This window comes from Streptomyces sp. NPDC058008, from assembly GCF_042886395.1.
GTDB lineage: Bacteria > Actinomycetota > Actinomycetes > Streptomycetales > Streptomycetaceae > Streptomyces.
This window is the reverse complement of record NZ_JBHVQX010000016.1, coordinates 1-115,343: the sequence shown is the minus strand read 5'-3', so window position 1 is coordinate 115,343 and position 115,343 is coordinate 1. Positions and strand designations below refer to the sequence as shown.

The window sequence follows — 115,343 nt, the reverse complement described above, 5'->3', positions numbered from 1 at the left end:
GTGACCGCCGCCGCAGCCGTGGCGCTGACCTCCCAGGCGGCGCAGGCCGACCCCAAGCCGACCAAGAGCGAGGTCAAGGCGAAGGTCGACAAGCTGTACCACGAGGCCGAGGAGGCCACGGAGAAGTACAACGGCGCGAAGGAGCAGCAGGACAAGCTCAGGAAGCAGACCGACGCGCTCCAGGACACGGTCGCCCGCGGACAGGAGGAGCTCAACACCCTGCGCGGCGAGCTCGGTCAGCTCGCCAGCGCCCAGTACCGCTCCGGTGGTCTCGACCCGTCGGTCCAGCTGCTGCTCTCCTCGGACCCGGACAGCTTCCTCGACCAGGCCTCCGCGCTCGGCCAGTTGACCGCCAAGCAGGCCGAGTCGCTTCAGAAGATCCAGGCGAAGCAGCGCACCCTCGCGCAGCAGCGCGAGGAGGCGCAGGCCAAGCTCACCGACCTCGCCGAGATCCGTACGGCCCTCGGCAAGAACAAGCAGAAGTTCCAGACCAAGCTCGCCGACGCCCAGAAGCTGCTGAACACCCTCACCGCGGCAGAGCGCGCCAAGATGGCCGAGGAGGAGCAGCGCGCCGGCCGCGCCGCCGGTGACCGCGTCGAGCTGGGCAACGAGGCTCCCGCCTCCGCCCTCGGTGCCGCAGCGCTCCAGGCCGCCGACACACGTGTGGGCAAGCCCTACGTGCGTGCGGCCACGGGACCCGACTCCTTCGACTGCTCGGGCCTGACCCAGTGGGCCTACGCCCAGGCGGGCGCCCAGATCACCCGCACCACGTACACCCAGATCAACCAGGGCACCCGTATCGCGCGCAGTCAGCTCAAGCCGGGCGACCTGGTCTTCTTCAGCAACACCTCGCACGTGGGCCTCTACGCGGGCGGCAACACCGTGCTGCACGCGCCGTACCCGGGCGCCTCAGTGCGCTACGAGTCGATGGGCACCGTCGGCAGCTACCAGGCCGCAGTGCGCATCTGATCACGGACGGGAGGGCTCCGCCCCGGGTGCGATTCCCGGGGCGGAGCCCTCTCACGGCGCCAACGGCCGGGGGCGGCAGTGCCTCCCGGCCTCGGTCCCCGGCCCCCTCACTCCTTGCGCCGGCTGCCGCCCCACGGGTGCCGCATCCGGATCCAGACGTCCCGCGCCTGCCTGCCCGCCCGCGTCCTGCTCCGCGCGACGAGCAGTCGCGCCTGCTCCGGACTCTCCACCATCGGGCCTGAACCGCTCAGAGGCTTGCCCGCCGTCTCGCGCAGGAACAGGGTGGCGACGAGCCCGATGACGCCCGCGACCATCAGGTAGTACGCGGGGATCATGTCGTTGCCCGTCGCCTCGACCAGGGCGGAGGCGAACAGCGGTGTGGTCCCGCCGAACAGGGACACGGAGATGTTGAACGCGATCGACAGGGCGCCGTAGCGGAGACGGGTCGGGAACAGCGCCGGAAGCGTCGAGGCGGAGGTGCCCGCGAAGCACACCAGAAGCAGCCCCAGGATCCCGCAGCCGATCGCGGGCAGCAGGATGCCGCGCTGCTGGATGAGCAGGAAGGCCGGGATCGCGAGTGCGATGAGTGCCACGCTCCCGGCCATGAAGACCGGACGCCGGCCCCAGCGGTCCGAGGACCTGCCGACCGCCGTGATGCTCAGCACCACGAGCAGCATCGTGCCGAGGACCAGCAGCTGGGAGGTCGTCTCCGGCTCACCGAGGGTGTCCGACATGTACGTCGGCAGATACGACGTCACCATGTAGTTCGTGACGTTGTAGAGCAGCACCAGGCCCATGCAGATGAGCACCGCCTCCCAGTGCTGCGTGAAGATCTCCTTGAGCCGGCCCTTGCCCGACTGGCGTGCCTCCTCGACGGGGTCGCCCTCGGACAGGGCTTCGGCCTGCGCCTCCTCCTCGCGCTGGAAGGCGGGGGTCTCCTCCAGCTTCAGCCGCATGTACAGGCCGATCAGACCGAGCGGCCCCGCGACGAAGAACGGGATCCGCCACCCCCAGTCCGTCAGCCCCTCCGTACCGAGGACCGCCGTCAGCACGGTCACCAGCCCCGAGCCCAGCGAATAGCCGATGAAGGTCCCGAAGTCCAGCCAACTGCCGAGGAAGCCCCGGCGCTTGTCGGGCGCGTACTCCGCGATGTACGTCGTCGCGCCCGCGTACTCGCCACCGGTGGAGAAGCCCTGGACCAGACGGCACACCAGCAGCAGCAGCGGAGCGGCGAAACCGATCGTGTCGTACGAGGGGAGGAAGCCGACCGCGAAGGTGCTCGCCGCCATCATGATCATGGTGACCGCCAGCACCTTCTGGCGTCCCACACGGTCCCCGAGCGGGCCGAACACCAGGCCGCCGAGCGGACGCACGAGGAAGGCCGCGGCGAAGGTGGCGAAGGTGGACACCACCTGCGCGCCCGGCGAGCTCGACGGGAAGAAGACCTTGCCGAGGGTGCCCGCGAGGTAGGCGTAGACACCGAAGTCGAACCACTCCATGGTGTTGCCGAGCGCCGCCGCCGTCACCGCGCGGCGTACCTTCGGCGGGTCGGTGACCGTCACGTCCTCGGCGGCCAGGACCTTCTTGCGGCGCCGCAGCAGCGTCCGCAGCATCTGGTCCGTGGCCCCCCGGCGCGGTGGAACGCGCGGCCGTCGTTTCGGTCCCGGCATGAATGCCCTGCCCTCCGCTGTCGCGCTGATCGGTTCGGCGCGCTACACGGCACCGCCCCCGGTCTTCCCCGGCAGGGCCCACCTTGTCCGTCCGACCGCCTGAATGCCGCGTGACTGTGCCGGACGGGTGAGTCAGGCGACCCGAACGGACCAGGCCGGACCGTGCCCGCGTGCGGGGCACCCGACGCCGTGAGCGCCGGATGCCCGGGCGTCTCACGTCCCGGCAGCGGCGGCGAGCACGGCGGAGAGCGAGGCGCTCGCGTCGAGGAGGGCGCGGGAGCGGACGGTGATGCTCGCGTCCCGGGACGCCAGCGCGGCCCGGACGTCCTCCGACCGGTGCCCCTGCCGCAGGCCCGGCATCAGGGCCCGCAGCGGAGCGATGCGGTACCCGGCGCCGCGCAGCTGGTGGACGATCCGCGCGTCCCGTGCCTGGGCGGGTGAGTACCGCCTGGCCCCGCGCGGGGGGACCCGGTCGGGGACGACCAGCCCCTTGGCGTCCCAGTGGCGCAGGGCCGAGGGCCGCACACCGAGCGCGGAGGCCAGTTCGGAGACGCTCATCGAGTCCGACGGCCGTACGTCCTCGACGGGCTCGGCGGAGATGAGCACGGAGGCCTCCCTGGCGAGTCCGAGGTCCGTACGCTCCCGGTCCAGCCGGGCGTGTGCCGCGTCGAGAAGGGCGAGCACCTCCTGGGCCGGGCCCCGGTGCGCCGCACGCAGGATGCGCCTGGCCCCCACCGGACCCGTGCCGACCGCGAGCGCCCGGTAGGACAGTGCGGCGGACACATGGACCTCCGTGTACCTCCGGTAGCCGGCGGCGGTGCGCGCGGCCGGCGGCAGGACCCCGTCGCGTTCGAGATTGCGCACCTGCTGGACCGAGCACCCGGCGCGTCGCGCGACATCGACCGTACGCAAGGCGGGCGAGTTGAGAGTTGACACCTGTTTCCCCCGTTCCTTCGGCTCGAAGTCTCCACAAGCACCTTAATGAAACGCTTCATGACATGACCATCGACGAGATAATCGACTTCATGGGTGGCCTCGACGGTGTCCTGGCCGTCAGGCCGGGGCCCGGCGACGGCTCACCCGAGATCGCCTGGGGGGACACCTTCTTCTACTACACCCCTGACGGAACCGCCCCGAAGACGGCCCAGCCGTTCGCGACGATCGTGACGAAGGACCTCCCCGGTGACGAGCGGTCACGCCTGGACCGGCCGGACGTGTTCCGCGTCAATATCGCCGTGGGGAAGGAAGCCTTCGCCGACCGCACCGGCCACGCCCCGCGCGGACCGTCCGCCGACGACGATCCCGGCGTCGGCGACACCGTGATGCCACACCCCGTCTACGGATCCGCCGGCTGGCTCGCGGTGGTGAACCCGGGCCCGCGGACCGGCACGACCACCCGCGAACTGCTCCGCCTCGCCCACCATCTCGCGCGTTCGCGCCACGAGCGGCGCTCCGGATGACAGCCGGGGGCTGTCCTCCACGCAGCCCGCACCCCTGGCGTGAGTGGGGGATCTCCGCGCCCCGGGTGTGCCACCGGACGGCATGACGTGGGCGCGTGTCCGGTGGCGCCCGAAGGGGCACCGCGCGTTGCCGCGCGGTCCCCTTCCCCGGCGATTGCGTGCCGGTTGCCACCGGCCGACACTGGACCTGATGAGTCCGCACGGGGGCCGATGGAGGATGTGCGCACGCCATGCCCAGCTCCGACGACGACGGCCGGGAGCGCCGCGACCAGGACGCTCAGCAGGCCGGGGTTCCGCAGCACCGAGGCCCGAACGAGGGCCCGTCAGACGTGTTCCTGGACGTTCCCGCTCTCCACGTGGACGAACTGGATCTGGAGGTCGACGACCTCGAGGCACACGTGTCCCTCCAGGCGGAGGTGCTGGACCTGCTCAAGCTGAACGTCGGGGCCGACGTGCGGCTCGGGCGCGTCGAGCTGGACATCGAGGGGGTCGACGTACAGGCCCAGCTCAGGGTGCGGCTCCACAACATCGTCGCCGTCGTCACCCGGCTGCTGACGACGGTGGACCGCAACCCCGAGGTTCTCGAGCAGCTGACGCGTGGGGTGGGAGCGGCGGCCGAAGGCGTCGGGGCCGGCGCCGGCCGGGCCGTGGGACAGCTGGGCGAGGGCGCCGGAGCAGCGGTGAAGGACGCCGGACGGGGTGCCGGGGCCGCGGTGGAAGGCGCGGGCTCGGCGGTGCGGGAGATCGGGGACGGAGCGCGGTCCACGGTCGAGGACGTGGGCCGCCGTGGGGCGGAGGCGGTCGGCGAGGGCGCCGCAGACGCCGTCGGCGCCGTAGCCGAGGACGGGGAATCCGAGGACGAGCGACCTGAGCGCCCGCCCGCGCGCCGTCCCCGCAAGGAGACGGAACGCCGCTCCGCCCGGCGGACCGGTACCGGAGACGCCGGCGGTTCGGGCAGGAAACAGGCAGCCGAGGCCGACGGCACGCCGAAGAGGGCCGCACCGGCCAGGAAGGCGGCGGCCAAGGGGACCTCGGCCAGGAAGGCGGCGAAGACGAAGCCCACCGCCAGGAAACGTGGCGCCGCTCCAGGGCGGTCGACGGACAAGGAAGCCAGGAGCACCGCGGACCGTCCCCGGCGCCGGGCCTAGCGGGAGCGGCCGGTACGGAGCGGCTACCGAGCCGACCGCGTCGCGGCACCGACCGACGCGCGAGGACTGCCGGGCCCGGTGAACACGTCCACGGGTGCCCGGACCCCGCCGGCCCGCCCCGCGCCCGAACGCCGGTCCCCGGTCGCGTGGCGGGTCGCGTCACACCGTGCCGTCCTGTGAGGGCCCGGCGCGCTCCAGTTCCTGTACGAGCAGGAGCAGGTCGGCGGGGGCCGCGGTGAGGCGGACCGGGGTTCCGGAGTCGAGGAGTTCTGCGACGTACCAGCCCGCCGGGACGTTGTGCTCCGTCGTCCGGCGCGGGTGGCGCAGCCCTCGAACGGTGAAGCGCCCCGGGCGTATCTCCTTGCCCGCGAAGCGGCCCGGCCCTCCATGGAGCAGCAGTGCCATGGGTCCGGCGCCGAGGACGATGTGGCTGCCTTCGAGTCCGGCGTCGTGCGGTGCCTCCTGAAGGAAGCGGGCCGGAAGGAAGACGTCCTCGCCCTCGGGCAGCGGGCGGGGCGTGACCGGAGCCGTCCGGCCGCTCACCCGCCAGGCCCGCGCCAGGAGGACGAGCACCGTGAGGACTCCGGCTGCCGCCACCGGCACCGCGACGGGCGGGTCCGGTCTGACGCCGGCCAGCGGCACCGCCCACACCGCGGCGACGGCCAGAGCGACCAGGAAGGCCGACGCGTTCGGCCGGGCCGGTTCGCCGGCGACGACGGGCAGCCCGTCGCGACGCCGGCGCACCAGCACGAGTACGGCGAGACACCCGGCGGCCAGGATGAAGAAGACGGCGCCGCCCGCGATGCCGCCGGGCCGGGGCACGTTCTCGTCGGCGGTGCGGTGTGCGCCCGCGACCGTCATCAGGTCACCGCGCCACCACGCCAGGGTGACCCGGTCACCGGGGGCGAAGGCGGTGGCGGTGTCGTAGAGGACGTTCAGCCGGTCCACCGGCTCGCCGCCCCGGAAGTGGAGCCAGTCGTCGTCGCCGTTCTTGTTCATCGTGGCCTCGACGCGCGCGACCACCCCGGACAGCGTCGTCACGCAGTCGGCACGGGTGTCGGCCGGAGCGGAGGCCGGGCAGGGCGAGGCCGCCCGCCACTCCCGGTCGCGCCGCTCCTCGGAGGAGATCCCGGCGACGGAGACGTAGGCGGAGCCGGCCAGCGCGAGCAGGCACAGGATCAGAGGCAGCAGTCGTCCACGGATGAACCGCCCCGGCTGCGGGGCCGACTTCTCGACATCGAACACCAGGCCGAGTCTGTCACGACGGCGTCCGCGGTACCGCGACTTCGACGGGGGAGGACCAGGCCGAAGCGGTGCGCGGAGTGGCGCGCCCGGGCGGGTCCGGCGCGAGGTCGCGACCGACGGCAGGAGGTCCCTCCCGGTCCCGGTGGGCGCTCACGCGCCCTCGGGGACGCGCGCCCGTTCCACCCGGGCCCCGACACCCGCGCCCGTTCCCTCCAGGAACCCCCGGGCCCGTGGGGACCCGGTGGTCCGGAGGACGGCCCCGGGCACGGCGGCGCCCTCGGCCGAAGGAGGACGTCAGAGCCTCGTGCGCCGGGTTCGAACCGGCGTGGACGGCGCGCTGAGAGGGGCGTGCCCAGGGCCCGGTAATGATCCATCAGGCACTCCGCACGCCCTGCCGACCACCTCGGGCCCCGGCAAGGATGAGCGCAGCGCACATGATCCGTGCGGCTGTGCACGGCCTGCCCCCGGGCAGGGAGACATCGGCGGAAGGACCCCACGTTGTTGCTGCTCATCTCCCCGGACGGCGTCGAGGAAGCCCTCGACTGCGCGAAGGCTGCCGAACACCTCGACATCGTCGACGTCAAGAAGCCGGACGAGGGCTCGCTGGGGGCCAACTACCCCTGGGTCATCAGAGAGATCCGCGCCGCGGTCCCGGCGGACAAGCCGGTGTCCGCCACCGTGGGAGACGTACCGTACAAGCCCGGCACGGTGGCGCAGGCAGCGCTCGGCGCGGCCGTCTCGGGGGCCACGTACATCAAGGTCGGCCTCTACGGATGCTCGACCCCCCAACAGGCCATCGAGGTCATGCGCGGGGTCGTCCGGGCGGTGAAGGAGTTCCGGCCGGACGCGTTCGTCGTCGCCTCCGGCTACGCCGACGCCCACCGGATCGGTTGCGTCAATCCGCTGGCGCTGCCCGACATCGCCCGTCTCTCCGGCTCCGACGCGGCCATGCTCGACACCGCGGTCAAGGACGGGACCCGGCTGTTCGACCACGTTCCGCCGGATCTCTGCGCGGAGTTCGTCGGGCTGGCCCACGACGCCGGCCTGCTCGCGGCCCTCGCGGGCAGCATCAAGGCGGCGGACCTCGGCGAACTGACCCGCATCGGCACGGACATCGTGGGGGTGCGCGGGGCGGTCTGCGAGGGCGGCGACCGCAACGCGGGAAGGATCCAGCCACACCTGGTGGCCGCCTTCCGGGCGGAGATGGACCGGCACGCACAGGAGTACGCGGCAACCGTGGCCGCCGCGAGTTGACCGCCGTCATGCCGACCAGCCGGCCTGGCCGTGCGCCCGGGGCCCGCGGTGAGCGCCTCGCCGTCATCGACCCGTCCACGGGCGAGGCGTTCGACGAGGCTCCCGACCAGCAGCCGGACATCGTGGACGCCGCAGTCGACCGGGCCCACAAGGCCTGGCGTGACTGGCGGTCCGACGCCACCGTCCGCAGCGGCGCGCTGCACGCGGCAGCCGACGCGGTCGAGGCGGCCGGAGCCGAGCTCGCCCCCCTCCTCACCCGCGAACAGGGCAAACCCCTGGCCGAGTCCTATGCGGAGATCGACCGCACGGCGGCCCGACTGCGCTACTTCGCCGAGCTGCACCCCGGTCCGCAGCCGGTCACGGACGGCCGCCCCGTGCGCAGCGAGATCCGCTGGCGACCGCTGGGGCCCGTCGCCGCGATCGTCCCGTGGAACTTCCCCCTCCAGCTCGCCTCGGCGAAGTTCGCTCCGGCGCTCGCCGCGGGCAACACGATGATCCTGAAACCCTCCCCGTACACCCCCCTCGCCACAAGGCTGCTCGGATCCGTCATCGCCGCCGCCCTGCCCGCGGACGTACTGACCGTCGTCACGGGCCGGGAGCCGCTCGGCGCCTGCCTCGCCTCCCATCCGGGGATCCGCCACGTGACGTTCACCGGCTCGGTTCCCACCGGGCGGGCGGTGGCGGCCGGCGCCGCCCCCTCGCTCGCCCGGGTCACCCTGGAGCTGGGCGGCAACGACGCCGCCGTCCTGCTGGAGGACGTGGACGTGGAACGGATCGCGGACCGGCTGTTCTGGGCGGCGTTCCGCAACTGCGGACAGGTCTGCATGGCGGTCAAGCGCGTCTACGCCCCCGCCCGGATCCACTCCCAGGTGGTCGAAGCCCTCGCGCAACGGGCGAAGGCCGCTGTCGTCGGACCCGGACTCGACCCCGACTCGCAGCTGGGACCGGTCAACAACGCCCCCCAACTCGCCAGGGTCGAGCGCTACACGGCCCAGGCACGGGCTGACGGTGCCCGAGCCGTGGCCGGCGGACACCGGCTGGACCGGCCGGGGTACTTCTTCGCCCCCACCATTCTCACCGATGTCCCGCCCCACAGCCCGGTCGTGACGGAGGAACAGTTCGGCCCGGTCCTCCCGGTCCTGCCGTACACCAGCCTCGACGAAGCCGTCGAAGCGGCCAACGGCACCGGCTTCGGTCTGGGCGGCTCCGTATGGGGGACCGACCTCGACCGGGCCGAGGCGGTGGCAGGCCGGCTGGAGTGCGGGACGGCCTGGATCAACCACCACGCCGAACTGTCCCTCGCCCAGCCCTTCGCGGGCACCAAGGAAAGCGGTGTCGGCGTCGCGGGAGGGCCGTGGGGCCTCTTCGGCAACCTCAGCCCCTTCGTCCTGCACCGCCCGGAGGAGACGTGAGGCGGAGGTTCGGCGCGGCGGTGCTGCGCGGGTACGGAAGCAGGTTCGCCGTGGAGGAGGTGATCCTCGACGCGGGGCCGGCCGAAGGCGAGATCCTCGTCAGGATCGCCGGCTGCGGGATGTGCCGGACCGACCTCGCCGTCAGGCGTTCGGCGGGCCGCACCCCGCTTCCGGCGGTGCTCGGACACGAGGGGGCCGGGGTCGTGGTGGAGACGGGCGGCACCGGCACCGGTCTGAGCGCCGGGGACCACGTCGTGCTGAGCTTCGACTCCTGCGGGCACTGCCGGAACTGCATGGGCGCGGCCCCCGCCTACTGCGACTCGTTCGCCCCGCTCAACCTCTTCGGCGGACGCAGGGAGAACGCGGCGCGTTTCACCGACGCGGCCGGGGGAGTGCTGGCCCCCCGATGGTTCGGCCAGTCCTCGTTCGCGGAGTACGCGATGGTCCCCGCCCGCAACGCCGTCCGGGTCGATCCCTCCCTGCCCATCGAGCTCCTCGGCCCCCTCGGCTGCGGGTTCCTCACCGGTGCCGGATCCGTCTTCAACTCCTTCGGCGTCGGCCCCGGTGACACCGTCGCCGTCTTCGGCGCGGGGGCGGTGGGCCTGGCCGCGGTGATGGCGGCCACCGCGGCGGGGGCGGTGGCCGTGGCCGTCGACCGGCACCCCGAACGGCTGGCCCACGCCGAACGGCTCCACGCGATCCCGCTGCACGCCGCGTCGGCCGGCCTGCCCCACCGCATCCAGCAGCTGACGGACGGCGGTGCCCAGTACGCCCTGGACACGACGGGCTCCGCCGAGCTGATCAACGACGCGCTGGTGGCCCTGCGCCCGAGGGGCCACCTCGGCCTGGTGGCACGGCTCCCCACCACGCTCCCGATCCAGCCGGGAGCACTGGACCGAGGCCGGACGATCTCCCACATCTGCGAGGGGGACGCGGTGCCGGCACTGCTCGTTCCGAAGCTGACCGCGCTGTGGCGGGCCGGGCGGTTTCCCTTCGACGAACTGATCCGCACGTACCCGCTCTCCGACATCAACGGGGCCGAACGCGACTGCGAGGCGGGCCGTGTGGTCAAGCCCGTCCTCATCCCGGAGGGCGGGGGCCGGTGAACGAAGTGCCCGGCCCGGTCCCCGTCCGGCGTCCCGCCCCCTGAAGACCGGCCGCCTGTACCGCGCGCCGTCCCCGCCGTGAAGCCCGCCCGCGCGGAGACGACCGGGCCGGGGACGCGGATGTCCGCAGCGCCGCCCGCCACCGCACCGGCACGAAGCGCGGGCCGCACGCGGCTGTGACGTCGTGTGTCCACCACGGATCCGACGGCGCACCCGGCTCACGTTCACGATCCCTACCCCTGATCAGATCTCGCACCGAGGGAGTTCGCATGGTCGACACAGCGCACCGGAGCACCGGAGTGGAAGGCGTGGAAGGAGGCATCGGCGTGACCGCGCTCATGGTCGCCGCGGCGCGGGCGATCGAGACCCACCGCCACGACAGCCTGGCACGGGACGTCTACGCGGAACACTTCGTGCAGGCCGCACCGGCGTCCGCGCGCTGGCCCGTGCGCATCGAACAGGTTCCTGAGGGGGACGCGAACCCGCTGTGGGGCCGGTTCGCCCGCTACTTCGGTCTGCGGACGCGTGTCCTCGACGACTTCCTCCTCCGGTCGGTGCAGGGCCTCGGCCCCCGCCAAGTGGTGCTGCTCGGGGCGGGCTTGGACGCGCGAGCGTTCCGGCTGGACTGGCCTGCCGGGTGCGTGGTCTTCGAGATCGACAGGGAAGGCGTGCTGGCGTTCAAGCACCAGGTGCTCGCCGGGCTGTCGGCCACCCCGAAGGCGGCGCGCGTACCGATCCCGATCGATCTGCGCGCCGACTGGATCACGGCGCTGACCGACGCCGGCTTCGACCCGTCCGCGCCGAGCGTCTGGCTGGCCGAGGGGCTGCTGTTCTACCTGCCCATCACCGCCGAGACGTACCTCATCGACGCGGTGAACGGGCTGACCACGGAAGGAAGCGCCCTGGCGTTCGAGGTGAAGGTCGAGAAGGACCTGCTGGAGTACCAGGACAGCCCGCTCTACACCTCCACGAGACACCAGATCGGCATCGACCTGCTCAATCTGTTCGACGGAGGGCCACGGCCCGATTCGGTCCGTGATCTGGAGGGCAAGGGCTGGTCCACATCGGTCCACACCCCCTTCGACTTCACCCATCGGCACGGACGTGGCCCGCTGCCCGAGCAGAACGACGCACTGGAGGGAAACCGGTGGGTGTTCGCGCACAGGAAACCCTTGCCGTGACAGGGCCCCTGGGGTCGCCGGACAGTCAGGAACCCGCCGGTCACGTGACCACCGACCCGATGGCTTCATGTCCGGCGGGCGGCGGGGCTCGACGGATGCGGGCTCACCGCCCCCTTCGAGCCGCCCCGCGCCGGTAGGCCTCGGCGCTCGACCCGGTGGTGAGGCCAACCGGGGCCCGGGCCCGGCGGCGGTGCGGAATCGCGGGCAGCCGCCCCGTGGTTCCGCACCTGCCGGGCAGGTCACGGGCCTCGGGTGGGACGGGCAGGCTCCGGCGGATCCGGGGCCCGAGTGACGCTCCACGCAACGGACATGGGCGGGTGCCGGGGTCTCCCGCGTCGCTTCAGGGGCGGCGTCCGCGCGGCCTGTGCCGACTGCCCCTCGACAGCCCGGACAGGCTCCGGCAGCCCGCCTCACGCGGCCCTCAGCCGAAGCGAAGCACCCGAAAACGATCGGGCGGAGCCGGATCCGCTCGACGACTCGGACCGGTGTGTGCCCACTGCCGGGCGATGACACGGAGTGGGGACCGGACGCGGCTCATCCGTACCGCCCGGGGCAGGACTGACCGTACGAGGTCATGTCATCCGCCGCGGCGGAGGCACCTGGATGATCGGGCCGGACATCCCCTCCACCACCGCGCCACAGCCTTCCCGTTCACCGGCGACAGGCCTACCGGTCTCGACGGCCGTCCTGCCGCGGACGGATCATCCGGAGAACCGCCGGTCTCCAGGGCCCGGCCTGACGGCCTCAGGTAACGGCGCTGCCGCTCCGTCGGCCACCGCCGCCCCGGCTCACGGCCATCATCACGAGACCTGTCGGCAGGAGGAGGCTCGCGGTCAGGCTTCCCCACGGGCGGGTGGCGGATGTTCCTGTGCTCAGCACCAGCAGGAAGAACGCCTGCGCGCACAGAGCGAAGGCCACCACCAACTGGCCCCAGCCGAACAGGCGGAGGCGACCCACCGGCCGCCGGTACGTGGGCACGACCCAGCCCCTGGTGATCGCGGCCACGCCGGACGCGGCAATCAGCAGTGCCACCAGGACAACAGGTACGGCGAGGTAAAGCCTCATGGTTCGATCACTCCCCGGGCGCCGGTTCGGCACCGGACACCGGCGTGATCATGGCACCGGGGAGGTCGCCTGTCCACGCGCGGGCAGGGCGGAGCGGGGCCTGGGGCGTGCCGGTCCGGAACTACGCCGTCCCGGGGCGAGCGCCGGGTGGCGGGCCCGCGTCGGCGCGCCGGCCGCTTCCGCGTACGGGCCCCCCGGCGGTGTTCGTGCCCTGCCCGCGGATCAGCCAGGCCGGAAGGGCTTCCGACGCCGCCGAGACGAAGAGCCGCCGGTCACGGGGAGCGGGCCTGGACAGCCACGCCTCCACCAGGCCCGTCTCACCGTGCGCGAGGAAGCTGCTCTGCGCCTCCACCCGCCACTGCGCAGGCCCCTCGCCCTCCGGCAGCAGTCCCGGATCGCGGTCCAGAAGGGTGCGGACCGACGTGGCGAAGTGATCGACCAGGAGATGGTGCAGGATCGCGCTGCGCCGGCCCACCAGCCCCGCGGTGTACACGGCCTCGTGCCGCTCCAGGTGATCGAGCAGGGCGCCCGAGGCGCGTTCCCACACGACGTCGACCGGGAGCCGCGCCGCCGTGGCGTCGTTGATCCACTCGGCGCGGACCCGGTCCAGGTCGGCGTAGAGCACCTGCTCCAGGACCTCCGCCGGACTCGACGCGTGCTTGTAGAACGTCGTGCGGTTGACACGGGCGGTGCGCACGAGGTCGGCGACCGTGATGTCCTCCACGGGCTGCTCCGACGCCAGCAGGACGACCGCCTCGAAGAGCCGGGCCCGGGTGCGCCGGACGCGGACGTCGAGGGCCGACGCACCGGCGGCCGACGAAGGCGGGGCGGCGCCGGACGCTGCGGGATCCATGGCGGGCTGGTCGCTTCCTGGCATGCGTAGATCGTAACGGCCCCACCGGCAGCAAGCCTGGGAACAGCACTGATCAACAGGTGTCTCTTTTCTTTCGGGGTATTCGGTGCCACAATCGGTGGTGCGGCAGACCTCTCCGGCGATCCTCGTCCGGACACCTGCCACGACCGCGCGCGCCGATGCCCGCAGACCTGTGTCGCGCCCACCGGCCCCGCGCGGCCTCCCTTCGGCGCGCCTGAATCCGGGCGGTGCCGACGGTCCGCACACGGAAAAGAGACAGCATCATGAAGGCAGCCGTTACCAAGGGGCTCGGCCAGGGTTTCGTCGTCGAGGACGTGGATCTCGCCGATCCGATCGGGCGCGAGGTACGCATCGAGGTCAAGGCGTCCGGCCTGTGCCACTCGGACCTGAGTGTCGCGACGTTCATCGGGGAGGAGTTCCCCGTCGTCCTCGGTCACGAGGTGGCGGGCGTGGTCACAGCGGTCGGCCCCGAGGTCTCCCGGACAGCGGTCGGTGACCATGTCGTCGGCAGCCTGATCCAGTTCTGCGGCGCCTGCGCGAACTGCCTCGGCGGCCGTACCCACATCTGCCTCCGCCCCGAGGCGACGCTGCGGACCGCCGGGCAGCCCTCCCGGATCAGCTGGAACGGCTCCCCGGTGGCCCAGGGCATGGGCCTCGGTGGCTTCGCGCAGGAGGCGCTGATCCACGAGAACCAGCTCGCGGTCATTCCCGACGCCATGCCCTGGGCGCAGGCCGCGCTCATCGGATGCGGCGTCCTGACCGGTGCCGGAGCCGTGCTCAACAGCGCTCAGGTCCAGCACGGTGAAACGGTCGTCGTCATCGGCGCCGGTGGTGTCGGCATGAACGCGGTCAGCGGTGCCCTCATCGCCGGGGCCGAGAAGATCATCGTCGCCGACATCGAGGACGCCAAGCTGGAGCGGGCCAAGGCGTTCGGGGCCACGCACGTCGTCAACTCCCGCACCACCGACCCGGTCGAGGCCGTGCGCGCCATCACCGGACAGGGCGCCGACCACGTCTTCGACTTCGTCGGAGCGCGTCCGGTCACCGCGCAGGCCCTCCAGATGGCCGCCAAGGGCGGAGGCCTCTACCTGATCGGCGTGAGCAGCAACGACGCCGGGGTCGAGGTCAACTCGATCGCGACGCTGAGCAGTTCGCAGAAGGTCCAGGGCGTCTACATGGGCTCCTCCAACCTCAAGCGGGACATCCCCTTCTACGCGTCGCTCTACCTCCAGGGCCGGATGAACCTCGACGACCTGGTCTCCAAGGAGATCGGGCTGGGCGACATCCCGGCCGGCTACGAGGCGCTGAAGGACGGCAGCACCGCCCGGGTCGTCATCACCGACTTCCACTGAGCGGTTCCCCGCTGCGGGGAACCGGGCGCTGCGCCGCCGGCCAGGGAAGCCGGTGCCGCGGCCCGCTTCCCCGCGTCCACCGGCAGCGCAGTGCCCGGCCGCCCCTACGGCCGTCCCCGCCCGCCCGCCGCTTGGCGGGGACGGCCGGCCCTTCCCGCACGGTGGCACGCCCCGCCACCGACCCGGACGAACCCCACCCGGTACCTCGATCGGGCTCCAGGTGGCCACGGGCCGGAGCAACGCCTCTCCGACCGTGACCGGCGGGGGAGACGGCACAGAGGAAATGAGAGGGACTCCCCGGCGTCCTGCGGCACAATCGCGCCATGATCGGCAACCGGACCACTCATCGCACCGCGGACGGCGTCCGCATACCCGGCACCTGGCGGCACGCCTTCATCTGCAACGGCGGCAGCTACTTCCTCACCGACCTGTTCATCTACGCCGACGGCCTCATCGACTGCTGGGGCCTGGTCACCGTAGAGGAATTCCAGGAGAAGCTCCGCAGCGGCTGGGTGGCCACCACCTTCCCCGAGGGCGCCGAAGCGTCCGCGCACGAGTTGGCCGACTGGAAGTTCAGCGGGCCGCACAGCTGGTGCACCCCCGACCTGCTGGTCGCCGAAGTACGGGACACCATCGACGAGCTGAACGGACGACCCGACTCGACGGGCCGCTGCCTCGCCGCCGTCGACGTCTTCCTGGCGGACCGGACGGAGGAGAACCGGGTCGCGGCAGAGGCCGCGTTCCTGGCCGTCCCGGTGTCCCAGCGCCGCTACGCGCTCGGCGACATGGACCGGAAGGACGGGCCACTGCGCGTGCTGGTGGCCGGCCCCGGCGGACAGACCTACGTCCCGCACGACCCGCCGATCACCCAGGAGGTCTACGACACTGCGGTCGCCTACTTCGAGGACCGGGCCCGATGGACGGCCGAACGGTCCACGCGCGTTCCGGCCGACGGGCCCGTGGCGTCGTACGCCCCGGCCGTCAAGCTGAACCACTCGTACCCGAACGAGCCCCTGGCCGACCCGGGCAACCGCGGCCTGCGCAACGACTACCCCGCCCCCGTCGTCGTAGGGGAGGTCGGCTACCCCTCGGTCGCCCACGCGTACTGGGCCCTGTCGGTCGCTCAACCCGCGACCCGGGCCGAGATCATGACGGCCGAGACCTCGTACGCGGCGCGCAGGCTCGCGGTCGAGGCGCCGCGACGCGAGGGCTGGGAGCACGCCCGGACCGCTGTCATGACCGGCCTGCTGCGCGCCAAATACGACCAGCACCCCGACCTGGCCGCGATCCTGCTGGCAACGGACGACGCCACCCTGATCTACGACGACGTGGAGTCCGCCTTCTGGGGCGACAACGCAGGCGGCGGCCGCAACTGGACGGGTCGTCTCCTGGAACTCGTCCGCTCCGAACTGCATGCGCGCCGCTGCGGAATCCCGGGAATGTGAATGCGCCCTGGCAGCACCCGGCGATGACGGCCGTATCCGGCCGTCGCCGTCCGGGCCGGAACACCGGGCCGGGCAGCGGCACCCGCAGCACGACGTGACGCCCGGGTGCGGCCCGGTGCGCACCCCACCGGGGCCCGCCCGGAGTCAGCTTCCGGCGGACGACGCTTCGTGCAGGAACTCCAGACGCTGCTGCGCCACCGACAGGTGCCGGCGGTCCAGCGAGGGCAGCGCCCTCAGCAGGCTGATCAGTTCGGGGCCGCACTCCCGCGCCCTGGCCACGTCCCGCAACTGGGTCCAGCAGTAGTGGGCGCTCTGCGCCGCGGAGAGGACTTCGGGCGCGTCCGAGGACTGGTGGAGGAGCCTCGCGCGTCCGGCGCCGACCCAGAGCTGCGTCGCGAGAAGGTAGTTGCCCGACATCTTGGCCAGGTCGGCTCGGATCTCCACCCACTGGGTCGCCTGTGCCGGGTCGTAACCGCCGGTCCGCAAGGCGTGCTGCTCCCACAGCTGGGCCAGCTGCGCGGCCTCGCTGTGCCGGCCCGCCTGTGCGAGCGCGTGGATGTGGGGGCGGGGGTCCTGTGCCACGAACTCCGTGTGAGCGGTGGGCGGACGCGAGGGTGAGGGAGAGACCTGCTGGGGAACGGGGGTGCCCGGCGGGGGAGCGGCGGCCGGCTGCTGTGGCTGGGGGGCCGGGGACGGGGCGTACCCCGGAACCGGACCGGACGACAGCGGATCCGGCCCGGCCGGCCGCGTGTTTGTCGTCGGCCAGGGCCCGTGTCCGGCAGCGGTGAGCGCCGGAGTCACCGGGAGGACGAGTGCGCCCGGGGGAAGGGCTGCCGCGGACACCGTCAGGGCGTGCAGCCGGGAGTTGGTCGGACGCTCCGGGCTGTTGCGCAGCTGCTCGATCCAGTGCCGGGTGTAGGTGCTGACCCCGTCACCCCCGTCGAACCCGGGTGGGGTCACGACGCCGAAGACCTCCGCGGCCGTCGAAGCCGGGAGCGTGCCGTACTCCCGCAGAAGCGGCCACGTTGCCTTGTCCGCCGCCAGGTCGAAGACCACGGTGGTCAGCCCCTGGGGACGGGCGCGCAGCTCGGTGCCCAGCCACTCCCAGGGGAGCGCGGTGTAACGGGCGGTGGACGTCGTGGTCCTGGACAGGGCGAGGTAGAGCTGCTGACCCCGACGGTCGGTGGTGAGCCGGCCGGACAGGTAGACGAGCAGCGGGCCGGGCGTCGCGGCGGCCGTGCGCAGCCGGACCTGCAAGGCGTTCTGGTCGTGGATCCCGTCGAGGTACGTGGTGTCGCTCGGCAGGCTGCTGCCCAGCAGGGCGGAGACGGGCACCATCGACAACGCCGCGAGGTTCTTGGACGGGAGCACCTGGACGGTGCGGCGCCGGGTTGCGCTGTCGCCCGCGATCAGTAGTACGTGCCCTCGCTGTTGGGTCGCCCCGTTGATCTGCATGGACAGCACCGTACTCATACGGCCGGAGGCCCCGCCGAGGGCTCTGCCGCTTCGTTGCTGAAGGGCAGTCATATGTCCGTGTTGGAGCAGACTTCGCCCCTCCGCCCCCGCGGTTCGCGTGACTGTCCGTGCATGCGCGCGAGGCCTGGGCGATGCCGGTGCCGCAGTGGTCCCTCGGAGTTCCGGCGAGCGAGCACCGACCGGATCACGCATGATCCGGTCGGTGCGGGAGCCCTGGTGGCCCGTCGGCGCACCCACACGGCAGAAGCGGAACCAAACGATCAGGTCTGGGCGTCGAAGCCACCATGAACGATCACCCGGACGACACCGTCCTCGTGAAGGATCTGCGGTTCACCGTACCTTTGCTCGAGGACCGCGCGGACAGCCCGGCCGACTTCCGCGAAACGCGGAACCTGGACCTGCGCCGCCGCGTTCCGTACGGCGGCCACGGCGGCCACGGCGGCCACGGCGGCCACGGCGGCCACGGCGGCCACGGCGGCCACGACGGCCACGACGGCCACGGAACGGCCTCCCGCCACTGGACGGACCGGAGGAGCCGGCCGCCCACAGGCCGCCACCGGCTGCGCGGAGCGCGGGCAGTGGTGCCCGGGGCCCCGGGACGGGAGCGTGCGGCATGACGGGCGATACCCCCGTCCTCGGCCCGGACGGCCGGACAGCCGACGGTTCCGTCGTCGCCGACGGCCTGAGGATCACGGGCCGCGAGCGGCGCCCGGTGTTCGGCTCCGCCTTCCTGGTCAGCGCGGCGGCCCTGGTCGTCGGGGGAGGGATCGTGGCGGGTGCGTTCGCCGTGTCGTGGGGCCTCTTCCTGGAGGCCGGAAGAACCGCCGAGGGATCCATCGCGAACGAGGAGTCCTACGTCGCGTACATCGATCAGTGGGACGCCCTCGTGAAGGTCGCGTTCGGCGTGTACCCGCTGCTCGGCCTCGTCGCGGTCGTCCTGATCGCGTGGCTGCTCACCGCCCAGGCCGTGACCGTCGCACACGTGCGGGAACGTGCGAACGGCCCGGACGGTGCCGCGCTCACCCTGCGTGCGCTCGGGCGCCGCACCCGCCCCCACGTCGGCGCGGCGTTCCGCATCCAGCTGCTGACCCTGGCGTGCGCCCTCGTCCCCGCGCTGGCGGGCCTGCTCGTCCTGGCCGTCGTCGCCATGGAGAAGGTGCCCGGCGTCGTGTGGCCCACGTACCACGATCCCGCCACCGTGCAGTTCGTCCTGGTGGGACGCATCCTGCCCGTGGCGATCTGGGCGCTCGGGCTCGTCCTCCTGTACCGCTTCCTGCCGGCCACCGCCGTACGGGTGGCGGACAACTGCTCGGCGACGGCCGCGATGCGGCGTTCCTGGACGCTGACCCGTACGACCCGTCTGCGCACCACCGGGATCTGCCTGTCGGGCTCGGTCGCGGTCACGCTCGCCTTCATGGTGCTGAAGTGGTTCGGGACGTACGTGGCGCACTGGGCGGGACTGCTCATGCTGGCCACCACCGGGGACAACGTGTGGGTCACCGGAGTACTCGTCATCATCACCCCGGTCGCGGTGGCGCTCGTGCTCCTGCCCCTGGTGCTCGCCCCGATGGGTGTGCTGCTGGCGTGCCTGCGCGAGCGACTCGACGCCGGCGGGCGAGGGGCCCGTACGCGCTCGGGCTCGACGACGGCCTGAGCCCCCGGGAGGCCCGGCCGGTCGGACCGCCTGCCACCTCGCCGGCCGGAGACGGTGTCCGACCATCCGGCCGGCGAGGTGGCGTTCACCCTTCGAGGGCCTCGGTCATGGTGTCCAGCTCGGCCGGCAGGGCCGTCGGCCGTCGCGCGGGAATGCTCCTGATCATGCGTTCCCCGACGCCGATCGGGCCACCGGTGACCGCCGTTCGACCGTCAGGCCAGGATCGGGATGAGTCCCAGGCCGAAGACGACGTAGAAGAGCGCGGCGACGGCCAGCCGTCCGGGAGTGAGCTTGTGGGCGCGCATCGTCAGAAGGAGATAGACGATCGCGGCCATCGTGATCAGCCCGGCCCAGAGCAGAGCACCGTCGAACTTCCACGTCGTGAACAGCAGGCCCAGGCCGCTGGGGACGGTCGCCTGAATCATCATGGCGCCCGAGATGTTCGCGAGGGCCAGCTTGGTCTTGCCCTGACGCACCCAGATGATCGCGTTCATGATCTCGGGCAGCTCCGTCGCGATCGGCGAGAGCAGGAGCGCGGTGACGGCCGCCGAGAGGCCGAGCATCGGGCCGATGGTGTCCAGCTGCTTCACGAACAGCTGGGAGGCGAAGAAGATCACGGCCAGGGTGGCCAGGGTCTGGACCACGACGGCCCAGGTGGACGGGACAGCGGCCTTGCGCTGGAGCTTCAGCGGCTCCAGCTCGTCGTCCTCCTCGCCGTCGTCGCCGCTACGGATCTCACGCCAGAAGTAGACCGCGTAGGCGGCGAAGAACAACAGGCCCAGAGCGGGCTTGAAGGCGAACGCGACCAGGCCGAGTGCCACCTTGACGACGAAGATGGGCAGGAACCACTTCTGGTCCTTGGCCAGTCGCCTCATGTCGGCCGCGTCGCCCAGAGCCTCACCGTCGTCGGGACCGCCGGGCGGCATGCCGGTGGTCTCCACCGCCAGGCGGAGATCCTTGCGGCGCTTGAGGAGCAGCATCACCCCGGTCACGCCGTAGGCGACCGTGGCCAGCGCCAGCGGGCCGCCCATGGCGGCGCCCACACCGATGTTCTTGGCCTCCTCGGTGGCTCCGGTGGTGACCGCGACCAGTGTCACCACCGACTCGGGCAGCGCCGTGCCGAACGCGGCGAGGATCGTGCCGACCGCCATCTTCCCCACGTTGAGGCGCTGCCCCAGCCACTCCACCGCGTTGACGAACCACTCGCACGAGAGATAGATCGCCACCGCACACACGATGAGCAACACGAAATGGATCACACTGACCGCCCGGCCTTCCCGCACCACGGGTACCTGGGCGATACGCGGCGGGATTCCTGGCGTACGACCTCGGCCCCGCGACGTACGTACATCGTCGACAAAGAGCCGAAGGTCTCGCCCACCCGGCAGATTCTGCACGAGCCCGGCCACCGGGAACCGCAAGGGCTCCAGCATGTCGACGACCGGTTTGCGGGGCTACTCCCCTTCGCAGCCAGTCACTGTACACCCCGGCTCCCGCGCGCGACCGCCCCGCACGGGACGCCAGGACCCAGCGGCGTACGCCCCGCACTGTTCCGGTTGCCGGGCGTCGACCGCCCAAGGGAGCGGTCCACGCGTCCGCCTGCCCCGCGCCCGCCCACGGGAGCGGTCCGGTCCTCGCGTGCGCCTGCCCCACGCGCTGCCCGGCCGCACCGGGTCCCCGCCGGATGGTCCCGGACCGCATCACCGTCCCCGCAAGGTGTTAGGGTGGGCGGCGCGGCGACACCCCGGTCGCTCAGGGAGACGGAGGAGGCGAGTTGATGACTGTCGTGGAGACCACCGCTGTGCGCGGTGCCCGGATCATCCTCACTTCCCGGGCCTCGTCCTGACCGTCGCCTGCCTTCCTCCCCGACGGGAGTAGTTCCGGCACGCATGCCGTCCGGCGGGGTCCCTTCCCAAGGGTCTCCACGTTGTCTCACCAACTCGTTTCACCCCTACCTGCTCACGCCCGTCCCGTACGCGTCCTGACTCCGGGCGACCACGGCTCGAACCTCCCGCGTGAGCGCTCCTCCACCCCTCGGCCGGCCGGCCGTGTGCCGCGTACGGAGCGCGGACCGCGCGACGCCGTCGCCGGGAACGGGCCCGGCAGCACGGCGGTCGTTCCTCCGGGCGTCGCCCGGGGACGGCTCACGTCCGTCACCGGCGACCGGATCGCCGGCCGGCCGGCCGTCCCCGCCACCCGCGTGCAGGTGCCGGAGCACCGGAACGCCCCGGCCCGCTCCACCCCCGAGGGCCGGGTGCCGATCGCCGGGGCAGGCGCCGTGGCGGTGACCGTCCCGCGCGCCACCTCGTTCGGACACGGATCCACCCGAGGCGCGGCCGTCCTCACCACCAGGGCCGTCACGTCCCTCCGCACGCTCGGCACCTACCTGCTGTGCGGGACAGGCCCGGCCGCCGTCCTGGCCGCTCCGGAACAGGAACACCTCACCCGGTGCCGCCCGGGCCGCCACCGGCTGCCGCGCGACAACGCCCACGCCCCCTTCCGCACCGACGCGCGGCCGCCCGCCGACCGGGAGCGGCCCGGCAAGGACGTGCCCCGCCCCCGGTGTGCCGACAACCACCCCTCCCACCACAAAGCCTGACGGAAAGGAACCCGGTCATGGACCTTCCCCGCATCTTCACCATCCGCGAGAGCAGCCACCGCATCCACAACCCGCTGACCCCGGCCAAGCTGGCCGCCCTGGGCGAAGCGCTCCACCTCCCCCCGGGGACACAGGTGCTCGACCTGGCCAGCGGCTCGGGCGAGATGCTGTGCACCTGGGCGCGTGACCACGCGATCACCGGCACCGGAGTGGACATCAGCACGGTCTTCACCGAGCAGGCCCGGGCCCGCGCCCGTGAACTCGGCGTCGCCGACCGGGTCGAGTTCGTCCACGGTGACGCCTCGGGCCACGTCGCCGACCAGCCGGTCGATGTGGTGGCCTGCCTCGGCGCCACCTGGATCGGCAACGGATTCGCGGGAACGGCCGAACTGCTCAGCCGCAGCCTCCGCCCCGGAGGACTGATGCTGATCGGTGAGCCGTACTGGCGGCGCACCCCTCCGGACGAGGACACGGCCAAGGCCTGCCACGCCGCCGTCGACGACTTCCACGAACTCCCGGACCTGATCGGGAAGTTCCAGGACCTCGGACACGACGTCGTGGAGATGGTGCTGGCCGACCAGGACAGCTGGGACCGGTACGCGGCAGCCCAGTGGCTCAACCTGCGCCGCTGGCTCGACCGGAACCCGGACGACGAAATGGCCCCGGAGGTGCGCGAAGAGCTCACCTCCGAGCCCGCCCGCTATGCCCGCAGCACGCGTGAGTACCTCGGCTGGGGAGTCTTCGCCCTCATGAAGCGCTGACCTCCCGCCCCGTACGGAGCCCGGACGACGCAACGTCCGTGCTCCGTACGGGACATGCCGTCGCCGTCCTTGCGGCACCCGGCTGCTGCCCACCCGGGCACGGCGTGGAGTACGTCGGCCGGAGGGCACTCCTGCGTCAGCCGGCGCTTCCGTGCCACCCGCCCTCGAACGGTGTACATCCGGCATGAGGGTGGGGGAGAAGGGTGAGCAACGTGTCGTCCTGGCCGGACACCCCGTCGGAGCCGTACGAGCCTGAGACCATGGGCAGGACCGTACGCGCGGCAAGCGAAGGGGAAGAACATGGTCGGTCTGATACTGCTCGGCGTCCTGGTGCTCGTCGTCGGCGGGTGCGCATGCGTGGTGTGGGCCGAACGGGGCGGGCCCCGCTGGGTCCGTGGCGTGGCGATCGCGACGCTCGCAGCGGGTGACCTGGTGCGGCGTTCCAGGAGGAGCCGGCGACGGAGCCTCAGCGGGACCGCCGGCGACGGCGACGGCGGCTGACGCCGCTGCGGGATCCGCGTCGACGCCCCGGACCGGCGCCGGCCGTGCGGGTACCGGTACCTCCACGCCGGTGCCTGACGTAAGGCCGGCCGCGCGAGGTGCGCGGGCCGTCCGGCTACGCCCGCTCCCACTCCGACTCCGAATCGGACGGCAGGTGTTGAGCGCTCGACAGCCGGGGCGGCTCGGAATTCCGACTCTCCTCCGCGGCTTCCCGGGTCTGCTCCAGGATCCGGCCACGGAATTCGTAGTTGCGCGCCGCCGCGGCGTTCCCCACCTGATCGAACGCGGGCCCGGTCAGCCAGTCCGGGGCCCGCCACCGGAACATCTCGCCGTGCGACCCGGATGCCACCACGCGATAGCCGTACTCCGCGCCGAACGTGGCGTTGGCCGCCTCGAACGCCATCTGGCAGGCACCGCAGGCCTTCTTGACGCCGCCCATCGCCACATCCTTGACCTTGCCCGCGCCCAGCGGCCAGGGGGACGCCCGCCAGGAAGAGATCTGCTCGCCGAGCAGCGTCATCTCGCCGTGCACGGAGGCGTCCTTCTTGTCGTGCGCGGGGCCGCCGTTCCAGGTGCCCGCGGACGAGCGCAGCGCTGTCGCGGTGGCCGCGAGATCCGGGTCCCTGTTGTGCACCGCCTCGTAGTCCCCGGTGTGGGTGGCCCGCAGTTTGAGCTGGTCCTTACGGCGGCGCGCGTCGTCCGACAACGGCGCGGCCGAGTCCATCGCGGCGTCCACCGACGCGAGGCCCGCCTGCTGCTTCGCCTCGGACAGCTTCTTCTGACCCGAGTTGGACGAGTACCGCATCCCCTCGCCCGGAACATGTGTCACCGCGACGTGCGGCGTCTTGCGGGCATTGGGCGCGTGTGCCTCCCGGGCGAGCCGGTCCTGCGTCCGCAGGTTCGCCGGCCGGGTTCCCTCCTTGCTCGGCTTCACCTGCCGGTAGCGAGGTCCGTCGTGCTCGGCCTCCTCCTCGTCGTCCACCGCACGCTGCACCTGCGGAGCCGCGTCCCCGGCCGCCGGCTGCGGCGCGGGCGCCGTCTCGGCCACCGGCGGAGCCTGCGCCATCACCCGGGTCGCGTTCTCCTCGGCCTCCCGCTCGAAACGGTCGCCGGGGTCCGACACCTTCAGCCCCGCGCCGTTGTCGGCACCCGCCACCGGGCCCTGCCGCTGCTGGATCACATGCGTGAGCTCGTGGGCCAGGGTGTGCTTGTCGCCACCGCCCTCACCGAGGACGACATGGTCGCCCGAGGTGTACGCGCGCGCCCCGATTTCTCCCGCCGAACGCCGTGCCGTCGCGTCCCGGTGCACCCGTACGCTGGAGAAGTCGGCACCGAGCCGCGCCTCCATCTCCTGCCGAACCGGGCCGTCCAGCGGACTGCCCGCCCCGCGCAGCACCTCGTGGACGGCCGACCGCTGCACCGTGGCCTGAGGCCCCTGAGCGTGGTCGCACCCAGGCCCGTGCTCGTGCCGCTCCTGCTCCATCGCCCTGAGAACGGCCGCGTTCCCCGCGGTGCGCTGCAACGCCAGCAGAGCCGCGGGCCCGGAACCGATGGCCGCCGACGTGCCGGGCAGCGCTCCGGTGGTGCCCTGGCGCCGCACCGACACCTGCCGGTGGCTCTCCCCGGATGACCGCTCGGACTTGTGCGTGTGCATGGCCTTCTCTCATTCCGTACGACGTGCCGTCCCCGAAGGGCACGGTGTCATGCCCCGCGCCCTTCGGGAAGGTGCGAAGAGGCAGCCCCGGGGGCAACGTCCGTCGCCCGGTTCGCCCCTGTGCCCCCGGCCCTCCCGCCGTCATCACACGTGTGGAGCCAAGAACGGCGGTCAAACAGGTGAATCGGCCCGATCGCCCGACAGCCGGGGTGTGCGGCACGGACGCTTCCGCGAAGGTGTGTTCCGGCCGGCCGGCACGAGGGCGATCCGTGAGGGACACATTTCTCCCACCGAACCGTTCCGGACCTGCCGGCGGCGGATCGTTGGCGCGGTGGCCGAAGGGCCACGGCGATGTGGTGCGACGGAGAGAAGGTGCGGCCCCATGCGCGGGATCGCCGGTGGGAAGCTGCGCCGTGTGCGCAGGACACTCCTGGCCTCGTGGGCGGTCCTGGGCGTTCTCGCGGGAGTCTCGTGCGCCCCGCGAGTCGCCCCTGTCGCCGGACCCCAGAGCTGCGAACGCAGTCTGGTCGGTGTGGCCCATCCTGACGACGACCTCTACTTCGTCAATCCGGAGATCCGCAGGACCGTCCAGGCCGGGTGCTCGGTCACCACCGTGTTCCTCACCGCGGGTGATGACGGCAGAACACCCGAACGGGCCGCCCTGGACTACGTCGAGGAGCGGGAGAGGGGCGTACGCGCCGCCTACGCGCAGATCGTCGGGGTACCCGACCGCTGGACCGAGGGCACGGTACGGGTCAACGGCCGCAGCGTCCGCTCCCTCACGCTCGACGGCGCCCCCACCCCGGTACGGCTGCTGCTGTTCGGCCTCCACGACGGTCGGCCCGAGGGGCAGGGCCGGTACAGCATGCTCAAACTGTTCGTCGGCACCCGGCGGAGCATCCCGTTCTTCGGGAGCAAGGACACCATCACCGGAGATCAGCTGGTGAAGACCCTCGCCGCCCTGGCCAGGCAGGACAAGGCGCAGCGGATCCTCACCCTCGACTACGACAACGCCTCGTTCGCCTTCGGGCTCGGCGGGAGGGTCGATCACAGCGACCACGGCATCGGGGCCCGCTACTTCAGGCAGGCGGGATACGCCGCCGGGATCCCCGTGTCGTCCTACCTGGGGTACACCATGTCATCGCTGGCCCCCAACCTCCCCCGGAACGAGGTCCTCCCGAAGGAAGCGGCGGTCAGACGCTATCTGTCCCACGTCACCATCTGCCGTTCCGAAGGATGCAGCCCGACCGGTCCCTCCGACGCACCGCTTCCGGCCGACGCCCTGAAGTGGATCCGCCGCGAATACCGGCAGGTCCACCGCGGCCCTCGTCCAGGAGAGATCCTCGCGGACATCGGGAGGACCACCGTCTACACGCGCGACCCCGAACAGTGCCTCGAAGCGGTGCTGCCACAACCGGAGAACGGCGCCGTCAGGATCAACGGCTGTGACGGCGCCGACGGGCAGAAATGGGACGTCCGGAGCGACCGGACCATCAGGTCGCAGCGCTTCCGGAACTACTGCCTCACCCTGGTGACGGACGGTGTGGGACTGGCCCGGTGCGCCCCGGCGCGAGCGGAGCAGCGGTGGACGCGGGAGCCCTGGCGGAGCACCACCTGGAAGCGCTCGGCATGGCGCATCGCGGGTGCGGAGAACAAGTGCCTCTACCAGGACGACCGGCATCTTCCTCCGCGCTGGGACTCGGACGCGGACCGCAGTCCCCGGCTCGGCCTCGTCGGATGCGACGCTCCGTCCCAGCCGGGCATCTTCTGGCGCGTGCACGGTACCGCCCCCTCCCCGTCGGCCGGCTGACGGGCCGTCCCTCCCCGGCGGCCGTTCCGCCACCCCTGCGACGTCGTCACACAATGGCGCCGACCGCACCGAGCAGGGGAGCGAGGGCGTGCCCCGCCAGGGCGCGCCTCGCCCTCCGGGCCGAGCCGCAGGGAGCCCCAGACCTCACACGACGTATGCCGCGGTGAGCCGCTCGGCCGCCTCCCGGAGCTCGCCCTCGCGCTGCGGATCGTAGGACTCCTCGGACGACCGGGTCGCACGGGTGCGGTCCACGTAGGACCCGGTCGGCGCCTCGGTCGTACCGAGCACGACATCCGCGAGGTAGCGCCCGGCGGCCTCGCGGCCCGTCGCGAACGGGGTCAGGGCCATGACCGGCAGGATGCGGCGCATCGCGAACCGGGACACGGGCCCCGCGTTCCGGGCGAGGCCGGTGCCGGGGACGACCCCGGGGTTGTAGGCGACGGAGTCGATCCCGGCCGGGAACCGGCGCGCGTACTCGTGGACCAGGTAGATCGTGGCCAGCTTGCTCGTGGAGTACGCGGTACGCCCGGCGGCGGCGGTGTCCGGCCCGGGGAAGGCGCCCGGACGGGCCAGGACCTCCGGGGACTTCCACACGGGTCCGGGCACCATGCCCATGTTGTGCCTGAGGTCACCGAAGTGGGTGTCGCTGGCGGTGATCACGACCCGGGCGGGAGCCACGAACCGGTCCTGGAGCAGGCGGACGAACAGGTGGTTGGCGAGTACGTTGATCGCGAAGGTCGACTCGAACCCGTCGGGCCCCTAGGTCAGGGCGTCCGTGTACTGCGTGCCCGCGTTACCGACGAAGCCGCGCAGCGGCGGCAGACCGCCCCGGTCCAACCGCCCGAGGACCTCCACGGCAGCCGATCGGACGCTGCCCAGCGAGCCGAGGTCCGCCGACACGTGCGAGACGGTGTGCCCGCCCACGCTCAGGTCGGCCGCACGACGTGCGCCGGAGTCTCCGCGGGTGACGACGAGGAGGTGCACGTCGGGCGACCGGCGCAGAATGTGCTCCGCGGCGGTGCGGCCGATGCCGCGGCTCGCCCCGGTCATCACGACGGTGTGCCGCATGGAAGACTCCGATTCGCTGAACGGCCGATGCGCGCCCGGCTGGGCGCATCACCACGTTCGCCGCTCTTCCCCCAGCCGACCAGTGCCGTCCCCGTCACCAGGACCGGCAGTACCAGGCTCATCGGGTACCGAACGGACAGCCTCACGGCTGTCGGCGGCCCACTCCGAACGTGTCCTCGAACAGGACCACGGTCGCGGCCACATCCGCGACGAACCGCGCGACCTGCTGCCGTGCCTGCCCTGCCCGCTCCTCCCCGCCCGCCGTCAGCGCGGTGGCCCGGCCGTCGAGGTCCACCGCACGCTGCTCCAGCCGAGCCCTGCCCCAGCCGGTACGGGCCCGCCCGGCCCGGGTCCGCAGCTCGTCGGCCCTACCGGGCAGCCCGTCCAGCTCGGTGGCGTCGGACAGGGCCCGGTCCACGGCGCTGACGGCGGTCGTCTGAGCCCGGAACAGGGCCGGTCTCACCGGCCCGACCGCCAGCAGGAACGCGTCGCTCCCGAGCCGGTGTCCGTGCGCCCGTGAGTCCCCGGCGATCCGTACGTCCTGCTCGAAGGCGGTGATGTGCGGATTGCGGTTGTTCTCGAAGGTCAGCTTCGTCCGCAGGATCCGTCCGGCCAGCTCGAGATCGGGCGGAGTGGAGGCGACCGCGTCGGCCACCAGACCCCAGTTCCGCTGCCCGACCCGCAGAAGGTCCTCGAACGTGCGGACACTGCTCTCGTCCGCCAGTGACACCGGATCGTAGCCCTGCCGCCGAATGTCGGCGATCGCCGCTTCCAGGAGCTCGGCCACAGACATCAAGATCCTCCAGGTTGATGCGCAGGCATGACGGAGGGAGAGCGTAGAGGTCCGAAGACGGGCTGGACAGTGCACAGTCCGGCCCAACAACCCACTTGCCGAAGCCAGTTCTCACCCGATCCCTTCCTGTGCGGCCAGTCCTTCCGTCGAGGACCGGTCGAGTACTCACGGGGGCTTGCACGCCGATGAGACCGTCTCTCGGAACGGCAGTCCGGACCGGGATGTGGCTCGACGGCTCCACCCGCAGCTGAAGTAGGTGACCCCTCATGCACACTTCGGCCCCCCCGGCAGCTCGCTTCAGTACGGTCGTGCCCTGATCGCGGAGGCCGTCCGTCGCAAGGGCTATAGGTTGGCTCCCGTGAGCACGCGGGGGCGGAGCTATCGATACGTCGGCCCGGGAGAACTGGAGACAGCGGTCCGGCCCGGTAGCGGAGGACACCGCATCGGATCGGCGGCTGACTTCGGCAGTTGGATCGATGACCGGTCAGCCGCGGAACTGGCCGAGCCGTTCACCTTCGTGATCGGCACGGACGGTGTGCTTCGGCTGGCGCCCAGGCGAAGCGAGCACGTGGCCTGTGCCGGCGGGGACAGGGTGCTGAGCGCCGGGGAGATCAGCTTCGCCCGTGAATCGGGCCGGTGGACTGTTGGCGAGGTCAGTAACCAGTCGACCGGGTACTGCCCGGACGTCACGTCCTGGCCTGCGGTCGCCGGCGCTCTGGACGACGCGGAGATCGGACGGCCGTCCGGATTCACCTACGGGGTGGTGTTCAGACGGTGCCCTCGATGCCAGGAGCACAACATCGTCCGGGAGGACGACTTCGTCTGCGTCTTCTGCGGCGGCGATCTGCCTGAGGCGTGGAACGTGGATGCACGCGGATGACGAACCTGAGACACCGTCACTCATGGGCAGCAGTGAGGGGAAGACCGCCCCGTAGCGGACTGCCGGCCCGACGTCGTGAGGCGAAGAGGCGACGCCACCGGACTGCGATACGGTCGCCGACCGCGTCGCGCAGCCCGGTGGGTCGGCTGCCCCGGACCGATGCTCTGTCGGATGCGTGCGATGGTGGGCCTGGTTCAGGAGGGTGCGAGGATCCGACGCATCGCAGGGAGACGATTGGGTGGGCGTGGAAGGCGGGCTTCCTGCCCGCGCGCACCCGACCGGGGCGGTCACCTGGCCGACCCGGCCGAGGGGCGGGACACGCGGACTGTTCCGACATGTCGTCGAACTACGGTGAATCGACGCGCTGAACAGGTGAATCCGTCTGCTGACTTGTCGTCATGTCGAGCGATACGAGCCGTTGACTTCCGCGCGACGGTCAGCTCACCGTAGCGCCGGTGACCGTGCCTCATGAGCGTCCCGATCCATGATCAGGGACTCTGTGGAGAGACCTCCGGCGGTTCCTCCCGCAGGTCACTCTGCTTTCGTATCCCGGCCGTACACCGATGGGAACTCCGCACCGTGGAGCCGACGTTCAAGGCCCACGTGATCGCCGGTCCAGGATCAGCACACGGCTGCTGCGGCCGGACGAGCCCGGGTGCCAGACCCGTTCCGCCGTCATCGGTGGAACGGGCCGGAGGCCAGACCCCGACGGGCCTCCGGCCGTGAGGAAAGCGCCGGGAGCCGATTTCGGAACCGTACACAGTCCATCGGATGCCCCTCCGACCTCAAGGACGGCCGTCGGTCCGTTTCCCCGCCGAGGACGACGGCGGTGGCACTGAGCGCTGTCGGTCCGCGAGATCACCTCGTGCCATGAACCGTGATGATTCACCGTTCACGACTCGTCGACGCGCCGGCCCGTTACCCGATGGATCGTCCTGGCCGTGCCGGCTGCGGCGGTCAGTTGCCCGGGCCCGCCGCAGACACCTCGCTGCTTACTTCGTCGTGTGCGTGGGGTAGACCTCGACGTCGGTGTAGGCGCCCTTGATGTCCCCCGCGTCCGCGGGCCACGTCAGGCTGACGGTGTGGGTCTCGTTCGGGGGCGTCACCAGGATGTTGGTCGGTGACGAGAGGCTTCCGCCGGTGGTGTCGATGTCGTAGGCGAGGTCGAAGACGGCGGCGTCGCCGGGCTTCAGTGTGGTGATGCGCGGCTCGGCGTGGCCGCGCGCGATGGGGTTCGAGGTGTTGTCCGCGTCCTTGATGTCGACGCCCGCGAAGCCTGTTGCCGAGCAGGTGGTCGAACCCCGGTTGACCATGGTGATGTCGATCCGGCCGGAGACCTTGTCGGGCGCGGCGTTCTTCGCGTCGATCGCCAGGTCCTTCGTCCTGCAGAACGTCACCTTGCCGCTGGACTTCGTCGTGTCGGCTGCGGTTCCCTCCGCCTCGGTGACACCGTTGGAGCCCGACTTCGCGCTGTCTGCCTCCGAACCGTCGGAGCCCGAGCCGCCTTCCGGCTTCGAACCCTGGTCCGGGGCAGACGTGGAGGAGGACGTGGAGCCCTTGGAGGACGAGTCCTGCGCGGAGCCGTTGCCGCCGCAGGCGGTGAGCGAGAGGGTCGCCGCGACGCTGACGGCGGCGAGAGCGGTGGCACGGGTGTACTTCATGGTGAATCCCCCTGAAAAGCGCGGTGCGTGCGGTCGGGAATATTTGTACCTCGCACCGAGTTACAGCCAGTCCTCCGACACGTCTTCGTTCTGTCACAGGCGGACTGACCTCGCGGTTCGCCCAGGCGCCACCGAAGGGTCACCGTCCTCGTCCGAGCCCGAACGACCGGCCCCTGCGGTGCTGATGAGATGGCGCGCATTTCCTTCGGGGTCAGGCGGTCGCGCACATCCTCGTCCGGCATGCGGCTGGGCCTCCGACGTCGACGGCCTCGTCACCGCCTCCGAGGTGCGGATCTGTGCCGTCGTCACCCCGACGTCCCCGGGACCCATGCCCCGGTCGGCTGCCGCATCGGTGGGTCCGTCGCCCCCGCACCGCTCCCGATCCAGGGCGAGGACCTGTGACTGTGCCGGTACGGCCGCTGTCCGGGCCGGGTTCCAACAGTTCGAGCCCCGCCCGGACGGCACCCCCGGACCTTCTCGGGCCCGGCTCGTCGACATCTTCGAGGGCAAGCGCGACGTCATGGCGAACAGGCACGCCATCGCCTTCCACCCTGCGCGGCCGACGCCGCGCCCCCGAGGGGGCGGGCGCGCCACCGTCCCTGTCGGCTGAGTCGAACCCTGCCGGGTGGTTGTCGTCCACCGGCCGCTCATAGCCCACTTCCAGGAATCTGCGAGTAGGCATCCAAGGCAACTCCGTCGTAGGGCAAGCGTGTTGTCCAGGGATTGGAGTTGCGCCGGTCCGGATGCGGACGGGGTCCAACGAGGTGGGTCCGTAGAGGATCGCTCTGCTCGCCCGTCGATGCGTGCCGCCTCCGTGCGCGGATTGTATGCGGACCGCTCGAACTGTTCGATATGACGACCGTGAATACGGAAGAAGTTCGGGCGTGGGTGTCCGTTGTCTGCCCGAATTGCATTGCGGGGGAGGGGAGACGGACATCTGTCGGTCCGTCACGTCACTCGCGTTTCTTTTCGAATTTCCAGGAGTGTGCCGCAATGTTTCCGTTGAGTCGACGTCAAGGCGATTGATCGAGTGGTGGCGCACCCTCGGTGCCCTGGTCGCGTGCGGTCGCCGTACTGTCTCCGATGCCCGATGAGGCGACAGGGGCCGACCGGAGACCGCGTGGCGAGCGACCGGCCTCACCCGCACGGGATGGGGCGGCTGCCGGGGTGGCGGGCGGGGTGCGGTCGCACCGGGCGGGGGTGACCGTGTGTAGGGAGGCTCGTGCGTGTGCGCGGTGTGGTGGGCCGGCACCAGGGACGTGCGGGGAGCGCGTGCACCGTGGAAATGCCTGTTCAAGTGCCCGGGTTGCGCCGGCGTCCACGCGGGCTGCGTGACCGCGAGGGGGCGTGTGCTGGTGTGCGGCGCGGGCGGCGTGGCCGTCCGTAAGCGTCGTTCCGCACGACTGGGTTCGCGCGTGATCCAGGTCATATGCCATGTCTCGGCCAATTCAGCTCATCGGATTGTGTTCGAAACCCTGAACGCGTGATGTCTCAGAGCCACGGCCGTGTTGGGTCTGAACACGTTCTATAGCTGGTGATGTCGTGATTCGTGGACTCTGGCTAACACGAGACGTCGCGCAGCGACAAGAGTGCAATTGTCGTCGCTATTACATGCTCGGTAAATTAATGAACTCTCCACGTTTAGGCTGAAAGTAGGGCCTGGGGATCATTGACCCTCCAGAAAGGGCCCGGTTAGCTTGTATCGGCGCCCCGTTCGGCAGGAAACGCCCTGAGCGGGGCCCGCGCGTGTAGGAATGGCAATCAGCGACGGGTCACATTCGGCCGGGCCCGTCCCTCCGGTACAGCGAAGCAAGCGCACGTAAGTCGTTGATTTCGTCGCGCCGTTGTGGCGTATCAGGGCCCGGCTGGCCGACGCTCCGTCGCCTCCAGTACGGGACGGAGATGAGGGTGATGCACGTGGTGGATTCCGTCTTTGTCATGCCGGGTACGGTGGCCGCCCCGCGCGCGGGCATCCTGTCCGAGTTGCACAGCCGCTACGAGACCGTTCGAGAGGCGCTGTCCCGCATCGACAAGGCAGCCGGGGAGATGGGACTGCCTCCCGTCAGTGCCCGGTTGACCGAGCCCGGGGGGACGAGCCAGCGGCGCGGTCCCGAGGCGCAGTACCTGGAGATCTTCGCGGTCAGTATCGCGACGCACCACATGCTGATCGCCGAGGGTGTGAAGCCCGTTGCCATCGTGGGGCAGAGCATCGGGGAGCTGTGGGCTCTGGCCGCCGCGGGGCACCTGTCCGTGGAGGACGCCGCACGCCTGGCCGTTGCCCGGTCGCAGGTGCTGAGCCGGCAGAACTGGGACGGGAAGATGCTCGCCGTCGGTGTGGACGGCCGTCGGGCGGAGTCGCTGGCCGGGCTGATGAACCATCCGGACCTGGTGCTGGCCTGCGAGAACGCACCTCGACAGAGCGTCATCAGTGGCCCTGAACGGCTGATCGAACAGGTGGAACGGGTGGCCGACGCGTTCGGCTGGCCGAGTCTTCCTCTGGATGTCCCGCATCCGACCCACACTCCGGCGATGGCGCAGGCCGCGCGTGACCTGAGGGCGACCGCACCACGGGTCCCCTACGGTTCCGGGCGCTGGCGGGTGCGTTCCCCCTGGCTGGGGCGCGACGTCGGCGACGACGACCCGGTCGACCTGGTCGCGGGGGCCCTCACCGCGCGGGTCCGGATGCTGCACACGATCCGGGAGCTGCACGCGGCGGGCGCCGATGCCTTCGTGGAGTGCGGGGAGTGGCCGGTCGTGACCAAGTTCGTCGAGGCATCGGTCCCGGGTGTGCAGTGTGTCGTCCCGTTGAGCGAGAGCGATCCGGTCGAAGCCGTGCGGACGCTGTTCGCCGAGACCGCCGACGTCGGCCGGTTCCGTTCGCGCCTCCCGGCGCCGTCGAGCACCGGACACGGTGCCCCGGCGCGGGTGAGGACCCCCGCCACGGTCGCAGCGGTGACGGTGCCGGCGGTCTCGGCTTCCCCCGCGCCGCCCGCCACCGTGCCGGCCCCCACGCCCTACGCGGCCTCCGTCACCTACGCCCCCGTTGCCGCCCCGGTCGTGGAAGTCCCGGTCAGGGTCGCTCCGGCCGCGGAGGTCCTGGCCCCCGCCGCCCCCGTCGAGGAGGTCCCGGCCCCGGCCGCCGCACCGGTCACGGCCGTCCCGACCGAGGCCGCCTCCGTCACCCCGCCCGCGTCCGCCGGGTTGGACTACGACTCGGTGCTGGCCGAACTACGTACGCTCTACGGTGACTTCCTGGGCTACCCCGCCGACCTGCTCGGTGAGGACGACGGCCTGGAGTCCGAGCTGGGAGTGGAGTCGCTCAAGCAGGTCGTCCTGCTCGGTCGGGTGTCCGACCGCTTCGACCTGCCCGATCTGCGGGCGAACTCCTCCCTGCTGACCGTCGGCACACTGCGCCGGATCGCGGAGACCGTCGTGCAGGGCCGGGCAGAGGCTGCCGCGTGATGACCTCCACGGACAGTCTGCACGGCCGGGTCGCACTCGTGACGGGTGCCGCGAAGAGCCTCGGCGCGGACATCGTCCGCCAGCTGGCGCGGCGCGGCGCGCACGTGATCGTCAACTACTTCCACTCCGTCGAGCAGGCCGACAAGTTGCGGGCGGAGCTGGAACAGGCAGGACACAGCTGCGAGTTCATCCGTGCCTCGGTGGCCAAGACCAGCGAGATCGACCGGATGTTCGACCTGGTCGAGGAGCGGCACGGTGGTCTGGACATCCTGATCAACAACGCCGCGGGCGGCGCGTTCCTGCCCCTGTTCGACATCGACGACCTGTACTGGCAGCGCGCGTGGTCCACCAACGTGATGGCCGCTTACCACTGTTCGCGCCGCGCGGCCGCACTCATGACAGGGCGTAGGGGCGCGAGCGTCCTGTGCCTGTCCAGTGTCGGAGCGCACCAGCCCGTTCCCGGCTACGGGCCCGGCGGCGTCACCAAGGCGGCGCTGGAGTCGATGGTCCGTTACCTGGCGCTCGAACTGGCCGACCGGGAGATCCGGGTCAACACGGTACTGCTGGGCTCGGTCGCCAGCGAGATCGTCGTGAATCTCGACGCCCCGGAGGCGGCCCTCGGCGGCCCGGCAGGCAACGGCGAGCTGATGCGCCGCACCCTCTCGACGCCCGAGGCGGCCAAGCTGATCGTCCACCTCCTGCACGAGGACCTCGGCTTCATCACCGGGCAGACCCTCGTCGCCGACGGCGGCATCAGCATCGGCGGGATGCAGGGCATGCGGCTGCACAGCAGGCTGGCGGAACAGGTGACCGTACCCGCCGCCCGGCACCAGCCGGCCGCGTCGGTCGCGGCAGCGGTGTCGGCACCACCGTCCCGAGCCGACCTGTCCACCGACGCCGGACAGCCTGCGCCCGCCCGCCCGGCACAGGCACCCACACCACCACCGGCTCCCCTCCCCGAGGCGGCACAGGCACCCACACCACCACCGGCTCCCCTCCCCGAGCCGGCGGAGGCGCGCACGGTGTCACCGTCACAGGACCCTGCCTCCACGCCCGAAGCGGCGCGGGTGCGTACGTCGGTACCGGGCCCCCTCCCCGAGGCGGCACAGGCACCCACACCACCACCGGCTCCCATCCCCGAGGCGGCACAGGCACCCACACCACCACCGGCGCCCCTCCCCGAGCCGGCGGAGGCGCGCACGGTGTCACCGTCACCGGCCCCTGCCTCCACGCCCGAAGCGGCGCGGGTGCGTACGTCGGCACCGCGCCCCCTCCCCGAGTCGGCGCCTGCACCCACACCACCACCGGCTCCCCTCCCCGAGGCGGCACAGGCACCCACACCACCACCGGTGCCCCTCCCCGAGCCGGCGGAGGCGCGCACGGTGTCACCGTCACAGGACCCTGCCTCCACGCCCGAGCCGACGCAGGTGCAAGCCCCCTCGCCCCCGTCCGCCCCCGCCCCGGTCACCACCCCCGCCCCGGAGCCGTCGGAGCTGACCGACCCCGGCGCCGTGGCGGTGGTCGGACTCGGCCTGGCCCTGCCCGGCGCGAACAACACGGCGGAGTTCTGGGACCGGCTGCGGGACGGTGTGCTGATCTCCAGCGAACCGTCCGCCTTCGACCTGAAGCACTTCTGGGCGCCGACCCGCGAGGACACCGACGCCTTCTACGTCCGCGAGGCCGGATACCTCCAGGACTTCGTCCCCGACCCCGCCTCGGTCGCCGAGCCGGACGGGAACGCCGGCCACCCCGGGTGGCCGCGGACCACACGCTGGCTGCGCCACTGCACCGTGCAGGCCCTGGAGGGCGTACGCCGGCGGCCGACGGACCGGTGGCTCGCCGCCACCACCGGGATCCACGACCAGACGGGGCTCGGCCCCCAGGGCGTCGTACTGGGCGACGAGTACCGGCGCATGGTGCGCGATGCCGTCCCCGCCGACGCGGACGGCGACTGGCTGGCCGAGCTCGCCGACCACGCGATCACCGCACACTACGGCGGCGACGGCGGCGACCCGCAGGCCTACCTGCCCGCGTCCGTCTCCCGCAACGCGCTGCGCGGGCTCATCCCCGACGACGCCCAGCACCTGACCCTCGACGCCGCCTGTGCCAGCGGACTGTTCGCCGTGGACGCGGCGGTCAAGGCGCTGCGCGAAGGATCCGTCGACGTGGCCCTGGTCGGGGGCACCTCGGTGATCGAACCCATCGGATTCACCCTCTTCTGCCGCGCCCAGGGCATCTCGATGAGCGGCCGGATCCGCCCCTTCGACCAGGCCGCCGACGGGACCCTGATCGGTGAGGGCGCCATCACACTGGCGCTCAAGTCCTACGAGCGGGCCATGGCCGACGGAGACCGGGTGCTCGGCGTCATCCGGGGCACCGGGCTCGCCGCCGACGGCCGGGGCAAGGGCATCCACGCACCCGCCACGCGCGGCCAGGAACTGGCCATCTCCCGTGCCTGGGCCGACGCGGGCGTCGAGGCGGACGACGTGGACTGGGTCGTGGCGCACGGCACCGGCACGCCGGTCGGCGACGAGATCGAACTGCGCTCGCTGCTCTCCCGGCTCGGGCCCCGTGAGCGGGCGTGCCTCCTCACGTCGAACAAGCAGGTCTTCGGACACACCGGGGTACTGGCCGGCCTCGTCTCGGTCGCGCACGCCCTGGTCGCCCTCGAACGCGGGGCCGTTCCCGGTCAGCCCGTGGTCACCGACCCGCACCCGCTGCTCGGCGGCGGCGAGCGGCTGACCGTACCCGTCACCGACGCGTCCTGGCCGGCCCACGACGTACGGCCGAGGGTCGTCGGGGTGTCGTCGTTCGGCCTCGGAGGGGCGGACGCGCACGTCGTCCTGTCCGACCGGGTGCCGTCGGCCGCCCCCGCGGACAGGCGCGGCGGCGACGCGGCCGCCGACACGGAGGACCTGGTCGTCGTGGGCTGGAACACCCACCTGCCCGGCCTGGAGTCCGCCCAGGTGCCCGCCTGGCTGGCCGGTGAAGGACCGCCGCCGGAAGCCGGCTTCGGGACGCCCTACCCCCTGCCCTCCCCGCGGGAGGTGCGCATCCCGCCGCTGACGATGCGGCACATGGACCCCGCCCACCTGATGGTGCTTCAGGCCCTCGGTCCGCTGCTGGACGAGCTCGGCGAGCCGGGCACCGCTCTGCGGCCCACGACGGCCATCGTGGTGGGTTCGACCCTGCCGACCACGCACAACACCCGTGCCGCGCTGCGGGTGCACGCCGCCGAGTGCGCCACCACGTTCGACATCCTGCCCGACCCGGTGCAGGCGCAGACGCTGAAGGAGTACCTCGCCAAGGGGATGGCCGAGGCCAAGGGGGTGATCCCCGGCGACCTGAACGAGGACGACTTCACCGGTGCGGTCTCCTGCATCCTGTCGGGCCGGGCCGCCAACTACTACGACCTCCGGGGCATGGGCACCAGCGTCTACGCGCAGCGGGACTCCGCGCACAGCGCGGTCGACATCGCCCTGCGCCAGCTCCGCCACCGGGCCTGCGACCTGGCCCTGATCGGCGCCGTGTGCCAGCGGCCGATCAGCGGCTGGGACCGCCACCTCTCCGGTCTGGTACCGGAGGGCCGGTCCATCGCGGAAGGCGCGGCGGTCCTGGCGGTCGCCCGGCGCTCGACCGCGCTGGAGCACGGCCTGCCGGTCCTCGGGACCCTCTCCACCTCGGTCGGCGCTACCGACACCCGTCCGGCGGCGCCCGCGCACTCCCTCCCCGTGCTGGAAGGCGCCGGACACACCTACCTGTCGCTGGACGCGCTCCTGACGGTCGTCGAAGCGCTCGTCAGCGGCAAGGACACCGTGGTGGCGCCCGCCGCCCCCGGGTCGCCGCTGATCCGGTTCACCGGGCCGGGCGCCCCGCGTCACCACCACCCGGACCCCGAGGAGGCCGAGCGGGCACCACGCGCGCCGGAGTTCACCGAGCCCGTCCCGGCCGCACCCGAGCACCCCGCTCCCGCGCCGGAGCACAGCGACGACGGCATCGGCCGCCGCCAGGCGTTCCGGTTCGTCCCGACGCCCGCGCCGCCCGAGGACCCCGCCGCGCCGGCGATCCCGCCGGGCACGATCGTCATCACCGACGCCCCCGACCTCGCCGAGGCCGCCACCGGCCCCGACACCGCCGTCTGGTCACCCCGTCCCGTCCCCGGCGCAGGCCACGTACCGCCCGAGGACGCGCCCGCGGCCCTCACCGCGCTGCCGTTCGTCCCCCGCCACATCAGGGTCCTGTCCCGGCTGCCCCTCGACGACGGGAGCGACGACGGGAGCGACGACGCCGAGGCGGGCCGGCTGGAGGACCTCCAGGACCTGACGTTCACCACCCTCCAGGCCGCACTCCCCGCCCTGCGCACCGGCGGCTCACTCGGCGCACTCCTCCTCGGGCCGGTACCGGACGACCTGCCCGCCCCGCTGAGCGGCCTGTTCACCGGCCTCGTCCGCTCGGTGCGGGCCGAGGTCCCGCAGTGCGGCGGAGTGACCCTGCTCAGCGACGCACCGGACCCCGCAACGGCGTTGGACCAGCTCGCGCGGGCGGCCACCGCCCAGGTGCCGACACACACCCTGGCCTGCCGAGGCGGCGACTGGTCCACCCTCGCCGTCGTCGACGACGACCCCGGCGTACCACCCCCCGCCGAGGAGGCGCCCCTGCCGCCCGGCGCGGTCGTCGTCGCCTTCGGCGGCGCCCGGGGGATCACCCCCGAACTCCTCCACGCAGTCGCCCGCACCAGCGACCGCCCCCACGTGTACGTCATCGGCCGCACCGCGCTGCCGGAGAGCGGCGAAGAGCTGCCGCCGCAGGCCGAGTTCATCGCAGCCGAGCGCCGTCGGCGCCCCGGGGCGTCGGTGGGTGAACTGCGCGCCGCCTACGAGAAGGCCCAGGCGCGCCTGGAGGTACGCCGTACGGTGCGACGGCTCGCCGACCTGTGCGGCCAGGACCGTGTCCACCACAGAGTGTGCGACGTCCTCGACGCCGAGCGCACCACCGCCGTCCTCGACGAGGTACTCGGCCGGCACGGAAAGATCGACCTGCTCATCAACACCGTCCTGGACCTGCGTTCGCGAGCCCTGCACGCCAAGACCCTCACCGACTTCCGGGCCGTCCGGGCCACCAAGGCAACGGGCTACCGCAACCTCAAACGGGCCCTGGCGGGCCGGCCACCGCGGATCTGGTGCAACTTCAGCACCCTGGCGACCCTCGCCCCCGCACCCGGGGACATCGACTACTGCGCCGTCAACGAGTACCTCGCCTACGCGAGCGCCCGGGCCCAGCGGCACGCGCCCGACGGGCACGCCGAGGTCGCGGTCCTCTGGAGCGGCTGGCGGGAGGTCGGCGTCGCCAGCAGCCTCACCATGCGGGAGACCCTGAAACGCAACGGGATGGACGCCTACATCAGCACCGCGCAGGGACAGGCGCAGTTCCTCTCCGCGGTGACCCGCCCGCCGGCCGGGGGAGTGGCCTTCTTCATCCGGGAGGAGGAACGCGTCCTGCTGGGCCGGCGCGGAATCAGCACCTACGGCGCCTCCGGCGAACTGCCGGTCCCCGCCCCGGACGCCCCGCCGCCCGCCGCACCCGACCCGGCACTGACGACACCGCTGCTCGACGGCGTCCTGTACCGGGGCACGGACTGGGCGGTCTTCACCAAGACCTGGGACCCGGGCACCCTCGCCGAGCAGGACGGCCGGTGGATGCGCCACCACCGGGTCAACGGGGAGTACACCCTGCCCGGTACGTTCACCCTGGAGGCCGCAGCGGGAGCCGCCGCGACGCTCTGCCCCGGCCTCGTGGTCACCGGGTTCCGCGGACTCGTCTGCCGGGCGTCGATCAAGATCCGGCTCGCCGGCCCGCCCCGCACCGTCGCGGTGGAGGCCCGGGTGACGAGCCGGAAGCACGGCCGGGCGGAGGTGGCCGTCAGGATGACGGCCCACCGGATCGGCAAGAACGGCAAGGTGCTGCGCTTCAACGACCTGCTGTGCGAGACGAACGTCGTACTGGCCGACCGCTACCCCGAGCTCCCCGGGCCCCCCGACTGCTCGGCCTACGAGCCCCAGCCCGACTTCGCGATGCCGGTCTACTCCCCGGACCCGCCGATCTCGCTCACCGGCCCGTTCGCCGGCACCGGCGACTACGCGCGCGGACCGGGGGGCAACAGCGGCAGGTTCCGGCTGGACCACGAGGCCTGGGCGCCGGCCCTGGCCGGGACGACCGTGCCGACGATCCTGCTCGACGCGATGGTGCACCTGCTGCTGCTGCCACCGCGGGGCGACAGCCCGCCGGCGGTCGGCCCGATGGCGGGCCTCGACGAGGTCGACCTCAGCGGGCCGGGCAACGACTGCCGGCTCAGCGCCGAGAACCCGGAGATCCGGCTGCACTGCGACTTCGCCACCGGCGCCCTGACCGCCACCACCGGCGGCGGCCGGGTGCTCGCCCGGATCACGGGGGTCAGCGCACACGCCCTCGACCACAGCGGAGAACTCGTCAGGCCCCACCCCCGCGTTCCGCAGCCGCCCCTTTCGTGACAGCCGAGGAGACAGCAGTGTTGTGGCAGGACATCACGATCGCAGGAACCGGTGCGTGGGTACCGCCCATCAAGCGCGAACACGAGCCGTGGGGCAGCCCGGACACCGCGCAGCCCTCCATGGCGGCCCTCAACGGCTTCACCTCGGCCGCCGTCTCCACGGACCACACCGCGACGCAGATGGCGGCCCGCGCCGGCCTCAAGGCACTGCGCCACGCGGACGTCACCGGCACGGACCTGAGCCTCGTCGTGCACGCCCACTTCCAGGACGAGGACCACTACACCCCCGCGCCCTATCTGCTGCGGGTGCTCGGAGGACCGGACACCACGGGGATCGAGGTCGGCGCCGCCAGTGACGGCGGGGCCGCCGCCCTCGTCACCGCCGCCGAACACCTCACGGCCCGGCCGCACGCGAACGCCGCCCTGGTGACGGCCGGTGCCCGCTTCCCCGCCGGGCGCTGGGGCCACGTCCGGGAGACCGGCTACGTGGCCGGTGACGCCGGCGCCGCCGCGGTCCTCACCCGCCGGACGGGCTTCGCCCGGCTGGCGGCCACCGCCCAGGCGGCGGAACCTCAACTGGAGGTCCTGACCCGGGCGAGGAAGGAACCGGCCGGCGCCCGTTCCTTCCTCGCCGAGGAGACCGGCCTCATGCCCCACATCGACGCGCTGCAGCGCTCCACCCGCCGCTGTGTGGAGACCGTCCTGGACGAGACCGATTCGAAACCCGAGGACATCTCGCACGTGGTGGCCATCGCCATCGGGTCGGTCGTGCTCGACATGGTGCTCGCCGGATCCCCCCTCAGCGTCCGTTCCGACGACACCAGTTGGACCTTCGGCCGGCACCTCGGCCACGCCGGACCGAGCGACATCCTGCTCGCCCTCGACCGGCTGTTCCGCTCCGGCACGCTGCGCGCCGGAGAACGCGTCCTCGTCGTGAGCTTCGGTCTCGGCTTCCGCTGGACCACCGCGCTGCTCGAAATCACCCGCGACCCCGCCGCCGCGGTACCGGCCGGCCGGTGACCAACGGAATGAGGCTGACCATGACAGACACGACCACGGCGACCGCCGCGTCGGTCCCGCTCGCCCCGCAGGGCCTGCCACTGCTGGGCCACGCGCTGCCCCTGCTCCGCGACCCGCTGGCGTTCATCATGTCCCTGTCCGAATACCGCACGATGGTCCGCGTCCGGCTGGGACCGACCTCCGCGGTCATGGTCTGCGATCCGGCCCTGACCCGGCAGGTGTTCCTCAACGACCGCGTCTACGACAAGGGCGGGCCGATCTACGACCGCATCCGCGAGGTCATCGGCGACGGCCTGTCCACCTGCTCCTACACCCTGCACCGGCGGCAGCGGCGGCTGTGCCAGCCCTCGTTCCACCCCACCCGGCTCCCCGGCTACGGAGCGGTGTTCGCCAAGGCGGCCGGGCTGAAGGCGGATTCCTGGAAGGACGGGGACGTCCTCGACATCACCCAGGAGATGATGACGCTGACGACACGCGCCACCATGCAGACGATGTTCAGCGGCGCGCTCCCCGAGGAGACCATGCGGCGGGCCCTCGCCGACACCGCCGTCATCGTCAGCGCGTTCTTCCGCCGGATGATGACACCCGCCCTGCTGCGCCAGGTACCGACCCCGCAGAAGCGGCGGTACGACCAGGCCCGCACCCGGCTGGCCGACACCATCGCGCAGATCATCGCCGAGCGGCGGGCCGACCCCACCGACCACGCCGACCTCCTCTCGGCACTGGTCGGGGCGGTGGACGAGGAGAGCGAGGACGGCCGGAAACAGCTGAGCGACGCCGAACTCGCCGACGAGGCCCTGACGTTCTTCCTCGGCGGGATGGAGACCACGGCCATCACCCTGGCCTGGGCGCTGCACCTGCTCGCCACGAACCCGGACGTCCAGCACCGCCTCCAGGCCGAGACCGACGAGGTCCTGAACGGCGAGGAGCTCGACCCCGCGCACCTGCCCTCGCTCGGGCTGGCCGGCCGGGTGGTGACCGAGACACTGCGCCTGTACCCGCCCGCCTGGATGATGACGCGCACCCTGAGGGAGGACGCCGAACTCGGCGGCGTACAGCTCAAGGGCGGCAGCACCCTCGTGCTCAGCCCGTACCTCCTGCACCGCCGGCCCGACCTCTACACCGAGCCCGACCGGTTCGACCCGGACCGCTGGCTCGACGCCCAGCCCGACCGGGCCACCTACATCCCCTTCGGCGCCGGACCCCGCAAATGCATCGGGGACCAGTTCGCCCTCACCGAGGCCATCCTCGCCCTCACCGCCATCGTCGCCCGCTGGCAGCTGAGCCCCGTCGGCGAACAGCCCTTCCGGCCCAAGGTCGAGACCAGCCTGAGTTCACGCGGACTGAACCTGCGGCTCAGCGAACGGCGGGCGGACGACGCCGCGAGCCCCGGGCTCCGCACGGCCGCCCCCCGGTCCGCCCCCCTCCAGCCGTCCACCCGACAGGGCACCGCCGCCTGCCCCGTGAAGCACCAGGAGTGAAGCCGTGAAGCCTCACCTGAAGCCCTTGGTCAAGCAGCTCCTCAACTCCCGGGGAGCCGACCTGGGCGCGGCGGCCCCCGCCGACACGCTGCACGCCCCCTCCCGTCCCTACCCGAACGGCTGGTTCTGCGTCGCCTTCGCCGACGAGGTGCGACCAGGGTCCGTCATCACCCGCCCGCTCGCCGGAGCGGAGGTCGTCGTCTACCGCACGGCCAAGGGCGTCCTGCGTGCCGTCCGGCCGCGCTGCCCGCACCTGGGGGCCCACCTCGGGGTCGGCGGATCGGTCGAGGGGGAGGACATCGTCTGCCCCTTCCACCGCTTCGCGTTCGACCCGACCGGCACCTGCGTGCGCACGGGCTACGACAAGCCGCCACCGAGGGCCTCACTGGCGCAGTACCCGGTGTGCGAGGTCAACGGCTCCGTCTACGTGTGGTGGCACGCCCTCGGCCTGCCCCCGGAATGGGACGTGCCGGCCTTCCCCATGGACGTCCGGCAGCCGTTCAGCCACGACACCTACGACATCGCCGGGCACCCCCAGGACGTCATCGAGAACGCCTTCGACTGGGGCCACCTGCCCGCCCTGCACGGCCTCAAGGACCTCGACATCGAAGGCACACCCGTGCCCGGGGAACCCGTCAGCACCGTCACCGCGACGGCCCGCGGCACCGTCATGCGCGGGTTCCGCCAGTCCTACACGCTCACGGTGATCGGACTGGGCACCATCGCCGCCCGCTCCGTACTGCCCCGGGACGCGGGCAACCTCTACGTGATGCTCCACGCGACCCCGACCGGCCCCGGACGCATCCAGCTCCGCTTCGGCACGAAGCTGGAGCTGAACGGCCTCCCCGGCGTGCCCGCGACGATCGGGCGCGTGGCGGCCACGCCGCTGGCCCGGCTGGCCGGCGCGGTCCTCCAGCGGGTGGCCAGCGTCGACACCGGAGCGGACCTGCTGATGTGGCACCACCAGGAGCACGTCGAGCAGCCCAAGCTCGCCAAGGGCGACGGCCCGATCGGCCGGTACCGCCAGTGGGCACAGCAGTTCTACACGGAACCCGCGGGCGGCCTCGTGCCACCACGGCCGCCCCGGCGGACCGAAGTGAGCCGCTCCGAGGAATGACCGGCGGCCCCACCCCGGGCGGCGGCACCGGAACCGCTCCCGGGCCATCGGCCCCACCGAGTCCGGACGCAGCTCCGGCAGCACACGCCGAGCCGGATCCGAGAGAGGGACCACATGGCAGCGGAGAACGGAACGCCCGGCGCCGGGCAGCGACTCACCGTACTCGGGGCGGGGGTGATGGGATCAGGCATCGCCGCCCTGGCCGTCGGACACGGCATCGCGGTGTCGCTGATCGACCTGGACCGGCGCCGGCTCGACGAGGCACCGGCCAGGATCGCCCACCAGGTACGGACGGCACGGCTGATGGGCGCACTCCCGGACGGGACCGAACCCGGCACGCTCGTCACCGGCCTGTCGCTCGCCGGCCTGGTCACGGCCGACGACGCGGCCCCCACCGCAGTGATCGAGGCGGTCACCGAGGACGCCGACGCCAAGGCGAAGGTCCTCGCGGACGTGTCCGCGCTGGTCGCACCCGGCACCCCGGTCATCTCCAACACGTCCGCGATCCCCATCGACGAACTGGCCCGGGCGGCGGCCCGGCCGGCGGACCTGATCGGCACCCACTTCATGAACCCGCCCTACCTGATCCGGACCGTCGAGGTCATCCGGGGCACACACACCTCGAACACCACCCTGGACGCACTGCGGACGCTGCTCACGGCGCTGCGCCGGGAGGCGATCGTGGTCGACGACGCACCGGGCTTCGTCACCAGCCGGATCCTGCACCCCATGATCAACGACGCGGTACGGGTCGTGGCGGCCGGCACCGCGAGCGCCGAGTCCGTCGACCGCCTCATGCAGGGATGCCTGGGCCACCCGACCGGCCCGCTGCGCACCGCCGACCTCATCGGGCTGGACAACCTGGCCGACTCGCTGTGGGTCCTGTACAGCCGGACCGGCGACGAGGGGTGCCGCCCCTGCGACCTGCTGCTGGAGATGGTGCGGGACGGCCACCTCGGCCGCAAGAGCGGACGCGGCTTCTACGAGTACGAGGGAGAACACGCATGACCACGTCATCCAACCGGCCGGTGCCGGAATCCGTGGGCGACCCCGGCACCGTCCAGACGGACCTGCTGCGGCTCCTGGAACGCCGCACGGGCAGGACCTGGGCGACCGACGCGGACGTCTTCGGTACCGGCGGACTGTCCTCGCTCTTCGCCATGGAACTCGTGGTGCACCTGGAGAGGACGTACGGCATCTCCATCCGCGGCGCCGACCTGCGCATGGAGAACTTCCGCACCGTGCACCGGATGGCCGCGCTCGTCGAGCGGCTCCGCCCCCCGGCCACCGGCGGCTCCGGTGCGTGAAGCCGTCGCCGCGGCGGCCTCCGCCGTCACGGAACTGGTCGGCGACCGGGCCGGCGCATGGGACCGGGCGGGCCGGCTGCCCGAGGACGTGGTGCGCAAACTCGGGGCGTCCGGCCTCCTCACCGCCCAGGTCCCGGCGGACCACGGCGGACCGGGATGGAGCAGCGCGGACAGCGGCGAGTTCACCGCCCACGTCGGCAGCCTGTGCAGCTCGCTGCGCAGCGTCATGACCTCGCAGGGCATGGCCGCGTGGGCCGTCGAACGCCTCGGCGACCCGGCGCAGGCGGCCGACCTCCTGCCCAGGCTGGCCTCCGGCGACCTGGCGGCCATGGCCTTCAGCGAACCTCAGGCGGGCAGCGACCTGTCGGCCATCGAGGCCACCGTCACCGCCGACGGGGACTCCCTGCTGCTCACCGGCCGCAAGAAGTGGGTGACCGCGGCCGCATACGCCGACCTGTTCCTCGTCGTCGCCCGGATGGGAGAGGCGGGCGCCGTGGCCGTGGTACCCCGGACGGCCCCCGGCGTCCAGGTGCGGCGCGTGGCCGACCCACTGGGCTGCCGGGCCGCCGGACACGCCGACCTCACCTTCGACGAGGTACGGCTGCCGCCCGGCAGCCTGCTGGGCGGCGGACACCAGCCGCTGTCCCTGCTGGTGACGACGGCCCTCGCCTACGGCCGGATCTCCGTCGCCTGGGGCTGCGTGGGTATCCTGCGGGCCTGCGTGGCGGCGGCCGCCGGCCACGCGGGAACGAGGCACCAGTTCGGCAGGCCGCTGGGGCGACACCAGCTCGTCGCCCGGCACCTGGCCGACCTGTGGGCCTCCGAACAGACCGCCACCCGGGCCTGCGAGTACGCCAGCCGCTGCTGGGACGAGAACGCCGCCGGCCTGGCCGCCGCCGTCGTGCTGGCGAAATACGTCGGGGCCGAGCACGCGGCCAGAGGCGCGGCAGCCGCGGTCCAGGTGCTGGCGTCGGCCGGAGCCCAGGACGGGCACGTCGTCGCGCGGGCGTACCGCGACGCCAAGCTCATGGAGATCATCGAGGGCAGCAGCGAGATGTGCCAGCTCATCCTCGCCGACCACCTCCTCGGCGGACGATGACCACGCCCACGACCGCCGGGCACGCCACCACAAGGAGCCGAACATGAGCGACACCGCCCCGGCGGACCCGCCCGCGACCGTGAAGTGCCTGGTCTGGGACCTCGACAACACGCTCTGGCACGGCACCCTGCTGGAGGACGAGGACGTCGTCCTGCCCGACGCGGTCCGCGAGGTGATCGTCGGCCTGGACGCCCGGGGCATCCTCCAGTCCGTGTGCAGCCGCAACAGCCACGACCACGCCTGGGCCCGCCTCCAGGCGCTCGGCGTCGCCGACTACTTCGTCGTCCCGGAGATCGGCTGGGGCCGCAAGTCCGACGCCGTGCGCCGCATCACCGAGCAACTGGATTTCGCTCCCGCCACCATCGCCTTCATCGACGACCAGCCGGCCGAACGGGCCGAGGTCGCCCACCACCTCCCGGACGTGCGCTGCTACCCGGCGGAGGACGCCGTGAAGCTGCTCGGACTCCCCGAGTTCAGCCCCCGGTCGGTGACCGCCGACTCACGGAAGCGGCGGACGATGTACCAGGCCGGCTTCCGGCGTACCGACGAACGGGCACGGTACACGGGCTCGCACGAGGACTTCCTGCGCTCGCTGGAGATGGTGATGCGCATCGGGAGGGCCACCGACGACGAGCTCTCGCGGGTCGAGGAACTGACCCTGCGTACCAGCCAGATGAACGCGACCGGAGTGCACTACCCCGACGAGGTGCTGCGCGGACTGCTCACGCACCCCGGCCACGAGGTCCTGGTCACGACACTCACCGACCGCTTCGGGCCGCACGGGGCCGTGGGCGTGGTGCTGTTGGAGAAGCACCCGCGGGCGTGGCACCTCAAACTGCTCGCCACCTCCTGCCGTGTCGTGGCGTACGGTGCCGGCACCATCATCCTGAACTGGCTGGCCGACCAGGCGGCCCGCGCCGGTGTCCATCTGCTGGCGGACTTCCGCGCGACCGACCGCAACCGGATGATGGAGATCGCCTACCGGTTCGCCGGCTTCGACGAACGGCCCTGCGACTGCCGGGCGCCGGCCACCGGGAACGCCGGCCAGGACGTCCAGTTGCTGCACCTCGTCGCCGAGCGGCGGGACGCTCCCACGACGGTACAGCTGGTCGCGCCGGACCTCACCGACCCCGCACGGGCCTCCCGGACCGTGCGCGGCCTGACCTGCCCCGGCCGGTGACCCGACGGCTCACCGGCGGCGGACCAGGGTGATGCCGTCGGCCATCGGGAGCATGGAGACGTCGACGCGTCGGTCGTCACGGATCCGGGCGTTGACCTCACGGACACCGGCGGTGTCCGCGTCGTCGGCGAGGGGGTCGACGACCCGGCCGAAGAAGAGCGTGTTGTCCACCACCACCAGGCCACCCGGCCGGACCAGCCGCAGCGCGAGCTCGTAATACTGCGGATAATTCGCCTTGTCGGCATCGATGAAAACGAGTCCGAATTGATCCGGACCGCCATCGGTGAGCATTTCCTCAAGGCTTTCGAGGGCCGCACCGATACGCACCTCGATCCGGTCGTCCACGCCTGCCCGCTGCCAGTATTCGGCGCCGATCTCCGGCCATCGCCCGCTGATGTCACAGGTGACCACACGCCCCCGCGGCGGAACCGCGCGGGCCATGCACAGGGTGCTGTAACCGGTGAAGGTGCCGATCTCCAGGACGTCCGTGACACCGGTCGTCGCGACCAGGAACGCGAGGAACTGCCCCTCCTCGGCCATGACCTGCATCGCCGTCCCGCCCGGCAGCTCCGCGGTCGTCCGGCGCAGGTCGCGCAGGATCTCGTCCTCCCTGAGCGAGAATTCCCTGACATATTCGAGAAGCTCCGGCCCGGCCGAAATCTGATTCGCCATACGGAGAACCCTAGATCGTCCCCTACTCCGATTCAACAGTGCATTGTCGGGCCACCGGGGCCGAATTCATTCGCGACTGGCCGACGGGTGCTGACCGCCCCCGCCGGCGGACCGGGGGAGAGGGACGGGAGGCCTCCCGGGCCGCACGCCTCCCGGAACGGCCCGCGAGGGCCGGTACGCCCGCTCCTCCGTCGTGAGCCGCCGACCTCTCCACCCCGCCCGGGCGGTCGCCGCACACGGCGGGCTCCCGGCGACGACAGCCCACGACCGCTGACGAAGCGGGCCGACGGCCCGGAACCCGCCCGGCCCGCACAGCTGGGCAACTCGCCACGAGGACACACCTGCCGCCGTACGAAGCTGTTCCCCGCAGGCCCTGCCTTTCGCCGTCCGCCCGGTCGTGCCGATGGGGCGGACGGTGCGCTCACCGCGATCGGGCCAGCGAACCGGACGGCCGCAACGATGCCTGTCGCCGGCTCAGTCGACCCGGTCGCGGGGCGGCCCGGTTGCGGGGTAGCCCGGTTGCGGGGCGGCCCGGTCATCCCCGCAACCGGGCGCCTCCCTCCGCGTCAGCCCGCCGCTCCGTCGAGCAGCCGGCTGTACCGCAGCCGCAGTGCCCGCTCCGTGCCGGCCGCCAAGGTGACGAGGGTCAGCGCGAGATTACCCGCGGCCGGCAGACGGACCGGCGCGGTGAAGGCCCCCAGACGCTCGGCCACCACCGGCACCCCGGTGAGCTGTTCGGCCAATTGCGTGGCCAGCAGGACCAGGGCGACGAGGAGCACGGCCAGAGAGAGGGCACCGATACCGCGGCTCAGCGCCGGATGCGCGCGGTCGAGGCGGGCGCGGCGCCCCTCGGCCGAGCCGCCGTCCGGGACGAGCAGGTGCTCGGTGCCCTCGGCGGTGACGTAGTGGCAGCGTCGCAGCCCGAAGTTGCTCAACCGCACCTCGACGGTGCCGCCCGGTACCGGGAAGGCGGCGGGAAGCCTGGAGCGGGCATGGTGCGTGCCGTCGAGGTACAGGTCGGCCTTGGCCTTGGCGGACGTCTGGTCCTGACCGCGCTTGACGTCCACGGCGTACACCGCCTGCCCGCCGCCACCGTCCGGCAGCCGGAGGAAGAACAGCGAGCGGTAGGGCAGCTGCCACCAGCGGAACCGCTTGAGCGGGCTCCCGTCCCCCGGGGTGATCCGCCGGGCGGCCCGGCGGCTTCGCATCTCCTCGAACATGTCCAGCCTCCGTCACTTGCTCACTTCGCTCGGTTCCGCCGCGCAGGCGAGGTCCCGTACCGGGCGTTCCCCGGTGATCAGGAACGCCGTCGCGGCGTCCTTGGCACAGGTGTTGCCGCCGTACGGGTAGACCCCGTGCCCGCCCTGATCCGCCGTCACCAGCGTCGCCCGCCCGCCGAACGCCCGTCGCAGCTCCCGGGCGCCGACCAGCGGCGTGCCAGGATCGCGCTCGTTCTGCACCATCAGCACGTTCGACGGGCCCCGGCCGGTCACGCGGACCGGCGGCTCGGTCCGCTCCCGCGGCCAGAACGCGCAGGGGTTGATGCTCGCCGTGGAGCCGCCCAGCATCGGATACCTCAGCCGGTCGACGGCGACGTTGCGCTGGTACTCGCGGACCGTTCCCGGCCAGCGCGAGTCGCCGCAGACCACGGCGAAACGTGCGGCCAACAGGTTCTCCAGGCCCGCGGGCAGCTCCTGGTCGGGGAGTTGCGCACCGGTGTCGACGGCCTGCCAGAACTCGGCGAGCCGGGGCATGGAGCCGTCGGCGTAGAGCTGTTCGAAGGTGTATCCGCGGAACAGGGTCCCGTCGACGCCCTGGACCGGCTTCGCGTCCAGCCGCTCCACCAGCTCGTAGAACAGGGCGGTGACCTGCTTCGGCGTGGAGCCCAGGCCGTACCCGGGGTGCTCGGCCGCGAACGCGGCGAAGTCGGGGAAACGGTCCTCCATGCCCCGGGCGAGCAAGCGCATCGCGGTGACGTCGTACCCGCCGGGACCCATGTTGCTGTCGAGCACGATCCGGTCACCGCGCCGCGGGAACAGCGTCGTGTAGACCGCACCGAGGTAACTGCCGTAGGACGCACCGAGGTACGACAGCTTCGGCTCACCCAGGGCCGTCCGCAGGCGGTCCATGTCGCGCGCGGTGTTGGCCGTCGTGAGGTGCGGCAGCATCCACGCCGTCCGCGAACCGGTGCACTGTTCGGCGATCTTCCGCGCGTAGCCGACCTCCCGCGTGACATCGGCCGCGGTGTGCGCGTACGGCGGGAAGTTGCCACGCCACTGCTGCTCCCGCGTCAGGTCGCAGGTCACCGGTGCGCTGCGGCCGACCCCGCGCGGGTCGAAGCCGATGACGTCGTAGGAGTCGAGCACCTTCTCGGGCAGCCCGGACGCGGCGAGGACGGCCGGGTACGTCAGGCCCGCTCCGCCCGGCCCTCCCGGGTTGGTCAGCAGGACCCCGCGCCGGGCCGAGGGCTTCTCGCTCGCCAGCCGGGAGACGGCGATCTCGATCTGCCGGCCGCCCGGATCGCGGTAATCCAGCGGGACTTCGAGCGTCGAGCACTCCAGCCGGGGCGCGGCGGCCCCCTCGGGGCACGGCCCCCACCGCAGGGAGCCGGGCGCCTGTGCCGTCGTCGCGGCCGACGACGGCGCGGGCAGTGCGATCACCGCCAACGCGGCGGTGGTGAGTGCGAGGGACAGAGTTCTGCGCATGAGCGTTCCTCCTGTGGGGGGCCTTGCCGGCACGGGAACGAGTCTGTTCGCCCGGCACGGGAGGCACATCGGCCCGTCGGACCGACCCGGCCCCGACCGCAGGAGAGGTGCGGGTTAGACCTGGGTCCAATGCCCATCGGCCCCGGGTCTGATCCCCACGGCGCACGTGGTGGGGACAATGGGCTGGTGAACACGGACGTGATGCCTCGGGCCGGGGTCTGGCAGCAGACCTGGCGGCTGACGGTGGCCGCCGTCGTGAGCCTGCCGATCTGGCTCTCGACCCTCGCTCTGATGCGGAACCAGCCCGGCGGCCCCGGCACCTGGCCCCTCGTCGGTGATCCGCTGGTGGCCCTGGCCTGTCTGACGGTGCTCCTGTGGCGGCGGCGGTGGCCCCTCACGGTCGCCCTGACGGTCACGGTCGCCTCGACCGTGTCGGCGCTCGCCACCGGCGCCGCGCTGCTGGCGCTGTGCTCGGTCTCCACCCGCCGCCGCCCGGTGGAGATCGGGGCCGTCGTCCTCGCCTACGTCAGCGCGTCACAGCTCGCCGTCGGCGTGTACCCGGTACAGGGAGCGGACGAGGCACTGTGGTGGGTCCAGATCGTGGTGCCGGCGCTGACCGCGGGAATCGCGGTGGCCGCCGGCGCGGCGGTCGGGGCGCGGAGGGTCGAAGTGCGCTCCCTGCGGGACCGGGCGGAGAGCGCGGAGCGGGAGCAGAGCGCACGGGCGGACCGGGCACGGGCCCTGGAGCGCAACCGGATCGCCCGCGAGATGCACGACGTACTCGCGCACCGCATCTCCCTGGTCGCCATGCAGGCCGGAGTGCTCGACCACCGCGGCGACCTGTCGGCCGACGAGAACCGCGTCCTGGTCCGCGGCATCGCCGAGGGATCCCACCAGGCACTGGAAGAGCTGCGGGAGGTCCTGGGCGTGCTCCGCGCAGACCCGGGCCGACCCGAACCGCCGCAGCCCTCTCTCGCCCGGATCCCCGAACTGGTGGCGGACGCCCGCACCTCGGGCCTCGACGTCAGGCTCACCGACGCCGTGGCCGGAACCCCGCCCGACAGCATCGGACGGACCTGCTACCGGATCGTCCAGGAAGCGCTGACCAACGCCGCCAAGCACGCCCCCGGTGCCGTCGTGCGGGTCACCCTCGACGGCACCGCGGGCGGCGGCCTCGACATCGGCGTCCGCAACGGCCCGGCCCCCCTGCGCACCGCACGGCCACCGTCCTCGGGCTTCGGCCTGCTGGGCGTCGTCGAACGGATCACCCTCGCCGGCGGCGAACTCGACCACCACCCCACGCCCGAGGGCGGGTACGTTCTCACCGCCCGGCTGCCCTGGCCGGACGGCACCGCCCACAGCCACGAAAAGAGCGTCTGAGTGGAAAGCCGGAACGATCCCGTACGAGTCGTCATCGTCGACGACGAACAACTGGTGCGCATGGCGCTGCGGCTCGTCATCGACGGCGAACCGGACCTGACCGTCGTCGCGGAGGCCGCCGACGGGAACGCCGCCCTCGCCGTGGTGGACGAGCAGCGGCCCGACGTCGTGCTGATGGACGTACGGATGCCGGGACGGGACGGGCTGGACACCACCCGGGAGCTGCTCGGCCGGCCGTCGCCGCCCCGGGTGCTGATGCTGACCACCTTCGACTCCGACGACCTGGTGCTCGGGGCGCTGCGCGCCGGAGCGCTCGGCTTCGTCCTCAAGGACACCCCGCCCTCACGCATCCTCGACGCGGTACGGACCGTCGCGGACGGCAACCCGGTGCTGTCCCCGGCGGCCACGGCACGGGTGATCGCGGCGGCCACCGCCCCGCACTCCTCGCACGCACGCAACCGCTCCCGTGAGGCGGCCCGCGAGCGGCTGTCCGTGCTGACCGACCGGGAGCGGGAGACCGCCCGCGCCATCGCGGACGGACTGGGCAATCCGCAGATCGCCGAACGGCTGCGTATCACCGTCGCCACGGTCAAGGCCCACACCGGCAGCCTGTTCGCCAAGCTGGCGGCCGAGAACCGGGTACAGATCGCGCTCCTGGTCCGCGACGCGGAGGACTGAGCGGCGGGCCGACGAGGAGGCCGCCCGCCCGTACGTGTCCACCGACGCCGTACTCGCGGGTCTCCGGTCAACGGGCCGGTCCCGGTGAGCGGCCTCACGTCCCCGGCCGAACCGGCCAGGACGGCGCGCTGGCCGGACGGCACATGCCCTGGTCGGGGTCTGCCACGATCGGGGTCCGGGCGCCGTGCCCGCCACCCCCGCCGCCGGAACCGGAATCCGTGCCCTGAGCACGTGCGTAAAAAGTCGTACAGCCAAACGTCAGACGTTTGTGCATATGATGTATCCATGAAACGCATCAGCGCACCACGGCGAACGGCCAGTCTGTCCGCTCAGCTCGTGGACAGTCTCCGCGCGCACATCGAGGCGGGCGGCTGGCCGGTGGGCACCCGGATCCCCTCGGAGCAGGCCCTCATCGAGGAGCTCGGCGTCGGACGCAGCACGCTGCGGGAAGCGATCGGCGCGTTGGTGCACCTGGGCCTCCTGGAGGCCCGGGCCGGAGACGGCACCTACGTCCGCTCCTCGAGTGAGCTGCAGTCCGTCATGGTGCGTCGGGCGAGTTCCGCACAGCGGGACAAGGTGCTGGAGCTGAGGACCGTTCTGGAGGAGTACGCCTCCGGGGCCGCCGCCCTGCGCCGCAGCGAGGAGCAGTTGCGGCAGCTGCGGGAGCTGCTGGCCGACGCCGATGCGGCCAGCACGGGCGAGGACACCTCCGCGGCCACGACTGTCGACGCCCTGTTCCACCGGTCCGTCGTCCGGGCGAGCGGCAACGACCTGCTGGTCGAGGTGTACGACCATCTCGGTACGGCGCTCACCTCGTCCCTGGGGGGCCTGGCCTGGGACGCCGGCCACGCCCAGGAGCACGCCCGCCTCCACCGGCAGCTCGTCGACGCGATCGAGGACCGCGACGCGAGCGGCGCCCGCGACGCGGCGACCGCGATCGTCCAGCTCACCCGCGACCACAGGAGCGGAACACCACGGAGCGGAACACCCCGAGCAGCGGAGGAACAGTGAACCCGCAGTCGTCACCGATACCCCGTCAGGACTCCGCCGAAGGGGCCCCGGCCGACGGCCGCCCCGGCCCCGTACCGCCCACCGTGCCGGCCGGGCTCGTCATCGCGATCTGCCTCGTGGCGGCGAACCTGCGCACCACCCTGACCGGTGTCGGCACACTGCTGCCGGAGATCGAGCGGGGCAGCGGCATCACGGCGAGCTGGGCCGGACTGCTGAGCACCCTCCCCCTGCTGACGTTCGCCGCGACCTCGCCACTGGTCGCCCGGGCCTCCCACCGACTGGGCAGCACCCGCCTGCTGGTGGCGGCGCTCGGCGTACTGATCGTGGGAACGGTGGTCCGCTCCCTTCCCTCCATGATCTTCCTGTTCGCCGGGACGGTGATCCTCTCCGCCGCCATCGCGTTCGGGAACGTACTGCTGCCCGCTCTGATCAGGCAGCGTGTGCCCGCCCGCCGCATCCAGAGCGTCAGCGCCCTCTACGTGACCGTCATGGGCCTCATGGCAGCCGTCTCCTCCGGGATCTCCGCACCGCTGGCCCACACCCTGCCGGGCTCCTGGCGCACCGCGCTGGCCTGGGGCGTCGCCTTCACCGTCGCGGCATTCCTCGCCTGGCTGCCCCGGGTGCGGGGCGACAAGCCGCAGACGTCGACCCGCGGCACCCCCAGCCCGGTTCCCTGGCGGTCCCGGCTCGCCTGGCAGGTCACCTTCTTCATGGGACTCCAGTCCCTGGCGTTCTACACCGCGATCGCCTGGCTGCCCAGCATCCTGATCACCCGTGGCATGAGCAGCACCGAAGCCGGCTGGATGCTGTTCCTCTACCAGGTGGTCTCCCTGGCATCCAGCAGCCTCCTGCCGCTGCTCACCCGAGGCCGTCACGACCAGCGCTGGGAGGCGGTGGGGGCATCGGCCCTCGTGACCGCGGGCTTCACCGTACTGTTCGCCGCCCCGGCCCTGTCCGTCCTGGCGTGCGCCTTGCTCGGACTCGGCGGCGGTGCGTGTCTCGTCCTCGCGCTGACCTTCCAGAGCCAGCGCGCCGGCAGCTCCGGCGAAGCCGCCGCGCTGGCGGGCATGGCGCAGTCGATCGGCTACCTCGTGGCGGCGGCGGGCCCCCTCCTGCTCGGGATCCTGCACGACGCGACGCACAGCTGGACGTTTCCGCTCGCCCTCCTGGCCGTCCTCGGAATCGCCATGGCGCTTGCCGGGCACGGTGCGGGGCAGGACCGCCGCATCGCCCGGCCGTCCGGCTGACCTGGGGCACGCCGCCGGACCGGCGACGCCCCCGCACGACCGGCGAAGTGCCCGCCCCGGCTGTTACCGCGCCCCGCTCAAGGTGCCACTCGTGCCCGAAGCCGCGTGGCAGAGGGCCCACTGCGCCCATGTCGGAATGCTCATGACGGCCGTGCGGGGGCCGTCTGCTGACTGCCCGTCCTCCCGCCGGTGGCTCGCCGGTTCCTGTGGCCGGACGGCGACGACGCCGTCTTCGGGAATCGATGCCGCCTGCTCGACGGGGAATCCGGGAACCTCCTCCGTCTTGACGGAGCGCGAGCACTTCCACCTCACCGACGGCCGGATCGACACCATCCGCCTGATCTTCGACGCCACCGCCGGGCACCGTCGTGCGGGCCGTCACCCCGTCCCGACTCCCAACCCGGCATCGTGCGGTCCAACGGCCCGGCAGGCGGGAAGCCCAGAGCGTGACTACAGCCGGAGAAGCACATGGCACCGGCCCTGACACCAGGGCGCGACCCGGCGGGCAGCACTGTGGCGATCCCGATGCCCCGTGCAGAAGAGCATCGGCGATCTCCGGACCGGGATCGCTGGTGAGCACGCCGCGTTGAGGGCGCGGCCGACGCACCCGGGCTGTTCCCGAACTCCCGCCGCCCCGTGCAACAGGCCCTGTCGTGCGGCAGAGGGACTCGGCAAAGGGCGCCGCTGCCTGAGCGGAAGCGGATCCGGCCTTCGACGCCGGGAAGACAGCCGGTTGATGACGGCATGGCCAGGCGCGCACCTCACCGTGTTCGCCGCACGCTGCTCTCCGTTCCGCCGTTTCTCCGTTTCCTCGGGGCGCCCGGGAAGCGCCGGTGACCTCGACGGCTGATCATGGATGCGGGCCCGCTGAAGGCCTGTTCATACACCGAGGAGGAGACTTCGATGGTCGACGCACCTGTACTGGTACTGGGGGCAACCGGCGGTCAGGGGAGGGCTGTGACCCACGCATTGCTGAGCCGCGGGGCCCGGATCAGGGCACTCGTCCGTGACCCGCACCGGGGAACGGCACGCGAACTGGCCGAGCGAGGCGTCGAAGTGATGGCGGGTTCGCTGAGCGACCAAGGCTCCCTCACCACAGCCATGCACCAGGTGACCAGTGTCTTCGCCTTCACCACCCCCTTCGAGGCGGGGCCGGAGGCCGAGGTGGGCCAGGGACGCGCGATCCTGGCCTCGGCCACGCACGCGCGCATCGGGCACCTCGTGTTCAGCTCCGTGGCAGGGGCCGATCAGAACAGCGGGGTACCGCACTTCGAGAGCAAAGCGCGCGTCGAGGCCGACCTGGCCTCAGGCGACGTGCCGTACACCGTCCTGGGGCCGACCTACTTCTTCGACAACGCGCTCGGAGGCCGGGAGCGCATCCAGCACGGATCCCTCGACCTACCACTTCCTCCTGACCGTCCCTTGCAGCAGCTCGCCCGCACCGACCTCGGGGCGTTCGCGGCGGAGGTGATGCTCAACCCCTCGCCCTACGTGGGGCAGCGCATCGAACTGGCCGGCGACGCTCCCACTCCCGAACAGATGGCGGCATCGCTGGGCAAGGCGGTCGGACGGGACGTCCGCCACGTACGAACACCCCTGGAGGAGGTCGGCAACGCTGATATGCATGCGATGTGGACGTTCCTCAACGGTCCCGGGTACCAGGTCGACATTCCCGCGCTGCACGACGCTCACCCGGACATTCACTGGACGCGCTTCGCGGACTGGGCCGATCACACCGTGGCCGACGAACGCTGATACCCGTGCGGAGCCGGGCGAGCAGCGAACCCGGGCGCGACCGGCCGAACGGATCCTCGCCCTCAGCCCGTCGTGCGACCGGCCCCGATGACGCGCGGTCGCCTGGCTCGGCCGCCGGGCCCCTTCCCGGGGGCCCGGCGGCGTGCTGATGACCGCGCGCACGACCGTCGAGCCCACCGATACCGCCCGGTTGAGTTCCTGGTCGGCGTCCTCGGGCCGTGAGCTGCGGAGGAGTGTGCAGCCTGTGGAGGAGGCTGCTTCCTGGCAGGCCTGGAGGCCGCCATCGACCACCGGTACGGAAGACCCGTCAGGCCCCGTGTTCCCGGACTGACGCGATCCCCGCCCTTACCGCTTCCAGCAGAGCTTCCAGGCCCTGCGCCCGCTGCCAGTCCTCGGCGGAGTGGTGCCATGTGTACTGCGCCGCCAGGGCTTCGGGCGGACCGGCCACGATCTCGACGGTCCGCCTTCCCCTGCGATCCGGTCCTGTGACCCGCAGGTCCATGTTCCGGATGTGGAACCGCAGCGGACGGCTGCCGAAGACCTCCAGGATCCGGCCGTCGAAGGTGTAGAACTCTCTTCCCGCCCTGGCCGTGGTCTCGTCGGTCACGGGCCGAAGCTACACGCGGGGACCGGCGGCTGTCAGGCCCCTGGTCCTCGAGCGACTTCACCACCGCTCACGCCCCCCGGACGGCCCCCGGCGGCGGAGGAGGCCGAGGACAAGAGCCGGAACCGGGATCCCTGCCCCCACGAGGTCCACCGGAGGCCAGGGAACGTCGGCCCGTCCCGATGGTGACGACCGGTCAGCACTCCCCAGCCGGACTCGTACCGGTTCGGTCCAAGGTCCGGGCCGGGGCCGAGGCACGCCGCGGATGATCCCGGGCAACTCCGAGCAGGGTGCCGTCACCGTGATCCCGACGGACAGGCGGCTGTGCGATCGGGGCCGGCCACCGCCTGCACCCCGGACATCACCACGAGAGGCCGGCCAAGGCGGAGAAGGTCCTCAGACCGCGACGGAGAGGAGGTCCACCACGAAGACGAGGGTCGAGCCCGCCGGGATCAGCGGCGAGGGCGACTGCTTGCCGTAGCCGAGGCGCGGGGGAACGATGATCTCGCGCCGGCCGCCGACCTTCATTCCTCTGACCCCGCGGTCCCAGCCCTTGATCACCTTGCCGCCGCCCACAGCGAACTTGAACGTCCGGCCCCGGTCCCAGGAGGCGTCGAATTCCTTGCCGGACTCGAAAGTGACCCCGACGTAGTGAACGTGGACGACCCTGCCGGGCTTCGCCTCAAGCCCGTCCCCGACGACGAGGTCACGAACTGTCAGTTCGGTGGGAGCTTCACCCGCCGGAACGTCGATCGTGGGTCTCGTCAGATCACTCATCGCAGCCTCATTCGCTCACCGTCGGACGTACTCGTGCGGACCGGCCAGTCGCATGGTCACTCGACGCAGTAGATCACCATGCTGCCCCAAGACGTCGATCTCCCGGAACGCGTCGCCGCCCAGGCCGAGACCGAACCCGCCCCCGCAGCGGACCGGCTGGTTCCCGGGAAGCCGTCGGCAACGGTGACGTCCCTGCACGAGTGGCGGCTCGCGCACCTTCCTGCGGACACCAGACCACTGCCCTCGGTCGCCCCCTGTGACCACGTGCTCCGGCGCCGTCGCATTAGTGGCGGGCGACCACCGTGAGGGAGATGCACAGTGACCCTGCCCCGCCAGCGAGGTTTGACCGAGCAGGCCGCCGACGCCGCCATCGACAGCGCCTGCCGGCTTCTGCGGCTGCCGTCGATTCGCAACGAGGTACCGGCCGTCGCCGTTCGGAGCGGCGGATCAAGGCGGCCGGATTCCCTCGGGAGAAGTCCCTGCGGGCCTTCGACTTCGACGCGAACCCCAACACCGACGCCGCCACGATCCACACGCTGGCCAGCTGTGCATGGATCAAGAAGAGCCAGCCGCTCTGCCTGATCGGCGACTCCGGCACCGGCACGTCCCACATGCGCATCGCCCTGGTCACCGAGGCCGCGATGAAGGTGCTACCGCGATCGGACCAAGGACGTCCCCGCTTGCCGGCGCTGCTGGGCAACGACGGAGCGTTACGTTCCCACTGGGCTTCGGTCAGGGCGTGATGGCGACCGCTCACGGCAAGGCTCCCGAGACTCAAACAGGTGGAGGGAGGAGCACGACAGTGGGCGGGCAGCCCTCTCTCACTGGACCGCCCGCCCACTGTCGTCTCGTGCTGGGCCGGTTCGTGGTGGGGGTGGGCACCCCGGCAAGGTACGGCCACCGATCGGGTGGTCTGTAGCTGTAGCGGCCGAAGCGTCCCCGGGCCACGAACACCGCGCCGGCCAACAGCAGGGGGTTGACCACGACCGCTGCGGATTCCCTGTGGCGGATATGGGTGCCGATGGCCAGAGCCATGATCACAGCCCGGCCGGCCGCTGCGGTCGGTGTGAGAACTGGTGCAATCCCCGTCCACGCCGGCAGGATCAGTCCGAGCGCGCCGAGCAACACGGCCCGCCGATCAACCGGAATGTGCCGGTGGAGACGTCTTCGACTCACGGCAACATCTCCGTGAGCTTCGCCTGGGCTGGATGGACTTCATCATCCCGGCCACTGCGAACGTGACGGCCAGCACTTCGGCCACGAACCACAGCGCAACGCTCACAGAGCAACTCCTTCATCCAGGGCAGGAGGGAACGGCCCGGGCGTGCCGGGTCAGACGGTGAAGATCTTCTCGGCCTGGTCGCGCTCGACGTGCAGGTCCCAGTACAGGGGAGAGATCTGACTCGCGGAGGCGCTGGGTGTGCCTTGCGGAGCGCGGTCTCCGATCCACGCTCCGATGGCCACGTGCGCGGCCTGAATGCCCTCGGGCTCAAGTTCCTTGTGCACGTTCAGGACCCACGAACGCAGGGCCGCACCGGCGGTGTTGATGTCACCGAGCATCGGGGTGGGATCCACCGACCCGGCCCCGGTGGTGAACAGCAGCGTCCCCGTACCGGCCTGCCGCATCGCAGGCAGCACCGCACCGGTGGCCGCGATCGCACCGTAGACCAGGTACCGCATCTGCAGGTTCACGTCCGTGGCGGTGACCTTGGTGGGCGTGAGGAACTTCGGCTCGGGTCCGCCCGGGGAGTATTCGAGCACGTCGATTCCCCCGAAATGCTGTGATGCGGCATCGAGGGCACCGGTCAGCGACGCGGTGTCCAGGACATCGGCCGCGAACCCCTTGGCCTTGATGCCTTCGGCAGCAAGGGTCGCGGCGTGGGCGTCGAGGTTGGCCTGGTTGCGGGAAAGCAGCGCCACGTCGAAGCCGTGGGAACCGAACGTGCGGGCAATAGCCAGACCCATACCGGGTCCGGCGCCGACGACAGCGATGGTAGACACGAAGAGAGCTCCTACGACTGGGCCGGCCGCTCGGGAAAGGAGGGAGAGCCGGCGGTTATCATTTGTTCCTTGGTAACTTTGGATAACCATCGTGGGATGGTCAAGAAGGCACTTTCAGGTGCCGTGGTTCTCTGGAGGTAACCGTGCAGGCCGACGACGGCATCGACTCGATCTGCGGAGAGGGCGGAGCCCGGGCCCGAGAGGTCCTGGACCTGGTCTCGGACAAGTGGTCGCTCTACGTCGTCGCCGCTCTGGGACAAGGCCCGCTGCGGTTCAGCCAGGCCCGGCGAGTCGTTGCCGGGATCAGCCAGCGCATGCTCACCGTGACCCTGCGCCGACTCGTACGTGACGGCCTGGTCTCACGCACCGTGGCCCCCACGGTGCCGCCGCAGGTCACCTACTCACTGACCGAGACCGGGCACAGCCTGCGTCTGGCCGTCCAGCCGCTGATCGAGTGGGCTTTCGCCACCGTCGACACCATCAACACCGCTCGCTCGGTCTATGACGCCCAGGTCGAAGATCGAGAATGACTACGACTCCGAGGGCTGTCGGCAAGTGACGGACACGGCCCAGCGGGGAACAGCAGGGTGAGTGAACGGCGCCCGCCCTCACCGACGAGGTGGATCTGGCAGGTCAGGCCGTCGCGTGAGCGTCCGAGCCTCTCGGCCGGGTGACGCTGCCGGGGCGTGCGCTTTCCCGGCAGTCTCGGCGGCTTCTTGTTTACTCCCGTGGCGTGTTGGTGGGCGTGGCAGGAGAGGGAGTCCACACTCACCACGGACCAGTCGATGTGGATGCGGCCTTCCGTCTCGGCATCGCGAGGACAGCCGCGGAGAGCCCCTCCCCTGTGCCATCCGCTGGCCAGCGCCGCGCCGATGCCGTTCGTACACGGTCCGCCAACGCCCCGAACGCGCAGGCAGATCCCGCCACGGCACTTTGGTGCGCTGCCGGAACGGAATCCCGTTGACCATCCATCGACGACTTTCCCGACGGCCGCCAAGCTCAACGGACTCCGACAGATACGACGTCAGCCGGGCCCACTCTTGATGTGTGAGCCCCCCGCCCCATGGCCACGCCGACGAGCCAGGACCGAGGCAGTCACAAGATCCGCCGGAGGGCCTAGGCAGGTCGAGGACGGGAGTGCCGCCCGGTATTCGGCCAGCATCGATGGCTTTGTGCCATTCGTCGGCAATCCGCCTTCGGTGTCACCCGGGCCCCGCTACACAAGAGGGCTGGGGCAGGCACCTGCCGCTCCAGCGATCCGGTTCAGGGGAGGTCGGGCGGTTGCTGACGATCAATGTGGCTGTGCTGCTCGCGGTCATCGTCGTCTTCAGATTGCGTCGGCGCACGGAGGCACGGAGCCGGCTGGACGAGAGGTTCACCGTGGTCATCGTCCTGGCCCTCGGGGTGCTCATCGCACCGACCTCGGTGGGCCAGGGAATCATGGACTTCCTCGGCCGGCTCGCGAGCGGCGTCACGCAGGCCGGCCGATGAGCCCCCGTCCACGCAAAGGCCGCGCAGCGGCGAGCAGCCGTCCGCCGGCACGGCGGCGGACCCGCAGGCCGGGCAGACGCCGACAGCGGGCGGACGAACGGCTGATCGGGTATCTCCTGGCCGCGGCCCTGACCGTCGCCCTGGCGGTGGCCGTCATCCAATGGCTGCTGGTCAACTGGTGGGTCCTCGTCGTCATCGGCCTGCTCGCCGTACTGGCCGGTGGCGGCCGGCTCTACCAGAGGCAGCAGCGGGCACAGTGGGAAGCCGTCCGCACGCAGGGCCTGCGCTACGGGCTGCCCCAGTTGGACGCCCTGCACCACACCCAGTTCGAGGAAGCGGTGCGCGACCTGATGCGCCGGGACGGCTGCCAGGACGCCCTCCGGGTCGGAGGCGGCGGGGATCTGGGCGCGGACGTGAAGGCCACCGACCCCTACGGGCGGCACTGGGTGATCCAGTGCAAGCACCGGCGCAAAGGCCTCGCCGGATCGGCGGTGGGGACCCCGGACCTCCAGGTCCTCAACGGAACCGCCCGCCAGGTCCACGGAGCCGACGTCGCGGTCATCGTCACGAACGGCCGCGTCACCAAACCCGCCGTGGACTTCGCCGGACAACAGCGTCTCCACGTCGTCGACCGTCACACCCTCGCCGAATGGGCCGCCGGCTCCCGTCCGTTGTGGGACCTGCTGCGTGCCGTCCCGGCGCCGCGCAAGCCGACCTCCCTCTCGTAGGGTTGGTCCGGCGGATCTTGTGACTGTTGCCCAGTCAGACGGGCCTTGCGGATGAGACAGCTCCGGGAACGTCCGAGTTTGGCCAGGGCGGTGCTGCCAGGGTGTGCGCCCCTCCTCGGCACCGGGTGGGGACCTCCTACACGCTCCGGGGGCGTGCTGGTATGCCCGGCAGATGACGGACGAAGTACACCAGCCACGAGGTTCGGCAAGCGCGCTCACGTCTTCCACGACGCCGCTGGCACTGGCGCCACGATCCGGCGGTGGCTCAGGACGTGGTGGAGCACCTGGGTTTCAGAGCCACCGCTGTGACGCCTCGACGCTGTCCCCGCCACTGGTGTCGAACGCAATCGCGCCTGGGGCGCAGGGCGTCGGACCAGATTCACGATCTGTTCGAAGAGAGGAAGCAGCGGCTCGGTCTTGCGGGTCCCGCCGCCGACGATCACGACGGCCCACGGCTGCTTGGTCAGCGATGCGACGAGGGTGCGCTCGGCGGATTCGTCGCACGCGGTCAGCGTCATGGCCGCGCCGCACCTGAGATGCGCCGTCGACCGTGCTCACGTAGCGCTCGTACCGCTCGCTTCACGGCCGACGGCGCTCCTGACGTGCGGTTCGAATGCGGTGAGGACGCACCAACTGGCGCCACCGTCGAGGCGCTTCCATGTGGTCACCGGGCGGGCGTCCATGGTCACGGTTGCGGTGTCCCGGTCCAACTCGATGGAGATGCGCAGCCTCACCGGGCCGGCGAGCGAACTCGCACAGACGAGGGTGAGCTTGCCGTGCGTGAACTCCTCGACTTCGTCGATCCGGGGGAGCGAAACCTCCTTGAGCGCGTGCAGCACGGCGTCGGTGAGCTGGTAGGCCGTGGTGTCTGCGGGGGCTGGTGTCCGGAACTCGGAAGTGCGGAAGGCAGTCGCGGCTTCCGAGGTCAGCGTCAGGCCATGACGCGACGCCGTACGCCAGGCCTGCCACGTGTCCGACGTGGTAATCACCACGGCCAGGACGACGCCGACCAGAATGCCGGCGAGTATTCCCTGGAGGAGTGCGGCCGACCAGGCGTTCGCGTCCTCCGATATCAGTACACCGGCCATCGCCGCCCCGATGACAACGGCCACGGCGGCGGCTGCCACGGCGGTGCGACGCACGGTCGCGAGCCAATAGCGCAACATGAATGGAATTCTCGTTTCCTGTGTGCGGGGTTGATCAGACTACGTCCGGGAACGGCGGTGACGCAGCCGGGGCATGGACAGATGGGGGCAGCTCATGACGGTGTGTACGCCTGGTCGATACGGTGCCGCCGCTTCAGTCGGCTGGAAAGAACAGAGGTGTGCGCTTACATGAAAGGCAGGCGGCGAAGCGCGCGGGGGATCGAGGTGGGCAAGCCCACCGGTCCACCGATCGAGGAGGCCGGCCGGCCCCGCGGATGGCGGCTCGTCGCGTACGCCGTGCTCGCCAGGCCGATCCCGTCAGCGCCTGTGAGTCCGTCGAGCCGAACGGGGAGCGTACGGGGAACCGGCCCCGGCAGGCGAGCATGAAGACGGCCGCCGAGGGTGAAGTGATTCCATTACTCCACTTCACCCAGGGCGACTTTTCATTGAAATGTGCCGTGCCGTCCGGATCCGATTGCACGCACTCAGGCCGGCATACGCCCTGGCCTCGAAGATCTGAGGCCAGGGCGCACGTGAAGGTTCTACATCGCCTTCACGAGTTTATTCCAGGCCTTGATCGATTTCTGGTCTCCGTATCCTCGGAAGACCTTGCCGCCGATCTTCTTGATCAGTTTTCCTACTGTGCCGCCGAACCCACCGATCGCGGCCCCGATGAGAACTGATTTGAGGGCGCCACGCGTGGTGAAGCCGTGCCCCCCGTGGTGGGTGTACCAGTAGCGTGCGAAGCCGCTGATCCCGCCGCCGACCGCTCCACAGACGATCGGGCCCGCGAACGGTGCGCACACCGCGCCGACGATCGCGCCGATGCCCGTGGTGAAGACGCTGCACCAGAAACCGCAGGAGCGGGGCTTCTTCTGCTTCTTCCTCCCATCGAGGTCGTAGCAGTTGACCGGGTCGCCGCCGCAGTACTCATAGGCGTTGGCATTCCCCCCGTAGATCGGGTCCACGGAAAGGAATCGGCCCGCGGTCGAATCGTAGAGACGCACACCCATGAGCGTCACACCGTTGGGTGTCTCGGCGGAACGCTGCTTCCCGCCGAGCCAGCCGTAGCGCGTCGGGTCCGTCCCGGGGAGCCGGTTGCCGAATTCGTCGTAGCTGTTGACCACGGGAGTCGTCCCGTCGGCCAGCGGAATCTGCGTGGTGATGTCGCCGTGGATGGTGGCGAGCTGAAGAACCACGTCGCCGTCGGCGCCCGTGGTGGCGATCAGGTCGCCGGCGAGGTCCTTGAGGTTCCGGCTGATACCGCTGCCGCCCTCGTCGGTCCACTCGGGGCTGTCCGAGTCCGCTCCGTAGTGGTTCTTCTTGGTGCCCGTGACGCTCCAGGCCGCGCTCTCGTCCTGCTCCTCCACCGTGAAGGAAGAGGGGCGGTTCGCCGCGTCCAGGTTGTACGTGGTGCGCTTTCCGTCGGCGGTGATCTGACGGACCAGGTCGTTGTTGTAGTAGCTGTACGCCGCCCCGCCGGCCTGCGCGGTGGTGCGGCCGAAGGCGTCGTAGACGGTGCCGTTGGCGATGAGCCTGTCAGCACTGTCGTAGGACGAGGAGACCGTCCTGGTCTCGGGGGCACCGCCATCGACGTCGTCGACGGTCGTGGTCAGGGACTTCCGGTTGCTGTTGTCGTCGAAGGCGTAGGCGCGGTGAGTCGTCACGCCCGCCTGCGAATCGTCCGTGCGCGTGAGGCGGCTGGCCGCGTCGTAGGTGTACTCCTGGTAGGCGCCGCCTCCGGTGTACGTCGTGCGGTTCACCACCTGGTCGTGGATGTTCTTGCTGAGAGACTCGCCCTGGACGGTCCAGCCGGACTCCCAGTGCCAGTAGCGCGAGGTCTCGGCTCCCGTGGGGTCGAGGTTGAACTCGACGTCCATGTTCCACGGCAGCTTCTGCTTGTAGAGGCGGCCGTCGGAGTCGTAGTAGGCCGTGACGTCGCCGATGCCTCCCATGACCGAGTCATGAGCACGGGTGGGCAGCCCCGCGGGGTTGTCGTAGGTGTAGGTCGTCTCCGAGGGGACGGAGTTCGCACTCCGGATGACCCGGTCCCGGCTGTCGTAGTCCGTGCGGGTGACGTTGCCGGTGCCGTCGTCGTAGGAGACCTCCCGGCCGAGCTTGTCGTTGGTGCGGCGGATCGTGGTGGCGCCGTCGGTGAGGGTCGCCACGGTTCCGTTGGCCGGGTCGTAGGTGACCGACGTGTCGGGGACGGCGGTCCCGGAGCCACCGGTGCTCTGCCCCTGCTTCAGGCGGCCGGCCGCGTCGTACGTGGTGGTGTTCGTACGCGTGGTGCCGTTGGCGACCTCGACCGTCCTGGCGGGGTTGCCCCACCGGTCGTACTCGAAAGTGGACGTGGGCAGCTCGTCCGGGTTGCCTGACCCACCGGTGATCTTGCCGGCCGGACCGGTCGAGCAGAGCAGGTCCGCCCACTCCGGGCGGCCCGCACAGGTACCGGTGCCCGTGCCGGACCAGTAGGTGCTGACCTTCGCTCCCGCGTCGCTTCCGTTCGACTTGGGCAGCGTGGTCCTGACGACACGCCCCTGCCCGTCGTACTCCGTGGCGCTGGTCAGCTTCAGGCCGTCGGGGTCGGTGATCTCCTTGAGACGCAGCCCCTTCGCCCAGTCGTAGGTCATCGCGGTGGTGCGGACGTCGCCATCAGCCGGGTAGCCGTCGATGAACGCCCCGACAGCCGTGGTGGTGGGCTGGTCGGAGATACCCGCGCTGCCGTCGGTGGGCCGGCCCTCGTCGTACCGGGTGACGGTATGGGAGCGGGCCGCGATCTGGGTTCCGGCCGCGAGGTCGGGGCTGTCGCTGTCGCCCTTGAGGCCCTTCGTCAAGGTCACCAGGTGCAGCGGTTCGTACTGCTCCACCAGACGGGCACCATCAGCCGAGTACACCGAGACCGAAGCGAGCTTCTGTGCCCGCTCGGCCGGGGAGTCGGCGTAGATGCCCAGTTCCTGCTGGGTGTTCACCTGGTAGTCGGCACTGCCCAGGGCGAGCTCACGGTTGGTCGCGCTCAGTTCGAACACGGTGTTGCCGAAACGGTCGTACTGAGTGGCTGTCAGGTGACGCCCGGGCAGACCCGTGTTGACCGAGACGCCGGAGGCGTTGGTGTAGGTGACAGTGGCCTTGTCGTAGTCACCCGCGCTCAGGTCGCTTCCCGTGTGGGAAGCCGGTACCTGGTCGGCGGGGAAGATCGCCGTCGCGTCAGCGGGTGCGTCCTGCTGCGCCCAGGTCCGGGTGTCGGAGACAGCCACCTGGTTCGGAGCCTTCGCACCGGAGAGCGCGACGTCGTACACCAGGGAGGTGGTGGCCTTGCCGCCGTCCACCTCGTCCTTGCTTCCCGCCTTCAGAGTGGGACGAGAGGCGGACAGGAGCATGCCGTTGCCCGCGACAGTGGCGGCGCCCGCCTTGCCGTACACGAAGGTCCACGGCAGCTGGCCGGGCGGGGTCTGGGTCAGCACACGGCCCGCGCTGTCGTAGGTGTAGGCCGTCTTCAGCGCCGGGCTGATCCGCGGATCCCACTGCTCGCGCAGTCGCCCCGAGTCGTCGTAGGCGTACTGGGAGACGACGGTGGCCGTCGCCGTGGAGGCGCCGGGGACCGTGTTCCACAGACGAACGCGGTTCACCTGACCCGTGAAGTCACCCAGGGCCGACGCGGTAGCCGTGGTCGCGGAGGCGTACTGGTACTCCAGGATCCGGCATCCCTTGGTGGAGGGAGCGTTCGCGCAGGTGGACGCCGACACGGCGGAACTGGGGGAGACCACGTACTTGGGGCGCGCCAACGGCTTGCCGTTCACGGTGATCGTGTCGGAGTACACCGTCGTGGTGGAGTTACTGGTGGGCAGAGAGGTGCTCGACAGCTGCCAGGTGTCGAAGGACGCACCGACCTTCGCGAAGACCGCGGTGGCTCCGTCGCTCTCGCGCAGGGTGAAGGACTCGGTGAGCTTCCCGGTGAGGGTGAGGTCCTCCGCTCCGGGCTCGGGCTTCCAGCCGCCGTCGTTGGTCGCGGTGAACCCGGTCTCCGTTCCGTCGGCGGCCACCACGGCCACCGAGGTCGGAGAGGTCTTGCGGAGGAACGTCCAGTCGCTGCCCGACGTTTCCGCGACCGTGCCGGCCGTCCACTGCGGACCGAAGATCGCCGCCTGGCCTTCCTGCTGACCGCCCTCGTCCGGGGTGCGGGAAGAGGCCGTGCGGGCCGCACTCAGGGAGAAGCCCGAGGCGTCGATGGCGGACAGCGTGAAGTTACCGGTCAGAGTGTTCACCGTGCCCGGTCCCACGGCTTCACCCGGTGCCGCACCCGCGTTGCGGTCCACCGTGATGGTGCTGGCCGGAGAGGCGTCGGTGCTGGCTCCGTCGGTGAAGACCGCACGGACGTCGACCGGGCCGTCCTCGCCGAACGTGTCGGTGGTGTTCCAGGTCAGTGCCTCGGGCGTACCGGTGGTGACCTTCGCGGGCCAGGCCGGCAGCGTGCTTCCGTCGGCCTTGCGGCGAACGTCGGCGACCGGGACGTCCTTCCAGGTGTCGGTCTCGCCACGGCGGTACTGGTAGCGCACCCCGGTGTCGGTGCTCTTGCCCAGACCCGCCAGTTCGGCCCGTCGAGCCGACCGGTCACCCTCACTCGGCGAGGTCAGGGCCGCGCCCGAGCCCGCGTAGAAGACGAATCCCCGGTCGGCCGAGGCGTTGCCCGCCGCGTCCTTGGTACGGGCGGTCAGGGTGTGCTTGCCGGCCCGGAACGACGGCTTGGCCGTCACCGCGGTGCCCGTGGTGGCGATCGACTGCCAGGCTCCGGCGTCCAGCTTCCACTGCACCTCCTTCACGTCCGACGTCGGCGGGGTGAGGGTGAAGGAGCCGGTGAAGTCGCCGTTGCCGTTCGGGGCGCCCGACCACTGGCCGGCCGGGAAGTCGGTGGACGACACGGACGTCATGGCCGGGGCGGTGGTGTCCACGGTCAGAGTCCGGAAGGCCGACCACGCACTGGTGGCCGAGCCGTCGCCGGCTCGCACCCGCCACTTGTAGGAACCGGTCGGCAGCGTGGTCGGCGTCCAGGTCGCCTGCGCGCCCGATGCCGCCGACACACTGCCGGACCGAAGCGCCGCGGTTCCGGTGGACGCCCACACCTCGTAGTACAGGGTGACCTGGGAACCGTCTCCGTCCAGGGACTTCGACGACAGGGCAGGGGTGCCCGAGGCCACCGAGAACTTGTCGACGGGCGCGATCAGCGTCGGCACGTTCGGGATCGAGTTGTACGTGACCGACATGTACGGGGTGTTCTTCGCGGCGTTGCCGGAGTTGAACCGCTTCCACCCGTAGGGGTCGGTCTCGTCGGCGGCCCGCACACCCAGAGCGTTGGTGCTGTTGCCGTTCGCTGCCCATGACGTGACCAGCGAGGTGACGTCCGCGTTCACCCAGCCGTCGTCACAGGCGGTGGAGAAGCCCTTGGTCTGCGTGCTGGAGGCGTACTTCGTGCCCCAGGACGGCTGGTTCGTCCAGAGGCTGGAGGTATTCGCGACTCCGGTCGACCACACCTCCCAGCCCCTGGCCGCGCAGGACCACGAGTGGTACGAGAACAGGTTCAGCTTGGCGGCCGTGATCTGCTTGCCCGTGATGTTCTTCATCGGGAAGGACAGGAACGAACGCGCCACCTGCGAGGTGCCGTTGTTACCGATCTTCAGGTCCGTGGACGCGGACTGATCGGTGGTGTAACCCTGCTGGACGAAGGTGTCGAAGCTCGCACCCACGTTGATCGCCGGGTCGATGGTCACCGGGAACTGCGTGGAGGCGTCCGCCAGGAACGTCGCGTCCGGGGTCAGCGTCAGAGTGACGGTGTCGCCGTCCTGCGCGACCTTCACTCCCACCTCGGCCGTGTGGGGACGCTCGCCGGACTTCTGGTCCACCTTCGCGTCCCACATCACCGGAGCGGGCAGCACACCCACGGTCTTGCCCTTGGCATCGGTGAAGGAGACCGAACCGTCCTTGTGCGCCTTCGCCCCCAGACCCTTGGCCTGGAGGCTGTAGGCGATCGCGCCCTTCGCGTCGACGGCGGAACGGCTCTTGAGCTCCAGGAACTGCTCGTAACCGGTACGGGTCGACTCGATCAGCAGGTCCGTCGCCGGCAACGCGTCCTTGTACCGGGCGACGTTCTTCTCGGCACCTTCGATGACGGGTGCCGGCAGAGCGCCGTACCAGCCCAGCTGGATCTGCTCCCCGGTGCGGCCTTCCAGCGTCACCAGCGGCGTACCGGCCTCGGCCGTCTTCTCCCCGGTGGCCTTCAGTCCCCTGGGTGCCGCGCTCCTGCCGCCGAGGCGCAGGTCGTGCGGGTGTCCCTTCGCGGCGACCGATCCGTCCGACATCTTCTGCAGCGAGACGTCGACGTCCTGCCAAGCGCCCTGATCGTCCCGGAACCGGACCGGACCGGCGTACGCGTCCTCCGTCACCGAGCCGTCGGCGTTCACGAAGACCGACGAGGTCTCGGTTCGTTCGTCCAGCGCCTCGATCCGACGCTTCTGGATCTTCGCCTTCAGCCGGGCAGCCGCCAGCGAATCCGCCGTCGCCGGACCCACGTCCTTCTCGCGCTTGGCCGCCGGCTGAACGCTCTGGCGCTCCACCGCAACCGCCCCCTGCCCCGTCGCGACGACCGCGGCCGCCTCGACAGTCATCAGGAGCGTCAATGCCGCGGCTACCGAACGCCAGCGTTGCATCGACGGAGGGGGTGAGAAAGGCCTGGAGGATACGACGGATCTCCGTCTTTCCCCCCGCGACTTACCTATCACGCTTGCTCCTTGTGCTGTGTGCGGATGAACCTCCACACCTTCACGGGATAATCCCATGGCCTTCACAAGGGAACTGATGGATCTTCACAACCCGCCAGGAGTAGGGGCGTCGGGCTTTGTCCGCTTCTCCCTCATACGCGGAGTGTTGAAGGCCTCACTCTCAGGTAAACCTCAAAGCGATATGTCTACTTCAGGGCTTGGGTCCAGGATGTACAGGCGCAGTCTTTTACATGCTCGTAACTTTCCGGTTCGGCCGAATAAGGTGATTACTCGCATTCCGTCAAGTCCGGTGATGGCATGTCGCCGCTCGCCCGAACCGGCCACGACGTGGTCCGTAGAACCCACCGTTGTGAAGATCGATCTTCATGAGCCCCTGGAGGGTCGTCGACCGTGGGGCTGCACGCGCCCGTCCGAGTGCCGTCGCGTGGTCGGTGAGCGCCGAGGTGAAGTGGCAGCTCACCGGGCGTGGTTCGGGCCCGTGGCCACGGATCCATCGCGACCCGCAGGGCCGCGAGACGCGGCGCGTGCGGCCGGCGGCCTGCCCGGGGACGTCCTCGTCGGGTGGGCCCGGTCCGGCCCACCCGAGAAGGTGCCGGCCGGTATCGCCCCGTGTTCTCAAGATGTACACAACCCGGGCACAGCGTGCCTGGCCTACGGCCCTTCCGGGCCCGGACCTCATGACCGCGCCGCACCCGCCGACGAAGGCCGTTCAGGACCCGGATCCGGCAGACAGGTCTCCGCGACCGGGCGATCGGGGCACTCGGCGGCTTCCCTCAGGCGCTGTTGTCCGAGCGCCGTCCCCTCCGAGACACTTCCTGACAGCGCGGGGACCTGGCCACCACCACCTACTTCCGATCCGCCCCCTGTCACCATCGCCCGGGAGACCGTCCCGCGCGCCGCGACGCCCCGGCCGCAGCGCCCGGCGGACCGCTGATCGCGAACGAACACCCCACGACCGGCCTGGTCCTGGCAGGCCGACCAGGACATCCACCACCCGCCCCGGCCATGTCGTCGCCGTGCTTCACCTCGACGGCACCTTGGCGGCACCCGAACTCCGAACCAGGCGACGCCGCCGGACGCACCGTCACCGGCTCCGACGGGCAGACCGCGATCGTCACCCATGACGTCATGTCATTCCGATCATTCCGACGCACTCACTGACACGTTCCTGTTGCCCGATGCACCACTGACACGTACCCGTGGTCCGACGCACCCACTGACTCATGGCGTCGGCCGGGAGCTCTGCGACGGCATCGTCGACGTACCCCGTGGTCATCGTCCGGAGCATGGCGGTGGCGCGCAGGGCCAGGGCCGAGGGAGCCGAGCGGGGTCCTATCTCGAACCGGTCCGGCTCGGTGGCCGCCCCGCCCGGGAGCTGGAGTCCACAACGGGAAACGGCCGTGAAGAAGCCGGGTGGCCGAGTTCCTCCGGGCGAGTCGAGTGCGTCGCAGACCCGTGATTTTCGCGGTCCTACCAGGAGAACGCGTAGGTCCGGACGGGGTCGAGGTGAAGTTCGCAGGGCCCGTAGCAGTCGGCCGCGAGAGTCGCGACCGGAGCACCGCAAGGACAGCTCCGGTTGAGCCCCTTGTCGCCTGAGGGACCGCAGCACCCCCTGCTGCGCGCCCAGTCGGGCAGCGGCCGAAGGCTTGCGGCGTCGTCAGGGTGCACCAGCACCGTCTGCCGGGTTCCTGCCGAGGTGACGAAGCCCTCTTCTCCACAGACGAGAAATCCACGCGACTGAGCGGGCTTCGGGCTCCCCTGATCGTCCTGCACCACATAGGGAGCTCCCCAGGGCTCGGGATCGATCGCGTAGTGACCCAGGGGAACGGTGGAAGGCGCCCGGCGTGTCTCCCTGTCCCGGTCGCGCTCGTCGTCGGAGACGTCCGGGACGGCGGTGAGTTCGGTCAGTTCCGGCGTCATCGCGGTGCCGCACGCGGAGCAGTGGAAGACGGTCATCCCCTTGTTGTATTGCGCAGGGCTGCTGCTTTGCATCCTCATTTTCCGCCGGTCACCGCCGACGCACGCGGCGACGTCACCAGAGTCGGGCACGCCGGGATGGGGCGGGTAGCCCTGCGGGGCCGCGAGGCGGCGTGTGGCGGTGATCCTCCGCTCCGCACCGGTGAGACCGGCCTCGATCACAACTGTCACAGCTGTCACGGCTCACGGCCCACGGCTCACGGCTCACGGCTCACGGCGATCTCGCCGAGCCGGATCTGCCCCTGGGCGTCCTCGAGCCGGACGAGACGGTTCTCCCGAGGGGACGTGGCCCGACCTCCCTCACGTGGGGGTGACCCTTCACGTGCGCCCGACGGCCTTCGGGGTGGGCCCGACGACCGTCGGCCCCGTGAGCTGTCGTCCGCCGGCCCCGTGAACTGGTGCGCGGCCACAGTGCCGGGCCGGTTGTCAGTGGCACCCGGCACGATGAGATCAAGCACGACACGCCTGCGACGCCCAGCACAAGAAGAGGTCATCATGCGCGAGATCATCCAGTTCAACCGCCTCTACGCAGACGAACAACTGCGCGCGCCCTCAGGACGGTTCGTCCTCCACTACGACGCGGCGGGCGTCGCCGTGATCACGGACACCGAGCTGGACGAGGTGACCTGGCGGGCGGGTGCCGCAGGCCGACTGCTGCTCGGCGACCGCGGCGAGGTCCAGGTCGAAGCCGGGGAGAATCACGACACCGTCTGGCGCTCGGGTATCGCCGCGCCCGGTGCCCATGTCCTGATCCTCACCGACGCGGGGGACCTGGAACTGCTCAGCGGCGAGCATGTGCGCCTGTGCAACTCACGCATCGGTCCCGTCGAAGCGCTCGCGCTGCGGGACAGCGCGCCCGCGGCCGCTATCACCGCCGACAGTTACCTGCTCAGCGAAGGAAAGAAGCGCAGGACCGTCGTACGGGAACAGGACGGTTGGCTCCGGATAGGCGAACACTGGCCGAATGGCGGCGGCGGGAGCTACGCCCTGGCCGGGCCCTTGGTCGACTGGCTGGAGCAGGAGGGCACCGTACTCGGCTGGCTCATGCTCCCGGTCAACGGCACCGGGGTGAAGGCCCGGACGCTGTGCCTGACGGACGCGGCGGGCACCGTCCTGTGGCACGAGGGCAACCAGAGCCCGGCCACACCGGTGTCCGCAGGAGCCCCCTACACCTACGGCGGACCGGAGCTCGGGGCCGGCGGACGCCTGCGCCACCAGTCGTTGACCTCCCCCTCCGGCTCACACACCCTGGCCCACCTCGGAAGCGGCGACCTGGTGCTGCGCTGCAACGCCGAGCACCGCGACGTGTGGTCGACAGGCACACACTGGGCCGACGGCGGTTGGGCCGAACTGACGGCCGACGGCGACCTCGTGGTGCACAACCCGCACGGCGCGCCCGTCTGGCGCTCCGGAACGGACGGCTCGGGCGCCCGGCGGCTGGTGGTCCGGGACGACGGGCGCGTGGAACTGCTCGACATGGAGGGCCGGGCGGTGTGGTCGGCGGACACACAGACCTCCTGTGGCGCACCTTCCGTGGACACCCCGCGCGGCGCCGTCATGCTCAGGGGGCAGACTCTCCGCCAGCACACCCTCACGTCCGCCGACGGCAGCACGGTGCTCGGCCACCACGACGACCGACGCCTGGTGCTGTTCGGGGCCGACGGCACCTGGCTCTGGTACGCACACCTTGGAGAGGCACAGCGACCCGGACTGCACCTGGACGAGGACGGCATGCTGCGGATCCTCGACGACGACACCGAGCGGCCCCCGCTGGCCGGTCCGGCCGACGAACTGCGCGTGGAGAGCGGAGAAGTCCTGCTGCGCCGCGCGGACGGCACGCTCGTGTGGCGCAACGGCGAAGAGGTGACGGAATCAGGAGCCGCCGCGCAGGAGCCGGCCGAGGACTTCGAGGCGTGGATGGATGAGCTGACCGGCCTGGCGTACTACAGCGCCGCCGTCGTGCACGACACGACACCCGACGACGCCTTGGTGCGGCTGGGCGCCGACCCGGACCAGATCCGAACGGGCACCTGGGAGGACCTGCTGACGCAGAGCGAGATCGATGACGCCGGCATGGATGACGTGTGCCTGGCCGCCTTCGCTCTCGGCCCGCACACGCTGCTCGTCGAGGACAAGGGCCACCCGGCGACCGACAGTTCGGCGCTCTCCCAAGGCACCTTCGCCGTGTCCTGCTCCAGCAGCATCAACGCGGACACCACCTTCCTGGTCTACCGCGACGGAGAGGTGGTGGCCGACCACTCCGAAGAGGGGGCCGAGGAACCGACCACCCGGGAGGTCCGAGCGGCCTTGGAGGCGATGGGCGCGGACGATCCCCAGGAGGCCGCGTTCGACGACACCCTCGAACTCCTCTGCCGCACCGCCGGGGTCCGGCCCACGGTGACGGACGTGACCGGCACCGCGCGGTGGGTGATCCTGTCGGCTCTCGGGTGAACCGCCGTACGTGAGGACGGGGGAGGGGCGGCTGTGCTGGCGGACCGTTGTACGCGTTCCTCGGCCTCTGGCCGTACGCGGCACCTGTTCCGGGCGGCCGCGACCGCGACCGCGAGCGCAGTGGTGCGTGCCGACGGCGTGGCCGCTCCCGGCGAGGTCGGCGGGGGAGTGGTTGCCGTTACCGCGTCGGACCCGTAACCAAGCAGGTGAAGCCCGGCGGCTGCCGCTGGTCCTGTACGGGCCGACCGGGCACGACCATGGGGATCGAGCAGGTCGTGTTGACGGGCAAGCACAGCGAGCAGGAGGCGACACGGCGATGGGTGTGGCACCTCGTCATCAATCGTGCCGACACGCACGCGGCCTTGCGCAAGCAGGTGAACGCCACCTTCGCCGCCACGAGGAGATGCGGTGGGTACCGACACGCCCGGTGCGTCCGGCAGCCGAAAGTACGGCGTATCCGGAGCCCAGGCATGAGCTGGGCTTCTCCGTGAGCCGACGGCGGGCGACAATGCGAATCAGCAGGGGCCGGAAAAACGGTTCAGCCGGACAGGCGGGGGAGACATGATCTTCATCATTTCCATGGTGATCATTTTTGCGGTCGCGGTCGGGGCGTGCCTGGTCGCACTGCGGCGCAGAAGCGGCTCGGGGGAGCGAAGGGCACTGGAGCACGGGGCCGCGGAGCAGGGCCTCGCGCAAGGACTGGGCGCGGCGAACGCCGGGAACCAGAACACGGGGACCTGGTCCTGAGCCGCGGCCTCGGACGGCCGACTGCTCCCCAGCGTGCCGTCAGGGGATAACGTCCGTGCCCGGCTTCGTTCCCTTCCCGGCCGACATGACGGAGGGCCGTCTGCCGTCGTCCGGGAATCACAAGGTGCCCGCTCCTGCCTGAGCCCGGCAGGGCCGGCCGTCTCGTCGGTTCGACCGGTCGGCCGCGTGCCCGTCGGGTGGAGCGCCCGGGGGAGTACCCGGTGACGCCTCCTCGGTACCCGGCGCGGGTCCGGCTTCCGGCAGACGTCCACCGGCCCCGCGCCTCGGGGTGCGCCGCGGTGGTAGTCCCGCGCGTCACGGAGGAGTTGCCGCACGGCCGGTCAGATGTCCAGGGAGGACTCGATCCGCTTCAGGCTGTGACGGGCCAGGGCGAGGTTGCTTCGGCCGCGGTCGAGCGCGAGGTAGAGGAAGAGACTGCCGCTGCTGCTCGCGAGGGGGCGTATGAGGTGGTACTGCAGGCCGAGGGTGATCAGGATGTCCTCGATGGTGTCCTGCATGCCCAACGCCGTCAGCGCACGGATCTTGGCGCGGACGACCTCGGTGTTGCCGGCCGCCGCCATCTCCAGGTCCAGGCCCGCGTCGCCGCCGAGCGTCCCCAGGGACATACCGCTCTCGTAGTCGACCAGGGCGACGCCCAGGGCCCCGTCGATCGCCATGGCTTCCTTGAGTGCTGTCTCGACGGTCATTGCGCTGCCTCTCGGTCACGTTCGCGCCGTATCGACTTCATGTCATACATCGGCGTCATGTCACAAAAACATCCAGAAGCCCTGTCTCGAGCTTGATCTTTAAACTACTGTGCTGACTGTCCGAAAGTGAAGCCTCGGGAGGGAGGGACGGGACCAGTGTCCTCGGTCGAAGACTCTTTGGGTCGCCTGCTTCAGGTGCCCGGAGTGACGGGAGTTTCCCTGGTGGACGGGGTCTCCGGGTTGTCGTACGGTGCGGCGGGCCCCCAGGACCTCGGCGCCGACGAATGCTGCCGACTGGCCGTACTCGTCGATGAACGGCTACATTCAGCCGGTGCCGAGGGCGAGTTGGAGACGGTGGTCGTCACCGGCGCCCGGCACCAACTGGTGCTGCGCGTACTGCCCGGCTGCGGCGACCCCCTGCTGCTGGTGGTGGCCCTGGAGCGCGAGCGCGCCAACCTGGCCCTGGTACTGCGCCACCTCGACCTCTACCCGGCCCAGGAGGCAGCGTGACCACCCGGGCGGACGGACCGCGCAACGTCTCCGCGGTGCTCAACACCCTGCACGACCAGAAGCGCGACGGCACGGTACTCGTCGCAGGCGCGCCCGGTGGTCAGATACATGTACGGCAAGGGCTTGTCGTGAGCATCGACACCCCCGGCGCCCCCGGCGCGGAATCGATACTTCTCAGATCGGGGCGCGTAGCGGACACCGCCTGGACCACGGTCCTGGCAGCCTGCCGCGACGAGGAGGGCCGACTCGCGGACGAACTGTCGGCCCGCGGCCTGCTGACACCGACGGAGTTCGAAGTCCTCTGCGTGGCAGCCGTGTTCGACGCCGCCTTCGCCCTCGCCCTCGCCCCACCCCAGGGCTGGGAGGTCACCGGGCCGGTCCCCGTGCCGGTCAGCGGCCCCGGGCTCGCCCCTCGGCGGATCGCCGCGGAGACCACCCGCCGCCTCGCCACCCTTGACGGCCTGTGGATGCCGGCGAGCACCCTCGCCACTCTGCGCGTCCAGCCCGCCGAACCGGTCCCCACCCTGCTCCCGTCCCGGTACGGGACCCTGCTGCGGGCCGCCAACGACCGGCGCACGCCCCGCGATCTGGCCTTCGCCCTGGGGCGCGGGACATACGCGGTCATGCTCGACCTCGCGCGGATGCACACCCTCGGCCTCCTCGAGGAGACCACTGCCGTGAAGGACACCCGCCCGAGCACGGCCCCGCGCGCCCCGGCCCCCGAAGCCCGCAACGCTGAACCCGCCCCCGTGGTCACCCTGCCCCGGCGCACTCCCGGCGCCCACCAACTGGGCGGAACGGACCGCTCGTGAACGCGCGCCGCCGGACACAGGCCAAGGCCCGAAACCTGCTACTGGCCCGCCGCCTCAAAGCCCACGGCCGTGACCGCCGGCCGACCCCGCTGCCGGTACGCCGCCCCGGCACCCTGCCCCGTCCGCCGGACGGCGTCGACGCCCACCGGCCCGACATCAGCGTGCTACGCCGCGTCCACACCCGACTGATCAACAGTCCAGAACCCTGACCTCCTCTGGACCACTCTTCCACCACACCAGGAGCTACATGTCCGGCACCTCGCACCCCGACCCTCTCGTCGAGATCATGACCTCTCTGCGGGAACGGGTCATGGGAGTGCACGACCTCGTCCTGTCGACCGGCGACGGCCTCCTGGTCGCAGCGGACGCCGCGACCGTCCACCCCGAATCCATCGCGGCGCTCTCCGCCGCCACCCTCAGCCTCGGCCAACGCCTGGCCCACGAAGCCGAAGGCGGCACACTCCGCGACGTCACGACCCGCTGCGCCGGACGTCATGTCCTCATCCAGGCCGTCGGCGACCGCGCCCTGCTGACGGTCCTCGGCGATGAGGGGCTGGACCTCGCCCTTCTGCACCTGCACATGCCCGCCACCGTCGACCAACTGGTGCACATCCTCGACCAGGACGCCCCCTCGCCCCAGGCCCGCTGACGCGAGTCGCAGAAGGCCGAGAGACAAGCATTTCTCCCGCACGAGCGAGGTGTTGCTGCGCTGAGACGCTGGGGACGGAAACCTTCAGCGTATTGCTGGCCGACGACCATATGATGGTGCGAGCCGGGTTCCGCTACATCCTGGAACACGCGGACGGTATCGAGGTCGTCGGCGAAGCCACCGACGGCCCCACCGCGGTCGACATGGCAGCCCGGCTCGCACCGGACGTCGTGTGCATGGACGTACGGATGCCCGGAGGCGACGGGATCGAAGCCACCCGCGCGATCGTGTCGACCGGACCGGAGGCCCCATCGGTCCTCGTCGTGACCACCTTCGACCTGGACGAGTACGTGTTCGGAGCCCTCGAGGCCGGCGCCGGCGGCTTCCTCCTGAAGGACGCCGACCCCGACGACCTGATCGACGCCGTCCGCCGCCTCGCCGACGGCCGCGGTGTCCTCGACCAGACCGTCACCCGGAGGGTCATCACCGAGTTCGTCCGCCGCACACCCCCGAGCGGCGCACCACTCGTGACCGGCCAGGAACTCACCCGCCGGGAGACCGAGGTGCTCCAACTCCTGGCAGGAGGACTGTCCAACGCCGAGATCGCCGACAAGATGGGTGGTCGAAACCAGCACCGTCAAATCCCACCTCGGACGGGCCATGACCAAAATCGGTGTCCGGGACCGCGTACAGGCCGTCATCTGGGCCCACCAGCACGGCATGGTCCCCGGGAGCCCCTGAACCCCGCTCCCGGACAGCCGCTAGGTTCCTCGTATGAGACCCGAGATGCTCGACAAACTGAACCGCGTCCGTACACAGGCCCTCGCGAGCGGTGTCCCGTCCCCGGACGTGGAGAGGTGGCTCGCCGCCGCTCGCCCGTGCGCGACCCTCGCGACCGACGTGGACGGCCCGGTCGTCGGACGCCTGGGCGGCCCCGTGCTGCTGCCCGCCGACGCCCCCGACATCCCGGAGCGACTGCGCCTCATCGCCTCCTTGGACCTCGCGGCGATACCCGAGGCCGCGACGAACCTCCCCCTGCCCCCCGACGGCCATCTCCTGCTGTTCGCACACATCGACGTCGAGGAGTGCGACGCCTCGGGCGAAGCACTGTACGTCCCGGCCGGTACGCCCGTCACGGAACGCCCCCGGAACCACGGGCCCGCATCGAACCACCCGTGGAGCGACACGGACCACCTCCTGCACGGAGAGCTACGGCTCCAGTACGACGTCTCCCTGCCGGACAACTCGGTGCTCTACGACCCGGCACGGCATCCCCACGCCGCGGAGCTGCGCCGGGCATGGTCGCAGGTGCGCTACGAGGACTGGGGGCGCCTGAAGGGGACTCATCTGCAGATCGACGGCTACTCCACCGACTCCTACGGTGAGGCCGACCCCGTCACGGCGTCGGCATCGTGGGCGGCCGAGGCTGCGGGGGAGGCGCAGGACCGTGGGGCCGGGCCATGGGAGCTGCCCGGCCCCGAGGACTGGGCGCTTCTGGCCCAGTGGAGCGGCCGCATCGACGGTTACGTGTACTGGACCATCGCCAGGAAGGACGTGGCAGCCCGGCAGTTCGACCGGGCGAGCGTCCTCGGGTTCTTCGAAGGCCCGCTCTAGTGTCGCATCAGGCAACGTTTGCCCTGTCGATGACGGTCCGTAGGCGTTGGTCGTTGGCGTGGCGGTTTCGCCAGATGATGTAGCGGCGGATCATGCTGCCCTGCTCTTTGTGGTCGGCGTGGTCGGTGCCGTCGAGGGTGAAGTAGCGCAGGGCGGTGAACTGGGCTTCGATGCGGTTGAGCCAGGAACTGTTGGCCGGGGTGTAGGCCATCTCGACGTTGTTCGTCGCGGCCCAGGTGCCGACGCGCTGACACTTCTTCGTGGTCAGGTGGGGTGAGGAATTGTCACTGATGATCGCGATCCGGACCTGGGGCGGGTAAAGGCTGCGGAGATACCGGCAGAACTCCAGGAACCGGGTCCGTCTCTTGACCGGCTTGATGTGGCCATAGAGCTTGTCCTTGGCCAGGTCCAGGGCGGCGAACAGGTGTCGCACTCCGCCGTAGCGGTTGTAGGTGGCCCGGCGTCGTCGGCGGGGTTCGCGGTCAGGGTCCTTGCGCTTGCCGCCCCGTTCGGCCCACTGCCGACTGGATGCGGCATCAGATTGAGGGGCCCGAACTCGTCGACGCAGAAGACGACTTCGGTTTCACCGTCATCGGGTACGACCTCGCCGTCGGCGATCGCGTAGAGGTGCTCGACGCGGGCCTTCTTGGCCGCGCAGTCCGGATCGCGGGAGGTCTTCCACGTCTTCAGGTGTTGAAAAGAGACGCCTTCCTCGCGGAGCAGGATGCGCAGGCCCTCGTGGCTGATGTCGTCGACCACCCCCTCGGCGACCAGGAAGTCCGCCAGCTTGGTCAGACTCCAGGTCGAGAACGGCAGGTCGTGCTCGGTCGGCTTGGACTTGGCGATCTTCTTGATCTCGCGGCGCTCGGGCAGCGTGAACGTCTTCGGCCGGCCGCCGGAGTACTTCGGATACAGCGAGTCGAAACCGTCCGTGTTGAAGTTGTGGATCACGTCCCGGACGCGGTCGTCGCTGGTGAAAGACACCTCGACGATCCTCGCCGCCGGCATCCCCTGCGCGGACAACAGCACCATTTGGGCCCGTCGCCAGGTCACCACCGACCCGGTGCCCCTGCGGATGATCCGCAGCAGCCGTCTGCCCTTGTCGTCATCGATCTCACGGACCTGTACACGTCCAGCCACGTGATCATTCTGGCCTGGCCAGCCGCGCAGGGAACTACCCACGCGGCGGACTGCTACGAGGCAAACTTGGTCAGCGCGCGGGTTAGTTCGGCGTCGTACTGATCGGCGTCGAAGTGAAAAACCGGAGGGTGCGCCTCGTCAACGGGTACCTGCCAGTCGGACCACTCCACGATCCCACCGTGACGCTGCACGAACACAGACAAATAGCCACAGCATCCGCCCGTGCACTCGGGCTCACCCAGTACTACACGACGTCCCTCGCCGATCGCCCAGAGTGGCCCCTGACCCTGGGCCGGCAACGCCTCCTCGACAAACGGGCCGCGGCCTCCCTCTCCGATCGCCGCAGCTACCACTTCCTCGCCATCGATCCGGAAAGACAACTGGGCAGCCCATCGGGGTCCCGGTGGCAACACACTGACCTCAAGCCGATTGAACACCCAGGCACCCTACGTGAGTACTGGCCGACACAGTTCCGTTCCTACGACTGGATGTGGGCGTCTGGCCGACTGCCAGTCGACGCCCGAAGAGGCGAACGTTGCCTGATGCGGCACTAGAAACCGATCCGTGGAACGTCACCCCGTCCTCCCTCCGCGTGGGGGTGCGTGCACGCAGGCGGAGGGGCAGGGCACGCGGGAGGCCGGTCGGGCCGCGGAAGCACACGGCTCCCGGGCAGGGACCGTACCGCGCCATCACTCGCGCAGGGGTGGTACGGAGGACGGGGCCCCGCGTGAAGCACGGTCGCGGTGGGAGCCACACGCCCAGTGGGACACCCGCCCCACCCGGGTTACCACCTTGCCCGGTCGGACCCGCGATGACGCCGGGAACGGACGGTGCGCAGGTCATCCACGCGTGACGGTAGGTCGATTCCCGCAGGCACATGCCGGACAGATCAGCTGCCACTCCGACAGTGAGTCTTCCGACAAGGCGTCGGCCGCACCGCCTATCAAGGCGGCTTCCGCTTCCACCCTCTGCTGTGTCTCCGGCTCACACCGGCGAGGCACCATCGGGCCGAGCGCCCTGGAAACGCCCGCGATAACCCCGGGAGCAGGACCCGTCCTGAACTCTCGGAGCTGGTCAGGGGCGTCGCACGAAGAGGATGTTCGCCATGCGGGACAACGCTCACCCGTGCGGCCAAAGGCAACGAGGGCGCCACGGTCGAATAAGATGACCGACCAACCCAGGAGTCCTGCATGATCAAGACCGACCACCTCGAGCAGGTCGCCCACGAAGAGCTGCGCTACCCGTGCGGCGACGTGTACGAGACACGCCGGAGCCCGGTCCGGGACCAGTGGCTCATCCAGTGCGACCACATCAGGGAACGCGTCAAGGCCCGTACCCGCTTGCCGCGCCGACCCCACGGGACGGCTACCGGTCCAACCTCTCCGACCTCGGTATCAAGGTCATCATCGGCATGGACCCGGAACAGCCATGCGCGCGCCGGGCTCAACCACTCAAGGAGCTCCGCATGACCCTCGACCTTGTGGTCTTCATCCGGTCTCGTTTCGACGAGGAGCTGGAGAAGGCCCGCTTCGCCGGCAACGTGGTGCTCACGCAGCCCGAACGCTTCGGTGTCGCACCCGAGGACGCCGCCAAGCACGCTCGCTTCTCCGTCGCCGTCGCTGAAGCGCGCCTCGCGTTGCTTGACGACACCGTGGCGCCCTACCTGGGAACCGCAGGGCTGTCCGGCCGGAACGCCGAATTTCAGCTTCGGCTGCTTGCCGCACCCTACGTCGAGCACCCCGACTACCCACACGACGAGGACCCCGCCAACCGGCCCGGGAGCACTGCATGACCGCCGACCTGATGGCCTTCCTCCGAGCCCGGCTCGACGAACGGGAGGCGGCCGCTGTTGCCGCCGGCGGCAAGGGAGAGGCCTGGCAGGCATGGGGGACGGGCATCTACTCCGCGGCGTCCTCGGACGATGACGTCCCCCCTCTGGTCACTGCCGGCCCGGAGTTCGGCGGCTCCGACGAGGACGCCGCCCGCGTCGAACACATCGCCCTGCACGACCCAGCACAGGTATTGCGTGAGGTTGAAGCGACACGAGGCCTGCTGAAGCAGTACACATCGCCCGAGACGAGTGAAGGGCTTCCGGACGCATTCAATCGCTACGCGGCCAGCATGCAACGCATGGCCGTCGACATGGCAGTGCGCCACCTCGCGCAGGCACATGCCGACCACCCGGACTACCGGCCCCAGTGGCGCCCGTAGCCCCACACCCGTGACCGCCGCCTCTGACCCTGGGGGCTTTTCGTCACGACTTACGAGGTTGATCATTATTGCTCGGGCCAGCCAAGGCGCCGGAGGGAAAAGCCCTGCCCTCGTGATGCACGGCACCGCCACCGAGGCCCTACACGACTGGTCGGGGGCGCCTCTACGACACTGCGGCTGCCACGCAGCCTCCGACGATGACGAGAATCGGCTCACGACGCTGTGCGGCTTGACCTGGTCGGAGAGGAACGGCCCCCCGAGGCGGCCGGTTTGCTGGCAGTGCCGGCGGGGGCTCAGCCCGGTGCCAAACGAACCTGCGGAAGACGGCGACCACACACCGATACACGTTGCCGCGTCCCGAGGGCTGCGGACAGCTGTACGGCCGTGGCTACGACGCGAACCGCCACGACCCCGGCAGTCGCGATGCCGGGGTCGTGACGTCGTCGCCGGCTCGCTACCCGAGCCAGAAGACGTCAGTACGGAGAGGTTGGGCAGGGCGCAGTCGGCGCAGTTGACCAGACCCTTCGGACTGAAGTCCTTAGGCGGGTGTGGCCCCCGCGAACGAGACAGTTGCGTTCAGATCACACCAGGTGGTCGATGTCCCACCGGATTCCGCACGGTTGCCGAAGTGGCGGTAGGTGCCGTACCCGGGCTTGTAGCAGTCGACGACCCCGGTGAAGGCCGCACCCGTACACCTGATGGAGGCGCCGCGGTGTCCTCCACTTCCGGTCAGATAACTGGGAGAGCTACAGGAAAGCGCCGACGGGGAGGCTGCGGCCTGCGAGGCCACCCCCAACAGTCCTCCGCCCGCCAGTGCGAAGGAAGCGGCGACAGCACCGACACGGTAGTAAGCGCGCACGTTCGTCTCCTCTGGAGCATCAAACAGAAGCGATTGGTCAGACCCAGCCTGATCGACCTCGTACCGTCCTACCAGGGCGCCCCGGAGAATAGGCTTAAAACCGTCATGAGCCCATTTACGCGACAGGTTGAGTATGGGTGATCGCAGTCGGCGGATACGGCGGTGCCGCCTGGTGTCCAACCGAGCCGGGCGATGTTCGGGACGCGCAGATGTCGCGGCGGTCTATTCACCCAAATAGGTGAGCGAGAGCTGGCCAACGGAGGCGTACATCCTCGACATCCGCATCGTCCGCGCTCCAGTGGCAAACGCCCCACACGGGCCTCTGAGGTCCGGGGAGGGGATCCGGACCGGATACGAGCGCGACCCCTGCCCTCACCGCATCGACGAGAACGGCGACGACTGCGGCCCGCTGGGAGGTGCTCCTGGCCGAGGCGGTCACGAAGCCGGAGCAGGGAGATCGGTGTGAGATCACCGGCGGGACGTGTTTCTGGGGCGGCGGCACGATCGCCGCTGCCGCGACCGGGACGCCGGTGGCGTAGGAGACTGAGGCTTGGTCCTGGTCCTTCGTGCTGTGGGGCGGCGGCACCGACTAGGCACTGTTTCTCGGATCTCACGACATGGGTGGGGAGTTGGGAGCCAGGCTTACTTCAAGGGTGGTGGGAATGACGAATGCGGAGTGGGATCGGCTCGAGTCGTTCCTGCCCCCTGGTGGTGCGCGGGGTGGTCGTGGAGTGACCACCGGCGGGTGATCAACGGGCATCTCTACCAATGGCGGACCGGGTGCAGTAGCGGGATCTGTCCCCGCGGTTCGGGCCGCCGTGAGAGACGGTCCACAAACGGCATCGTCTCTGGTCAGCCGATAGGACCTTGCAGATGCTGCTGTCCCGCGTCCAGGCAGCCCAGGACGCGACGGGCGGGATCGACGGGGACGTGCCGGTGGACTCGGTAGCGGTACGAGCCCATCAGCACGCCGCCGGTGCGAGGAAGGGTGTCCCCCCGCCGCCGTTCCTCAAAAGGGGGCAGAGCAGGGGACGAACCACATCGATCCAGTACTGCGGAAACGGGTCGCCCGGTTGGAGGTGGTGGTCAGATCAGGGGGTGCCTGGGGAGTTTCCGCGGCGGATTCACCACCAAGATCCACCTCGTCGTCGAGGGGCGATGCCGGCCCCTCGCGTTCGTTCTGACACCCGGACGCCACAGTGACGGGCCCCAGCTTTAGCGGGTCCTGGAGCAGGTATCGGTGTCCCGAACCGTAGTCGGCCAGCCTCGTACCCGGCCCGACCGCGTCCTGGTCGGCAGGCGCACACGTCCCGCAGAAACCCACTGGTACCTGCGACGCCGCAGCATGCTGCGCACCATTCCCGAATGCCTCGACCAGCAAAGACACCGCAAGAACCGAGGCTCCCGAGGGGCCGCGCCACCGGCTTCGACAGCGAGCCCTGCAAGAAACGCAACATCGTCGAGCGCACCATCAACCGCCGCAAGGACTTCCGGGCCGTCGCTACCCGCTACGAGAAACGCGCCTTCGTTTACCTCGGTACCGTCGCGTTCGCAGCCCTCGTCATCCGGCCTCGAACATGATCCAAGAAGCAGTGCCTCACCATGGCCGCAGGTGGGCGTAGTCGTAGCCATTGTCGACGTGGAGTTTGCCGGGCCTGCGCCGTCGCCGGCCGCGACGCGAGCGGATCGATGGGATGCTCTTCACGAGCAGGATCAGGGTCTGGCTGGCTGTCATTCAGGTCGGCCTGCTGTCCAAGCGGGGTGTTCGACGGCAAGTTGTGTACCGGCGCGCCCTAACGACCTCGTGCACGATAGGCGCCACCGCAGGCCGGTGGCTTGCACTGCCGCGACGCCCGAGCCGTTGACCTGCACGGACGCAGCGACGTCTCCCATCGTGCACGAGGTCGTCAATCATGCTGAATTACCCCCGCTACACAGATCAGGTGCTCTCTTGGCTGCGATGGGGGCACCGCACGTCGAGACCGGGCCACGTGTCGGACTTGAAGAGACCGCCCCATTTCTGCGCGGCCTTCTCGTCCTTCATCCAGGTGGCGCTGCATATGAGCTTGCCGTCGGGGCCGGTTTCCTCGGAAACCAGGATGGTCACCCACTCCGATCCGTTGATCGTGGTGGCGTAGTCGCGGATCGCCGCTTCCGCATCGTCGCTGGTGGCATCAGGCAGGTTCAAGTAGGCCGTGGCCGAACCATCCTTGTTGCTGTGCAAACTGACGGTGTATGACGGGTCTTCGCTGCCGCATGCGGTTAGGGAAGCGAGCAAGCTTGCCGCGATGAGCGCGGTGATGGTACTGGTGCGCACGGGGTCCTCAGGGTTTGCGTCGTGGAGAGATCATCATGACGCTCGCGAGGGCAAAGTGGAGGCACCGAGATGGTTCCGTGATCAGGGTGTGCGGACGTACGAGTTCGTGCATGGTGAACGGTGGTGTGGGCACTGTCGGCTCGTCAGGTCCTGTTTCTCGCATCATGTGCGGATCCGTGTGGCGAGGGGCTGCGAGTGTGATGGTGCCGAGGTAGATGTAGGCGCGCTTCTCGTAGCGGGTCGCGACGGCCCGGAAGTCTTTGAGGCGGTTGATCGTGCGTTCGACGGTGTTGGGCTTCTTGCAGCGCTCGCTGTCGAAAGCGGTGGGCCGACCGCCTCGTGAACCTCGGTTCTTCCGGTGTCCCTGCTGGTCGAGACGTTCAGGGATGGTGTGCCGGATTACGTGTCGTCGCAGGTAGCAGGCTGGCCTGCTGGGCGGATACCGGGTGTCAGCCGGATCGGTTGTCGTCCGTGGGGACGACCCGGAGGTCCTTGCCGTCCCGGCCGGAGAGGGTGCGGCGGTGGATGTCTTAGCCGTCCCACCAGGTGATGGTGGCTCGCCAGTGGGTGTCGTAGCCCTTGGTCCGCCCGATGAGGAAGAGCGAGTAGAAAACGCCTTCATCGACGGTCTGGGGCAGGCTCACTGAATGGCCCAGTTTCGCTTCGAGTTGACGAGCTGCCTTGTGCTGAGGGCTCCTCAGCAGATACGCGGCGGGAACGGGCTGGTTCAAGGGCAGGGTGTCCAGATCGACGGCGAGATACGAGCGTTCGATGACCCGTCTGCGGCGTTCCAAGCGTTTGCTGGACTCGCCCCCCTTGCGGGTGATGCGGACACCGACACGGTTGCCCCGTAGCCATTTCCGCAGGTGAGGAACGTCGTATGCCTTGTCCGCGTGGAGATGCCGGGGCTTGAAGCAGCGGCCGCGGTGGGGGTCGTGTCCCCTTTGGTGACAGGTGATCATGGGCTTCGGCGCGAGGCTGTCGCGGACGTCGGCCGCGCAGACGCCGACAAGGAGGCGCAGGCCGTTCGCGTCCGAGACGTGCGTCCTGGAACCCGGCTTGCCCCGGTCCACGGGTCTCGGATCTGTGAGTTCGCCCCTTTTCCAGCCCTCACGCGCGCGGAGTCCAGGACCGCGCGGGAGAGGTCGAGCAGGCCGGTGTCGTCCGGGCGGTACAGGATCTCCTCGCGCAGCCGGCCCCGGACACCGACTCTCGACCGGATCAGGAACCTGTGGTGGGCCGTCGACTTCGATATCCCGGAGCACGGTGGCAGGGCTCGCCAGGCGCATCCGCTGACCAGGTCGCAGATGATCGTGGCGAACAGCGTGTCACCAGGCGTGTCCTGGGCCCCACCGCCCTGCGGCCGCACCGTCGACGGCGGGATCAGTGGCTCCGCGATCTCCCACAGCCCGTCCGGAACACCCAACTTCACGTATCCCGCCCCATGACGAGCCAATCCCACATAGGAGACGGTCTCGGCGCCGTAAGCGGCGGTAGCGGCGCGGCGGGCCAGGTCGGCGGAGCGATCGGCAGCACGGTCAGCTGCCGTTCGCCGTATCGCTCTCCCTGTCGACGACGATGGGCAGAGCGATAGGGCCTCACACGTAGGTTCCTACCGTCGCCTGCCATGCGCCTGGGGGCACGCCCGTCGCCGTACGGAAGAACGCCGAGAAGTTGGATGCGTCGGGGAAGCCGAGTCCGCTGGCGCAGCGGGCCGCGGTGAGGCGGTCGTGTGCGAGGAGCCGTTTTGCCTCCAGGACGATCCGGTCGACGATGTACGCCTTCGCGGTGCGTCCGGTGGCTTGCTGCACCGCTCTTGAGAGGGTGCGGGGCGCATATCCCAGTGCGCGGGCGTAATAGCTGGCGTCGTGGTGTTCCCGGAAGTGCGCTTCGACGGCGGTCCGGAACAGTCGGAATACCGGGTTTGCCGGCCGCGCGTCGATCTGCGGTGGCCGGAGTCGGGCGATAAGTGCGGAGAGCAGGATCTCGGGCACCTCCGCCGCGGTGCCCCCGGGTGCGGCGGACGCTTCGAGGAGGAGGTGGCCGCGCGCAGCGTCGACGAAAGGCCAGTCGGCATCGGGGACGCTCCACTGCGCGACCAGGTCCGGGGACGCGACCAGCTCCCGGGTGGCGTGGGTGACCGGCGCGGTCGGGACGAACAGCACCAGGTCTCCTGTGAGGTCGGCGATGTCGTCCCATCGGTGTACCGCTCCAGGGGCGATCCATACGGCGGACCGTTCCCTGAGCGGCCGCCGGAGGAAGTCCACCGTGACTGCTCCGCGCCCGGCGTCGACGAGGGCGAGGACGTGGAAGTCGGCGCGCTGTGTCCCGCTGTCGTTCAGCTCGCGAAGGCGCTCGAACGTCAGCATCTCGACAGCGGCAGCACGGTGCCCGGCGGGCTGGTAGGTCATCTGCCGGATCACGGTCATGTGTCCAGTTTCCACCATCGGGCGACCAGTCGCGCCGATGCCCGGAAACCGCTGAGGAGATTCAATGAAAGAGGAGAAACCGCCCCAGCGAAGTGATCGAGAGAGAGCCATGACGAACACGACACAGCAGCCACTTCTGCCCACCTACGACCACCGCGCGGGGGTCGGACCGACCCTGGTGTTCCTGCACTACTGGGGCGGTTCCGGCCGTACCTGGGACCTGGTCGTCGACCGTCTCCCCAGTCGCGACGTGCTCACTGTCGACTTCCGTGGGTGGAGCCGGTCGAGCGGCCTGCCCGGCCCCTACACGCTCCGTCAGCTCGCGGACGACACGCTCGCCGTCATCGCCGACGCGGGCCTCACGGACTACGTCCTCGTCGGACACTCCATGGGGGGCAAGGTCGCGCAGCTGGTCGCCTCTACCCGGCCCGCGGGCCTCCGTGGGATCGTCCTCGTCGGATCCGGTCCGGCGAAGCCCTCCGAGGGGATCACCGCCGAGTACCGCGAAGGCCTTTCCCACGCCTACGACTCCGACGAGTCCGTCGCCGGCGCACGGGACCACGTCCTCACCGCGACCGAACTGCCCGAATCGATCAAGTCCCGAGTCGCGACCGACTCGCGAGCCAGCGCCGGTGCCGCCCGCACGGAATGGCCACTGCGCGGCATCGCGGAGGACATTTCCAGGCACACCCTCATGATCGGTGTCCCAGCCCTCGTCGTGGCCGGAGAGAACGACCAGGTCGAGCCCGTCGGTGTGCTCCGCGACAATCTGGTGCCCTACCTTTCCGGAGCCGGCTTCATGGTCATCCCGAACACGGGTCACCTGATGCCGCTGGAAGCCCCGGCCGACCTCGTCGACGCGATCACGCTCTTCGCACCGGAAGCCTGACCATGCGGACGGCCGGACACCCGATTGCCTCTCCGGCCGCTGACCGGACGTCGCCTCGTTCGCTTTTCCGGACATGAGAACCGTTTCCGCAGGAGTGAACCCGTCTCCGCAGGAGTGAAGCCCGCACGACCCGAACATCTGGCGCTTGAGTATTTTGATCTTGTTGACATGTCCTTCGGCAACGCCTGAGTTCCAGGGCAGGGCCAGGTCGGAGGCGGAGATGACAGCGTCCCGGTCGCGTTCGAGTCCCGTGGCGCGGGTGTGGAGGCTGGGGAGGTCGTCCTGCCGGACGGCATCGAGCCAGTCCGGTGCTTGCCCAGGTGCTTGGTCGGCACGGTCGCGAACGACCGGACGTGACGGGTGAGGGCCGCGATCTCGGGGCATTTGGCTGAGATGTCTTGAGGTGGCGTTGCTCGGGTTCGGTGTCGCTCCGTCCGCTGACCGTGGCGACGTGTCAGGCCCGGTCTTCTCCCACTCCTTTGGTGAGGCTGAACTCAGGTAGAGGCCGAATCGCGATCCGTTTGCTCTTGTGGCGTTCGCGGACCGAGCCGTTGGTCGAGTGCGGCACCGACATCGGGGCAGTTCGTGCGGATGACGTCGAGGAATGCGTTCAGTGCCGGGGAACGGTCCCGGGCGCTGAAAGACAGAACCAGATCGGGCAGGGGAGTGCGCGGGGTGACCTCGCAGAACCACGTGCCCCGTCGTGGGGCCGCCAGCATGCGGGAGGGCCCCAGACCGACGCCCACACCACATGCGGCGAGACCGATGATCGTGTGGACGTCCCTCGCGACGGTGGCGCCGGAGAGCGCTGAGGAGTCCTTGCCCAGAAGTTTCCGCAGCCCGGTGGCGACTGCGGGCTCGTCCTCGCCCGGCGCCACGATCAGCGGCTGTTGCCGCAGCCGGTCCACGTCCACCGACGGCTGACCCGCGTAGGGGTGCGTGTTGCTCACGACCGCGACCAGGTGGTCGTGCCCGATCGGCACCGATACCAACTGCTCGGCCCCCACGCCCCGCGGCCGGCCGAGGCCGATCGCCACGTCCAGTTCGCCGGCGACCAGTGCGGCCGTGCTGCGGTTGGTCGCCATCTCGTGCAGTTCCAGCCGCACCTCCGGCCGCTCACGGCCGAACCGGCCAAGGACGTCCGGCAGGGGTTCGAGGAGCGCCGAGGCGATGAACCCCAGGCGCAGCCGGCCTGTCTCGCCGCGTGCTGCCCTGGCCGCGTCGACCGAGGCCGCCCTGATCTCGTCGAGCGCCCTGCGCGCCCGGGAGAGGAAGGCCGCACCCGCTGCCGTCGGGAACACCCCCTGGCGGGTGCGATCGAACAAGCGGGTGCCCACCTCGCGTTCAAGGTCGGCGATCTGCCTGGACAGCGGAGGCTGCGCGATGCCCAGCGCAGCCGCCGTCCGGCCGAAGTGCTCGTGTTCGGCGAGGGCCAATGCGTACCTCAGGTGCCGCGCTTCCATGCCACCCTCCCGCCATACCCCATAAGTATCACCAGCCACCTTGTCAGATCTTTCACTGGATGACGGAGGGCAGGCCGCATGGAATGTGGTCATGACTGATTCTTCCTCCTGGGACACCGTCTTCGTCTTCGTACACGGGGCCTGGCACAGCTCCGGACAATGGGCGGCCACACAGCGCGCACTCGCCGGACTCGGTGCCGCGAGCATGGCCGTCGACCTGCCGGGGCACGGCTTCGGCGCACCGCTGCCCAGCGGATACCTCCAGCCGGGCCAGCCGGGCCTGCTCACCGAGAAGTCCGCACTCGCCGCCACGACGATGGACGACTGCGCGGCGGCCGTGCTGGACACGCTGCGCCAGGCCCGCCACCACAGCCGTGTCGTGCTGGTCGCACACAGTGCGGGCGGCGGCCCCGCCTCACTGGCCGCCGAGCGGGCACCCGAACTCGTCGACGAAATCGTCTACCTCACCGCCTTCGTACCCGCCGGACGGCCACGATTCTTCGACTACCTCGGCTCGCCCGAGAACGCCACGGCACGAGGCCAGAACCTCAACCTCGGCGACCCCTGGGAACTGGGTGCCGTGCGGATCAACCCGCTCTCATCGGACCCCGCCTACGTCGAGGAACTGCGGCAGACCCACTACCACGACACCCCTCCGGATCGCTTCGACCGCTGGCGCTCGGCACTGAGCCCCGATCTGCCGCTGGCCATCCCCACCACACCGGTCATCGTGACTCCGGGACGGTGGGGGCGTATCCCGCGTACCTTTCTACGCTGCGCCGACGACCGGGCGCTGCCGACGGCCGTGCAGGATCTGATGATCGCGGAAGCCGACCGGGCCGTGCCCGGCAACTCGTTCACCGTGCGCACACTTCCCGGCAGCCACAGTCCGTTCGCCGCCCGGCCTCTCGAGCTTGCCGCAGGTTTGCTGCCGTGAGCGGCGGACGCCTCGTGCTGCCCGTCCTGCTCAGCGCCACCTTCGTACAACTCCTCAACGTCACTGTCGCCCAAGTCGCCGCTCCAGCGATCCAGACCGCTCTGGGCGCCGGTCCTGGCGCCGTGCAACTGGTCCTGGCCGGATACACCCTGACGTACGCGTGCCTGCTCATCCCCGCAGCGCGGCTGGGCGAGCGCTACGGCTACCGTCGGCTGTTCATGGCCGGCACCGTGGTCTTCATCGCAGGCTCGGTGGCCGGAGCGTGTGCCCCGGACACCGCGTGGCTGATCGCGGCCCGGCTGGTGCAGGGCGGGGGCAGTGGCCTGGTCGCCCCTCAGGTCCTGTCGCTCATCCCAGCCGTCACCCCCGCGGCGCGCCGGCCGCGCGCCCTTGGTCTGTACGGCGCCACCATGGCCGTCGCGTCGCTGGCCGGCCCACTGATCGGCGGCCTCGTCCTCAGTGCCGATCTCTTCGGCCTCGGCTGGCGGCCGATCATGCTCCTCGCCGTGCCGGTGGCGCTCGCCTCGTTGGCCGGAGCCACCGTGCTGCCCCGCACCCGCGGGGCTGACGGACTCCGCGTCGACAAGCTGGGTGCGCTGCTGGTCACCGTAGGAGCCGGTGCGCTGATCCTGCCCCTGGCGCTGGGGCGGGAAGCAGGCTGGCCCTGGTGGACGTGGGCCGGTTTCGCCGTGGCTGTGGCCGCCCTCGCCTACTTCGTCCGAAGCCTCCCGTACCGGCCTGACCCGCTCATCCATCCCGCGGTGCTGCGTGACCGGTCGGCACGCAGGGGCATACTGCTGGTGTTCGCGTTCAACACGGGGGTGCCCTCCTTCACCTACCTGCTCTTCCTCCACCTTCAGTCCACCGTCGGATACTCGGCCCCGGCGGCCGCTCTGACGTCGGCACCGTTCGCTGCCGCCGCCGTTCTTGGCAGCAGAGCCGCGCCCGTTCTCATCCGTCGGCACGGGCCGACGGTGCTCACCGCCGCGTCCCTGGTGCTGGCCGGGATGTGCCTGGCGATTGCCCCGCTCATCGGTTCGGCGGCGGGACGTCAGGCGGCCCTGCCCGTGCTGGCCGTCGGCGGAGCCGCGTTCGGGGCCTTCACCGCATCGGTATTCACCCTGGTCCTGGCCCAGGTGCACGGCCCCGCCGCCGGTTCGGTCTCCGGACTGCTGCCCACAGCACAGCAGCTCGGCGGATCCATCGGCGTGACCGTGGCCGGACTCGCCTACTACGCCCCCGCCTCTGACGCCGACGCCGCGTTCCGGCACGCCATGATTTACCACGTCACCGCCTTCACCGTCACCGCGCTGATCAGCCTCCGGCTCCGCCACGGGCCGGGCGCCGACCCCGTGCACGACCACAGCAGTCACAGGGAAGGGTCACCTGCGCAGACGCGCAGCTGAGCTCCGACGACAACGGCGCCTTTCCTCTTTCCATGGTGAAAGGACAAGCGGCGAAGGACATCAAAAGCCACCGCGGTCGACATGCCGAGACGTGCCGAGCGAGCCGGGACATGCCGAACGGGCCGAGACGGGTCGAGACGGGTCGAGACGGGCAGATGGGCTGCCCAAGACATCGTGAAACAACGTCCCCTGAGACATTCGGACGTCCCGCCCAGGCAGTGATTCTGCTCGCTCCGCAGTCGATCGCGCCCGTCACAGTCGGCACCGGAGGGCCGACTTTCACAACGTGCGACAGCCGGAACCACCAGCAACGCCATCCTCGACCTGAGGCCGGAACAGCTCGGTAGAGGGCATGGCTTGTGATGTGGGAGGCAGCGTCGCCGCGCAGCCACCCCGGTGAAGGCCCCTCAGGGGTCCAGGACCGGGACTCCGGCGGTGATCCGCACGCGATCAACCCGAAAGATCTCTACCGCCCACCGCGCTTGCCCCGGCCTTGTGGACGGAGCTCGACCGCCACCGGGCTACCTGCTGCCTCCGTCGTCGTCGACCGCGGTGGCCTCCTCTTCGGCGAAGACGACGACCGCGTCCTTCGAGCCGAGTACGAGCGGGGCACTTCGGGACGGATTGAGGAAGATCCCGTAGTGGGGAGGTGTCTCGTTGTGCTCGGCGAGCCGATACCCGATGGCGGTCTCCCCACGGCGCCGTGCGGCCTCGATCACCGTGGAGAAATTGGCCTCGGCTCCGGGGACCACGTAGTTGGGCGCCGGTTTGAGGTAGATCTCCGAGCCTTCCGGATTGAACAGATCGGTGAACACAGCATGCAGGTGGCGGTTCTCGGTCAGCTGGGTCAGCAGCAGGCTGATCACCTTCGTGCTCACGATGAAGTCGTCGGCCTTGGTGACCTGGGCGACCTCACGGTTCGCGTCGTCGTTCATCTCCGTGACGATCGAGTACGGGTCACCGAGCGCCTCCTCGATGTCCCGCAGGTGCAGCAGGGTCACCAGGGTCCGGTCGTCCGAGGGGCCGGGTGCCATGGTGTCGTCCGAGAGTACGACGATGTGCTGGTAGCTGCCCAGGTCCAGGGCCTCCAGCGAGGACCTCCGAGTGGGCTCGCACACCTTGAATCCCAGTGTCAGGTTGACGAGCGTCTCGCCCATCCCTGTATCCGGCTGTCGTGACGCGGCTATGTCAAGCGTCGAACCGGGTTGAACGAAGCTGTCCAGCAGCCTGACCAGCTTCCTGGTACGGGAGTTCTCGCCGATCAGTATGGTTCGGTCGAGCGTCGGCGACCGCACCGAAGCCGACGTGATCGCCGACTCGACGATCGTCGGGCGGGCCTCACGGAGGCGGATGAGCAGATCGTCTTCGGCGACGACGAGAATCTGGTCCCCGGGGCCGATCACGCTGTCCATCGGCGGATTGACCAGCACGTCCCCCACGGCGTTGCGCAGCCCGACGGGAATGCCGAGTTCGAAGGCGTGCAGGGCCTGCCCGTACGTCGAACCCACCAGGGCGGGTTCGACGTAGAAGTAGAACTCGTTGCCGATGAAGCTCAGCAGTTCGTTGAAGACGGCCGAGAGGCCCGTCTGGCGGTGCGCCTGCGCGATGAGGCGGACCGCGATGTCCTCGGCGTCGATCACCAGAGCATGCTCACCGGCGGCCAGTTGAGCCGCTGCGAGGTTTTCCGAGTCGTGCACGGCGGAGACGACGTGCGGCCGGCTTCCGGTCCACTGTCGGCTGTGCAGCAGGAGGAGGGCTTTGATGACGTCGATGTCGCGGTCGGTGCCCTCAGGCGGCAGCACCATGATCGACTTGGCTGTGTCCGGACTGACCAGCTCCAGGTCCGCCCGCACGAGAGGGTTTCCGGAGCGGCAGATGACGCGTGTGTTGCCGGTGTCGGGGATGCGGGCCCGGATCGAGTCCTCCATGAAGATCTTGTCCCGATCCGCGAGAATCACCACACACGAGCGGCGCTCGCTCTGATTCGCCTCGACGAGCTCGGAGACCACGGTGAAGACCTGATCCGACCAGCCGAGAACGATGGTGTGCCCGCGCTCGATGAGCTGTGATCGGCCCTTGCGCAACTCCTGGAGCTTCTGGTTCAGACCGGCGGTCAGAACACCGATGAGCGCACTGACGATGAAGATGCCTCCGAGCGTCACCGCCAGCATCAGACCCAGGAACACTGGGCCGCCGGTGTCTCCGCCCATGGTGCCGGCGTCGAGCGTCCGCAAGAGGCTCATCCAGGCGACACCCAGCCAGCCGCCGTTGCTCTCCGCGTCGGTGTCCGTGAACAGGACTACCAGGGTCGAAGCCATCGCGATGAGCATGACCGAAGAGAGCGCCAACCAACTGATCAGTGCCGGCGTCCCCCTGTCCATGGTGCCGTCGAACCAATACCTGAACCGAGTCCGCAATCTGCCCTTCATCCCCTGCCCTCCCCTTCGTACACAGCCTCCGGACAGGCTCGTGACGTCCGCCGCCACGGCCATGTCCAAGCACGGTTGATCATTCTCCCAGTCCAAGGGAGGCTCCCGGCCGACGAACGGCTCGCACAGGCCGGTTCAGGCCACTTGGCCTCGCCGGGCGCGAGGAGCGTCCAGCGCGGCCTCACCGACAGGCGCACTGTCGGTGCCACCGGGCGACACCGGGACGACTCCGGTGCGCAGCTCACGATCCCGGAGCGGGCGGGCGACCGGCGGGTCGCCGAGCACCGGGTAGCGGCAGCCGGAATCCTCCGACTTCCCGGGGGCGACTTCGCGCGGCTGCGAATGGCAGGTGCTGCCTCGCACTGTGCACCGAGGGCCCCGGCACCCAGTGAGCGGAGGCGAACTCAGGCACAGCGCTCGGCTTCCGACACCAACGTCTGCCCGCCGCGCTGAAAACCCGGCCGACTCTCCGTCCAGGACACCGAAGCCTTCGCCGTACACACGGCAGCCGTGAACCGGTCTCCGGCGGTCACGGGCAGAGCGGGGGCGAGCCCGAAGCAGCTCCGCGCCATCGTCGACATGACCCTCCACGCACTCCGGCGAGCGTCGCGCGCACGCGACCGACGAAGGCCCCAGCACCCGGCACGTGCCCCTGGAAGAGGACCCGAGAAGCCATTCGGCGGTGTGCGAGAGCGCTGCGAGAAGCGGCAGCCTTTCGTCGCTGCCGCTGTCCTTACCGGGGTAGCAGACGACGAGGGTGACGTCGTCGCCGGGGAGCCTGTCGCGGTGGAGGCGTAGTTCACCGACGACAGCGTCGTGGACCGTGGTCGTTCCTCCGTCGGGACTGCGGACGTCGTGGCGGGCCCACCGGGTGCGGAACCGCTGACTGGACGGGGCCGAAGAGTCGAGAAGGAGAGAACGAAGCCGGTTCCGGCCGGGCCGCAGGCGGGGGAGAGCACTACTGCCATGGTGTTGGAGGCCAGCACGCCGAAGGCGCACCCTTCGACGAACGCGGGGATCCGAAGGAGGGGCGAGCAGCTCGTGCACCCACGCCGGTACGTGCTCGGGCCGCCCCGCCGTGGGGCCGCCAGCATGCGGGAGTGCGCTCGAAGTCGGCTTCACCGCGGCGCGTGAGCAGGACCTGACCCTCGCCGGCCTCGGACGAGCCGCCTGATACCGATGGACTCCGCCATGCCCGCCCCCGGATGACTTCGGCCGAGTTCGAGGCGGACACTTCCGGTGGCGGTGCCGGCTGAGGAGACCACGGCCGAAAAGAAGCGGGACGTCACCCTGTCGGCGGCGGTGTCCGGCGTGGTCGGCCGTAACGCTAGTGCAGATAGTCGCTTGCCTGGGTGCCGAGGACGTTCAGAAGAGCCAGCGCCTCGGCGTCAGGGGATCCCGGCGGTGCACTGTAGAGCACGAGATGCTGATCGCGCTCGGTGAGGGTGAGGGTGTCGCAGTCGACGGTGACGTCACCGACGATCGGGTGACGGAAGGTCTTGGTGAGCGTCGGTGCGGGCTGTACGTCGTGGCGTTCCCAGAGCCGGGCGAAGTCGGGGCTTCGGTCGCGGAGATCGTCGACGAGGCCGGTCACCGCAGGATCGGTGGGGTAGCGGGCGAGGGTGGTGTGGAGCTGCATCACGACGCTCGCCCGGAAGTCGGCGGCGTCGGAGACCCCGTACAGCGTCGTCTCGGTGGGTCGTGGTCCGGGGAAGGCCTGGCGTGCGAGGTTGCGCTCCTCGGGGGTGAGCGGAGCGAAGTCCTTCATGAGCGCGGCCGCCAGGTCGTTCCAGGCCAGGACCTCGCAGGCCGCGGACATCACGATGCCGGCCGTCTGCGGGAGCCGCTCCAGGAGCGCGAGGACACTGGGGCGGACGTCGCGCCGGTGTAGTCCGGTGCGGTTCGGCGCGGTGCCGGAGAGGACGTGGAGGTGGCCGGACTCGGCCTCGGTGAGCCGCAGGGCGTCGGAGATCGCGGCCAGGACATCGCCCGAGGGGCGTGGCGCCCTGCCCTGTTCGAGGCGGATGTAGTACTCGGTGGAGATGTGCGCGAGGACGGCCACTTCCTCGCGGCGCAGACCTGGTGTGCGGCGCCGCGGGCTGGAGGGGAGGCCGACGTCGTGCGGGCGGAGCCGCTCGCGGCGACTGCGAAGGAATGCCCCGAGCTCCTGTTTGTCCATACGACCAGTGTGCGCGCCGCCCGGCGGCGGATCGTAGTACTGCTTGTGCCTGTATCCGGCCGGAGGACGGCCGGACACTAGCGCCATGACGAACACCACGAACACCAGGAACACCACGAACACCGCACCCGTCGGCCTGCTCACCGGCAAGGTCATCTTCATCACCGGCGCCAGCCGCGGCATCGGCGCGGCCGCGGCCCGGCTCTTCGCTGCCGAGGGCGCCGCCGTCGTGCTCGCCGCGCGCAGTACCGATGCCCTGGAGGCCGTAGTGAAGGAGATCCGTGCCGTCGGCGGGACCGCCGACGCCGTCACCCTGGACCTCGTCGACAGCGCGAGCATCCGCGCCGCCGTCGACCAGGTCGAAAAGCTGCACGGACGACTGGATGGCGCCTTCAACAACGGTGCGGCTCCCCAGCAGCAGTTCGGCCCGGTCCACACCACCAGCGACGCGGACATCGACGAGCAGTTCGCCGTGAACTTCCGCGCGCACTGGACCGCCATGAACGCCCAGGCCGCTCTCATGCGGAAGAACGGCGGCGGGGCGATCGTCAACACGTCCAGTATCGGCAGTCGTCGCGCGAACCCGGCCCTGCCCGCCTACGGCGCCATGAAGCGCGCGCTCAACAGCCTCACCGAGACCGCCGCGGTGAACTGGGCCGGTGACCGCATCCGGGTCAACGGCATCACCCCCGGCGGCACCTCCACGGAGATGATCGCCACCTGGGAGGCGGCGACTCCCGGCATCGTCGAGCAGATGACCAAATCGATCCCGCTCGGTCGGATGGGTGAGCCCCGGCAGATCGCCGAGGCGGCCGCATGGCTGCTCAGCGACCGTGCCTCCTACGTGACCGGCGCGATCCTGCCCGTGGACGGCGGCGCCGGCGCCTGACCGGATCACCCCAGCGCCACCCGCCGAGGCCCACCCTCACGACACCGAGACGTCACCCCGTAAGGGCGCCGCCCTGGCAACCCCAGCGGGCTCCGCGCCGCGCAGCTGCGCGCTGGCTGACGGCCACGAGCACGACCGCTGGCCTGGGCGCTGAGAGAGGCCGCACAGTCGCGGCTGTCGGTCACTGCCAGTGGCTGTCTGCGCGGTGGGCGGTGGGCTGCCCGGAACCCGGCCCGCGTCCACCGTGGACACCGGGGCCGGGCTTCAGGAACGGTGCAGCGCGGCCGCCACGAGTTCGCGTGCGTAGCCGGCGTCCTGACGGCCGGGGCGGAAGAGGATGCGGTACATGATCGGTGACACAACGCGGTCGATCACCCGCTCCGTGTCGGGCACCGGCTCCCCGCGCAGCACCGCGCGGTTCAGCACGGTGTTGATCTGCTCCGCGGCGTACGCCGAGCACTGGCCCGCGTTGCTGCCGTCCGGGTCGCCGAGCAGCGCGTCCCTGATGTAGGCGCGTCCTGACGGGGAGCCCATCTCGTCGAGGAACTGCTCCGCCCACGCGTCGAGGTCGGCCCGGAGGCTGCCGAGGTCGGCCGGATCGGTCTCGGGGCGCAGCCGTTCCACGGCTACGTCCGACAGGAGTTCCTGCAGATCGCCCCATCGACGGTAGACCGTGGACGGTGTCACACCGGCCCGTGCCGCCACCATGGGGACGGTCACCGCGTCGCGGCCCACCTCGCCGACGAGTTCACGCACCGCGGCATGGACGGATTCCTGTACGCGTGCGCTGCGCCCACCGGGGCGGGTCATGGGCTGCTTGGGGCTCATACGTACCACCTTAATGCGAATCCGTTGCTTCTAGTAGTTCTGTTGTGTGTCGGCGCCCACCCGCCCGGGGGCCGTTCCACCGCCTGAGGACGGCGTGGTTCGATGCCGGTGACCAGCAGAGAGTGCTGCCACCGGCGTCCCGGGCGGCCGTGACGCGCCCGGGACGTCCATCGGGGCTTCAGGCCGCGATCGGGGCGAGCCGCCCCGCGCCGGCGGCCGTCGCCTCGTAGGCCTCTCCCACCCGCAGGACCGTCGCGTCCCGGAAGGGCCGTGCCATCAGCTGCATGCCGATCGGCAGGCTGTCCCGGTCGTGGCCGACCGGGAGGGTGAGGGCCGGTATACCGGTGATGTTGGCCGGGGCGGAGAGCCGTACGTAGCTGTCGGAGACCGCTTCGGTGGTGCCATCGGCCCATTCCACGGTTTCCTGACCCGCTTCGGCGGCCGTCATCGGAACCGTCGGAGCGGCCAGGACGTCGATCCCGGCGAACATCCGGGCCCAGGCGTCGCGCATCATCGTGCGGGCCCGCTGGGCGCGAAGGTAGTCGCCCGCCGAGGTGAGTTCACCGGCCTCCAGCAGGATGCGGACATCCGGCGCGTACAGGTCAGCGGTGACTCGCAGGGAACGCTCGTGGTAGGCGGTGGCCTCGGGAACCATCAGCCCCCACTGCACGGCCTGGATGTACCGCGCCATCGGGATCTCGACGTCGACGAGTTCCGCCCCGAGCTCCGACAGCCGCTCGATCGCCCGGCGCACCGCCTCCTCGACTTCGGGCGACACCCGCTCGAAGTAGTAGTTGCTCGGCACACCGACGCGCAGCCCTCTCAGGTCCCTTCCTCCAACGAAGTCCGCCTGCACACCGGTCACACTCGCCGGGTCGCGCGGGTCATGTCCCTCCGTGGCCGACAGGACCAGCGCCGCGTCCTGGACGGTGCGGGTGAGGGGGCCGACATGGTCCAGCGACCAGGACAGCGAGGTGACGCCGAAGCGGGAGACGAGGCCGTAGGTCGGCTTGAGGCCCACCACACCGTTCAGCGCCGCGGGGACCCTGATGGAGCCGCCCGTGTCCGTGCCCATGGCGAACGTCGCCCCGCCCGAGGCGACGGCTACCGCCGATCCGCCACTGGACCCTCCGGCCACACGGCTGTGGTCCCAGGCGTTGTGCGTCTGCGGGGTGGTGAGGCCGTAGGCGAACTCGTGTGTGTGCGTCTTGCCCAGGAGGACGGCTCCGGCGGCACGGAGACGTTCGGCCACGTGGCTGTCGTGTGGCGCGATGTGCCCGGCCCGGACGTCCGAGCTTGCCGTGGTGGGCATCCCCTCGGCGTCGATCAGGTCCTTGAGTCCCATCGGGATTCCGTGCAGCGGCCCACGGGGTCCGCCGGTGACGATCTCCCGTTCGGCGCGGACGGCCGCGGCCCTGGCCGCGGACGCGGCGACGTCGACGTAGGCGCCGAGGCGTCCGTCGACCGTGCCGATGCGATCGAGTACGGAGCCGGTGAGTTCGACCGGGGACAGCTCCCGTGCACGCACCGCGCGTGAGGCCTCGGTGAGTGACAGCTCAAACGGTTGCATCGACGTTCTCCTGACCGGCTCGGTAGGCCGCGGCGGGGGGCGTGTCGCCGAAGTCGAGTTCGCGCAGCGTCGAGATGACGGAATGGATGTAGTTGGCCGTCGCCGCTACCCCTTCATGGCGGTCGCCGCCGAGTGGAAGACCTGCCCGCAGCGCCCCACGGGCGGCCTCCCGGGGAGTGAGTTCGCTGGTCATCTGTGTCCTTCCGGTTCCGTGCGACGCGTCGGGCCACAGGGCGGCCCGACCGGCGAACACCTAAAAGCGAAGCGTTTGCTTTAGATGAACGTAGGTCCTACGGTGGCTTAAAGCAAACCGATTGCCTTAAGCCCGGAAGGGATCTTCATGCAGAGCGCCTTCGCGAGCCTTGCCCCTCCCCGCACCTCTCCTTCAGGGCGCTCGCCGTTCGTGCTGCACGCCTCGATCCTGATCGCGCTGCTCGCCGCGTCCAGCGCACCGACCCCTCTGTACTCCCGCTACCAGGACCAGTGGCTGCTCTCCGCCCTCGACATCACCGTGATCTTCAGCGCCTACGCCGTTGCTCTGCTGGTCGCCCTGCTGACGGCCGGCACCCTCTCCGACCACGTCGGACGCCGCCCCGTCCTCATCGGTGCACTCGCGCTCCAGATCGCCTCCATGGCACTGTTCGCGACCGCAGGCGGCCTGAGCACCCTGATCGGCGCCCGCGTGCTGCAGGGCCTCGCCACCGGCGCGGCCACCAGCGCGGCCGGCGCGGCACTCTTCGACCTGGAGAGCCCAGCCCGGCCCGGCAGTCCGGCCCTGACCAACAGCATCGCGCCGGTCGCCGGCATGGCGGCCGGCGTCATGGGGGCCACCCTCCTGGTGCACTTCGCCCCCGGCCCGACCACCACCGTGTACGTCGTACTGATGGCCTTGTTCGCCACGCAGGCCGCGGCGCTCGCCCGGACACCCGAGACCGTCAGCCCCCGCCCGGGTGCACTGCGCTCGCTGCGCCCGCAGCCGGCACTGCCACCCGCGGCCCGCCGCTCTCTCCTGCTCCACGGGGCCGGCGTCATCGCCGTCTGGGCGCTGGGCGGTTTCTACTCGTCCCTGGGCCCCGCCGTCACCCGACTCGTCTCCCCCGAAGGGCCCGCATACACGGGCGGCCTGGTGTTCTTCACCCTGACGTCCGTTGCCGCCCTCACGGTGTACCTCACACGCAGAACACCAGCCCGTGACTCCGCACTCCTGGGCAGCGGCGCGGTGATTCCCGCAGCCGCGCTCTCCATCGGCGCCCTCCTACTCGGCAGCCCTCTGCTGCTCTTCGCCGGAGCGGCTCTGGCCGGTCTCGGGTTCGGAGCCGTGTCCCAGGGCGCGCTGCGTGCGGTCGTCTCCTCCGTTCCGCCACACGAGAAGAGCGGCACGCTCGCCTCCTACTACGTGCTCAGCTACCTGGCGATGAGCCTGCCCGCCATCGGAGCGGGCGCCCTCGCAGCGGACTTCGGACTACGGGCCGCGGCGCTGTCGTACGCCGGATGTGTGGCGGTACTCGCCGCTGTCGCCGTACTGCTGCTGTCCAGACCCCCGCAGGGCGCCCGGGCAGCACCATCGTCCCCGCATCGGCCCTGCCCCACGGGCCCGAGCACCTCATCCGCCGACGGCATCACCCTCGGCACCCGCAGCCTCATCACTCACAACAGGTAAGGAAGACCACCATGTCCGCGACTTCGCAGACCAGCGCCGCAGCCACCCCCCTCACACCCACATGGACGGTCGGCGACCACACCGTCCGACGCATCGACGAGATCGCCCTCCCCACCCGGACCGGCCCTTGGCTGCTGCCCGGGGCGACCGGCGACATCGTGAGCGCGACACCCTGGCTCAGCCCCGACTTCGCCGACGAACAGGGCATGCTGCGCCTGGCGAGCCACAGCTTCGCCGTCGAGGTGAACGGCATGCGGGTCCTTGTCGACACCGGCATCGGGAACGGCAAGCAGCGCACCAACCCCGCCTGGCACAACCTGGACAGCGACTACACCACACGACTGCGGACAGCCGGATTCGCACCGGAAAGCGTGGACCTCGTCATCCTGACCCACCTCCACACCGACCACGTCGGCTGGAACACACGGGCAGAGGGCGACGACTGGGCTCCCACGTTCCCCAACGCGCGTTACGTCACGGCACGTGCCGAATGGGACTACTGGGCCGGAGTCGAGATGGACGAAGCACGGCACCAGATGTTCCGGGACTCGGTCCACCCCATCCGGGACACAGGCCTGTTCGATCTCGTCGACGTCGCGGACGAAGGAACGGACATCGCACCGGGCCTACGCCTGCTGCCCACCCCCGGCCACACCCCGGGACAGACAGCGGTGCAGCTGAGCAGCCGGGGCGAGAACGCGCTGGTCACCGGCGACAGCATCCATCACCCGGTCCAGATGTCGCACCCCGGGATCTGCAGCTGCGTGGACATCTCGCCCGAACTCGCCGCCAGGACACGACGCCGACTGCTCGACTCGCTCGCCGGCACATCCACTCTGCTGCTCGGCAGCCACTTCCCGCCGCCCACAGCCGGACACGTACACCGTGACGGGAACGCATACCGGCTGGCGCCGGCCGCGCCCCTCCGCGGCTGAGCCGCCGCAGCCCTCCCGGCCCGCCTCCCGCACGACGCGTCGGAACGGGAGGCGGGCCGGGCCGTCACCCGCTCCGGGGCGCCCCGCGCCGCACCTCTCAGCAGTGTCACCGCATCACTCGGCCAGCTTGGCCGGGCCGCGCTCCATGCAGGAACCGGGACGGACCACCACGACCCGGCGCCCGCGGACGCACGATTGACCAGCAGTGTCTGTCCGGCCCGCACACCCATCGCACGGATGATCCGCAGCGCCGTCTCCACCACGGAGGGGTACCCGGCCGCCTCTTCGAACGTCAGATCCGCAGGCATACGGGCCCAGGCCCGCAGCACTGCGAACTCGGCGTAGGCGCTCGCCCCTCTGCCGAACACGTGGTCGCCCGACCTTGCCCACCACCCCGGAGGCGTCCTGCCCCACTCCGATGGGCAACTCGTTCGATGGGTGCGCAAAAGTGCCCTCCTTATGGAACTGGCCCTCGAATCCTCCAGTCGACGGGGTTCACCCCCGCCACCCGCACGGCGACGCGTATCTGGCCGGGGCCCTCGTGGGGCTCCTCGGCATCCATGAGCCGCAGAACACCCGGACCGCCGAACTCGGCGAAGCTCACCTTCTTCACGCGAGCGACCCGCCCAACATGTGAACCCCGCCTCGGTGAGGGCTTCGATGATTCCACGCTGTCGGGCGGGGGTGAGATCGTGGGTCGAGCCGGGCAGGGCAGTCGAGGCCCAGATCAGCCGTCCGCACGGATCGGCGAGGACCTGGACGTTCATGCCGTGGCGTTTGTCCGTCGTCGCCAACGGCACCGGCGGCGGCCGCGAGTAGCTGCTTGCCGCCGAGCGGGCCGTCCGCGGGCTTGGGCGTGTACGGCGCGGGCGCCGTCGCACACCCGCACTGTGATGCCGACGAACCCACCCTTTGCAAGGACGCGGGTCGTTTCGCGTTGGAGTTGCCGGGAGGTGAGCCGGCCGTCCGCGGAGGCCGCGGTGTCCGCAGACGCCGGGTGGGAAGCGGCCGCAGCAGCGGGCGCGAGTGCCGTGGACGCAACGGCGGCAGCGAGGAGAGCGGCGGTGGCAAGGCGAGCCCGCGAGGTCATCTGTGTTGCCCTCACACTCTGCCGGGCCGGGTCGACTGCGCCCACGGCGGCAGCCTCCGGAACGGGTGTGGGAATACCTCCAGGGACCCCCGGGACGCAGGCGGCTACGACTACTGGCGGCCACTCACCTTTGCTGAGAGAACCTAGCGGTCACGAAACATCGCTGACAGTGCTCCAGTTCGGCCTGTTTGGGAGGCGGTGGACAGGGATGTTCAGGAACTGGAACCCGGACTCGAGCCCGCCGGTGGGAAAATCATCGTGAGAGCATCTGCGACGGCAGAGGCACCCCCTGCACGCCATCACGACCGCCGCCGATGTCAACGACATCACCCAGCCCCTCAACATGGTCGATGGAATCCCGCCCGCCGCCGGACTGCCCGGCCGACCGCGACGCCGACCCGAGACCGTCCTGGGCGACAAGGCGTACGACTCCAAGGCCGTACGCCGACAGCTGAGCCGCCGCAGAATCCTGCCGGTGATCTCCCGCAAAGGCTCCCGAACATCGAGGGCCTGGGCAAGCTGCGCTACGTCGTCGAGCAGAGTTTCGTCCTGCTCCCTCAGTTCAAACGGTTGGGTCCGGTCTGGCAGGCCCGCAAGGATGCCGAGCTATTCGACCGACCGACCGACCGACCGCGTCGGCGTGCGGTCGGAGCGGGTGCGAAGTACAAGCTGGTCTTCGTCGACCGGCTCCTGGCCACACCCGAGTTCATCTGAGGCACGGCGTTACCGATGACGTGCCCGCCTGCTGGATTCAGGTGGACCGGTCTACCTTCACCCGTGCGTCGGCGAGATCCGGGTCCGCTCCGTCACACGAGCTGGGACGTGCCACACAAGGCCGCCGTACCTCGTGTGTGATGAACTGTGGCCCGGTTTCGAGACGTTGATCTCGTCTCGAACAAGGGAGTGGGAGGGGCCGTGGGCCTTGGTGGGGGGATGCGGCAGCGACTGACCGCCGTGGTGCTCGTCATGGCGGTGGCGGCCGGGTGTACGGGGCAGGGCGAAGGCGCGGGCAGCGGCAACGACGAAGACTTGCTGCGGAACCACGACTGGACGCAGATGCCGGGCACCACCGCGCGGAACGGCATCCTGCGGGTCAGTACATTGGATCGGCACATCGTGGAGCAGGACTCCTCCGGCGGCCAGTCCAACCCCCCGCTGAACCTGGCCGGCCCGCATCTCAGGTCCGATGGCGACTTCACCGTCACCGCGCGCATGTCCGGTGTGGGCGACGACGGCGACTCATGGCTGCGGCTGTACGGACGGGTACCGGTCATCTACGACGAGTGGCGCCAGGAGCGGCCCTCACTCCGCGTCGGCGTGACCGCTGACGGACAAGTGAAGGTACAGATATGGGACGGCGAGGGCGATGAGCCAGCCACCTCCAAGGATTTCGACTGCGGCTGCTCCGGGACGGTGACGCTCGCCGTGTCGAGCATCGGTGACACCTTCCGCGTGAAAGCAGACGGGCGGCGGCTGGGAACCGTGCAGGATCCGGGAGTGTTCGCCGAGGGCACTGTCTGGTTCGGTCTGGAGGCGGACGCGGGCGAAGACGAGCGCCGCGAGGGATGGCGTCTGACGCAGCTGATGGCACGGGCAGAGAGCGGTGACTCGCTCCGCGTGATCGAGGCGCCGCAGCTACGCCAGGAGCAGTCCGACGACTCGCTGCGTGCGCGGGCCGCAGATGTGGGGCGGCCGTTCGACGTCGGCACCGCCCTGGCCGAGAACCCGCTGCTCACCGACTCACGCTACCGGGCGCTCGCGGGGAGCCAGTTCTCCATGCTCACTCCGGAGAACGCGTTCAAACCACAGTTCCTCCACCCACGCCGGGGCGACTACGACTTCCGCGACGCGGACCTACTCGTACGCTTCGCCCGCGCAAACGACATGAAGGTGCACGCGCACACCCTCGTCTGGCACGAGGCTCTGCCCAACTGGATGCGGGAGAACGACGACCCCGAGGAGGTGCGCCGGACCATGCTCCGGCACATCGCCATGGTCGCCGGGCACTTCAAGGGAAAGGTCGCGGAATGGGACGTGGTCAACGAGCCCATGTCCGACGACCAGAAGAGCTACACCAACGGGGATCTCGGTCTGCGCTCCGAGCTGAGCCCGTGGTTCGAGGCCATGGGCGAGGAGTACATCGACGAGGCGTTCAGGGCCGCCCACCGGGCCGACCCGAACGCACGGCTGTTCCTCAACGAGTACGGGGTCGAGGAGGAAGGCGAGCGGTGGGACGCCCTTTACGATCTGGTCAAGCGGCTCAAGGAACGCGGCGTACCGGTCGACGGCGTGGGTTTTCAGAACCATGAGTACGCACCCGGCGACCGCACCGACCCGGAGACCTTCCGCAGCCATGTGCGGGATCTGGCGGAGCTCGGGGTTCATGCGCGGGTCTCGGAGATGGACGTCCCCATAGGTGAGGACGAGGAGGACGGGCGGCAGGCCCAGGCTGATGAGATGGCGGGCAAGCTGCGGGTCTGCCTGGAGGAGCCGAACTGCACATCGTTCTCCACATGGGGATTCACCGACAGGTACGGTTCCACCGCCGACACCAAGATCTATCCTCCGCGCACGGCCGATTCCCTACCGTGGGACGTGGCCCTGCGGCCGAAGCCGGCGTACGAGCGCCTGCTCGAGGCCTTTGACGAGGCGTGAGCAATCAAGGTGGCATCTCCCGGTTTGGTGTCGGTGGTAGCGAGAGTCAGTAGTGCTGGTTTGGGCCTGTGGTCTATCAGTGCTGGGGGCATTTCCATAGAGCTCGTGACACGATCATGATTGGGCCTTCTTGAGTCGTCTCGAGCAGATGAGGCTGCAGGCGAGGGAGACGAAGGCGTCGTGGAGTTCGGTGCGGCGTTCCCAACGGATGGCGATGCGTTTGAAGTGGTGGAGCAGGGCGAAGGTCTGCTCGACGACGTAGCGGAGCTTGCCGATGCCTTTGATGTTGGGTGATCCCTTGCGGGAGATGACGGGCAGGATTCGCCGGTGACGGAGCTCGTCACGGTTGGGGTTTGAGTCGTATCCCTTGTCGCCGAGCAGAGCCTCGGGCCGTCTGCGGGGCCGGCCGGGGCGGCCCGCGACGGGCGGGATCCCGTCGACCAGGGCCAGGGCCAGGGTCTGGGTGACGTCGTTGACGTTGGCCGCGGTCGTGATGACCTTGAGCGGGGTTCCGCGTCCGTCGCAGATCAGGTGGTGTTTGCTGCCCGCTTTCCGCCGGTCGACCGGCGACGGACCGGTGTCGGCGCCCGCTTTTTCGCGCGGATGTGGGAACCGTCCACGCACGCACGTGACCAGTCGAGTTCACCAGCCGCATTCAGCTCAGCGAGCAGGATTGCCCGGATCCTCACGCCGGCGCCCGCGTACCACCAGTAGCCAACAGGTCACCACACGCGCGTTGGGGAACTGCCCGGAATTAGTTTTGGACCCAGATACTGAGGTTGAACTCGTGAAGTCATAGGGGATGACGAGGGGTGTCTGCCTGCGGTATCACGGGAGGATGAGGTATCCACAGGGTGGCGGGTTGACCGCTGAACGGCAGTGCAAGCGCGAGGAGTTACGGCTCCAGGCAGCTGAGCGCTTCGCTCGGGGCGAGGGCAGTACGGCGATCGCCAGGGATCTGCGGGTCAGTGTCCGATCGGTGCAGCGGTGGCGTCACACGTGGGCCGAGGGCGGCCCGCGATCCTTGAGGTCGCAGGGGCCTGCGTCGCTGCCGCGACTGAGTGAGAAGCAGTTCGCGCAGCTGGAGTCCGAGCTGGCCAAAGGGCCGGCTGCGCACGGCTGGGAGGACCAGCGCTGGACTCTGAGCCGTGTAAGACGGTGATCGGACGGCGCTTCCACCTCACTTACACGATCCAGGGCGTACGCAAGTTGTTGGTGCGTAACGGCTGGTCCTGCCAGGTTCCGGCCCGTCGTGCCGTGGAGCGCGATGACGACGCGGTGGCCGGGTGGGTCAAGGAGGGGTGGCCTCGCGCGGAAGGCTAGCGGCGGCTCGTGGAGCCTGGCTGGTCTTCGAGGACGAAGCCGGCTTCTCCATGACGCCGTCGCATGCCAAGACCTGGTCCCAGCGTGGCCGGACCCCGGTGGTGCGGGTCCGCGGCCGCTCTCGCAGACGGATATCGATTGCCGCGCTGGCCTGCTACAAACCCGGCCGCCGATCCCGGCGGATCTACCGGCCGCGACGGGACGACGGCCGGCGCGACGGGCGCAAGAGCTTCTCCTGGCGCGACTACCGGGACCTTCTGATCGCAGCCCACCAATAGCTCGGCGGCCCAATCGTCCTCATCTGGGACAACCTCAACGTGCACAAAGTCGCAGGTCTACGGGAGTTCGCCGCCTCCCGGGACTGGCTGACCATCCTCTACCTGCCTGCATACGCACCCGACCTCAACCCCGTCGAAGGCATCTGGTCCCTGCTACGTCGCGGCTGGCTCTCCAACATCGCCTTCTCCACGCCAGAGCACCTCATCCGCACCCTCCGGAGCGGCCTACGACACATCCAGTACCGCAGCAACCTCATCAACGGCTGCCTTACCGAGACCTGCCTGGCCATCAAATCCGCATGACGACACCACGAGTTAAATCTCAGTAGGACACGGGCCGCCCTCTGGCGGTCTTTCTTCTGTACCCCGGCCCGTTCCTGCTCCTGGAGACGCCCAACCAGGCTGTCCTTGCCGGCCTACGCCCTCCTGGTCGTGTAGTGGATCCGGCCGATTAGGCTCCTGGCGATGACCAGTGAGAACCCCCACGCAGACCGCTTCCTTGGCGAGTTCAGGGAGCTGGAGCACGGTAATCCGGACGGACCCTCCCTGCTCGCAGCCGTGCGCGGCGAAGGTGACCCCCACGAGCAAGACCTGGTGCGCTACCTGCGTGCCGGAAGCGTGATCGCCGCTACCGGATCAGCTGTCCACGACTTCCTGAGTCCCACCAACGAGTTCATTGACGGCCTGAGCCTCCTCACCGACGGTGAATGGTTCTGGTACACCGACCTCGCTTACTACGTCGAGCGGTATCACGTTCCCGTCGCTGACCGATTTGTTCATCACGCCCGCCTCCGTGGATGGCTACCTCCGCAGCTGAGTCAGGATCAGCTCGTGCAGATTGCGGACAACTTTTAACGCAGCGCTGCCCCTCGAGCGCCGCCGCCCGCAGCGCGGCGCGGTCGCTGCGCCGCGCTGGCCGGTCAGTGCCTGTTCCTAACTGACCATTTCAGAGAGAACTTCAGCAGCGACACTCTGTCGAGTTACACACCGTCGTCGAGTGCGTACAGGTCGCGGCTGCGCGGTAGGCCTTCAACCAGGTCCAGGATCGCTTCGTGGAGGAGGCCGTTGGTGGCCAGCACTGTCATGTCGCCCTCCAGTACGGGCCCGCCGCCCAGGTCCGTCACCTGGCCGCTGGCCTCCGAAACGATGACGGGCATGGGGGCCAGGTCCTCGTAACCCATGGGCGGGCCGGCAATCACGACGGCGTCCGCGCGGCCGGTGACGAGGTCGACGATGCAGCCCATCGACGCCATCAGGAACACCTGACGATGCAGAGCGGCGAGGAGTTCTTCTGGCCAGCCGGCCGGGTTGAGTGCCTGAGTCCTCGCTCCGCGCACGCTAGTCCGCTTGGTGACGCGGGCGCGGTAGCCCGACTTCAGGTCGGGGCTCTCTCCGGTCAGCACCCAGCAGCCCAAGCCCCGTCCGGCTACGACCATCTGTCGGCTCATGGGCATGTTGATGACCCCGACAGCGGGACCGTACTCGTCTTCGTAGGCGATGTCGTTCGAGAACAGCGGTCACCGGCGAGTGAACGACGTGGTGCCGTTGACGGGGTCGATGATCCATCGTCGCCCTGACACCCCGGCGGTCGAGCCCTTCTCCTCGCCGTAAATGCCGTCCTCCGGCATACGGCGGGCCAGCTCGTCCCTGACCAGCTCTTCGACTGCGAGGTCGATCTCGGTGACCTCGCTGCCGTCTTCCTTGCCGCGGCTTCCCCACGCTCCGAAGAAGCCCTGCGCGGACACCTGGCCAGCCCGGGTGGCCAAGCCGACGGCGAAGTCGAGGAGCTCTCGATCAGCGGGCGGGACATCGAATGTGTGATCCATCCGGTGAGCCTGTCACGACTTCCAACACCAAGAGTGCGCACCACTTCAATCGGCCAGTTTCTCTGCACAACCGCAGGTCAAGCCCCGGTTCCTGCGGGGCTCCTGGCTGCCCGCTCTGGATAGGGAGGTGGGTGGGGTGGGAGCTGGTCTGTCGGCGGCGGGGGGCCGGGCGGCGCTGCGCTGGCCTCATGGGGGAGGGCTGCGGCATCCCGATGGGCGCCGTCGGGGGCGCACTATCACCTCCACTATTGGCTCCGCTATCCGCGCACGGCCCTCTCCTCGCACAACCACAGGTCAGGCCCCGGTTTTCGTGTGGTGAGTGCTCAGACTTCCCCTCTTCTATCTGGCTGCCTGGCTATGGGGTGGTGGGCGTGGTCGCGGGGAAGGCGGGCGGCGCTGCGCTGGCCCTGCTTCCCGGCCCGTCGCGTTGCTCCAGGCCGGACCGGCCGGGCCGGGCTTCAGGGCACAGGGCGTGACCCTGTCCACGAGGTGCCGCTCTGGCGCAGGTTGTGTGGCCGGTTACGCAGCATGCACAGAGGGGACTGGCGCCCGGCGGTGATGGGCCGTGGCTTCGTTGATCTCCTTCGACCAGTTCGCCGCTTCGGCCCACTGCACGGCGAGTTCAGACCGGTCGGAGACCACTTGGTCCAGGGTGTCGACGGCGAGCATTCGAAGGTCTGCGGGCAGCTCCGGCACCGGCTCTGATGGGCCACAGCTCAAACAAGCGGGCTCGCCGTCAGGATGCTGGGCGACGACTAGGGCAGCTGCGGCCACTGCCCGCTCGCCGTCGTAGATACCGAGGAAGTCCACGAGATTGGCGGCGCGTACGAGCACGCTGCGGATCATGGGTTCGCGTTTCTTCCACGCTGCCTCGTCCAGATCACCCCCGAAGTCGGCGGCGGTGTCGTTGTCGAAGGGGCCGGTATCCCAGGTGCCCATGTCTCTCCTCGCGTGCTCGTCTGGAGGATCGTCGCACTGGCCACCGACAACGAGGTCACGAGGCAAGCAGCACCCGCTTGCGCAGGAGTTTGAAGCCGGCGCGTCCGTACATCTGTCGCTTGATCATTTTGATGCGGTTGACGTGGCCTTCCACGACGCCTGAGCTCCAGGGCAGGGTCAGGCCGGCTGTGACAGCTGCGAGGTCACGTTCGAGGCCGTTGATGAAGGTGTGCATGCTGGGCAGGTCGTCGGCCCGGACCGCCGCTATCCACTCAGGAAGCCGTTCTCCTTAGCGCTGAGTGAGCATCTGCCCGAAGGAACGGACGTGGCCGACGAGGGCTTCCAGCTCGGGGCAGTGGGCCAGAACGGACTTCAGTTTCAGCCGGTCCTTCTCCGCAAGGGCGTCCGGGTGGGTCAGGATCCACCCGGAAACTGTCCTGGGCGACGGCGGCCGACCATCCGGCACGCTGTCCCGGAAGGGACGAAGGTAAGCACGGACAGCCCCGTACCCACCGGCGTATCCGTGGCTCTGGATCTCCTTCCAGAGAGTCCAGGCGTTCGTGCAGCCTTCGGCCCATCGCTCGTGCAGGTACGGCTTGAAGTCTTCGAGCTTCGTCCTGCGATTCTGCCACTGGCCTTGGAAGAGGTCTTCCGGAGCTGACGGGCGACCGCTCGCCGACTGTGTCCTTCGCGGAGCATTTCGTGCACGATGGCGTGCTTCTCGCGAGTTCGATCGGCGAAGCGGTGTCCAGTCGGCCACGGGGACGTGCCAGCTTCGAGGGCCGGTGATGCGGTGACGCTATCGGAGTTGGGAACCGTGAATGGCGCTCGCAGACAAGTCCGATGGCGCGAAACGCATTGCTTGGCGGCTTCGCCCAGGTTGCGCCAGAGATGGAAACGGTCCGCGACCTGCACCGCGGTGGGAGCCCCGGTGCTGGCGCCTTCTGTGAAGAAGGGGGCACGATCGCGACAGACCACCTCGACCTCAGGACACTCAGCAAGCCAGGCGGCGACAGTGGCTGCCTCACGATCCGGCAGCAGATCCACTGGCCTGCCGGTTTCGACATTGACCAGCACGGTCCCGTAGATACGGCCCTTGCGCATCCCGTACTCGTCGATACCCACCACCCGCGGGGCCGACGGCTGAGGGTCAGGCATCGCATCGACCAGCCGAAGCACCGTGCTGCGGCTGACGGAATATCATCTCGGCAAGGGCCGTACATTTTCCGAGTACACGGCAGAAGCCAAGGCCCTCTGGGGCAAGTCCAAGCCGTCGGACCGAGTCCGCACGAAGCTCAAGGACGGGTCATGGGGATGGACGATCGACGGCGGACTCTTCGGGGGGAAAGGGATCTATACTAATGAGGGAAAAATCGTCACCTGGTGGGACTAAGCGACAGGTTTTCCTCACTGCCTTCGCGACATTCATGGCCCTTTCTTTCCCTGGCCGTCCTGCCCAGAAAGAACTGGACGAGTGGGGCTCCGCCCTGCTCATGGTGGACAGCCACATCGCCGGATACGCCATCCGTGTGGAGAAAGGGTCCCTGGATCCCCGCGGGATCACAGAAGCCGATTCTTTGGTCAGCGAAGTCGCAGATCTGCAACGACGGCTGCGCGCTATCCAGCCCCAAATCCCGGCTGAAGAAAATGCGTATGAGCAGTTTGTGCGCTACGTGCTTGCGCTCCAAGACCTGACTCGTGCGCTCGCGGCGCTCGCACGCGGCGAGGAGCACACAGCCTCGCAATAACAGCGCCACAGACCCGATCGGCTGGGTTCCGGCAGAGCCACCAAGGCTCCGCCAGGCGTGCCAGGGTGCCGTTTCGTGGCCGTCGCTTCAGGCGGTGGCAGCGTCGGAATACCAGCACACATGCCACGATCCGCTGCCTTGGAGAGCAGGCCAGTGCCACCCTCAAGGGTTGGCGTCCTCCGCGGAAGCTCCGGTGCGGCACCAACCGAATCACCGACGTCGTGAAGGCCGTCCTCGTTCTGCACCATGCATAAGCGTGAGGTTGGAAAGGGCTCAATAGGCCTGTACCTGCCGCAGGCACAGGCCCATTATTCTTTCCTCCGCAGGGCACGAGGTAGTAGCGCAACATCTCAGTTGCTACACAATGTCATACCATGATGCATCAGGCTCCTCAGAGGAGCGCAGCGCGGGTACTGAGATTGGACACCTTCCCCTGCATTGCAGAAGACGGTCATGACCGTGCCCGCAGAGCGACCCCCAGTGTCAGTCAGAATAAAATCAGCCTGATCGTAAGTCAGGAGGTGGCACGGGTAGGTTCACGAACCCAAGCCTCCCCGAGGCTTTACCGGGATCATGGAACGAGCCGGCCTGCCGGGAGGATGCAACCTCAAACATCACATGGATCGCACATGATGCACCGCACCCACCCTGCAGCCCGCAGCCCGCAGCCCGCAGCCCG

General features: G+C 70.3%; 88 protein-coding genes and 12 pseudogenes (1 of these 100 running past the window's edge). 55 read left to right on the top strand and 45 right to left on the bottom strand.

All coding sequences use genetic code 11. The features are described 5' to 3' along the window. Nucleotides 1-969, top strand: partial view of an NlpC/P60 family protein gene (locus ACFVS9_RS18095; RefSeq protein WP_389933438.1) — the 3' portion only. The gene continues 57 nt to the left of window position 1, outside the view; only the last 969 of its 1,026 coding nucleotides appear in the window; the start codon falls outside the window, past its left edge; its stop codon occupies nt 967-969. Nucleotides 970-1,076: 107 nt separating this feature from the next. Here the strand turns inward: ACFVS9_RS18095 and proP are convergent, their stop codons facing one another. Beyond that, nucleotides 1,077-2,582, bottom strand: a complete 1,506-nt coding sequence (proP, locus tag ACFVS9_RS18090; protein WP_383112874.1) for a glycine betaine/L-proline transporter ProP — start codon at nt 2,580-2,582, stop codon at nt 1,077-1,079. A gap of 270 nt (nt 2,583-2,852) precedes the next feature. After that, nucleotides 2,853-3,575, bottom strand: coding sequence for a MerR family transcriptional regulator (locus tag ACFVS9_RS18085; protein ID WP_389933435.1), 723 nt, complete (start codon nt 3,573-3,575; stop codon nt 2,853-2,855). Nucleotides 3,576-3,637: 62 nt separating this feature from the next. Here ACFVS9_RS18085 and ACFVS9_RS18080 point away from each other — a divergent pair, with 62 nt between their 5' ends. Then, the gene (locus tag ACFVS9_RS18080) at nt 3,638-4,099 is read left to right on the top strand and encodes a DUF6194 family protein (RefSeq protein WP_389933432.1); all 462 of its coding nucleotides are present in this window, start codon (nt 3,638-3,640) and stop codon (nt 4,097-4,099) included. A 230-nt stretch (nt 4,100-4,329) separates the two neighbouring features. After that, nucleotides 4,330-5,247, top strand: coding sequence for a hypothetical protein (locus ACFVS9_RS18075; RefSeq protein ID WP_389933429.1), 918 nt, complete (start codon nt 4,330-4,332; stop codon nt 5,245-5,247). Between the two features lie 159 nt (nt 5,248-5,406). Here the strand turns inward: ACFVS9_RS18075 and ACFVS9_RS18070 are convergent, their stop codons facing one another. Beyond that, on the bottom strand, nt 5,407-6,492 hold the full coding sequence (locus ACFVS9_RS18070; RefSeq protein WP_389933426.1) for a hypothetical protein: 1,086 nt from the start codon (nt 6,490-6,492) through the stop codon (nt 5,407-5,409). Nucleotides 6,493-6,990: 498 nt separating this feature from the next. Between ACFVS9_RS18070 and ACFVS9_RS18065 the strand changes: the two genes are divergently transcribed. From ACFVS9_RS18065 to ACFVS9_RS18050, 4 genes are all read left to right on the top strand, one after another. Next, on the top strand, nt 6,991-7,746 hold the full coding sequence (locus ACFVS9_RS18065) for a (5-formylfuran-3-yl)methyl phosphate synthase (RefSeq protein ID WP_383112879.1): 756 nt from the start codon (nt 6,991-6,993) through the stop codon (nt 7,744-7,746). 8 nt (nt 7,747-7,754) lie between these two features. Beyond that, on the top strand, nt 7,755-9,158 hold the full coding sequence (locus ACFVS9_RS18060; protein ID WP_389933423.1) for an aldehyde dehydrogenase family protein: 1,404 nt from the start codon (nt 7,755-7,757) through the stop codon (nt 9,156-9,158). Then, a complete protein-coding gene (locus ACFVS9_RS18055; RefSeq protein ID WP_389933420.1) occupies nt 9,155-10,264 on the top strand; it encodes an NAD(P)-dependent alcohol dehydrogenase in 1,110 nt (369 codons plus the stop codon). The genes ACFVS9_RS18060 and ACFVS9_RS18055 overlap by 4 nt, the downstream gene beginning before the upstream one ends. A gap of 269 nt (nt 10,265-10,533) precedes the next feature. After that, nucleotides 10,534-11,445: a class I SAM-dependent methyltransferase gene (locus ACFVS9_RS18050; RefSeq protein WP_383112882.1), complete on the top strand. Its 912-nt coding sequence runs from the start codon at nt 10,534-10,536 to the stop codon at nt 11,443-11,445. Nucleotides 11,446-12,189: 744 nt separating this feature from the next. On the opposite strand, the gene ACFVS9_RS18045 is transcribed toward ACFVS9_RS18050, so the two are convergent. Next, a complete protein-coding gene (locus tag ACFVS9_RS18045) occupies nt 12,190-12,510 on the bottom strand; it encodes a hypothetical protein (protein ID WP_389933417.1) in 321 nt (106 codons plus the stop codon). Nucleotides 12,511-12,631: 121 nt separating this feature from the next. Continuing rightward, nucleotides 12,632-13,387, bottom strand: coding sequence for a TetR/AcrR family transcriptional regulator (locus ACFVS9_RS18040; protein ID WP_389933415.1), 756 nt, complete (start codon nt 13,385-13,387; stop codon nt 12,632-12,634). Between the two features lie 260 nt (nt 13,388-13,647). Here ACFVS9_RS18040 and ACFVS9_RS18035 point away from each other — a divergent pair, with 260 nt between their 5' ends. Beyond that, nucleotides 13,648-14,736, top strand: a complete 1,089-nt coding sequence (locus ACFVS9_RS18035) for a zinc-binding dehydrogenase (RefSeq protein WP_383112885.1) — start codon at nt 13,648-13,650, stop codon at nt 14,734-14,736. A 323-nt stretch (nt 14,737-15,059) separates the two neighbouring features. Further along, nucleotides 15,060-16,181, top strand: a complete 1,122-nt coding sequence (locus tag ACFVS9_RS18030) for an NADAR family protein (protein ID WP_383112886.1) — start codon at nt 15,060-15,062, stop codon at nt 16,179-16,181. A 144-nt stretch (nt 16,182-16,325) separates the two neighbouring features. On the opposite strand, the gene ACFVS9_RS18025 is transcribed toward ACFVS9_RS18030, so the two are convergent. Both ACFVS9_RS18025 and ACFVS9_RS18020 read right to left on the bottom strand, forming a co-directional pair. Beyond that, nucleotides 16,326-17,636 (bottom strand): hypothetical protein, encoded by a 1,311-nt coding sequence (locus ACFVS9_RS18025; RefSeq protein WP_389933412.1) that lies wholly within the window; start codon nt 17,634-17,636, stop codon nt 16,326-16,328. 281 nt (nt 17,637-17,917) lie between these two features. Continuing rightward, nucleotides 17,918-18,157 carry a hypothetical protein gene (locus tag ACFVS9_RS18020; protein ID WP_389933409.1) on the bottom strand — a complete coding sequence of 80 codons (240 nt, stop codon included), beginning with the start codon at nt 18,155-18,157 and terminating at the stop codon, nt 17,918-17,920. Between the two features lie 113 nt (nt 18,158-18,270). Between ACFVS9_RS18020 and ACFVS9_RS18015 the strand changes: the two genes are divergently transcribed. After that, nucleotides 18,271-19,311: a hypothetical protein gene (locus ACFVS9_RS18015; protein WP_389933406.1), complete on the top strand. Its 1,041-nt coding sequence runs from the start codon at nt 18,271-18,273 to the stop codon at nt 19,309-19,311. A 212-nt stretch (nt 19,312-19,523) separates the two neighbouring features. Here the strand turns inward: ACFVS9_RS18015 and ACFVS9_RS18010 are convergent, their stop codons facing one another. Next, nucleotides 19,524-20,570 carry a sodium:calcium antiporter gene (locus ACFVS9_RS18010; RefSeq protein WP_389933403.1) on the bottom strand — a complete coding sequence of 349 codons (1,047 nt, stop codon included), beginning with the start codon at nt 20,568-20,570 and terminating at the stop codon, nt 19,524-19,526. Between the two features lie 791 nt (nt 20,571-21,361). On the opposite strand from ACFVS9_RS18010, the gene ACFVS9_RS18005 reads away from it, so the two are divergent. From ACFVS9_RS18005 to ACFVS9_RS17995, 3 genes are all read left to right on the top strand, one after another. After that, nucleotides 21,362-21,910: a hypothetical protein gene (locus ACFVS9_RS18005; RefSeq protein ID WP_389933401.1), complete on the top strand. Its 549-nt coding sequence runs from the start codon at nt 21,362-21,364 to the stop codon at nt 21,908-21,910. Nucleotides 21,911-21,927: 17 nt separating this feature from the next. After that, nucleotides 21,928-22,671: an SAM-dependent methyltransferase gene (locus ACFVS9_RS18000; protein WP_389933398.1), complete on the top strand. Its 744-nt coding sequence runs from the start codon at nt 21,928-21,930 to the stop codon at nt 22,669-22,671. 300 nt (nt 22,672-22,971) lie between these two features. Next, nucleotides 22,972-23,172, top strand: a complete 201-nt coding sequence (locus tag ACFVS9_RS17995; protein WP_383112955.1) for a hypothetical protein — start codon at nt 22,972-22,974, stop codon at nt 23,170-23,172. 115 nt (nt 23,173-23,287) lie between these two features. On the opposite strand, the gene ACFVS9_RS17990 is transcribed toward ACFVS9_RS17995, so the two are convergent. Next, nucleotides 23,288-24,826, bottom strand: coding sequence for a DUF4157 domain-containing protein (locus tag ACFVS9_RS17990; protein WP_389933394.1), 1,539 nt, complete (start codon nt 24,824-24,826; stop codon nt 23,288-23,290). Nucleotides 24,827-25,208: 382 nt separating this feature from the next. Here ACFVS9_RS17990 and ACFVS9_RS17985 point away from each other — a divergent pair, with 382 nt between their 5' ends. Beyond that, nucleotides 25,209-26,636 carry a ricin-type beta-trefoil lectin domain protein gene (locus ACFVS9_RS17985; protein ID WP_389933391.1) on the top strand — a complete coding sequence of 476 codons (1,428 nt, stop codon included), beginning with the start codon at nt 25,209-25,211 and terminating at the stop codon, nt 26,634-26,636. 144 nt (nt 26,637-26,780) lie between these two features. Here the strand turns inward: ACFVS9_RS17985 and ACFVS9_RS17980 are convergent, their stop codons facing one another. From ACFVS9_RS17980 to ACFVS9_RS17970, 3 genes are all read right to left on the bottom strand, one after another. Further along, nucleotides 26,781-27,314, bottom strand: coding sequence for a hypothetical protein (locus tag ACFVS9_RS17980; protein ID WP_389933388.1), 534 nt, complete (start codon nt 27,312-27,314; stop codon nt 26,781-26,783). An 81-nt stretch (nt 27,315-27,395) separates the two neighbouring features. Then, nucleotides 27,396-27,704: an SDR family NAD(P)-dependent oxidoreductase gene (locus ACFVS9_RS17975; RefSeq protein ID WP_389933385.1), complete on the bottom strand. Its 309-nt coding sequence runs from the start codon at nt 27,702-27,704 to the stop codon at nt 27,396-27,398. A gap of 142 nt (nt 27,705-27,846) precedes the next feature. Then, complete coding sequence (locus ACFVS9_RS17970; protein ID WP_389933382.1) at nt 27,847-28,497, bottom strand: hypothetical protein; 651 nt, start codon at nt 28,495-28,497, stop codon at nt 27,847-27,849. 358 nt (nt 28,498-28,855) lie between these two features. On the opposite strand from ACFVS9_RS17970, the gene ACFVS9_RS17965 reads away from it, so the two are divergent. Continuing rightward, entirely contained in the window at nt 28,856-29,377 is a 522-nt protein-coding gene (locus ACFVS9_RS17965; RefSeq protein WP_389933379.1) for a hypothetical protein, read from the top strand. Nucleotides 29,378-30,369: 992 nt separating this feature from the next. Here the strand turns inward: ACFVS9_RS17965 and ACFVS9_RS17960 are convergent. Next, a complete protein-coding gene (locus ACFVS9_RS17960) occupies nt 30,370-31,038 on the bottom strand; it encodes a DUF4232 domain-containing protein (protein WP_383112897.1) in 669 nt (222 codons plus the stop codon). Between the two features lie 1,938 nt (nt 31,039-32,976). Between ACFVS9_RS17960 and ACFVS9_RS17955 the strand changes: the two genes are divergently transcribed. From ACFVS9_RS17955 to ACFVS9_RS17915, 9 genes are all read left to right on the top strand, one after another. Then, on the top strand, nt 32,977-34,500 hold the full coding sequence (locus ACFVS9_RS17955; RefSeq protein WP_389933376.1) for an acyltransferase domain-containing protein: 1,524 nt from the start codon (nt 32,977-32,979) through the stop codon (nt 34,498-34,500). After that, nucleotides 34,500-41,027, top strand: a complete 6,528-nt coding sequence (locus tag ACFVS9_RS17950; protein WP_389933373.1) for an SDR family oxidoreductase — start codon at nt 34,500-34,502, stop codon at nt 41,025-41,027. Before ACFVS9_RS17955 ends, ACFVS9_RS17950 begins: the two co-directional genes overlap by 1 nt. Before the next feature lie 17 nt (nt 41,028-41,044). Further along, a complete protein-coding gene (locus ACFVS9_RS17945) occupies nt 41,045-42,046 on the top strand; it encodes a 3-oxoacyl-[acyl-carrier-protein] synthase III C-terminal domain-containing protein (RefSeq protein WP_389933370.1) in 1,002 nt (333 codons plus the stop codon). A 20-nt stretch (nt 42,047-42,066) separates the two neighbouring features. Next, a complete protein-coding gene (locus ACFVS9_RS17940) occupies nt 42,067-43,527 on the top strand; it encodes a cytochrome P450 (protein WP_383112901.1) in 1,461 nt (486 codons plus the stop codon). 4 nt (nt 43,528-43,531) lie between these two features. Beyond that, a complete protein-coding gene (locus ACFVS9_RS17935; RefSeq protein ID WP_383112902.1) occupies nt 43,532-44,644 on the top strand; it encodes a Rieske 2Fe-2S domain-containing protein in 1,113 nt (370 codons plus the stop codon). A gap of 114 nt (nt 44,645-44,758) precedes the next feature. Next, on the top strand, nt 44,759-45,652 hold the full coding sequence (locus tag ACFVS9_RS17930) for a 3-hydroxyacyl-CoA dehydrogenase family protein (protein ID WP_389933365.1): 894 nt from the start codon (nt 44,759-44,761) through the stop codon (nt 45,650-45,652). After that, entirely contained in the window at nt 45,649-45,951 is a 303-nt protein-coding gene (locus tag ACFVS9_RS17925; RefSeq protein ID WP_383112904.1) for an acyl carrier protein, read from the top strand. The genes ACFVS9_RS17930 and ACFVS9_RS17925 overlap by 4 nt, the downstream gene beginning before the upstream one ends. Beyond that, nucleotides 45,944-47,050, top strand: coding sequence for an acyl-CoA dehydrogenase family protein (locus ACFVS9_RS17920; protein ID WP_389933362.1), 1,107 nt, complete (start codon nt 45,944-45,946; stop codon nt 47,048-47,050). The genes ACFVS9_RS17925 and ACFVS9_RS17920 overlap by 8 nt, the downstream gene beginning before the upstream one ends. Nucleotides 47,051-47,093: 43 nt before the next feature. Then, complete coding sequence (locus ACFVS9_RS17915) at nt 47,094-48,230, top strand: HAD-IIIC family phosphatase (RefSeq protein ID WP_389933359.1); 1,137 nt, start codon at nt 47,094-47,096, stop codon at nt 48,228-48,230. 9 nt (nt 48,231-48,239) lie between these two features. On the opposite strand, the gene ACFVS9_RS17910 is transcribed toward ACFVS9_RS17915, so the two are convergent. The 3 genes from ACFVS9_RS17910 to ACFVS9_RS17900 all read right to left on the bottom strand — a co-directional run bounded on the left by ACFVS9_RS17910 (nt 48,240) and on the right by ACFVS9_RS17900 (nt 51,607). Further along, a complete protein-coding gene (locus tag ACFVS9_RS17910; RefSeq protein WP_389933357.1) occupies nt 48,240-48,902 on the bottom strand; it encodes an O-methyltransferase in 663 nt (220 codons plus the stop codon). 566 nt (nt 48,903-49,468) lie between these two features. Then, complete coding sequence (locus ACFVS9_RS17905) at nt 49,469-50,122, bottom strand: hypothetical protein (protein ID WP_389933354.1); 654 nt, start codon at nt 50,120-50,122, stop codon at nt 49,469-49,471. A gap of 12 nt (nt 50,123-50,134) precedes the next feature. Beyond that, nucleotides 50,135-51,607 carry an alpha/beta hydrolase gene (locus ACFVS9_RS17900; protein ID WP_389933351.1) on the bottom strand — a complete coding sequence of 491 codons (1,473 nt, stop codon included), beginning with the start codon at nt 51,605-51,607 and terminating at the stop codon, nt 50,135-50,137. A 201-nt stretch (nt 51,608-51,808) separates the two neighbouring features. Here ACFVS9_RS17900 and ACFVS9_RS17895 point away from each other — a divergent pair, with 201 nt between their 5' ends. The 5 genes from ACFVS9_RS17895 (at nt 51,809) to ACFVS9_RS17875 (ending at nt 57,678) form a co-directional block, all read left to right on the top strand. Continuing rightward, nucleotides 51,809-52,987: a sensor histidine kinase gene (locus ACFVS9_RS17895; protein WP_389933607.1), complete on the top strand. Its 1,179-nt coding sequence runs from the start codon at nt 51,809-51,811 to the stop codon at nt 52,985-52,987. Beyond that, nucleotides 52,988-53,665 (top strand): response regulator, encoded by a 678-nt coding sequence (locus ACFVS9_RS17890; RefSeq protein ID WP_383112910.1) that lies wholly within the window; start codon nt 52,988-52,990, stop codon nt 53,663-53,665. It begins immediately after the preceding gene. A gap of 285 nt (nt 53,666-53,950) precedes the next feature. Further along, the gene (locus ACFVS9_RS17885; protein ID WP_389933348.1) at nt 53,951-54,676 is read left to right on the top strand and encodes a FadR/GntR family transcriptional regulator; all 726 of its coding nucleotides are present in this window, start codon (nt 53,951-53,953) and stop codon (nt 54,674-54,676) included. Then, nucleotides 54,673-55,923: a CynX/NimT family MFS transporter gene (locus ACFVS9_RS17880; protein WP_389933346.1), complete on the top strand. Its 1,251-nt coding sequence runs from the start codon at nt 54,673-54,675 to the stop codon at nt 55,921-55,923. Before ACFVS9_RS17885 ends, ACFVS9_RS17880 begins: the two co-directional genes overlap by 4 nt. A gap of 903 nt (nt 55,924-56,826) precedes the next feature. Next, a complete protein-coding gene (locus ACFVS9_RS17875; protein WP_389933343.1) occupies nt 56,827-57,678 on the top strand; it encodes an NmrA/HSCARG family protein in 852 nt (283 codons plus the stop codon). Nucleotides 57,679-57,985: 307 nt separating this feature from the next. Here ACFVS9_RS17875 and ACFVS9_RS17870 read toward each other — a convergent pair whose 3' ends face one another. Next, entirely contained in the window at nt 57,986-58,285 is a 300-nt protein-coding gene (locus ACFVS9_RS17870; RefSeq protein WP_389933340.1) for a hypothetical protein, read from the bottom strand. A 393-nt stretch (nt 58,286-58,678) separates the two neighbouring features. Beyond that, nucleotides 58,679-59,059, bottom strand: coding sequence for an FKBP-type peptidyl-prolyl cis-trans isomerase (locus ACFVS9_RS17865; RefSeq protein WP_383112916.1), 381 nt, complete (start codon nt 59,057-59,059; stop codon nt 58,679-58,681). Nucleotides 59,060-59,377: 318 nt separating this feature from the next. Here ACFVS9_RS17865 and ACFVS9_RS17860 point away from each other — a divergent pair. Continuing rightward, a pseudogene (locus tag ACFVS9_RS17860) lies at nt 59,378-59,703 on the top strand (ATP-binding protein); the annotation flags it as partial. A gap of 130 nt (nt 59,704-59,833) precedes the next feature. Here the strand turns inward: ACFVS9_RS17860 and ACFVS9_RS17855 are convergent. Together ACFVS9_RS17855 and ACFVS9_RS17850 are read right to left on the bottom strand one after the other, a co-directional pair. Further along, nucleotides 59,834-60,187, bottom strand: coding sequence for a DoxX family protein (locus tag ACFVS9_RS17855; RefSeq protein ID WP_389933604.1), 354 nt, complete (start codon nt 60,185-60,187; stop codon nt 59,834-59,836). A gap of 204 nt (nt 60,188-60,391) precedes the next feature. Beyond that, a complete protein-coding gene (locus tag ACFVS9_RS17850; RefSeq protein ID WP_389933337.1) occupies nt 60,392-61,060 on the bottom strand; it encodes an SDR family NAD(P)-dependent oxidoreductase in 669 nt (222 codons plus the stop codon). A 143-nt stretch (nt 61,061-61,203) separates the two neighbouring features. Between ACFVS9_RS17850 and ACFVS9_RS17845 the strand changes: the two genes are divergently transcribed. After that, nucleotides 61,204-61,590, top strand: coding sequence for a winged helix-turn-helix transcriptional regulator (locus tag ACFVS9_RS17845; RefSeq protein ID WP_389933334.1), 387 nt, complete (start codon nt 61,204-61,206; stop codon nt 61,588-61,590). A gap of 78 nt (nt 61,591-61,668) precedes the next feature. On the opposite strand, the gene ACFVS9_RS17840 is transcribed toward ACFVS9_RS17845, so the two are convergent. After that, a complete protein-coding gene (locus ACFVS9_RS17840; RefSeq protein WP_389933602.1) occupies nt 61,669-62,184 on the bottom strand; it encodes a transposase in 516 nt (171 codons plus the stop codon). A 157-nt stretch (nt 62,185-62,341) separates the two neighbouring features. Between ACFVS9_RS17840 and ACFVS9_RS17835 the strand changes: the two genes are divergently transcribed. Continuing rightward, nucleotides 62,342-62,551, top strand: a complete 210-nt coding sequence (locus tag ACFVS9_RS17835) for a hypothetical protein (protein ID WP_389933331.1) — start codon at nt 62,342-62,344, stop codon at nt 62,549-62,551. After that, nucleotides 62,548-63,279: a restriction endonuclease gene (locus ACFVS9_RS17830; RefSeq protein WP_389933328.1), complete on the top strand. Its 732-nt coding sequence runs from the start codon at nt 62,548-62,550 to the stop codon at nt 63,277-63,279. Before ACFVS9_RS17835 ends, ACFVS9_RS17830 begins: the two co-directional genes overlap by 4 nt. Nucleotides 63,280-63,570: 291 nt before the next feature. Here ACFVS9_RS17830 and ACFVS9_RS17825 read toward each other — a convergent pair. From ACFVS9_RS17825 to ACFVS9_RS17810, 4 genes and pseudogenes are all read right to left on the bottom strand, one after another. Continuing rightward, nucleotides 63,571-63,803, bottom strand: a pseudogene (locus ACFVS9_RS17825) (hypothetical protein); the annotation flags it as partial. Between the two features lie 30 nt (nt 63,804-63,833). Further along, a complete protein-coding gene (locus ACFVS9_RS17820) occupies nt 63,834-64,445 on the bottom strand; it encodes a hypothetical protein (RefSeq protein WP_389933325.1) in 612 nt (203 codons plus the stop codon). Nucleotides 64,446-64,966: 521 nt separating this feature from the next. After that, a complete protein-coding gene (locus ACFVS9_RS17815; protein WP_389933322.1) occupies nt 64,967-71,083 on the bottom strand; it encodes a DNRLRE domain-containing protein in 6,117 nt (2,038 codons plus the stop codon). Between the two features lie 1,584 nt (nt 71,084-72,667). Further along, the gene (locus ACFVS9_RS17810; protein WP_389933319.1) at nt 72,668-73,153 is read right to left on the bottom strand and encodes a hypothetical protein; all 486 of its coding nucleotides are present in this window, start codon (nt 73,151-73,153) and stop codon (nt 72,668-72,670) included. A gap of 516 nt (nt 73,154-73,669) precedes the next feature. Here ACFVS9_RS17810 and ACFVS9_RS17805 point away from each other — a divergent pair. Further along, nucleotides 73,670-75,625 carry a DUF6461 domain-containing protein gene (locus ACFVS9_RS17805; protein WP_389933317.1) on the top strand — a complete coding sequence of 652 codons (1,956 nt, stop codon included), beginning with the start codon at nt 73,670-73,672 and terminating at the stop codon, nt 75,623-75,625. Nucleotides 75,626-76,186: 561 nt separating this feature from the next. After that, nucleotides 76,187-76,372: a hypothetical protein gene (locus tag ACFVS9_RS17800; protein WP_389933314.1), complete on the top strand. Its 186-nt coding sequence runs from the start codon at nt 76,187-76,189 to the stop codon at nt 76,370-76,372. 341 nt (nt 76,373-76,713) lie between these two features. On the opposite strand, the gene ACFVS9_RS17795 is transcribed toward ACFVS9_RS17800, so the two are convergent. Next, complete coding sequence (locus tag ACFVS9_RS17795; RefSeq protein WP_389933311.1) at nt 76,714-77,079, bottom strand: hypothetical protein; 366 nt, start codon at nt 77,077-77,079, stop codon at nt 76,714-76,716. 204 nt (nt 77,080-77,283) lie between these two features. Between ACFVS9_RS17795 and ACFVS9_RS17790 the strand changes: the two genes are divergently transcribed. From ACFVS9_RS17790 to ACFVS9_RS17770, 5 genes and pseudogenes are all read left to right on the top strand, one after another. Next, the gene (locus tag ACFVS9_RS17790; protein ID WP_389933308.1) at nt 77,284-77,589 is read left to right on the top strand and encodes a hypothetical protein; all 306 of its coding nucleotides are present in this window, start codon (nt 77,284-77,286) and stop codon (nt 77,587-77,589) included. Then, the gene (locus ACFVS9_RS17785; RefSeq protein WP_389933305.1) at nt 77,586-78,401 is read left to right on the top strand and encodes a hypothetical protein; all 816 of its coding nucleotides are present in this window, start codon (nt 77,586-77,588) and stop codon (nt 78,399-78,401) included. The genes ACFVS9_RS17790 and ACFVS9_RS17785 overlap by 4 nt, the downstream gene beginning before the upstream one ends. A 247-nt stretch (nt 78,402-78,648) precedes the next feature. Continuing rightward, nucleotides 78,649-79,050: a roadblock/LC7 domain-containing protein gene (locus ACFVS9_RS17780; protein ID WP_383112927.1), complete on the top strand. Its 402-nt coding sequence runs from the start codon at nt 78,649-78,651 to the stop codon at nt 79,048-79,050. A 110-nt stretch (nt 79,051-79,160) separates the two neighbouring features. After that, a pseudogene (locus ACFVS9_RS17775) lies at nt 79,161-79,791 on the top strand (response regulator). A gap of 33 nt (nt 79,792-79,824) precedes the next feature. Next, nucleotides 79,825-80,664 (top strand): DUF1963 domain-containing protein, encoded by an 840-nt coding sequence (locus ACFVS9_RS17770; protein WP_389933302.1) that lies wholly within the window; start codon nt 79,825-79,827, stop codon nt 80,662-80,664. A 7-nt stretch (nt 80,665-80,671) separates the two neighbouring features. Here ACFVS9_RS17770 and ACFVS9_RS17765 read toward each other — a convergent pair. Continuing rightward, nucleotides 80,672-81,804: pseudogene (locus ACFVS9_RS17765) on the bottom strand (IS630 family transposase). Nucleotides 81,805-81,857: 53 nt separating this feature from the next. Then, nucleotides 81,858-82,241, bottom strand: a complete 384-nt coding sequence (locus ACFVS9_RS17760) for a hypothetical protein (protein ID WP_384126615.1) — start codon at nt 82,239-82,241, stop codon at nt 81,858-81,860. A gap of 1,028 nt (nt 82,242-83,269) precedes the next feature. Between ACFVS9_RS17760 and ACFVS9_RS17755 the strand changes: the two genes are divergently transcribed. From ACFVS9_RS17755 to ACFVS9_RS17745, 3 genes and pseudogenes are all read left to right on the top strand, one after another. Beyond that, nucleotides 83,270-83,596 (top strand): DUF6221 family protein, encoded by a 327-nt coding sequence (locus ACFVS9_RS17755; protein ID WP_389933298.1) that lies wholly within the window; start codon nt 83,270-83,272, stop codon nt 83,594-83,596. Further along, entirely contained in the window at nt 83,593-84,015 is a 423-nt protein-coding gene (locus ACFVS9_RS17750; protein WP_389933295.1) for a DUF6221 family protein, read from the top strand. Before ACFVS9_RS17755 ends, ACFVS9_RS17750 begins: the two co-directional genes overlap by 4 nt. Before the next feature lie 1,521 nt (nt 84,016-85,536). Then, nucleotides 85,537-86,455: pseudogene (locus ACFVS9_RS17745) on the top strand (IS5 family transposase). A 358-nt stretch (nt 86,456-86,813) separates the two neighbouring features. Here ACFVS9_RS17745 and ACFVS9_RS17740 read toward each other — a convergent pair. From ACFVS9_RS17740 to ACFVS9_RS17730, 3 genes and pseudogenes are all read right to left on the bottom strand, one after another. Then, the gene (locus tag ACFVS9_RS17740; RefSeq protein WP_389933292.1) at nt 86,814-87,191 is read right to left on the bottom strand and encodes a hypothetical protein; all 378 of its coding nucleotides are present in this window, start codon (nt 87,189-87,191) and stop codon (nt 86,814-86,816) included. Nucleotides 87,192-87,952: 761 nt separating this feature from the next. After that, nucleotides 87,953-88,637: pseudogene (locus ACFVS9_RS17735) on the bottom strand (transposase); the annotation flags it as partial. Nucleotides 88,638-88,789: 152 nt separating this feature from the next. Then, nucleotides 88,790-89,620: a helix-turn-helix domain-containing protein gene (locus ACFVS9_RS17730; protein WP_389933290.1), complete on the bottom strand. Its 831-nt coding sequence runs from the start codon at nt 89,618-89,620 to the stop codon at nt 88,790-88,792. A gap of 109 nt (nt 89,621-89,729) precedes the next feature. Here ACFVS9_RS17730 and ACFVS9_RS17725 point away from each other — a divergent pair, with 109 nt between their 5' ends. After that, nucleotides 89,730-90,509, top strand: coding sequence for an alpha/beta fold hydrolase (locus tag ACFVS9_RS17725; protein ID WP_389933287.1), 780 nt, complete (start codon nt 89,730-89,732; stop codon nt 90,507-90,509). Nucleotides 90,510-91,003: 494 nt separating this feature from the next. Here the strand turns inward: ACFVS9_RS17725 and ACFVS9_RS17720 are convergent, their stop codons facing one another. Next, nucleotides 91,004-91,972, bottom strand: a complete 969-nt coding sequence (locus ACFVS9_RS17720; RefSeq protein ID WP_389933599.1) for a LysR family transcriptional regulator — start codon at nt 91,970-91,972, stop codon at nt 91,004-91,006. Between the two features lie 91 nt (nt 91,973-92,063). Here ACFVS9_RS17720 and ACFVS9_RS17715 point away from each other — a divergent pair, with 91 nt between their 5' ends. Both ACFVS9_RS17715 and ACFVS9_RS17710 read left to right on the top strand, forming a co-directional pair. Further along, a complete protein-coding gene (locus ACFVS9_RS17715) occupies nt 92,064-92,909 on the top strand; it encodes an alpha/beta fold hydrolase (RefSeq protein ID WP_389933284.1) in 846 nt (281 codons plus the stop codon). Further along, nucleotides 92,906-94,315 carry an MFS transporter gene (locus ACFVS9_RS17710; protein ID WP_389933281.1) on the top strand — a complete coding sequence of 470 codons (1,410 nt, stop codon included), beginning with the start codon at nt 92,906-92,908 and terminating at the stop codon, nt 94,313-94,315. The genes ACFVS9_RS17715 and ACFVS9_RS17710 overlap by 4 nt, the downstream gene beginning before the upstream one ends. Nucleotides 94,316-94,836: 521 nt before the next feature. Here ACFVS9_RS17710 and ACFVS9_RS17705 read toward each other — a convergent pair. From ACFVS9_RS17705 to ACFVS9_RS17695, 3 genes and pseudogenes are all read right to left on the bottom strand, one after another. Then, a complete protein-coding gene (locus ACFVS9_RS17705; RefSeq protein WP_389933279.1) occupies nt 94,837-96,633 on the bottom strand; it encodes a potassium transporter TrkA in 1,797 nt (598 codons plus the stop codon). A gap of 792 nt (nt 96,634-97,425) precedes the next feature. Continuing rightward, nucleotides 97,426-97,827: pseudogene (locus ACFVS9_RS17700) on the bottom strand (transcriptional regulator); the annotation flags it as partial. Between the two features lie 244 nt (nt 97,828-98,071). Next, nucleotides 98,072-98,923 (bottom strand): helix-turn-helix transcriptional regulator, encoded by an 852-nt coding sequence (locus ACFVS9_RS17695; protein WP_389933276.1) that lies wholly within the window; start codon nt 98,921-98,923, stop codon nt 98,072-98,074. An 85-nt stretch (nt 98,924-99,008) separates the two neighbouring features. Here ACFVS9_RS17695 and ACFVS9_RS17690 point away from each other — a divergent pair, with 85 nt between their 5' ends. Continuing rightward, nucleotides 99,009-99,812 carry an SDR family NAD(P)-dependent oxidoreductase gene (locus tag ACFVS9_RS17690; protein WP_389933273.1) on the top strand — a complete coding sequence of 268 codons (804 nt, stop codon included), beginning with the start codon at nt 99,009-99,011 and terminating at the stop codon, nt 99,810-99,812. A gap of 264 nt (nt 99,813-100,076) precedes the next feature. Here the strand turns inward: ACFVS9_RS17690 and ACFVS9_RS17685 are convergent, their stop codons facing one another. The 3 genes from ACFVS9_RS17685 to ACFVS9_RS17675 all read right to left on the bottom strand — a co-directional run bounded on the left by ACFVS9_RS17685 (nt 100,077) and on the right by ACFVS9_RS17675 (nt 102,403). Next, complete coding sequence (locus ACFVS9_RS17685) at nt 100,077-100,640, bottom strand: TetR/AcrR family transcriptional regulator (RefSeq protein ID WP_389933270.1); 564 nt, start codon at nt 100,638-100,640, stop codon at nt 100,077-100,079. A 178-nt stretch (nt 100,641-100,818) separates the two neighbouring features. Further along, a complete protein-coding gene (locus ACFVS9_RS17680; RefSeq protein ID WP_389933266.1) occupies nt 100,819-102,210 on the bottom strand; it encodes an amidase in 1,392 nt (463 codons plus the stop codon). Then, nucleotides 102,197-102,403 (bottom strand): hypothetical protein, encoded by a 207-nt coding sequence (locus ACFVS9_RS17675; protein ID WP_383112949.1) that lies wholly within the window; start codon nt 102,401-102,403, stop codon nt 102,197-102,199. The genes ACFVS9_RS17680 and ACFVS9_RS17675 overlap by 14 nt, the downstream gene beginning before the upstream one ends. A gap of 147 nt (nt 102,404-102,550) precedes the next feature. Between ACFVS9_RS17675 and ACFVS9_RS17670 the strand changes: the two genes are divergently transcribed. Further along, complete coding sequence (locus tag ACFVS9_RS17670) at nt 102,551-103,870, top strand: MFS transporter (protein ID WP_389933263.1); 1,320 nt, start codon at nt 102,551-102,553, stop codon at nt 103,868-103,870. A gap of 11 nt (nt 103,871-103,881) precedes the next feature. Continuing rightward, nucleotides 103,882-104,805 carry an MBL fold metallo-hydrolase gene (locus ACFVS9_RS17665; protein WP_389933260.1) on the top strand — a complete coding sequence of 308 codons (924 nt, stop codon included), beginning with the start codon at nt 103,882-103,884 and terminating at the stop codon, nt 104,803-104,805. A gap of 170 nt (nt 104,806-104,975) precedes the next feature. Here ACFVS9_RS17665 and ACFVS9_RS17660 read toward each other — a convergent pair. After that, nucleotides 104,976-105,418 (bottom strand): annotated as a pseudogene (locus ACFVS9_RS17660) (alcohol dehydrogenase catalytic domain-containing protein); the annotation flags it as partial. Nucleotides 105,419-105,422: 4 nt separating this feature from the next. Next, nucleotides 105,423-105,584: pseudogene (locus tag ACFVS9_RS17655) on the bottom strand (transposase family protein); the annotation flags it as partial. Nucleotides 105,585-106,163: 579 nt separating this feature from the next. Here ACFVS9_RS17655 and ACFVS9_RS17650 point away from each other — a divergent pair. Together ACFVS9_RS17650 and ACFVS9_RS17645 are read left to right on the top strand one after the other, a co-directional pair. Then, nucleotides 106,164-106,628 carry a transposase gene (locus ACFVS9_RS17650; protein ID WP_389933596.1) on the top strand — a complete coding sequence of 155 codons (465 nt, stop codon included), beginning with the start codon at nt 106,164-106,166 and terminating at the stop codon, nt 106,626-106,628. A gap of 182 nt (nt 106,629-106,810) precedes the next feature. After that, complete coding sequence (locus ACFVS9_RS17645; RefSeq protein WP_389933257.1) at nt 106,811-108,550, top strand: endo-1,4-beta-xylanase; 1,740 nt, start codon at nt 106,811-106,813, stop codon at nt 108,548-108,550. A 114-nt stretch (nt 108,551-108,664) separates the two neighbouring features. On the opposite strand, the gene ACFVS9_RS17640 is transcribed toward ACFVS9_RS17645, so the two are convergent. Continuing rightward, nucleotides 108,665-109,174 (bottom strand): IS5 family transposase, encoded by a 510-nt coding sequence (locus tag ACFVS9_RS17640; protein ID WP_389933254.1) that lies wholly within the window; start codon nt 109,172-109,174, stop codon nt 108,665-108,667. 214 nt (nt 109,175-109,388) lie between these two features. Here ACFVS9_RS17640 and ACFVS9_RS17635 point away from each other — a divergent pair. The 3 genes and pseudogenes from ACFVS9_RS17635 to ACFVS9_RS17625 all read left to right on the top strand — a co-directional run bounded on the left by ACFVS9_RS17635 (nt 109,389) and on the right by ACFVS9_RS17625 (nt 111,006). Further along, a pseudogene (locus ACFVS9_RS17635) lies at nt 109,389-109,873 on the top strand (winged helix-turn-helix domain-containing protein). A gap of 50 nt (nt 109,874-109,923) precedes the next feature. Next, nucleotides 109,924-110,454 (top strand): annotated as a pseudogene (locus ACFVS9_RS17630) (transposase). A gap of 162 nt (nt 110,455-110,616) precedes the next feature. Then, entirely contained in the window at nt 110,617-111,006 is a 390-nt protein-coding gene (locus ACFVS9_RS17625) for a hypothetical protein (protein WP_389933251.1), read from the top strand. 125 nt (nt 111,007-111,131) lie between these two features. Here ACFVS9_RS17625 and ACFVS9_RS17620 read toward each other — a convergent pair. The 4 genes and pseudogenes from ACFVS9_RS17620 to ACFVS9_RS17605 all read right to left on the bottom strand — a co-directional run bounded on the left by ACFVS9_RS17620 (nt 111,132) and on the right by ACFVS9_RS17605 (nt 114,020). Next, nucleotides 111,132-111,977: pseudogene (locus ACFVS9_RS17620) on the bottom strand (inositol monophosphatase family protein). Between the two features lie 519 nt (nt 111,978-112,496). Then, nucleotides 112,497-112,916 carry a DUF4259 domain-containing protein gene (locus ACFVS9_RS17615; protein WP_389933248.1) on the bottom strand — a complete coding sequence of 140 codons (420 nt, stop codon included), beginning with the start codon at nt 112,914-112,916 and terminating at the stop codon, nt 112,497-112,499. Between the two features lie 55 nt (nt 112,917-112,971). Continuing rightward, nucleotides 112,972-113,151, bottom strand: a complete 180-nt coding sequence (locus ACFVS9_RS17610) for a hypothetical protein (RefSeq protein WP_389790359.1) — start codon at nt 113,149-113,151, stop codon at nt 112,972-112,974. Between the two features lie 179 nt (nt 113,152-113,330). Beyond that, nucleotides 113,331-114,020 carry a transposase gene (locus tag ACFVS9_RS17605; RefSeq protein ID WP_389933593.1) on the bottom strand — a complete coding sequence of 230 codons (690 nt, stop codon included), beginning with the start codon at nt 114,018-114,020 and terminating at the stop codon, nt 113,331-113,333. Nucleotides 114,021-114,343: 323 nt separating this feature from the next. On the opposite strand from ACFVS9_RS17605, the gene ACFVS9_RS17600 reads away from it, so the two are divergent. After that, nucleotides 114,344-114,664 carry a hypothetical protein gene (locus tag ACFVS9_RS17600; RefSeq protein ID WP_389933245.1) on the top strand — a complete coding sequence of 107 codons (321 nt, stop codon included), beginning with the start codon at nt 114,344-114,346 and terminating at the stop codon, nt 114,662-114,664. Nucleotides 114,665-115,343: the final 679 nt, after the last annotated feature.

Excerpts from the sequence above, each read along its gene's own strand:
- ACFVS9_RS17725 (WP_389933287.1), top strand. The coding sequence starts at position 89,730 with ATGACGAACACGACACAGCAGCCACTTCTGCCCACCTACGACCACCGC.
- ACFVS9_RS17895 (WP_389933607.1), top strand. The coding sequence starts at position 51,809 with ATGCCTCGGGCCGGGGTCTGGCAGCAGACCTGGCGGCTGACGGTGGCC.
- ACFVS9_RS17875 (WP_389933343.1), top strand. The coding sequence starts at position 56,827 with ATGGTCGACGCACCTGTACTGGTACTGGGGGCAACCGGCGGTCAGGGG.
- ACFVS9_RS18035 (WP_383112885.1), top strand. The coding sequence starts at position 13,648 with ATGAAGGCAGCCGTTACCAAGGGGCTCGGCCAGGGTTTCGTCGTCGAG.
- ACFVS9_RS17685 (WP_389933270.1), bottom strand. The coding sequence starts at position 100,640 with ATGAGCCCCAAGCAGCCCATGACCCGCCCCGGTGGGCGCAGCGCACGC.
- ACFVS9_RS17665 (WP_389933260.1), top strand. The coding sequence starts at position 103,882 with ATGTCCGCGACTTCGCAGACCAGCGCCGCAGCCACCCCCCTCACACCC.
- ACFVS9_RS17885 (WP_389933348.1), top strand. The coding sequence starts at position 53,951 with ATGAAACGCATCAGCGCACCACGGCGAACGGCCAGTCTGTCCGCTCAG.
- ACFVS9_RS17950 (WP_389933373.1), top strand. The coding sequence starts at position 34,500 with ATGACCTCCACGGACAGTCTGCACGGCCGGGTCGCACTCGTGACGGGT.
- ACFVS9_RS18015 (WP_389933406.1), top strand. The coding sequence starts at position 18,271 with ATGACGGGCGATACCCCCGTCCTCGGCCCGGACGGCCGGACAGCCGAC.
- ACFVS9_RS17995 (WP_383112955.1), top strand. The coding sequence starts at position 22,972 with ATGGTCGGTCTGATACTGCTCGGCGTCCTGGTGCTCGTCGTCGGCGGG.
- ACFVS9_RS17605 (WP_389933593.1), bottom strand. The coding sequence starts at position 114,020 with ATGCGCAAGGGCCGTATCTACGGGACCGTGCTGGTCAATGTCGAAACC.
- ACFVS9_RS17690 (WP_389933273.1), top strand. The coding sequence starts at position 99,009 with ATGACGAACACCACGAACACCAGGAACACCACGAACACCGCACCCGTC.
- ACFVS9_RS17805 (WP_389933317.1), top strand. The coding sequence starts at position 73,670 with ATGCGCGAGATCATCCAGTTCAACCGCCTCTACGCAGACGAACAACTG.
- ACFVS9_RS17615 (WP_389933248.1), bottom strand. The coding sequence starts at position 112,916 with ATGGGCACCTGGGATACCGGCCCCTTCGACAACGACACCGCCGCCGAC.
- ACFVS9_RS17830 (WP_389933328.1), top strand. The coding sequence starts at position 62,548 with ATGAGCCCCCGTCCACGCAAAGGCCGCGCAGCGGCGAGCAGCCGTCCG.
- ACFVS9_RS17985 (WP_389933391.1), top strand. The coding sequence starts at position 25,209 with ATGCGCGGGATCGCCGGTGGGAAGCTGCGCCGTGTGCGCAGGACACTC.
- ACFVS9_RS17815 (WP_389933322.1), bottom strand. The coding sequence starts at position 71,083 with ATGACTGTCGAGGCGGCCGCGGTCGTCGCGACGGGGCAGGGGGCGGTT.
- ACFVS9_RS17955 (WP_389933376.1), top strand. The coding sequence starts at position 32,977 with ATGCCGGGTACGGTGGCCGCCCCGCGCGCGGGCATCCTGTCCGAGTTG.
- ACFVS9_RS18080 (WP_389933432.1), top strand. The coding sequence starts at position 3,638 with ATGACCATCGACGAGATAATCGACTTCATGGGTGGCCTCGACGGTGTC.
- ACFVS9_RS17960 (WP_383112897.1), bottom strand. The coding sequence starts at position 31,038 with ATGAAGTACACCCGTGCCACCGCTCTCGCCGCCGTCAGCGTCGCGGCG.
- ACFVS9_RS17915 (WP_389933359.1), top strand. The coding sequence starts at position 47,094 with ATGAGCGACACCGCCCCGGCGGACCCGCCCGCGACCGTGAAGTGCCTG.
- ACFVS9_RS17925 (WP_383112904.1), top strand. The coding sequence starts at position 45,649 with ATGACCACGTCATCCAACCGGCCGGTGCCGGAATCCGTGGGCGACCCC.
- ACFVS9_RS17795 (WP_389933311.1), bottom strand. The coding sequence starts at position 77,079 with ATGACCGTCGAGACAGCACTCAAGGAAGCCATGGCGATCGACGGGGCC.
- ACFVS9_RS17970 (WP_389933382.1), bottom strand. The coding sequence starts at position 28,497 with ATGTCTGTGGCCGAGCTCCTGGAAGCGGCGATCGCCGACATTCGGCGG.
- ACFVS9_RS17625 (WP_389933251.1), top strand. The coding sequence starts at position 110,617 with ATGACCAGTGAGAACCCCCACGCAGACCGCTTCCTTGGCGAGTTCAGG.
- ACFVS9_RS17910 (WP_389933357.1), bottom strand. The coding sequence starts at position 48,902 with ATGGCGAATCAGATTTCGGCCGGGCCGGAGCTTCTCGAATATGTCAGG.
- ACFVS9_RS17750 (WP_389933295.1), top strand. The coding sequence starts at position 83,593 with ATGACCGCCGACCTGATGGCCTTCCTCCGAGCCCGGCTCGACGAACGG.
- ACFVS9_RS18030 (WP_383112886.1), top strand. The coding sequence starts at position 15,060 with ATGATCGGCAACCGGACCACTCATCGCACCGCGGACGGCGTCCGCATA.
- ACFVS9_RS17715 (WP_389933284.1), top strand. The coding sequence starts at position 92,064 with ATGACTGATTCTTCCTCCTGGGACACCGTCTTCGTCTTCGTACACGGG.
- ACFVS9_RS18075 (WP_389933429.1), top strand. The coding sequence starts at position 4,330 with ATGCCCAGCTCCGACGACGACGGCCGGGAGCGCCGCGACCAGGACGCT.
- ACFVS9_RS17675 (WP_383112949.1), bottom strand. The coding sequence starts at position 102,403 with ATGACCAGCGAACTCACTCCCCGGGAGGCCGCCCGTGGGGCGCTGCGG.
- ACFVS9_RS17755 (WP_389933298.1), top strand. The coding sequence starts at position 83,270 with ATGACCCTCGACCTTGTGGTCTTCATCCGGTCTCGTTTCGACGAGGAG.
- ACFVS9_RS17680 (WP_389933266.1), bottom strand. The coding sequence starts at position 102,210 with ATGCAACCGTTTGAGCTGTCACTCACCGAGGCCTCACGCGCGGTGCGT.
- ACFVS9_RS18040 (WP_389933415.1), bottom strand. The coding sequence starts at position 13,387 with ATGCCAGGAAGCGACCAGCCCGCCATGGATCCCGCAGCGTCCGGCGCC.
- ACFVS9_RS17930 (WP_389933365.1), top strand. The coding sequence starts at position 44,759 with ATGGCAGCGGAGAACGGAACGCCCGGCGCCGGGCAGCGACTCACCGTA.
- ACFVS9_RS17610 (WP_389790359.1), bottom strand. The coding sequence starts at position 113,151 with ATGCACACCTTCATCAACGGCCTCGAACGTGACCTCGCAGCTGTCACA.
- ACFVS9_RS17905 (WP_389933354.1), bottom strand. The coding sequence starts at position 50,122 with ATGTTCGAGGAGATGCGAAGCCGCCGGGCCGCCCGGCGGATCACCCCG.
- ACFVS9_RS17810 (WP_389933319.1), bottom strand. The coding sequence starts at position 73,153 with ATGACCGTCTTCCACTGCTCCGCGTGCGGCACCGCGATGACGCCGGAA.
- proP (WP_383112874.1), bottom strand. The coding sequence starts at position 2,582 with ATGCTGCGGACGCTGCTGCGGCGCCGCAAGAAGGTCCTGGCCGCCGAG.
- ACFVS9_RS18025 (WP_389933412.1), bottom strand. The coding sequence starts at position 17,636 with ATGCAGATCAACGGGGCGACCCAACAGCGAGGGCACGTACTACTGATC.
- ACFVS9_RS17705 (WP_389933279.1), bottom strand. The coding sequence starts at position 96,633 with ATGGCTTCGACCCTGGTAGTCCTGTTCACGGACACCGACGCGGAGAGC.
- ACFVS9_RS17975 (WP_389933385.1), bottom strand. The coding sequence starts at position 27,704 with ATGCGGCACACCGTCGTGATGACCGGGGCGAGCCGCGGCATCGGCCGC.
- ACFVS9_RS17720 (WP_389933599.1), bottom strand. The coding sequence starts at position 91,972 with ATGGAAGCGCGGCACCTGAGGTACGCATTGGCCCTCGCCGAACACGAG.
- ACFVS9_RS17990 (WP_389933394.1), bottom strand. The coding sequence starts at position 24,826 with ATGCACACGCACAAGTCCGAGCGGTCATCCGGGGAGAGCCACCGGCAG.
- ACFVS9_RS17770 (WP_389933302.1), top strand. The coding sequence starts at position 79,825 with ATGAGACCCGAGATGCTCGACAAACTGAACCGCGTCCGTACACAGGCC.
- ACFVS9_RS17940 (WP_383112901.1), top strand. The coding sequence starts at position 42,067 with ATGACAGACACGACCACGGCGACCGCCGCGTCGGTCCCGCTCGCCCCG.
- ACFVS9_RS17900 (WP_389933351.1), bottom strand. The coding sequence starts at position 51,607 with ATGCGCAGAACTCTGTCCCTCGCACTCACCACCGCCGCGTTGGCGGTG.
- ACFVS9_RS17800 (WP_389933314.1), top strand. The coding sequence starts at position 76,187 with ATGATCTTCATCATTTCCATGGTGATCATTTTTGCGGTCGCGGTCGGG.
- ACFVS9_RS17600 (WP_389933245.1), top strand. The coding sequence starts at position 114,344 with ATGGCCCTTTCTTTCCCTGGCCGTCCTGCCCAGAAAGAACTGGACGAG.
- ACFVS9_RS17670 (WP_389933263.1), top strand. The coding sequence starts at position 102,551 with ATGCAGAGCGCCTTCGCGAGCCTTGCCCCTCCCCGCACCTCTCCTTCA.
- ACFVS9_RS18050 (WP_383112882.1), top strand. The coding sequence starts at position 10,534 with ATGGTCGACACAGCGCACCGGAGCACCGGAGTGGAAGGCGTGGAAGGA.
- ACFVS9_RS18060 (WP_389933423.1), top strand. The coding sequence starts at position 7,755 with ATGCCGACCAGCCGGCCTGGCCGTGCGCCCGGGGCCCGCGGTGAGCGC.
- ACFVS9_RS18000 (WP_389933398.1), top strand. The coding sequence starts at position 21,928 with ATGGACCTTCCCCGCATCTTCACCATCCGCGAGAGCAGCCACCGCATC.
- ACFVS9_RS17695 (WP_389933276.1), bottom strand. The coding sequence starts at position 98,923 with ATGGACAAACAGGAGCTCGGGGCATTCCTTCGCAGTCGCCGCGAGCGG.
- ACFVS9_RS17820 (WP_389933325.1), bottom strand. The coding sequence starts at position 64,445 with ATGTTGCGCTATTGGCTCGCGACCGTGCGTCGCACCGCCGTGGCAGCC.
- ACFVS9_RS17780 (WP_383112927.1), top strand. The coding sequence starts at position 78,649 with ATGTCCGGCACCTCGCACCCCGACCCTCTCGTCGAGATCATGACCTCT.
- ACFVS9_RS18045 (WP_389933417.1), bottom strand. The coding sequence starts at position 12,510 with ATGAGGCTTTACCTCGCCGTACCTGTTGTCCTGGTGGCACTGCTGATT.
- ACFVS9_RS17730 (WP_389933290.1), bottom strand. The coding sequence starts at position 89,620 with ATGACCGTGATCCGGCAGATGACCTACCAGCCCGCCGGGCACCGTGCT.
- ACFVS9_RS17865 (WP_383112916.1), bottom strand. The coding sequence starts at position 59,059 with ATGAGTGATCTGACGAGACCCACGATCGACGTTCCGGCGGGTGAAGCT.